Here is a 115,343-nt window from a genome sequence, read left to right on the forward strand (position 1 = left end):
AACCCATGCTCGTCGCGCAGCCGCTCGAAAATCCGCTTCGCCGTGTGTCGCTGCTTCACCGGGCCGGTCCGGTCCGCTTCCAGGATCGCATCGATCACCGGCAGCAGCGCGCCCAGCTTCGGCTTCATCACAGGCTTCGTGCGCGTGTAGCCAGGCGGCAGCGAGAAGCGGCACATCTTCAAGACCGTCTCGCGGCTCAGCCCGAATACCCGGGCCGCCTCACGACGGCTGTTGCCCTCGACAAAGACGAAATGCCGGACGGCGGCGTAGACTTCCACGGCAAACATTCCCGGCCGACCCCCAAAGGGATCAACCTAGCCACTGGACGGTTTTTACTCCGCCCGCACCGACATCACGCCGGCGCTCCGTGGCCTACTTTGTCACCGCCACGCACATAGATTGCAGGTCTTTCAACAGGAAAACGAAAAAATCGTCTTTCTCATCAGGCTTGATCAACACGTATACGCACAGGAGATCAGGATTCAAAAGCGTGCGGGGACCACGAACTTTTTGCTCGCCATCCATAAAATCAATATCCAAGAACGAAGTCGCGGTGAACTGCCAAGAGGGACCGTTTATCGCCTTCACTTGTATCGGGACGGCATAACCACGTTCGTTCGCTACGAGAAGATCGAACATAGGGACATTGCCAGCGAATGGAGTCGCCACATAACCCAGACGTCCAAGTTTAGCCACGACGAGATGTTCCCCGATCTGTCGCGTCAATTGCATTGATCGTCCGGTCGCCATCGCGTCACTCTTAATGGAGTCCAGGAATTAGAGCCCGATGAGGAACGAGGCAAGGGCTCCAGAACCGTGTTAGCTTCTGCATGTGAGCGCCGTCGACGAAGCCCGGACCGGGCTACCGCATTAAACGCAGCTTTTTCCGCACTCAACGAATCGACGGGCGCCCGCGTTATAGCCCGAATGAATGGGTCCAAACCCCCGGTCCCCACCTTCGGCGTTGGGCGCGTAATATGTGCATTACCCTATTTTGCCCTAGAATGGCCCAGGACGCGTTTCGACCGATCTTCGCTATTCGAGCGCATTCAGAGCCTGAAAACTCACAAGCGGCGAGGCACGAGGCCCCATGGCGAAAGGCGCGATCCTGTAACGCGCTGAGTCCTCCAACCCAGGGTCATTGACAAGTACAACAGATTCGAAGCTTTAGTTGGATCAACATGGCGATCCACCACCCCATCGCGATATGCAAATTCCACGGGCTTTTTCCTGTACGGACTTTTGCTCTTAGCCCAGGATCAACCGTCACGGTTCTCAGGTGTGGGACCGACTGCCCTCAATGCGGGGGCCCGTGCGAAATCCTCCCCGGTACATACCGAGCGGGATTAGACCGGATAAATCTTCTCATCGACCCGAGTATTTCGCTCCTCGCCTTGGGAGCAATCAGAAAACTTGCCGAGCGAGTAAAGGCAGGTGAAATCACCGTTGAAAAAGCCAAGCACGAAGCCGAAAAGATACATCCTAAGGCGGCACGCCTTTTCGATATTGCTAACTGGTCGGATACAGCAAAGGCAACGCTGCTGGGCGCAATAATCACAGCCGCTGCATCTTTCGCCGTAGCAAAAATAGCATCATCACCCACGATAAACATAAATCCTACTGTTGTCGAAAGGGTACTTACCAAGCCTAACCAACCAGCGCCGCGACCAAAGCGACCCCAGAAAAAACAGCCGAGGCATCGCTGACACTAACGCGAGTACGCGCGAGACCAAAAGGCATCGGCCAAATGCCTTGACGCACCACAACCTTGTTTCATTTTACAGCCGCGAGAGCAGCTGTCGCCTGTCTTTCCATCGCTTCGGCTTTCTCGACAAGATCAGCATCGGTGAGGCTGTCGACGAAGGAAATCGCCACCGAGCCCGCGCGATTAGCATCCTCGACTGCCTTGCTCAAACGTTCAAGGCGATTAAGTTCGGACGCAAAATGCTTTGATGTCCATGCGTTGCGATGAAGCGATAGCTCGGCATCCGATAAGCCCGATAACCAAGCGGGGGCCGACAGGATGGCCGAGACGAGTAGCTGGTCATCGTTTTTGATGGCATCCGCTATGATCGCTTTTCGACGATCTTCGGGCAGCGAAGTCAATCTCTCTCGCAATTCGCGCTGGCGCGCCTCATTTAAAATGTCCTTCGAGGCAAGCGGCGCTTTCACCTTTGATCGGATTGCAGCGATCTCGGATTGAGCAGCTCCGACAGAGTCATCCAGTGATTTCGTGGCGCGTTCGAGAAGCGTGAAGTTTGCAGCCCGGGCGTCCTTGTGTCGTGCAGCTTCAGTTCGCATCGTGTTTTTTAGAACGATTGCGGTGATCGACGCTGCCTTCGTAGCGAGTTCGCGGGTTGTCTTTACGGCGTCAAAGAGCGATTGCATTACGGAATCGTCGGCGTCTTTGACCATGTGGCGTGTTATAGTGGCTTCGTGAACTGTTGGCGAAAGTGTTTTCATCACTGCCTCCGTACTGGATAAGGAAGAAAGCCCCGTTGCGCATTAAAAAGGGAGAGCTCGGCATCAAGTCCCTTTCCGGGAATGCAGCTATTCCGTTCGGCATTGCTCATGCCCCGGTTGAGTTTGCGGTGAATTTCCAATTGGGCCGCGCCGTGGGCGCTAAAGATCGTGAACCGTCTGGGGGTCGCTGTTTCTGTTAGGACACCGGCAACAGCGTTGGCGATATCGTCATGTGAATGAGAGGGATGGTCGATGCTGTCACGTCCACCGCGTGCTGTTCGTCGTTCGAGACTGACGAATTGCGAAACGAGCTTTGAATGATCCAATAGTTCGCAGCGTCGACTGTTTAGCAAAGGAAGCATATCGCGATAGATGTCCGATTTGGACTTATCGGCGACTTCGTACCGAACGCCATACTTTCTGAATTGCTCTCGTGGCCACTCGCCCGCGTAACGATCTCCTGTGACTTTCGTGATGCGATACGATCTCATCAGGCCCGCGTATTCGATGACCACGCTTTCTGGACTGAACGGAGGGCGCACCTCCCTAATGGCATCGAGAAACAAGCTATCGGCATCGCGATGGGCGATAGCTAGGGTGAAGCTATCAGCGCTACCGCCGCTTGGATCGACGAATGCGAAATATCGAAATCTCGATTGATGGGGTCGCTCGAATACGCCTTGAGCGATGCAAGCTTTTATGACTTCAAGACTGACGAACGACTCGACATCGGTCCTAAACTCGGCCCCGTATTCGGCGGCAGCCTTTGCCGGATCGCGTTCCATCTCATAGTTGATCACCGATTGGGTGATCGACGGATTCATGGTTCGGGTAGGAGCCTGCCACACCAAACAGGGATCGCCGTTTTTGCCAAAATGCGTTTTGTAGCTCTCCCACAATGCGCCTTTACGCGCGTAGGGTGAACTGGCGCACAGCATAATCGAGCCGGGTATCGATGCCATTCCGGGACGTAGCGCGGCGATAATCTCAGTGTCGGGCTCGGCCGCATTTTCAATGGGCCAGAAGGCGATCTCGTCGAGAACCGCTGCAACGATTGAATAACCCCGCGTGCTACGGAAAGAAGCAGTGTGCACTTCGATTGTGACGCGGTTGCATAAGTCAATCTGATCCGTACGCTCAGAATCGATTAACGCCTTCAACATCGGTACGGAGTGCAGTAGACCCTTGATGTATCGGACGAGTACTCGTGCTTGTCGGCGATCCTGGGCAATAAGCATGATGGTGCCACGTTCGCCGGGACTAAGGTGCTGAGTGTAATCTTTGAAGGTTGCGAGATAGACAGCCGTGAGCGCCATGATGAATGACTTTCCGCCACGCCGTCCGCATACCAACCAAGCCTCTGTATGACCCTCTAGGTTTGGCGCATCGCGTCGGGTGCATTCTCGGAACAGCTCCCGTTGCTCATCATTTAGCGGCAGGCCAAACAACGCGGAGAGGAATACGTGCCATGCGGCCCACGACTCTGGGTTCTTGAATGCAGGTGCGAAGAGGGCAGGGTCGTTGATAGCGTCGAGGATTGTCGTGCCGAGGTGTCGTGGTTTGTGTCGGACGCGCACGGTCATTCGTCGTCATCCTCCTCGCTCTCGTGTTCGACCTCGTTTTGTTTCTCCTGCTCTTTAAACCGTAGATAATCTTGTAGCGCTGGCGTGACGTCTCGCTGCCGTCGTTGAAGACCCAGGGTCACAAGCAGTCGGCGTTGGACGTTGATCGCGGCGAGCAACTCATTGGTCTCGATCTTATGCCCGCTTATAAACCGGACCTCCTGATCTTCGATGAAGGCAGAAAGTACGCCCGCGTGCTGGACCAGTTGCCGTTCGGCGGTTGAGACGTTCGATGCCCCACCTAGGTCTTCTTGTAATCTGTTTACGACCTCTTGCGCCCGGCGAGCCGCCACGGTGCGAAGATCTAGATCGGCGAATGATTGGAAACGAGCCTTGGAGACCTTGAGCTTACCGCGCTGGATCGGTGCACTGCCGCTGCTCCGAGCTTTGCCGCGAGATTTGGCCGCTTTTTCTTGCTTTTCTTGCATTTAGCCGGGCTTCCAGCGTTTTCCACCAGCTTATCCGCTACGCGATTTGCTTGCAACATGTGTGCAACACACGATCACAAACCGCTTAATTTATAGGGTTTTCGATGCGACGGTCGGATTATTTATCCGCGAGTCAAACTGTGACAGAACGTCGATTTTAACAATTATCGCAAACGCTTACACCATGTTTGAGGCACACAAAAGCGGTTCGCGAAAATTTAAGATTTTTGGCTTCCGAACGTCAGAACATTTTTGAGCGGGGCTGCGTGTGTCAGCCGCAACTTCCCTTAAACGGAAACGGCGATAATCTACCCCTGACCAATAGGCTGACCAGCTTAGCTTAGGTAGTTTTAAATTTAAGGTAGCGCAGCTCGGCAATTTGAAAGCCTCGGAGAGTCCCATGCCATTGAAGATCATTCTGGTAATTGCGACCTTCTTTATTCCAACCATTTTGCTGGCTGATGAATATATTCAGCAACTCACTGACCACGAGTGTGCGTCAAGAGGCGGAGAAATTACGCAGTGGATGAGCTCTGCCGGTGTCGTGCCAAAGCGGGGAACGTGTCGTATCCCCACCGGCGGCGCCCCCTCTTCGTCAACAGATCGCAGCCCGCCCTCATCGAGTAATGGAGATGTTGTAAAAGGTAGCATCACAGAGAGGGCGGGCGACAAGCAGTTTGCTGCCCGTGATTGGATCGGCGCTTCCATCACATACGAACTTGCTCACAAATACTATGGTTCAGGTGTGGATGCGAAGCGGGTAAAACGCAAAATGCAGATAGCTGATTGTAAGGAAGCACAACAAGAGGCCAAGAAGCATGAAACCGACGGAGATATACGCGGGGCGCGTGCTGCATTGAGCGTGGGTATGGAGGACAGCTGTGGGCCGTCTGAAACAGACGTCTTGCTGGTCGAAACTATGCTGGAGCACCTGAACAGGTTGCGGTCAACAAGTGCCCCATCAGGCTCATCGCCAACGTTTAAACAAAGCAATCAAATTGGCTCGGAACCTACGCGCACTCCGACACCAGTAACACCCAGCACGGTCCAACCCTCCTCAAATAGGGATGCGATATTGCGTTCGACCGCATGGTGCTCCTCCACCGCCCCCGGAATTGGTTCTGCAAAGTCATGTATCTCGATTAAGGACGCGGGATATCATCAATTTGAAGTAGTCACCTCACCATCCTGTCCGGGATCCTATGTTGCAGCCATTTCGGTGATGGAGATAGATAAGCGGACGTGTGCAAGGGTGACTCAAACAACCAGCGCTAAAGCGCCCGGCACTGTATCGAATTACAAGGGTGCACCCGTTATTCTCGATGCAATCAAGTTCGATGGCAACAGTGAACTTCGTAAATGTTATGTACTTCGCCACAGCGGTGGACCTTGCGAAATCCAGTAATGTTCGAGATTGCCTTGTATTTCCTGTAGGTATCGGAGAAAATTATTGCCGATATTCAATGCGTTAAAGGTCATATTGATCGTTTGTATACATAATCATCATGAGGATTACCTCGGAAGCAGATGCTCAACATCGATTGGAATCAAGCATCGATTGACGTTGATCTCCTTCCTAAACCTATCGATGACAGCTTGCGTTGAGCCGAGTGCGGTTGCAGCGATATAGCCCCGTCGTCGATCAACATGATATTTAATGGGACCGCACGTTTTCACCCATTCAGTTCGCCGCTTTTGTTGCTTTCCTCGATTCCATAACATCCGCCCTAGTGCGGAGTAGTTGATTTCGCGCAGGATCAGGCGCTTTCGCCAAAATTCGCGATAATCGAAATTGATGAGATCATTGGCTGAATGAATGCCCGCGCGGCGCAGTGCCTCGCTTCCTGATATACGCCAATCGATGTGAAGACAGTATTCCTCGCCGGTGATCCGACACGGCAAATCAGCATAAGTCGCGATTTGGTTCGGGGCGCCTCGAGCTGCTGTGTACCGTGTCCCTTTGTCGAAACTGATGCCCTGATTTCCGTGGTGCTTCTTTACTATGATACTGCGGAACAACCGATCCGCATAATCCTTGTCGACTTCGTCATCGAAAATCCAATCCAAACTAATTTCCGCATAACTGAGGTGCACGCCGTCGCGGTTAGCGAGCCACCGCAGCACCTCATCGGTCGGTTGAAAAATATTGTAACGTTCGACATAACTCCGATTGAATCTCATAGGCCAAGGGTGACGTCGCAGTTTAATATACTGCTCATCACGCGGGACAGCCCGACATTGTTGGCCCAGCCAAGCAATCTCGTCTGGAGCTAACGGTCGCTTGAACCAGACACGCATGCCGTCAATGTATGCGTGGACCGCAATCGGGTGGGGTATTGTCATGCCACGCCTTCGCGAAAAGCCACGCCCGCGAGTCTCAATCGTGTTTCGGATACAGCCTACGTTTGGCGACGCGTGATTTTATGCGGGGCTGAGGTTTCTCACGCGGCGGGATCGGCTTCACGTTTTCGTCGGGCAACAAGGCGCGGTCGATTTCCGAAGGTACCGCGACGATTGCTTTAGGCCCAAGTTTCTTCGCCGGGATGACACCCCTGTCGATCAGATAATATGCCGTGCGAACCGGCCTGCCGATGTACTGGGCAATCGCTCCCACGCCCCAAAGCAAATCTCGCGACGAAATATGATCGTTCTGCGTCATGGCGTTTTTCCTTTCACCATGACGTCAGTATTAGGAACGTTTGCGAGAATCTTCGCTCGTTAGTCGCGACTTTTGAACATCGGGTCTAAACGCAAGTTTCGAATTCTTTCGGAGGTGAGATCTGTCCACCCAAAACGCTCGTTTGCATATACGGCAGCTTCTTCACATGCCTGATCCTCGGCGCTATTGGCACCCGTCGCCTTCATGCCCCCCTCAACCAACGCCTGTTTTTTCGCGAGCATGAAGTCGGAGACTGCTTTCTCCTTCAGTTTGGCTTGCAGTGTCTTGGGTGGGCGCTGCCGTCCCTTGCCAATACGTGCACCGCGCTTCGCGCACGCTAGGATACGCTTCCAAGCGTCGTAAGAAACGATTGGCATATCCACAGGAGTTCCGCGGAGAGACGCGAATTCCATGCGGATCTGAACAAATTCGATTAAGTCGTGGTCGCTCAGATCGTCAGATGACGCGAGCGAGCTAATCTTGTTGCGCTTGTGTTGCATGTAGACTGTGCCACCATCGCTAAGTGTTTGAGACAGCGTGATTTTATCATGCAACATGTGCGACATAAAAGCAGCCGGTCGGCGAACCGCTCAAACCAATCAAACCATTGAAGTGATTATATATTTTCGTGGCGCGCTCGGAGAGATTCGAACTCCCGACCCTCGGAATCGAAATCCCTTAGTCACCGCGTCAAATCAAACATTTAGCTTTAGGTTGAGCGTCAAACCGTGCTGCAAAAATCAAGGGCTTAGCCCGGATTTGTCAAACCTCTGCTTTCTGAAGGCGGACAGCCGGGGTGGTCATTGATGGGCAACAGTACGCCGCAAGACCATCTGAATCTCAGCAGAACTAGCATAGCGCGAAATCTCATACAGTTTGCCTGGCAGGCGAGGGTATGGGCTCGCCATAACGAAATTCAACTTTTTGCAGCATTAGCAAATTGCCGGCCATCGCGGCTGGGCGGAGCTTCGCTGAAACTGGGAGAGGGGCGCCCGGCCATCGCCGATTGAGCGCGGAATGATGAAACGGGTTGGTTTGACGACTGTCCCCGTTTACGTCCGCGCACCTAAATTCCTCTCCGCTCGCGGGCGAGATCAGCCGTCAGGTTGCCGGACCACAACAACCGGAAATGCACCGCCGGAACTTCAGGCGAAAGCCTTTCCGACGGCCCGACTGCCCGAGCACGGGCTGAGGGATAGCTAGGACCACGAACCCCAGCGTTGCCGCGGTGTATGCGCGGCGGGGAGCGGCTGGCCACCGATAAAAGGCAGTCCTGGGTATACGGTGCCGAGATGTGCTCCCTCCATGCCGCTCTCCTCTCCAGCAATGGGGAGGGGGAGGATGCGGAAGGCGGATTATTGCCTGGTTGCAGTCATCAAAGGAGTGCCTCCGATGGGAAGATCTGGTTGGCGTGTACGACTGGAAAGCGGACTGAAGCTCGATCTTAATCGCCTTCTACAGCGTGGCGCGGTTCGATCGGGTGCGCATGCAGGACCGGTCGGACTAACTTGGACTGACAGCAATTGGGGTCAAATCGGCTCAGCCAGAATATGGGCGGACATGACGGGAGCTTGTGAAGGTCAGTTCAAAATCGAAATGGGTCCATTACGGCAGGAAATGGTCCTGGTGCGTGATCCCAGGCACTTTGGCGGCGGGCAATGGTATTTTATGTGCCCCGTGATGGACCGACGCGTTTCGGTGCTCTGGAAACCGTCGGGTGCAAGTCGTTTCTGTAGCCGGCAAACGTGGGGCCGCCAGGTCGCATATCAGAGCCAATTCTTGTCACCCACCGACCGGCTTTGGCGAGCAAAGACGAAACTCAACAACCGGCTGTGTGCAAAAGGCGACTTCGATGCCGAGGAATGGGACTTTCCGCCCAAGCCAAAATGGATGCGATGGCACAGCTACCGACGTTTTGAGGAGCGTTTCGAACGGTTAGAGGACAAGCTCGATGACGACATCTTCCGAGCAACGCTGCGGCTTTCGCGCTGCTGGAAAAACTCATGACGATTCAAGGAGTGCCGATAGGTTACGCAACAGTTTTCGATTCTTTAAACCGTGGTCGGGCTGGCAGTGGTGCGCTCGCCAGACAGCGGCGATTCTCAGGATGAGCGTAGGCCTCGCCTCTTGAGTAAGGTCTTAAAATGACGACATTTCAACAACTTATCGCAGAAAGTGATGTTGACGTTTTCTGTCAACCGACTCATGGTGATCCATCTTTGTATTGGGGCAGAATCAGTTGGCAAAGAAGCAAAATCCCTCCGTTCTGCGTTCTCGTAGAGAGGCGCTCGGCCTATCTCAGGCGCAAGTGGTAGCCGAGCTCGGCGTTACCAAGTCTCTGTTGAGCTTGATCGAGAATGGGAAGCGGCAACTCACGACTGACCAGGTATCCGTCCTTGCGAAGGTGCTTCGTGTGCCGCCCGATCTCTTGCTCCTCGAAGCCGGAAAGCTGCCGGACGACGTTCAAGGCGTGTTTGAGCATGACGCTGCGGAAGTCGTCGCCGCAGTAAGGCAGCGCACCGAGGCGCACGCTTTGGCCTATCCCACCGCTCCCGAAGTCGTCCCTATTCCAACCAAAGCGGCCAGCGCCGGCGTCCGCGTTGATCTGCCCAAGCGTATCAACGTGCGCAAAACGTCTACGTCGTATCGGGCGCACAGCTATCACACCAAGGTGCCCCCAGAGGCCATTCAGCCGTTCATCAGCGCCTTTAGTCGGCCCGGCGAGACGGTCTTTGATCCTTTTTGCGGTTCCGGCATGACCGGCGTTGCAGCCTTGAACGAAGGTCGCAACGCACTTCTTTCAGATCTCTCGCCGGCAGCAGTCCATATTGCTCGCAATTACACGACTTGGTGTGATCCTGAGGAATTCAGCAGAGCCCTGTCTGCAGTCGATAAAGAGATGAAGCCAACGATTGATTGGCTTTATCGCCCGGTCGGCTCAAAACAGATGGTCGAGTACACGACCTGGAGTGACGTATATCGCTGTCCGAAGTGCCGCGCTCGAATTTCATATTGGGACTTAGTTAATAAGGGCGGTCTGATCGAGAACGACCGCATTGAGTGTCCAAAGTGCAACACGAAGCATAGAAAGGCCGAACTCGAGTGGAGCGGAGAGGTTCCGGTGCAGAGCCATACGTCTAACGGCTCGCGATTGATCGATTCCCATCGACCGACGCGGGCGGAGCTCGCGCTCGTGGAAGATACAACTGACCTCTCAATCCCTTATTGGATTCCGCAGGTGCCGTTTGGAGCGGACCGCGAAATGTGGCGCGCTAGCCACCGCTCGATGGGCATTCAGGATGTGGCCGGATTCTTTACAAAGCGCAATCTCTACGGCCTGGCGGCGCTGCGTCACGCGATCATCGGTGCAGCTACCGGCCGCGTTCGAGAGGCGCTCATGTTCGCCTTCACGGGCGCGGTAAATCGAGCCTCGCGTCGTTACCAGTGGAACGCGAAGCGTCCCACGAACGTCATGACTGGGACGCTTTACATTTCATCTCTTCGCTACGAGTGGAACGTTTGGAGCCTATTTAGACGTAAGGCCGCGGATACCCTTCGTTACTATCAAGCGTTTCCAAAGACTACCGCTCGGGCGGACGTTTTCCAGCGCTCTGCTACCGATCTCAATTGTCTTCCCGATGGCTCAGTCGATATGGTGTTCATGGACCCGCCCTTCGGGTCCAACATCTTTTATGCCGACTCGTCGCTGCTTTGGGAGGCCTGGCTTGGAGATCTGACCGATCAGAGTTCGGAGATCGTCGTCAATAAGCACCGCTCGTCTGCAACCGGAGGTAAGAGTCTCCAAGACTACACGGATTTGATGACGCGCTCGTTTGCCGAAGCGGCGCGGGTTCTGAAGCGCGGCGGCCGAGCGGTGCTTGCGTTTTCGAACACTGACGGTGAGGTATGGGAGAGCATCCAAAAATCTCTCTCGTTTGCGGGTTTTGATACGGCGAGCGTCCATACGCTCAGCAAGGGGCAGCCCTCAATAAAAGGCGTGAAGGGCGTCTCCGGCAAGGAGAATGTCACGACGCTCGACCTGATGCTTTGCTTGGAGCATCGCAAAACGGCCGTTCAGATGATGGTGCCGTTTCCTCCGCCTCACAGCCTCATCGACCAAGCGATCCGAGACGCGATCACCAGTGCGTCTGAGGGCCAGCGCACGGATGAGGTTTACTCTGCAGTCGTACGAGGGATCGTGGAGGCAAATTACTCCGTCTCAGGCATCTCCATGTCGGGAGTGGCCGCCCGCTGCAAGGAGCTTGGAGCCGTTTTGAAAGACGGTCTGTGGAGTCTTCCGAAAGTTAAGCAGGCGCAAGAAGATTATTTCGCCGGCTATCTGAGCCGAAGCATCAACTTACCGTGCAGTGAGAGCGAAATCACGGTTACCAAGCCGCTGGGCCTCGCTCGCGTTGCTGGCGGGCGAAACAGCGCCTTTTACATGGCGCACAGTTATCACACGAAAGTGCCTCCAGAGGCGATCCACCCTTTCATTGAGCATTACACGAAGCCTGGCGACGTCGTTCTCGATCCCTTCTGTGGTTCTGGAATGACAGGTGTGGCGGCCGCGCTTTCAGGTCGTCGTGCCATTCTCAATGACCTATCCCCGGCGGCGGTTCACCTCGCCTGGAATCACACACAGCCTTGCGACCCGGAGGCGCTCGCCGCAGGGTTTTCCGCGCTCGAAGCGCGGGTGGAGAAGCGGTTCAAGAGTATGTACCGCACTAGGCACTCTGACGGTCAGCCTGCGCGTATCCATTGGACGATGTGGAGCACAAAGCATCGGTGTCCCGCCTGCAGTAACAAGTTCATGCTGTGGGAAGCGATCGATCGAGAGAGCGGTCGGCTCGGCAAAACGATTGTTTGCCCTAACTGCAAATCGGATTTGAACCGTTCGAGAATTGACCTTCTTGGATCGAGCCCCGCTTGGATCGCATATGCAACTGAGGACGGTCGCCGCTTTGAAAAAGCGCCTGACGAGGCCGACATCAAGCTTGCGCGTAGTTTCAGGCGAGAAGACATATCACTTCCCTATCCCACAACGCCGGTCGCGTCGGATCGCGAGATGTACATTCGCTGTGCCCTGCAGCTACAGAAGATCGCTTCCGTTGCCGATTTCTATACGCCCCGAAACCTCGCCGCCCTCTCAATCCTTTGGAGCGAGATACTGGCGACGCCGGATGAGCGCGTTCGCCGTGGGTTAGCCTTCGCATTCACAAACACTGCGTGGCATGGAACACGCATGCGACGTTTCAACGCAAGGGGCGGGCAGAGGCCTCTGACCGGCACATTATACATACCCCAACTCTCTTCCGAGGCCAACGTCTTGGAAGTCATGCGGAACAAGATCGGTCAGCTGCAGAAATATTATCGGACCTTCCGTCCACTCGGAGCGGATCTACCAAACATCACGCTGGGAAGCGCAACACACCTCTCGTCGATTGCTGATGCGTCGATCGACTACGTGTTTACCGATCCCCCATTCGGTTCGAACATCTTCTACGCGGATTGCAATCTCATCTGGGAAGCATGGCTTGGCCGTATCACTAATGCCAATCTGGAAGCAGTCGTAAACCGCTCGCTCAGCGCCGAAAAGGGCGGCAAGTCATTGCGCGTGTACGGCGACCTCATTCGAGGCGCGATGCAGGAGATTGCGCGAGTTCTGAAGCCCGGTGGATGGGCTACGATCGTCTTTCACAACACTGATGCCGAAGTCTGGCAGGTTATCCGCGATGCAGCGCAGGCGACCGGTTTTACGTTCCACGAAGCTTCGTCGCTGGATCGCCAACAGCAAAGTCACAAGGGCTACAAGGGCCGCTCCGAGAGCGAGGATGTCGCTCACTTCGATGTGGTGTTTAATCTTCAGAAGTCGGGCAAGACTGCACAAAAGCCGGCTACCAACGCCTTTCACCTCGATCTTGATGTTCTCATTGAAACGCTTGCGCAAGACCCGGAGATTTCCAGTCGAGGGCTGCAGGGCCTTCATGCAGAAGTTATGCGAAGACTTGCATCGGCGGGTGCAGTGACCTTTGTCGACTTCGCGGATATCCGCGCTTGCTGGAACCGAATTAAGCAATCGCGTTCGCTTCGTGCATCTTGAGTAGGTTGGTGAGCATTGATCTCAGATGGTGCGTGGGATCAGCAGATGTGGGACGCAGAGGAACTGCGCCTACACCGTCGGCGTTCGTGACCGCTGATGCGTTATCTCGCTTGTGCCCATTTCGTTCGAAGAACACAAACTCGCTACCTGGGTAAACGACGCTAGCACTACGGAGGCCCGTTATTGCATCTCGGTACGCGTGCATCTTGTACAGATCGCCCCGCTTGTACGTGATCCCGCCGTCATCCGGGTCCGACTCTGCATTTTCTAAGCGGACTAACCGATACTTTGCGTCAAAGGCGTGCAGCGCCTCGCCGATCTGTACGATGACATCGGGACGCAGGGGGGTCGAATATGCTGTTCCGTTCGATCGTCGGTATGTTCGGTTGTAATAGACGGTGACCTTGGTGCCGATCGCTGTGGAGAGACCCAGGCTTAAGCTCTCTCCCATCTCGTCTCGTTGAACTTGAGGAGGCTCAGCTGTCTTAAGCCCCGCAATCTCAACGATTGACTGGACAATTTTGACGAAGACCCAATATTCATACAGGGTCGCTACGTCTCGTCCTTCGAGCAGCCTACGCACAAGCGCGTTGCCGGCCGGTAACGAGACGTGCTCTGTGAAATCGCCCCAGAAAACACGCACGTCACGATATCCCTCTGCTTTCGCGAGCGCCTGCGAGGGAGATTGAAACGAGGTCAATTGGCCAGCTTCTGCGATAAACGGCAGCCCAGCAAACCCTTCCAAGATCCCCAGCATTGCCCGACAGTCCCGGCGCAATTCGTCATGCAGCTTGGGATGATCGACGAAGCGATACACGAGCGCCAAGCACTCGCTCACCACGTGCTTCGCAAACCGATTTTCTGGAGTGTCGAAGGAGAGACGCCCCCGCGGCGCGGCGACCGTTGCCGGGAAGTGACGCTTAGCCGGAGTGCCGAAGCTCAGCTTTTCAGCCAGACGATTGCTGGCAAGGATCACTGTATCCGACACGGGCACTAATCTTTCCAGCCGCGTGAACACGGATCGCATGGCCCGATGATCAAGCCTGCGCACGCGATTCAGGGGGACAACCGGACGGTCGGGCTCGAAGCGACGAGTCGCGTTCCTTTCGATGATGCTCAGCCAATCCTGTAGGCGTGCGCCAGGGCTCTCAAGAATCATCAGATGCCTCAAAAACTGGAGCTGATGATACGGCACCGGGGAGCGATACGACGTGTCGGCGGAACCGGCGAATGCCAGCGGGGCGCGCCAGCCGAATATAAGCGACGAAGAGACTTCCGAAATCTCTTGTAGCAATCTTGATGTGCCATCCAGACCTAGTTTGGTCGAGACGACTTCGATCTCTACCCCGGCAAGAGATGCCTTTCCTACAAAATTGCGAAACGAGAGGATGCCAAGGTCCGGCTGTACTAGATCGGCGCCCAGAGTCTCCAAACGATGTCGGTCTACTTCATTGACGGATGTTGGAAACGAAAGGACGTATTCGACCTGTTCCTCAAGCTGAATAGTGTCGCCGATGTAAGCAGATTGTGACGATTTCCCGCCCGTCCGTTGCCGGTACCTGAAAGCGAAGGGTGTCATCAGGCTCATTTGAAGAAGGAGACGAAGCCAAAGTCGCGCAGTGATCGGAGCATTTCCAGTGCCCTAAAATATGAATACGGGAGGCCCACCTTGTATGACGCTTCCAGTTCCTGGATATCGATCTCCGCATTCGATTGCTTGAGGTCGCGCAGATACGCACAAAGCTTCAAAAGCGGACCTTCGAGCTTCGCCCTATTCCCCGAGATTTTTGGGAGGACCTTTTGCAGGATGGCGATGTCGAGGGCGCGCAAAAGGTCAGCGTCATCCTCCTCCGGTAGAAGCTCATTGTAGGTGTTGATAAAGAGGGCGATCTCGTTGGCAGACCGATATCCGAAATGAAGCCGCGCATGCTCAAGAATATCGTTGATGGCTGACAAGTGGGTGTGAGTGCCTTGGGGGAGCGCGGCATAATCTTTCGCGGTAGCAAGGCGGAACGCGGGCAGTTCGTCGGGAAATCGGAAGCCCTTGTTGGACGAGCCGTGAGAGCCGCCGCGAAGCTCTTCCAAGTCGACGTCGTCAAACTCAATGACCATGGCCCGATCTAGGACCTTCGGGCTGAATCCGAATGTCGTTTCGTCGACGTTGACGGTACCGGTCACGACGAGGTTGGTGGGCAACTCAAGATTCGAAGGCACCGGCACATTAGTGAAGGTGCCATCGGGTTCGAACAGCCGTCCCTCCATCTGATTCTCTGAGCGATGCAATGCGACCGGATGCTGAATGATCTTGCCGTCTCCGAATTGCCGGCGACTCTCCGTGCATGAAAGCCAGTCGGAGAAGTAGTGCTCGACCCGCGCCAGATTCATTTCGTCCAGGAGCATGAAGTATCGGGGTGCAGTCTTCTTGTCGGTTGCAGCCTCGTGCTCCTTGCTTGCACGCAGAATCAGATCGAGTGCTTGCGTGGATTCGTATTGCTCTGTGATCGGGTTGACGAAGCCGAGGATTGACTGGTTATCGATCCAATCTGGCCGCACAGCGACGAGAGCGAACCGACTTGGATCGGGCTTTCCTTTTGCGGCAACGAAGATGAAGCTCGTTCCAACGACGGGAGCTTTCGCACTGACCCGGCCTTTCGCGGGGCTTGCGCTATAGAATTCTGCCACAAGCTCGGCCAGCTTCGACTTTCCCGTGCCGCTAACACCCGCCAGAATGACGAACGGCTTCGTGAGCAAAGCCGCGATGTACCGCGCCAGCAACTGCGGTTCGAAATGGAAGCCACGACTTCGACAGTATTCTACGATGCTCGAAGCCGCCGGGCTCGGCGTGGTTGATTGCGCCTCAGTTGCGCTCATGCTTCCCTGGAGGACGGAATTGTTGTGAAGAAGGTATGCCGGCAACAGTGCCGGACTCATGGTGATGATATGGCCTTCACCGAAATTAGTGGACTTTGTGAGGTGATGGATGCCGTTGTCGTGGCCGGCTTGAATGTCCGCATCCTTTACCTGGACGGAAGGTGAGGCGCGCGAGCCACTAGCCGTGCTGTCGATCCATCGTTCGAGCCATCGTCGGTCGTATGCGACGATCGCATCTCGATCGCGTGAGTAGCCGACAAGCAAGTCCTGAATGCGGTCCTTGTCGATATCCGCCTTGGAGGAGGGGCCGTTGGTGATCTGAATACGAAATTCATCGGCTGCTCGCACGGTGGGTCCACCGCCGCCGTGAGAAATCTCAAAAGCCCAAAGCCGATACCGAAGCTTCTTCCCCTCGACATTCCAATCGATGCGGATTGGATTGGTCGCCCCGCTAGGCTCCTCTACGCAATTAAATCCCAGTTTGGCGAAGCCCGACATCATCGCCTTATGATCGCTAAACGAAAGCGCCATTTTTCTTGCCCCAGCCCTCCGCGACTAAACTCGTTCGTTTTTCGATTCGAGTCGCGGTCAGTGTATACAACTAGCGAGCACCGCGGCCGAACTCGGCGAAGTCCCTGTGATGCTTTAATGTTAAAGAGCCAAGCATCCCTTTGGATTCGCCTGCGCTGTCGCTAGCGCGGCCGTAGACCGACTCGCAAACGGCCGTAGTACCTAGGGTTGCTTGCTTGTTCTTAATGCTTTGACATGTTACAAATCAATCAACGACGGTTGATTGATTTGTAACGGAGGCGATATGGACGGGAAGTGGATATCCTACCTTCGCGTAAGCACTGATCGGCAGGGCAAATCAGGTCTAGGGATTGAGGCGCAGCGGATGTCGGTCGCCGAATATCTCAACGGTGGCAATTGGAAGTTGGTTAAGGAGTTCGTGGAGGTCGAGAGCGGCAAGCGCATAAATCGCCCAATGCTTGCAGAGGCAATCAGGGCCTGCAGGGCCTATGGCGCTAAGCTGGTCATAGCCAAGCTGGACCGCCTCTCTCGTGATGCTCACTTTCTGCTAGGCTTGGAGAAGGCCGGAGTCGACTTTGTAGCGGCCGATATGCCGAACGCGAATCGGCTTACCGTCGGAATCATGGCAATGGTGGCCGAGGAAGAACGGCGGATGATCAGCAAGCGTACCAGGGATGCGTTGGCTGCTGCGAAAAGACGAGGCACGAAGCTGGGGGGCCACCGCGGTGTTGTACCGGGCAATAAGTGCCGTGCGCTCGCTACGGAGGCGCTAAAGGCGCGCGCTGGCTCGCGGGCTGCTGATCTCGCCCCTATAATTGACGACTTGCAGGCGGCGGGCAAAACGAGCCTTCGGGACATTGCGCAGGGATTGAACGATGCCGGCATTCCCACGGCTCGGGGGACCGGCAAGTGGTCAGCTGTCCAGGTCCAGCGCGTGCTGAATCGACTTGGAGCATAGGCCCATCACATTTTGGTTGTGGAATTTTGACGTTCTAGCTTTCACGAATAAACGTCACTGTCCGCCGCAAGCGCTGCGGCTCGGCTGTATATCCCGCCATAATCCACGCTCGGCTGTGCGAGTGCGCCGTTTTCTTCGGGTCTTCGTTCGCCCACCATGCATCGTATGCGTATGCGGACGGTGGCAGTGACCGGCCAATCAGCATCTCGATTTCCGCAAATGACATCTGGAGAGACTGAGAAGCGTTTGCGGCCAGCTTATGCCTCAATGGATCATAGACAGACATAGACAGACATCCCTTCGCCCTTTCCTCTGTTCAGGCGAGTATAGCAAACCTCCGCATTGATCAAAGATGGGAGCTTTAGTCGGGCCCACTGGATGAAGATCGCCAATACGCGACCTCATCATCCGATCGTCCACAGACAATTTTAAATGCATCCATTGCATTTGAATTGCAAATCAGTTTATTTGCTATGACGGCACTTGAACGGGCTCGGTCATGGCGATCACGCCGGCGGAATTGGTTGGGACGGTAGCTGTTGCGTTGGGCATCCCCTACGGAACAGTCAAAAATTACGACCGTCGGCTTATGGAAGCGGGTCTTCGTACAAAGAAGGGACATGGGCGCGGCAGCGCCTTGATGGGACCTGAGGACGCGGCGATACTGCTAGCGGCAATCGCTTCCTGCGACGAAATAGGACGCGCTGCCGACTGCGTCCGGACACTTTATGAACTGCCATTCGCTGGTAGGTCGAGCGACCACCCCCGAAATAAATTCGAGGACCTACCATTCCTGTGCAATGCTATCGGGCGCAAGGACAAAGAGGTAAACACATTCGGAAAAGCCCTAGTCGCTGTGATCCAGCATCTTACTGAGAAGGCAGACACTAGGCATTACTTCGGGTTCGAGGTTTCGATCGCGGGCGGCGATCCTTACGCGGCTGATCTGATTATCACCACGCCAAAGAAAACAAGACGGATCGAGTTCTACCGCGCCGGTACGATTCAGAGCACGTTCGACGCCTTTCTTCGAATTAAGCGAGTAATTATTGGATCTGCCCTTGAGATAATTGCCAACGCTTTAGCCGAGCGTGAAGGGGCGGCCTGATGTCCAGCGCAACTTTGCAGATCAATGTCATTCCTAAGCGGTTGCTGAACGAGGCTGAGGCAGCCCACCACTGTGGTCGCCCAGTGAAGCGCTTCAAAATGGAATGCCCCTGCCAAGCTGTCGTCTTCCCAAACGGCGATAGGCGCTACGATGTGCAGGATCTCGATGGTTGGATCGACAGTCTCAAGGCTGGGGGTAAGATTGAAGCTGACGACATCTTGGCGAGGCTTGGTTCATGACTCTAGTTCGGGTCAAGGGCTTCAAGATTTTTGACGACCGTCATGGTCGGAAGCGCTGCTACCATCGCAGGACCGGTTTAGCCGTTGATCTGGTAAAATGCCCATTCGGCTCCGCGGAGTTCATAGCGGAGTGCGCCCGCATCGCCGCACTAGTGAGCGCGACGGAGCCTAAGCCTGGGACGTTGGGCCTACTAATTGAAAGGTACCGCGCCAACGCTGCGTTTCTCGACCTCGCCCCGAGGACCAGGGCTGATTATCAGTCTGTGTTCGACTACCTGAAGCCGATTGCCGACACGCCTTTAATTAGGTTCGATCGGCCACTGGTCGTGCGGATTCGCGATAAGGCAGCAGCGACAAAGGGGCGACGACAGGGCAACTACGTCAAGGCCGTGCTATCGCTGCTTTTCAACTGGGGCTGTGAACGGGGCTACGTCGCCAGCAATCCTGCTACTGGGATTAAGGGCATTCGGCGCAAACGAGGACTGCCCGACGCGAACCCGCCCTGGAGCGATGAAGCTCGTCATATCGTTATGGACCGGCTGCCAGCCCATATGCGGGCGCCAATCGGATTGATGATGTTTACGGGGTTGGGTCCAAGGGACGCCTTGTCGCTGCCGAAAAGCTTTTACAGGGACGGGGAGATTGCGACTCGACGATCAAAAACGGGGGAGCCGGTGTTCTGGCAATGCCCGACAGATCTAGCTGCCGTTTTGGCATCGGCGCCCAAGCACGACGCGATCACCCTTTGCGCCAACTCGCGCGGTAGGCCTTGGACTGAAAGCGGCTTCAATTCGTCGTGGCAGAAATTCCAGCGTCAACTCAGGCGGGATGGCGTTCTCGGCGGTGGTCTGACGCTTTACGGCCTGAGGCACACCGTCGCCGTCATCCTCAGGGAGATGGGATACGACGAGCGGACAATCGCCGATGCCTTGGGTCAGGCCGAGCCGAAGATGGCTCTGCATTACGCGAAACTGGCGGATCTCAAGCCCAAGATGCGTGGCGTAGTGGCAAGTTTCGACGTCGAATTGAACAAACGGAAAACCAAAACAGTCAAACCGGGAAGCTGACAGTGTCAAACCACGCAACGCCAACTGAAAGGAACTTAAAAAAAATGAATCATAGCAGCCACTTAAGTGGCGCGCTCGGAGAGATTCGAACTCCCGACCCTCGGAATCGAAATCCGATGCTCTATCCAGCTGAGCTACGAGCGCAGGCCTCCTTATAGGAACTGCAGGGTCCGGATGTCACGCGATTTGGCGAGCCGTCCTTCTTCCGGGAGTATTCCAACGGCCGATCGTTGGATGAGTTAGGATTGCTCTGACCGCGGTTCGCCCTATGCCGCTAAGCTATTGATTTTATTGAATCAATGTGTGGTAAAAAGGTGACGTCGCTCTAAAATCGTGTCAGCCAGCGGCTATCGTTGTTCCAATCGGGGAGGCTGTCGCTAATCTGGCCGCCATAACGTTGCGAATTTGCTCCATATTTCCACGGAGATGGAAGGGAGCTTCGCATCAAGTTAGTAGTTTTGGTGGGTGGCGTGAAACTTATTCAGACCGCGAAAGTCGCGTTCGTCTTGTTTACGATGACTGCGTGCTGTTCGGGTGCCGCGGCCCAATCGACGACGTCTCTCATTTCCGCAGCATCCGTGGTTCAGCAGGATTACGATGCGCTGTTCCAGCAGATGTATAAAAACCCTTCCGATTTGGAAGCCAGTTTCAAGTTCGCCGAGCAAGCCGTCAAACGCGGCGACTATGAAGCCGCTATCGGCGCCCTTGAACGGATGCTGTTCTTCAATCCGAATTTGCCGCGCGTTAAACTCGAATTGGGCGTACTGTACTTCAAGCTCGGCTCATATGAACTGGCGCGCAGCTATTTTCAGGAGGCGATCAAGGCCGCCGACGCCCCTGATGACATTCGCGTCCAGGTCCGCGCCTATTTGACCGAGATCGACCGCCGGCTTGCGCGCTACGAATTCAGCGTATTTACCACCGCCGGCTTGCGGTACCAAACCAACGCTAACCTCGGCCCCTCAAGCCTGATGGTGCGCGCGCTGGGTCAGGATGCAATCCTCAACAGCGCGTACGGCAAGCGTCCGGACTGGAATATGTTCCAGACACTTACAGCCAACTACGCCTATAAGATCGGCACGCGGGGAGACGCCATCGAAGCGAGCTTCCTAGGTATCAATTCGCGCCAATACAAACTCAACCAATTCAACCTTGGTCTGGTCGAGCTCGTGGTCGGCCCGCGCATCGCGATCGGACAGAACGCATCGTTCAAACTTTACGGCATCGGAGACCAGGCCTGGCTGGGCGACGCCAATTATTTCTCGGCTGGCGGCGGCGGCGTTTCCGCGCGCACGCTGCTCGGCGATCGCGGCATTCTGGAGGCGTTCGTCGAGCAACGGCATCGTGATTTTTTGAATTCGTCCAACTTTCCGACAGCCGCCCAACAGACCGGAGACCTGCTATCGGCGGTGGTGACCTCGGACGTGGGCTTCGGGTCAGTGCACTGGACGACGCGTGTAGGTTTCGAACAAAATCGTGCTGTCTTCGATTATTACTCATACAAGCGCTATTCGATCGACATGGCTTCTCCTTATGGGTTTGTCTTGTCGGTGTTCGGCACGCCGCATCAGTTTGTATTCGCGCCGACGATCGGCTTCAGCTGGGCCAATTTTGATGCGCCTAACCCGATCGTCGATCCGTTTCAAATACGGAACGACAAAGAGCAACGGTACGGTGCGATCTTCGATGCGCAAGTATACAAGAACGTGGGTTTGCGGACTCAAATTCTGTACACCAAGATCGACTCGTCGCTGCCGAATTATACAACCGACAACTTCTCGGTCTCGATCGGACCGGCCGCGCGGTTCTGAGCCGGAGGTTTAACCCCGATACGTCTCGCGCCCAAGCCGCGCGGCACGAAGTCGACGGTGAACCGCCGAATTCGCCCGCGTTCTTCGCCGATGCATTAGGCGATTACCTATTAGCTGCATCCAATCAACTGCTATTTTTGTACGCCAAACGGAATGGATTCCGCTAATGTGCCGGTAACATTTCGCGATGTCGTTGTGTCTCCACGGATTATCGAGCCGATCACAGAATCATTGAACCGGATTCAGACCCTTTGTCGTCGTCCCTTGATTGCGCCAATCTCAGCTTGCGCAGAAGGCCCGCAGAAACGGGCCGCAAGCCGACGGGCTTTTCAGACTGCATCGGCCATAATATTCGTCTGTTCGTATTTGAAGCCGAGACGGACCGATGAAGGCTGCAACGCGTTTGCGCAGTACCTTGCGCGTGCGGACGATGTTAGCGTGGGCGCGTCTGCGCCGGCTGACGCGTAACAAGAATCTTCGCGCGGTCGGTGCAGCGATAGCGACCCTTGTGCTGCTTACTTCGCTGCGCGCTTATGATCCGCGTATCGTCACCGAATTGAAGGAGCGTACGTTCGATACCTATCAGCGGCTCAAACCGCGCGCCTATACCGATCTGCCGGTGCGGATCGTCGATATCGATGAAGCCTCGATCTCGGAATACGGCCAGTGGCCTTGGCCGCGGACACGTCTTGCGGCGCTGACCCGTCGGCTTGCCGATCTCGGTGCGGGCGTGATCGCCTACGATGTCATTTTCTCCGAGCCGGATCGAACTACGCCGAGCCGGCTTGTCGACGATTTGCGGGATTCCGGCGCGCCAGATCTCGACCAAACCATGAAGCTGCTCGCGAACCTGCCTGACCACGATCAGGCGTTCGCCGATGCTATCGGCAAGACGGGGGTCGTACTCGGCTTTGCCGCCACCAGAGCCGCCAACGACAACCGCCCGCCCGGCCGGGCCGGGGTGGCCTTTGTCGGCGTCAATCCGACGAAGGTGCTTGCGCCCTTTCACGGCACGGTGTCGAGCCTGCCGATATTCAACGAAAAGGCGGCAGGTATCGGCGGCATCAATTTAAGTTCGCTCGATCGCGGCGGCATCGTCCGCCGGGTGCCTATGGTGTTTTCTGACGGCGTGAGCATCTACCCCAGCCTTGCGATTGAGGCGCTGCGGGTCGCTCAGAACCAGAAAAGCATTATCGTGCGAGGCACGGGAGCGAGCGGGGACAGTGACACGGGCCACGACGCGCTGATCGATATGCGGGTAGGCGCGTTCAAGTTGCCGTTAACGAGCAACGGCGAATCCCGGATCTATTTCAGTCGCGACCGGCCGCAGCGTTACGTGTCGGTGAAAGACATTCTTGATCCCGCTAAAGAGGCTACGGTGAAGCCGCTGATCGATGGCGCGATTGTCCTCGTCGGAGCATCGGCTGCGGGTTTGATGGATTCACGCGCGACGCCTCTGGGCGGACCGGTTCCGGGCGTCGCCATCCAGGCGCAGTTGATCGAGCAGATCCTCGCGCAGGACTTCATCGAGCGTCCGGACTGGACGAACGGACTGGAAATCGTCTTGACCGTATTGTTCGGCGCCTTGGTTGCCGGCCTGGTCCTGATGTTCGGCGCCCGGTTTTCGTTCTATGCCGGCGTGGTGGGATTTGTCGCGGGGCTTGCCGGATCGTGGATCGCTTTCTCGCAATTTCGCCTCTTGATTGATCCGATCTTCCCGTCGCTGGCGGCGCTGGCGGTCTATATCGCCGTGGAGCGCGTGCTTCACGTTGCCTCCGATCGAGAGAAGAAGTTCGTACGGCAGGCCTTTGGTCAGTATCTCGCGCCGGAATTGCTGACCCAGCTTGAAAATTCACCGCAGGGGATGCGCCTCGGGGGGGAATCCCGCGATATTTCCGTGATGTTCATGGATGTGCGCGGTTTTACTCCGATCTCTGAAGCTCTGACCGCCACGGAGCTTGTCGATTTCATCAATACGCTGCTGGCGCCGCTGTCGGACGCGATACAGGATGAACTGGGGACAATCGACAAATACATCGGAGATTCGATCATGGCATTCTGGAACGCGCCGGTCGACGTGTCCGATCATGCGACCCGGGCCTGCCGGGCCGCGCTCAAGATGCGTGCGGCGCTCGGCGCGCTCAACGACGCTGATGTCTTTGGATTCTCTGCGCGCGGCTTCGACGACTCGCGCGTCAAGATCGGGGTCGGCATCAATGCCGGACTGGCTTGCGTCGGCAACATGGGATCGCAGAGACGATTTAATTATTCGGCTATGGGCGATGTTGTGAACGTGGCGGCACGAATCGAGTCGGCAAGCAAAGCGCTTAATGTGGATCTTCTGGTTTCGGAAGACGTGGCCCGACGAGTCAAAGGAATTGCGCTGCTCGAGGCGGGCGAGATCTTGTTGAAAGGCAAGTCACGGCCCACAAAAATTTATGCAATCGCTGGCGACGATACGATGGCGGGATCGCCAGAGTTCGCCGAATTGAAGCGTCAGCACGGCGCGCTGCTGACCGCGATCAAAACAGGCGAGGGGCCTGAGGCGACAGTCGCCCTGGCCCGTTGTCAAGAGCTCGCCGGCGAGGACATGCAGGATTTCTATCACCGCTTGGCTGAACAGATCACATCGCTTCACGCAACGTGAAGAAAACACGTCAGATCAAAATTATGGAGCCGCGCTTCTGATCTTGCCAGAAGCGGAAAGGCTCTAGAAGATCACAACGCTGCGGATCGACTCGCCTTTGCGCATCAGGTCGAACGCTCTGTTGATGTCGTCGAGCGGCATGACGTGCGTGATCATCGGGTCGATCTGGATTTTGCCCTGCATGTACCAGTCGACGATCTTCGGCACATCGGTTCGGCCGCGTGCGCCGCCAAACGCCGTGCCTTTCCATACGCGACCCGTGACGAGCTGGAACGGCCGCGTCGCAATTTCCGCGCCGGCGGGTGCGACGCCGATGACGATCGACTGTCCCCAACCACGATGGCAGGCTTCCAGCGCCTGGCGCATCACCTTCACGTTGCCGGTGCAGTCGAAGGTATAATCCGCGCCGCCGATCTGATCAGCACCGGACTTCGTCATATCGATCAGGTGAGGGACAAGATCCTTTCCGACGTCAGTCGGGTTGACGAAATGCGTCATGCCGAAGCGTTCGCCCCACGCTTTACGGTCGTCGTTGATGTCCACGCCGATAATCATGTCGGCTCCGGCGAGCCGTAACCCTTGTAGAACGTTCAGGCCGATACCGCCGAGGCCGAACACGATCGCCTTGGCTCCGGGTTCGACCTTCGCGGTGTTAATGACCGCGCCTACTCCGGTCGTGACGCCGCAGCCTATGTAACAGACCTTGTCGAAAGGGGCGTCTTCGCGGATCTTGGCAACCGCGATCTCGGGCAGCACCGTGTAGTTGGCGAAGGTCGAAGTGCCCATGTAGTGATGGATCGGCTTGCCGTCCAAAGAGAAGCGCGACGTGCCGTCCGGCATCAGTCCCTGGCCCTGGGTAGCGCGAATTGCCGTGCAGAGATTGGTCTTGCGCGACAGGCATGACGGACATTGCCGGCATTCTGGCGTGTAGAGCGGAATAACGTGATCGCCTTTCTTCACCGAGGTCACACCCTTGCCGACATCGACGACAATGCCAGCGCCCTCATGACCGAGGATCGCCGGAAACAATCCTTCCGGATCCGCGCCGGACAAGGTGAACTCGTCGGTGTGGCAGACGCCGGTCGCCTTGATCTCGACCATGACCTCTCCGTCACGCGGGCCATCGAGTTCCACCGTCGTGACTTCAAGTGGCTTGCTGGCGGCAATAGCAACTGCGGCGCGAACGTGCATGGTGACTTCTCTTCGGCAGGCGTTCTGCAATTACAAAGCATCCCACAGGAATGCGTATTACAGCCCAGGATAAGGTCGTGTCTTCAAGGCCGCAATGACGGGCGGCTGACGGGCACGAAATGTCTCAGCAACAAAAAGAAGGGACGCCACTACGGCGTCCCTTCCTGCGTGTTCTCGATTGAATACAGCTCGCGTTACTTCGGCTGCTCGACAATCCGGAAATATGGCTTCGGCGACTTCCATCCCTTTGGGAACTTCTTGCGGGCCTCTTCCTCCGGAACCGCGGCCGAAAAGAACACATCGTCGCCTTGCTTCCAGTCCGACGGCGTCGAGACGCCGTGTTTGGCGGTGAGCTGCAAGGAGTCGATGACGCGCAGCACCTCCTGCCAGTTGCGGCCGGTGCTCATCGGATAAATGAGAACAATCTTGACCTGCTTGTCGGGACCGATCACGAAAATGTTGCGCACGGTCTGATTATCGACAGGCGTCCGCTTGTTGACGTCGCCGGACGTGCTGGCCGGCAACATGCCGTAGAGCTTGGCGACCTTGAAATCGACATCCGCAATCAGCGGATAGTTCGGCGCGACACCCTGCGTCTCCTCGATGTCCTTGGACCAAAGGTGATGCTTGTCGGTTGGGTCGACGCTGATGCCGATCAGCTTGACGCCCCGCTTGTCGAACTCCGGCTTGAGCCGGGCGACGGCGCCGAGTTCGGTGGTGCAGACCGGCGTGAAGTCCTTGGGGTGTGAGAAAAACAACCCCCAGCTATCGCCGAGCCACTTGTGAAAGCTGATGTTGCCTTCAGTACTCTCGGCTTCAAAATCAGGGGCGGTCGAACCAATCGATAAAGTCATAAGTTCACGTCCTCGTGTCACAGTTAAACGGGGGTGGCGGGACTATAAGCTCGGGCCAGACGAAACGGAACCGGTAATGAAAAAGGGCAATATCTTTTCTCCTGGCGAGCGTTGCGGAGCATCTTCCTGTCGACGACTGGCAGGTACAGCGAATTAAAGCCTACGAGATTGTGATCGCAGATGTCCCGATGTTGCCCCATCCGCCCCGGAAGGTGTTGCCATCGTCTTGAACCGGGGTCGCCATGGGGGCGACAACCTCATTGACCATCAAACGCGAGACATGGCGACAGATTGTTCGAATTTTAACGAACGATTCATGCCCTCATGAAATTGCTGATCTGATCCAGAAAAGAGAACCATTCCCATGCTTTCCGACCTGTCCGCCGTCGTCGCCCCTATCGATATTTTTGCCATTGCGAGTCGGAAGGACGTGGTGGCAGCGCTTGCTAAGGTCCGTAACGGGGTCATCACCGGGGAGGGGCCGACCGCCGGAGGCCGCGTTCATTTCTCCAGAATGCTTGATTCCACTGATACGTCTTGGTGTGTGCACCTTTTGACGGCTGCTGCCGTAGACAACCAGCCGGTAAGCCGGGAAGAGGCTGAAGCGCTATTTGAAATCAATGATGCCGCCACCGAGCGAAGCGATGACGGACGGTTCGACGATCTGTTCGCTAAAGCCATCGTCCACCACGCGGCGTCCGCATCAGGGCTTCCGGTGCCGGCGCGCCGCATCGCTTTGGCTCCGGATACCGATATCGAAAGCTGGGCGCCGACCCGGGCAGTGGGCGTCAACATTGAAGTGCTGGAATGGATTGCGAACCAGATGCGTGGCAAACGCCGCAGCAATCGTCAGTTGATGGCACTGGTCGCCAGCCTGATTGGCGCGGCAACCTTGCCGCTGGCGCACCTTCCAAACGTTCTCGACCTCGGCATGTAAGGGACGCGGAATTTACTAAATCGACGAACGGCGGGCTTCTTGCCCGCCTTTTTGTTGAGCGCTCCGGATCGAGCAGTCACAACTGAAGCGGATAGCGAGGTCATAGGCAGTCAGCGGAAAGGTGACATATCGAGGCTCCTCGATGTTCGCTCCCGCTGAAAAGTCTTTGCTGCTGTTTGATTTTTCTGTACGAGGAAACATGACAGCGTCGTAGGCGGGACCGCGTACGCCGTGCTGAAGATTGGACCGCGCCCGAAGGTTGCAGGTCGCCAGGCATGTTCAAACGAATTCTGATCGCCAATCGCGGCGAGATCGCCTGCCGGATCATCAGATCGGCCCGCCGGATGGGCATCGAAACCGTTGCCGTGTACTCGGAGGCGGATCGAGACGCGCTTCACGTCGTGATGGCCGACGAGGCCGTGCCGATAGGCGCCCCGCTGGCCGCCGAGAGTTATCTCGTGATTGAGAAAATCGTGGAAGCCTGCCGCAAGAGCGGTGCGGAGGCCGTCCATCCCGGCTACGGGTTTCTGTCAGAGCGCGCGGAGTTTCCGCGAGCGCTTGCAGATGCCGGCGTCGTTTTCATTGGGCCCAATCCCGGCGCGATCGCCGCAATGGGTGACAAGATCGAATCCAAGAAGGCGGCGGCCAAGGCCGGGGTCTCGACGGTGCCGGGCTTCCTCGGCGTGATCGAGGACGACAGGCACGCGGTGAAGATAGCCGGCGAGATCGGCTATCCGGTGATAATCAAGGCGTCGGCGGGCGGCGGAGGCAAGGGCATGCGCATTGCGCATTCGAGCGCCCAGGTCGTCGAGGGTTTTAACCTGGCGAAGGCGGAGGCGAAGGCCTCGTTCGGCGACGACCGCGTCTTCATCGAGAAGTTTATCGTCGATCCCCGACATATCGAAATCCAGGTGCTCGGCGACAAGCATGGCAACGTGATCCATCTTGGCGAGCGCGAGTGCTCGATCCAGCGACGAAATCAGAAAGTCATCGAGGAGGCGCCGTCGCCGCTGCTCGACGAGATCACGCGGCGCAAGATGGGCGAGCAGGCCGTGGCGCTGGCCAAAGCTGTAAACTACGACTCGGCAGGCACGATCGAGTTTGTCGCCGGGCAGGACAAGAGCTTTTACTTCCTCGAGATGAACACACGGCTACAGGTCGAGCATCCGGTCACCGAACTGATTACCGGTATCGATCTGGTCGAGCAGATGATCCGTATTGCCGCAGGAGAAAAACTGCCGATAGCGCAGAAGGACGTGACGCTGACGGGATGGGCAATTGAGTCGCGCGTCTATGCCGAAGATCCCTTCCGCAATTTTCTTCCTTCAATCGGACGCCTCGTCAAATATCGGCCGCCGGCGGAAATCAGCCGAAACGATGTCACCGTGCGCAACGACACCGGCGTGTGCGAGGGCGGCGAGATTACAGTTCATTACGATCCGATGATCGCCAAGCTCGTGACTCATGGGCCGTCCCGCGTCGCCGCCATCGAGGCGCATGCCCATGCGCTGGATGCGTTCTACATCGACGGTATCCGACACAACATTCCGTTTTTGTCGACCTTGATGGGTCACGCGCGCTGGCGCGCCGGTAATCTCTCGACCGGGTTCATCGCGGAGGAGTTTCCGAAAGGCTTCACCGCGCGCGTGCCGGAAGGCGAGATCGCGCGCAGGCTTGCGGCGGTAGCGGCTGCGATCGATCACGTGCTCGGCGAGCGCAAGCGACAGATTTCCGGCCAGTTGAACGGCCGCCCGGTGGCGAGGGAAGGCCGCCGCGCTGTTTGGCTCGATCGCGATGAAATCCTGCTCGATGTCTCTCGTGACGGCGACGCCATAACGGTTTGCTTCGTGGACGCGGGTGAGGGTGCCGGCAAAGCGCATCGATTGCTCTCACGATGGGTGCCTGGCCAGCCGGTCTGGCAGGGCACGCTGGACGGGCATCCGATCGCAATACAGGTGAGGCCGATCACGAACGGATTTCGGCTTGCGCATCAGGGCTGCGAAGTCGCGATCAGTGTGTTTACCAAAACCGAGGCGGCAGTTGCGCGGCTTATGCCGGTGGTGTCGGCCGCTGATAACGGCAAAAAGCTGCTGTGTCCGATGCCGGGCCTCGTCGTCTCGATCGCCGTCACCGAAGGGCAGGAGGTCAAGGCCGGCGAGACACTGGCGATTATCGAGGCGATGAAGATGCAGAACGTGCTGCGCGCCGAGCAAGACGGAACGGTCAAGACGATTGCGGCCGTACCCGGAGCGACGCTGGCGGTGGATGCGCTCATCCTCGAATTCGCCTGAGGTTTCCCATGGCGTCTCCATGCACCGAAACTGCTTACCGTGCGCCTACCCGGCGGCGCCCGATCGGAGTTCTGGATGGATGAGGTAGTTCGCCAGGTCGTGATCCGCGGTCGCGTTCAGGGCGTTGGTTTCCGCTACTGGATGATGCGCGAAGCAATCCGCCTCGGTGTTGGTGGCTGGGTACGTAACCGGCGTGACGGCAGCGTCGAGGCTTTGTTCGCAGGGTCGGCCGAGGCTGTCGCGGAGATGATGGCGCGGTGCCAGAACGGGCCGGAATTTGCTCGGGTGGATGGGGTCGAAGACCAGGCTGTGACGGCGAACGCCGTGAAGATGATCCGGCCGGGCGAGCGCTTCTCACAACTTCCGACGGTGTAGGCAAAGATCCGCTACGAAAGCCTGGCCTGTCCACAGGGCGGACCGTGATCGCGCGGCCTTCGTCGCGTGACCGTCAGGCCGTTGTCTCCGTGAGACGCAGTTCCGAGGATCCGAATACTTCGCCGAAGGTGCGCTTCAGAGCGTCATCGACATCTGCCAGCCTGATACGCAGACCAAGGTCGGCGAGGCTCGTCACGCCGTAACGGGGGTCGGTGACACCGCAGGGCACGATGTCGGCGAAATGACTGAGATCGGGATCGACATTGAGCGAGATGCCGTGGAACGATACCCAGCGGCGGATCCGCACGCCGATCGCTGCAATCTTATCCTCGTGGCCCGGGCCTTTGTCCGGGCGCACCACCCAGACGCCGACCCGTTCCTCGCGCCTTTCTCCCTTGACGCCGAAGGCGTGGAGCGTGCGGATGATCCATTCCTCAAGGCGGGCTATGAAGTCCCGAACGTCCGGCCGGCGGCGCTTCAGATCCAGCATGACATAAGCGATGCGCTGGCCGGGGCCATGATAGGTGATCTGGCCGCCACGGCCGGTCGCGAATAGCGGAAAGCGGGTCTTCAGCAAATCGGCTTCGCGCCCACTGGTGCCGGACGTATAAAGCGGCGGGTGCGCCAGCAGCCAGACCTGCTCCGTAGCCTCGCCCGAGGCAATCGCCGCGGCCCGCCTTTCCATGGCCTCTACAGCTTCCAGATAGGGCACGGGATGATCGGATTGTCGCCACTCCACAGGCTCGCTGGGCGAGGCGGCAAACAGCTTCAAATCGAGGGTTTGACGGTCATTAACCATTGGCTAACCCTAACGTGGTGGTCTGGAGATGGTAGCAATCCGCACGGTTGGTGAGTCTGCATTTCGTGGCGACGCTCGATAAAGTATCTGTCGATCTCATGGTGGTCCTGGGGACCACGTCCATGCCCGTTCATCAGGTCATGCGGCTCAGCCGTGGCGCCATTATCGAGCTTGATGCCACCGAGCAGGACGAGGTCAAGATCCTGGCCAATAACTTGCCGATCGCCAGCGGTGTTGTGATGGTCAACCGGAACCGCATCGCGGTTGAAGTCAAACAGATGCTGCCTCGCACGCCAGACCGCCGATAAAGCTACTCCGATCAAAATTATGGAGCCCCGCTTTTCATTCTGTCAGAAGCGGAAGGGCTCGAAATCTGACATCTGGATCAAAAGAACGCAGAAACGTCCTGATTTCCGGTGTTAATATTGCACGGGGAATGCCGCGCTTTCGGGCCTCGATCGGAGAAGGAACGTCTCGCTGGGCCTTGTCCCTCCACCATTGTTTTGTTAAATCGGCGCCATTGATGGGTCCGGCGGTCAGCCTGAACCGACTTTTAAGCGCTCGTGGCGGAATTGGTAGACGCGCTGCCTTGAGGTGGCAGTGAAGAAATTCGTGAAGGTTCGAGTCCTTTCGAGCGCACCACCTGATAAGACGGATCGAATAACCGCCGCGGTGTCCCGATGCGCCTGCGGCGAGTCTTCCCTTTTTGATCCGCGAAGGCTTGCTCCTGCCGCCGAAAGGCATCCCGGGTCTCGGGGTCAACGGCATGTGAGGTTTTTTTAAGTTTCGGAGCCTGAGTGGCCGATTGGTATGTTCCCCGACTCGGGAAAACGTCTTCCTTTTTCAGTCAGAGACCAAGCGATGTGATTGGAAAAACCCGCGATGATCGACCGGGACTTGATCAAACCCAAAGCTTCCAGTTTATCCCGGATGACGATCGTGCTCCTGTCGCTAAGTTCGCAATAATCAGAAATGTGAAGTTTCTGCCGGTACCAGAATCCAATAAGCTCCCGCACGTAGGCTTCTGATGGGCTTTTGAGGAGATGGCCATAGAGCCCGGCAAAAAGGTCGCCCAATAAAATCGGGTGCGAGACCTTGTCCGGTGTCCCTTCTTCCGTTCGATAGATAAGCAATTCCACCGCAACTGGGTCGGCTAGCCCATCTGGAGTCGAACGAGGCGATGACTTGTCACTATCGAGATCGGCAAGCTTTTGACGCAGATCCGTATTCTCGATTCGCAGCTTTTCCAGCTCCTGGAGAAGCTTTGGATTGATGGCCTGATCACCACGTATCCAGCCAACACCAGGTTTCAAATTCACAGCCGTTGCGACGGCCATCACAACTTTCATGCAAAGGTCGTTTTCGTTGCTCCAGGATTCGACGATACGACTGGTCTTCAAACGAGCTTTGAAAGCATCCAGTCTTTCTTTTAGCGGTGCTTCTGATTCAGTGCCGCACGCAATGCCGCCCGGGTTTTCCGGAAGGAACGCAAGTATCGGAATGCCTTTTGATTGCGTATATTCAAATGCGTTTTCCGTGAAAGTCAGTTCATCGCCGGACAGCGAGCCGTAACGGCGGCCGACGATCATGATATAATAATCGCTGCGATCAATGATCCGCTTGATGTAGTCCAGTTGCTGTTGATCAGTTACTGGAAACGATTCCATGCCGGCGGGCATGTATCCTGCTTTTGCCAGCGTGTTGCTGACGGCCTGACGCTCGTCCTTCAAATCGGCGTCCGTCGAAGTAATGAAAATCTGAAAAACCCGATCCACTTGAACTTTTCCTCATCACCGGATTTGACCCTCGCTGCCGGCACCTGGATTCGTCAATCATCTGTCATGTGGCTGGGACAAGTGGAAGGCGTTTCGGGCACGTCGCGGCCAACCCGATGTGAGTCTTAATCTTTGTTTACCAGACCAGAGCATTCGCGCTCACGGTTGGCTGCTGCTTTTAATCGAATAAAACACCGGATTTTAACCGTTGCTGCTCGGCAGAGTGGCGGGATGATACTCGAGTGCTAGAATTGCAGGATGATCCGGCTTGTCTCAGTCGCCACCGTGATATCCACCTACCAGAAACCGGCGGGCACGGTGGACCCGAATGACAACGCTCAAACCGATCTTTGGGCGAGCCGGCTGAATGTCCCCCGCGAGAGGCTGCTGGAAGCCATTTCGGAGGTGGGAACCTCGCTGGCCGCTGTGCGGCACCGCCTCGAAAAATAGAGGCTCTCCGCCGAAATTTCGCCTGCGCATCCACCATATATTGCCTGAACCTCGGAGCCGAGGCGCAACACCTTGGCCGCCCTGATTCGATGTGCTATCTGGCGGAAGCCGCTTCGATCACGTGCTATTGCTGTTCGCACCCGTGCACTACGGCTGCGCTCCCGAGGGTATTCTGCATGGACTCTTCCGCCAAAACCACCTCCGCCCCCGATCCTTTCTTTGCGGCCACCCTTGCCGAGGCCGATCCGGAGATCGCCGCCGCGATCAACGGCGAATTGGGCCGTCAGCGTCACGAGATCGAGCTGATCGCGTCGGAAAACATCGTCAGCCGCGCGGTTCTGGAGGCGCAGGGCTCGGTGATGACCAACAAGTACGCGGAAGGCTATCCGGGTGCGCGTTATTATGGCGGATGTGAATGGGTCGATGTCGCCGAAACGCTGGCGATCGAGCGCGCCAAAAAGCTGTTCGGCGCCCGGTTTGCCAACGTCCAGCCGAACTCGGGCAGTCAGATGAACCAGGCGGTCTTTCTGGCGCTCCTGCAGCCTGGCGATACTTTCATGGGGCTCGACCTCGCTGCCGGAGGCCACCTGACACACGGCGCGCCGGTCAACATGTCCGGCAAGTGGTTCAAGGCCGCACACTACACCGTGCGGCGCGACGATCACCTGATCGATATGGACGAGGTGGCTCATCGCGCCGAGGAGGTCAAGCCGAAGCTGATCATTGCCGGCGGTTCGGCCTATTCGCGGCCGTGGGATTTCAAGCGCTTTCGCGAGATCGCCGACAGCGTCGGAGCGTATTTGATGGTGGATATGGCGCACTTCGCCGGCCTCGTCGCCGGTGGCGTGCACGCCTCACCGGTGCCGCACGCGCATGTGACAACCACCACCACCCACAAGTCGCTGCGCGGTCCGCGCGGCGGCCTGATCCTGTGCAATGATGAAGCGCTGGCCAAGAAGTTCAATTCGGCAATCTTCCCAGGCCTGCAGGGCGGCCCGCTGATGCATGTCATCGCCGCCAAGGCCGTGGCGTTCGGCGAGGCGTTGCGTCCGGACTTCAAGATCTACGCGAAAAACGTCGTCGAAAACGCTAAGGCGCTTGCCGAAAGCCTGCGTGGCCACGGCTTCGACATCGTTTCCGGAGGCACAGACAACCACCTGATGCTGGTGGACCTTCGGCCCAAGGGATTGAAGGGAAACATTTCGGAAAAGGCGCTCGTTCGCGCTGGGCTAACCTGCAATAAAAACGGCATTCCATTCGATCCCGAAAAGCCATTCGTGACATCGGGCCTGCGCCTCGGCACGCCGGCCACCACCACGCGCGGCTTCGGGGTGACCGAGTTCAAACAGGTCGGCGGCCTGATAGCGGAAGTACTCAAGGCCATCGCACAGTCGGAGGACGGCAAGGCGCCGCTGGTCGAGGCTGCCGTGAAGGAGAAGGTCAAGGCGCTGACGGATCGCTTTCCGATCTATCAGGACAGATGAACTTGCGTATGAATTTGGTGACGTTTCGAAGAGTCATCTTCTGAATTAATTTATGCGCTCATCTCCTTGAAAGTAATAAATTAATATGACGTAAGAGCGCTCAGAAACCCGGCTTCGAAGAGCCGTTTTTCGGCGATGGTAAGGTGAGTTGAGAGATGCGCTGCCCGAGCTGCAACAGTTTGGATACGCAGGTCAAGGATTCCCGGCCGACCGAAGATTCGGCCGTTATCCGGCGCAGGCGGGTCTGTATGGCATGCAATTTCCGCTTCACAACCTTTGAGCGGGTGCAACTGCGCGAACTCACGGTTATCAAGCGCAACGGCCGGCGGGTGCCGTTCGACCGCGACAAGCTGGTGCGTTCGCTGCAAATCAGCTTGCGAAAGCGGCCGGTTGAACCCGAGCGGATCGAAACCATGGTCTCGGCCATCGTCCGTGAACTTGAGAGTGGCGGTGAGGCAGAAATTTCGTCCGAAACCATCGGCGAGATCGTAATGGAACACCTGCGAAGCCTCGACGATGTGGCCTATGTGCGCTTTGCCTCGGTCTACCGCAATTTCCGCGAGGCCAAGGATTTCGAGGCAGTACTGGGCGAACTTTCCAGCGAGGACGATGCGCGGCGGGTACCGCTGCGCAAATGATCTTCCGCATTCTGGAAGAGCAGAACGGCGCTAACCTCCGGACGGAGAAGGTCGCCGACTTGCATTTCATGCAACTAGCGCTTGCGCTGGGCCATCGCAGCTTGGGCGCGAGCGCACCTAACCCGGCCGTGGGCGCCGTTATCGTGAAAGACGGGGTGATTGTCGGTCGCGGCTGGACCCAGCCTGGAGGGCGCCCGCACGCGGAGGCCGAGGCGCTGCGGCGGGCGGGGGACGCGGCACGAGGTGCGACCTTGTATGTCACGCTGGAGCCGTGTTCTCACGTTGGAAAAACGCCGCCATGCGCCGACGCCGTGATCGCAGCCGGCATTACGCGCGTTGTGTCCGCGATCGAGGATCCCACGCCCGAAGTCGCAGGGCAGGGCCATGCGCGGTTGCGGGCTGCTGGTATATCGGTGGATGTCGGACTTTGCGCGGCCGAGGCGGCTCACCATCATGCCGGGCATTTCCGGCGGGTCCGGGACAAACGCCCCCACATCATCCTTAAACTCGCGGTGTCCAGCGACGGAAAGATCGCTGCCGCCGGAGGCGTACCGGTCGCGATCACGGGCGAGGCAGCGAGGGCGCGGGCGCATCTGCTGCGGGCCCAATGCAGCGCGATTCTGGTTGGCATCGGCACCGTTCTGGCTGACGATCCTCTCCTGACCTGCCGGCTTCCCGGCATGGAAATGCGCTCGCCGCCGCGTGTGGTCCTGGATCACGCGCTGCGCATCCCGGAAAACAGCCGTCTTGTTCAGTCCGCGCGCGAAACTCCGCTTTGGATCATGACCTCGGATTTTGCCGAAACGTCAAGGGCGATGAAACTCGGCGCGGCTGGCGCGCACGTGATGCGTGTTCCGGTCGCGGCTGGAACGCCCGGGCTCGATCTCGTGGCGATTCTCCGCGCCCTCTCTGAAAGAGGGGTCAACCGGCTGATGATCGAAGGCGGAGCGCGTGTTGCGGCATCGTTTGTCGCGGCGGCGTTGGTTGACGAAGCGTGGTTGCTACGCGGTCCCGATCCGATCGGCGACGACGGTGTGGCCACCCTCGGGGCCTTGCCGCTGACCACCATTACCGGGTCACCGCAATTCAAAATGCGTGCGAGCGAGACGCTGGATCAGGACACTCTCGCGATTTACGAGCGTGTCTAAATGGAGTTACGCTAAAGCCGTCGCGCTGTCCTGGCGTCTGGCATCTACATCTTTCGGTCGCCGCGTGTGATGGTGGGGCATGACGAGCGAAGTGACGCCATTCTTTGAACCGAGCGGTCCTGCCATAACGCTCGGAAGTACTGGATTCGGAAGGTTCTGATGTTTACCGGCATAGTGACCGACGTCGGCGAGATCGAAAGTGTGACGCACACGGCGCAGAACCGGCTGCACCGAGTCCGCATCCTCTGCCACTATGATCAAACCACCATCGCAGATGGCGCCTCGATCGCTTGCAACGGCACGTGTCTGACAGTCGTTCTCTCCGGCGTCGCGGGGGGCCGGACCTGGTTCGACGTCGATGTCGGGACGGAGACGCTCGACGTGACGACCGCAAAGCACTGGGCGGCGGGAACGCGGCTCAATCTCGAACGCGCGTTGAAGATCGGCGATGAGCTTGGTGGCCACATTGTCGCGGGTCATGTCGACGGAACCGCGACCATACTGACGCGCGATGACCAACACGGCATGGCGCGTTTTGAATTCTGCGCTACCCCGAATTTAGCGCGTTTCATCGCCGCCAAGGGCTCAGTGACATTGGACGGCGTATCGCTAACGGTGAACAGCGTTCGGAACGAGGCGTTCTCGGTGCTCACTATTCCGCGCACGCTCGACCTTACCACGCTGGGCAACTGGCGCCCGGACAGCGAGGTCAATATCGAGGTCGACCTGATGGCGCGTTACGCCGCGCGCCTGAGCGAGATGAAGTGCGCTTCATCGACGGAAATATGATACGCGGGCTGCGGACCTCTTTGACAAAAAGAATACCGGGCGAGCCCGGCACGGCGAACCGGAGCATGAATGGCAGAGGCAAGGCACGCACCGCTTAAGGATCAAACAAGCGTCTCGGGCGCACATGTCTTGATCGTAGAAGCGCGGTTCTACGACGATATCCAGGATGCGTTGCTCGAAGGAGCGGTCGCCGAATTGCGATCTGCCGGCGTCCGTTATGACGTCGTCACCGTTCCGGGCGCCCTGGAGATTCCTGCGGCCATTGTCTTTGCGCTTGATGCGGCCGAGCGGAGCGGCGCGCCTTACGATGCTGTGGTCGCACTCGGGTGCGTCGTGCGGGGCGACACCATCCATTTCGAAATTGTCTCGATGGAATCTTCCCGCGCGCTGATGGATCTGTCGATGCAACGGCGGGTACCTCTCGGCAATGGCATCATCACGGTCAACACCGACGCGCAAGCGTGGGCGAGGGCGCGTGCGGGCGAATTGAACAAGGGCGGCCATGCGGCGCGGGCGGCATTGACAATGCTGCGGATTAAACGCCGATTGGCGAAGGCGTAACGGAGCGATGGCGAACATCAAGGCAGGTATCGACAGGAAGGCAAACAGGCGCGGCGCGGCACGGCTCGCCGCGGTGCAGGCGCTGTATCAGATGGAGATCAGCGGAGCGGGCATTAACGATGTCTTTGCGGAGTTCGATAGTCACTGGCTCGGCAACGAAGTCGAAGGCGACAGATATCTTCCTGCGGAGGCTGCCTTCTTTCGAGACGTGGTGGCAGGCGTGGTTCGCGATCAGGTCAGGATTGACCCATTGATCGACGATGCGTTGTCGAAGAGTTGGCCGCTGAAGCGGATCGCGGCGATCCTGCGCGCGGTGCTCCGCGCCGGCTCATATGAACTGGAGCATCGCATAGATATCCCGGCGCGGGTCGTAGTATCCGAATATGTCGATGTCGCACACGCTTTCGTCGAAAATGATGAAGCTGGTATGGTCAATGCGGTGCTTGACCAGATCGCACGCCATTTCCGCACCGCCGAGTTTACTCGCTGACGCCTATTCCGCTACGGCTGCGCATGAACCCTGACGGGTCGAAATATGTCGGTTGAGGACGATCTAATCGCTCGCTACTTCAAGCCGATCGCGACCAATCCGGGTGCGTTGGGGCTCACTGACGATGCGGCTGTCTTGCGAGGCGGCAACGACGATCTCGTGGTCACAACCGATGCTATTGTCGAAGGTGTACATTTTCGGAGCAGCGATCCGCCTGAAACGGTCGCCAAGAAAGCCTTGCGTGTCAACCTGTCCGATCTCACTGCCAAAGGTGCGACGCCCGCCGGATTCGTTCTGACCCTAGCGTTGCGTGAGCCGGATGAGAGATGGCTCTCGGCCTTCGCGAGCGGGCTTGCTGAAGACACCATCACCTTTGATTGTCCGTTGCTCGGCGGTGATACCGTCGCCACTCCGGGGCCGCTGATGATGTCCATCACTGCGTTCGGTCGCGCGCCGGTTGGTGGAATGATCTTGCGTAGCCGCGCGCAGCCCGGTGACCGTATCGTCGTCTCCGGCACGATCGGCGACGCCGCACTCGGGCTCGCCATTCTCTCAGGCAAGGTGGCGGTCGACGACGCCGCGATTCGTGAGTCGTTGATCGACCGATATCGGGTCCCGCAACCCCGCATCCCTCTCGCAGAGGCTGTCCGCCACTATGCGCGGGCGGCGATGGATGTTTCCGATGGTCTGGCTGGTGACCTCGCAAAACTTTGCATCGCGTCCGGAGTTTCGGCAATCATCGATGCAGCAGCCGTTCCACTCTCTGAAGCTGCACGCGGACTGATAGAGCAGGGGCAGACGAATTTCGTCTCCGCTGTGAGCGGCGGCGACGATTACGAGGTTTTGTGTACGATCGCGAAGGATCGCTGGGACGACTTCGCGCGGGCGGCACGAAACGTTGGCGTCGTCGTAACTCCGATCGGAGAAATCATCGCGGGCAACGCAGCTCCGAAATGGCTCGATACAAAAGGCGAGGATGTCGCGCTTCCGCGGCTTTCCTACAGCCATTTCTGAATAGTGGCGACAGCCAGCCCCACTACATACCAAAACGCCCGGCCTGGCCGGGCGTCTTGCCGTTGAAAAGAAAGACTCGTTCAGGTTCCGCTGCCGAACCGACGAGACCACCACCCCGCACGTCGCGGTCGGGTTTCGTCCGATACTTCCGGGGGAGACTGTTGCGATTCCGGTGTCGCTGCTTCCGGATGGCTTTGAATGACGGGAACGGCGGGCGATGCTTCTTGCGAGGCGAAGCTCACCTTTTCCCGTACGGTCGAGCGACGGCAAACGGCCTTCTCGGATTCCGAAACGGTCTCGCTCCTGGCCTCAGCCGTGCGGATTGTCGGTTCTGCGGTGTGCTGTTGCGGCTGAGTTTCAGCTTCGGACGGGCTGGTCTGCGTTTCTGGCGCTATCGACACAGAATCGAAGTCCGCAACCGCCTCGACGGCTTCTGATGCTGACGGAGGGTTCAACTCGTCGGAAATCGAGTCGACAGCACTCGCACCGTTGCTACCCCGGCGCCGACGACCACCGCGACGCCCACGACGACGCGGTCGCCGTTCATCTCCGTCCGGAGACTGATCGGCTCGCACCTCGCTGCCCTGCGCCGAAGAGTCCTCTCCATCAGTTTCGACGTCGTCCTCGGTCATAAAGCGTGCCGCGGCGAAATCGGCGGCAATCTGGACGCTGTCCGGACCGTCGACCGTTTGCGGAGGCTGATTGTCGCTCGTTTCGCCAGAGCGTTCACGCCGAGGCCGGCGTCGCCTGCGCTTGCGGCCGTCACCCTCGGTTTCACCGCCCGCCGGTTCATCAGCGCGAGTCTCGGCGTCGTCGGCCACGATCTCCGTTTCCACATCGACCGGCTGCTCGTCTTCATGGACCTCTTCGGCCTGCGGCGGGTCTATGGCGAGTTGCGTGGCCAGCAGCGCTTTTGCCGCCTCCAGGGTATGCACCTGCTCGCCGCGATCAATGACGAAGGATTGTTGACCCGCGAGCGAGGGGTCGGCGACCAGGGAGAGACCAACTTTGAAGCTGTGTTCGAGGGCGCGCAGATGTCCTCGCTTCTGATTGAGCACATACAACGCAACGTTAATGCGCGTCCGCACGACAAGGTTGTGCGTCGCTCCTTTTATCAAAACTTCCTCAAGGCTGCGCAACAACTGCAACGCCACCGACGGAACCGAGCGGACATGGCCGGTGCCGCCGCAGTGCGAGCAAGGCTCTGTCGAACTTTCCAGCATACTGGCGCGGATTCGCTGGCGCGACATTTCCAGAAGACCGAAGTGCGAAATGCGACCGACCTGGATGCGCGCGCGATCGTAGCGCAGACACTCGCTCAGCTTACGCTCCACCGCGCGGTTGCTTCGCTTCTCGTCCATGTCGATGAAATCGATGACGATCAGACCGGCGAGATCACGCAGTCGCAACTGTCGGGCGACTTCCTCGGCAGCTTCCAGATTGGTCTTAAGCGCGGTATCCTTGATGTGATGTTCGCGGGTCGAGCGACCTGAGTTGACATCGATCGATACCAGCGCCTCGGTTTGGTTGATGACGATGTATCCACCGGAGCGAAGCTGCACCGTCGGCAGGAACATCGCGTCCAGTTGGCTCTCGACGCCCATCCGCGAAAACAAGGGCTGGCAGTCGCGATACTGCTTCACTGCCCGGACGTTGGATGGCATCAGCATCTTCATGAAATCGCGCGCTTCATGATAGCCGGCTTCACCGGCCACCTGGATTTCGTCGATTTCCTTGCTGTAGAGATCGCGGAGGGAGCGCTTGATAAGCGAGCCTTCCTCGTAAACAAGTGTCGGAGCCTGGGACCGCAAGGTCATATCTCTTACGGTTTCCCACATGCGGATCAGATACTCGAAATCGCGCTTGATCTCCGGCTTGGTGCGCGAAGCGCCAGCGGTGCGCAGGATGACTCCCATTCCCTCGGGGACATCGAGATCCTGTACCACCTCCTTCAGCCGCGAACGGTCTTGCGCCGAGGTGATCTTGCGACTGATGCCGCCGCCGCGGGCCGTATTGGGCATCAGCACCGCATATCGGCCGGCCAGCGATAGATAGGTCGTCAGTGCGGCGCCCTTGTTACCGCGCTCCTCCTTGACCACCTGGACCAGCATGACCTGGCGACGCTTGATGACTTCCTGGATTTTGTACTGACGGCGCGGCCGGTAACCCCGCTCCGGCACCTCCTCGAGAGCATCATCGCCGCCGACGGATTCAACCTGCTCCTCTTCTTCGTCATCGTCACTATCATCATCTTCCGTGCGATCGTCGACGCGAGCTTCGTCCCCATGGAATCCGACCTCATGAGGATGGCCGCCGGCATAGTCACCATTCTCACGATCGTGAACTTCATTGTGCGCTTCATCAGTGGAAACGGCCGGTCCGGTGTGATCGTTTTGAGCGCTATCGTCAGCAAGCGGGTCGACGCCGGTCGCGTGACCCGGTGCTATCGGGGCCGGGTCTTCATCCGATGAAGCCGCGACCAGATCCTCACTAGAGCCCTCCTGAATTTCGTCGCGATGCTCGCGGACCACATCGTCGGAGTCGAGCGCGCCAGCGAAGTCATGCGACTCCTGTAAGTTGTCGGCATTGTTTAGAGAGCTTGATCCAATGTCGTGCGCAGGCGCGCGTGCGTGATCGCGCTGTATGGCGTCGTCGGCTCCGTCATCCGCGTCGGGATGATCATGATGTTGCCCGAGTTGATCGCCCACTGCTGTTTCATCAGACGGCGAGTCAGACTGTGTCGCGTCTATCCCCGCGACCTCCCCATCCTCGACGATGGCGCTTTGCACGCGTTCGCCGTGATCGCGCCGACGGGCGTTGCGATGCCGCGAACGGCGGCGATTGGGGCGATCTTCGGGTTCTTCCTCTGCCTCGCGATGAGCACGCTCGTCGGCTTCGATCAGCGCCTGACGATCGGCGACCGGAATTTGATAATAGTCAGGATGGATTTCGCTGAACGCCAGGAAACCGTGCCGATTTCCTCCGTATTCGATAAACGCGGCTTGCAGCGAAGGCTCAACCCGGGTGACCTTGGCCAAATAGATGTTGCCACGCAGTTGTTTGCGTTGAGCTGATTCGAAATCAAATTCCTCGACGCGGTTGCCGCGGACCACCACCACCCGGGTTTCTTCCGGGTGGGTGGCGTCGATCAACATTTTGTTGGGTTTGTTGGACATTTTGAAGCTCTTGGGGGCGGAGGGCGCATGGCACGGCGCGCGCATCTCGCGCGGCCGGGTAACGCAACGGTCCACCTGATTCGGGGGTGAGGGGAAGGCTGCGACGCGATCTGGAACGCCGTGCCGACCCTGATCCCGACGAGACGCCATGCGCGAAGTCTTCACTTCGCCTCGGTGCGGTCTTTGCGGAAAAAATGGTCAGCTTTTCAGTATGGCGCATCAGGCGTCAGCCCGTCTGAACAGGTTGGCGGCAAAAACACCGCCGCGTATCTATCTCGCTGCCGGACCGACGCGGCGCCAAAGCGCCTTGTCGGTTGTCGTACCGCGTGGCCACAGGCCGGGACAATCGGTTACGACCTCTCCAAGCTGCCCCCAGGTGCAAATGGTAACCTGGGACCGGATCCCTCCCAAACCTGAAAAACACCTCTTCAATTCGGCCGCGCGCTGCGCTGGCTGTGTGGAGGGATCAGGAAACGCCGGAACTTCGAACAATCTGAAGCCCTAACGCTGCACCGGGAAGCTGAACGCGACACAACCGTGAGTTTAACCGTCAGCATTAACTTACATACGTGGATTGCCTGTCGCTTGCAAGGGACCGTGTCGTCATCCGGCAAGTCTTCCGAGCAATAACGGGGTATCGGATTAAGTCCGGATTAACCGTACTGTATCTATTGTGATTAAAAGCAGCTCGGAGGCATGGGTTCGTTGGCGGGCCGCGCAAATCTGCGAATCGTCTGGCTATGCGCCATAGCGTTACTTGCTCCCGGCGCGGCTTCGTTTGCCGCCGGGAACGAACCCGTCCGCCCGGAGATCGCCGGTGATTTTCCGGTCGCCTCCGAAGTGAGACTCGCGGGCGATCTGAATCAGACCCGCTTCATTCTCGATCTCGACAAGAAGATCGATATTCACGCCTTTCTGCTGACTGATCCTTATCGGGCCGTCATCGATATTCCCCAAGTCAGTTTTCGCCTTGCGCCCAAAGCCGGGGAAACCGGACGCGGCCTGATAAAGGCGTTCCGCTACGGTCTGGTTATGCCGGGCGGATCGCGGATTGTCTTCGATCTCGCAGGACCTGCGAAAATCCAGAAGGCTTACGTGCTCGACGCTGCGAACGGTCAGCCCTCCCGCCTGGTCGTCGAACTGGAGGCTGTCGACCGTGCTGCATTCAACGGCCTATTGGCGAGATCGAGCAGCCCGGAACCGGCGAAGGATGCCGATTCTTCAGGGTCCATCCCAGGTACGCCCGGCCTGACCGGGCTCGCGGACGGGCGCCTCGTGGTTGTAATCGATCCCGGCCATGGCGGAATTGATAATGGAACCCACGCTTCAACCGGAGAGGCCGAAAAAGATCTGGTGCTGGCATTTGCGTCAGCGTTGCGCGACCGCATAGAGCAGGGCGGCAAATACCGTGTTGTCATGACGCGGACGAACGACACGTTCGTCCCGCTGGGCGATCGTTTGCGCGTCGCCCGCAACAACCGCGCTGCATTATTCGTGTCGATTCATGCCGACGCATTGCCGCGTCACGAGGGTGATGCGCAAGGCGCAACGATATACACACTGTCGGACAAGGCATCGGACCGCGAAGCGGAACGACTGGCCGAAGCCGAAAACAAGGCGGATGCCATCGGCGGTGTCGATCTGACTGAGGAGCCGACCGAGGTGGCCGATATCCTGATCGACCTTGCGCAACGGGAAACACGCACGTTTTCCAATCGCTTCGCCCAGTTGTTGATGAGTGAGATGAAAACCTCCGCGCGGATGCATAAGCACCCGCTGAAGTCAGCCGGATTCAGGGTGCTGAAGGCTCCCGATGTGCCGTCGGTGCTGGTTGAACTCGGTTACGTTTCGAACAAGGCAGATCTTCGCCAAATGACCTCGGAAGAGTGGCGTTCCAGGACGGTCCGTTCGGTCGCGAAGGCCGTCGAGACATTCCTTGCAAAAAGAATGGTGTCAGTCGCTCCGGCCGACTGAGGCGAAAAGTGGCGCGCTAAAGGTTAGAAGCCCTAGTTTGGCCACAGCCGCCGCCCTATAGAAAAGTCGTCGTAAGTTCGCAGAATCGGTCAGAACCGGCATACTCATCCGGCAGATGCTTCGGCCAACGAAAGCTCCGCCCGGCGACAAGGCTTGCAGCCGATATCGTCAAGCCCCGGCAACGAAACGGACATTCAACAATGCGCTTGCTGCTGCGATTCACGGGCTTTCTGTTTGCAGCGGGAACCATCCTGTTTCTGGTCGGGGTCGCGGCAGTAGCGGGATTGATCTGGCATTTTTCCAAAGATCTGCCGGACTATTCCCAGCTTCAGAATTATGAGCCCCCCGTGATGACGCGTGTCCATGCGTCCGATGGTTCGCTGCTCGGCGAATACGCGAAGGAGCGGCGGCTCTATCTGCCGATACAGGCAGTGCCGAAGTTGGTCATCAACGCGTTCTTGGCTGCGGAGGACAAGAATTTCTATGAACATGGCGGCATCGATTACCAAGGGATGCTGCGTGCGGCGCTGCTTTATGCTCAGAATTACGGTAGCAACAGGAGACCGCAGGGTGCCTCCACGATCACCCAACAGGTTGCCAAAAACTTTCTTCTGACCAATGAAGTTTCCTTTGCCCGCAAGATCAAGGAAGCGTTGCTGGCGATGCGTATCGAGCGCGCCTATTCCAAGGACAAGATCCTCGAGCTGTATCTGAACGAGATTTACCTCGGTCTTGGCGCCTACGGCATCGCGGCTGCTTCGCTCGTGTACTTCGACAAGTCAGTCAATGAATTGACCGTTGCCGAAGCTGCATATCTCGCGGCTCTACCCAAGGCACCCTCGACGCTGCACCCCGTCAAGAACCGAGACCGCGCGATCGAACGACGCGACTATGTCATCGACCGGTTGCTGGAAAACGGCTGGGTCAACCAGGCCGACGCGGAAAAGGCTCGCAAGCAGCCGCTGATCGTCACGAGCCGAACCAACCTGGCACATACCTTCGCCGGCGAATATTTCGCTGAGGAGGTACGGCGCGACCTGTTCGAGCGCTATGGCGAAAAGAAGCTCTACGAAGGGGGGTTGTCGGTCCGGACGACGCTCGACCCGGAATTGCAGGTGATAGCGCGCAAGACCATGGCAAATGGCCTCGTCACGTATGACGAGGCTCAGGGCTGGCGCGGTGCGATAAGCAAGCTCGACATCTCCGGCGATTGGGGCGTGAAGCTCGCCGAGGTCAAATCACTCTCCGATATCTCGCCGTGGCGATTGGCGGTCGTGCTCGAGTCCGACGACAAGTCCGCGCGGATCGGCTTCCAGCCCGGGCGCGAACTTGGCGGCGCCGTAAGCAAAAAGCGGCAAACGGGCCTGATTACGCTTGAAGGGGTAAAGTGGGCCAAGGCTGCATCCGGGTCGATGCGAGGCCGTACGCCGACAAAGGTGTCACAAGTGCTTTCGCCCGGTGATGTGATCTATGCCGACCCCCTGATTGCAAAGGACGGCAAGATCGTCGAGGGGGAATACCGGTTGCGCCAATTGCCCGAAGTATCCGGCGCGATGGTGGCGATGGATCCGCGGACCGGCCGTGTGCTGGCAATGGTCGGCGGCTTTTCCTTCGATCAAAGCCAGTTCAATCGCGCCACGCAGGCCTACCGGCAGCCTGGATCCTCATTCAAGCCGCTCGTCTATTCCTCCGCGCTCGACAACGGCTATACGCCTTCGACAGTCGTAGTCGATGCGCCGATCGAGATCGATCAGGGTCATGGCTCAGGCGTTTGGCGTCCGGAAAACTACTCCAAGGAAAAATATTACGGGCCACAAACGCTTCGAAATGCGCTGCGGCTCTCGCTCAACACCGTTACGGTCCGTTTGGCGCAGGATATCGGCATGCCGCTGATAGGCGAATATGCAAAGCGCTTCGGGGTTTACGACGAGCTGCCGAACTATCTGTCCTACGCACTAGGAGCAGGCGAGACCACGGTTCTGCGCATGGTGACGGCGTATTCGATGTTCGATAATGGCGGCAGGCGGGTGAAGCCTACCCTGATCGACCGCATTCAGGATCGCTACGGTCACACCATGTACAAGCACGACACGCGAGAGTGCGGCGGCTGCGATGCGCCGGAAGGCTGGAAGAACCAGTCTGAACCTCAGCTGATCGACCACCGCGAGCAGGTGCTGGATGCAATGACAGCTTATCAGATCACCTCAATGATGGAGGGCGTGGTGCAGGCCGGCACCGCTACGGTCATGCGCGATCTGGGCAAGCCGATCGCCGGTAAAACCGGCACCACCAACGACCAGAAGGATGCCTGGTTTATTGGATTCTCACCTGACCTCGTCGTCGGCATCTATGTCGGGTACGACAAGCCGCGCAATCTCGGCCGTCAAGCGACGGGCGGACATCTGGCGGCTCCGATCGCACATGATTTCATGAAGGTTGCGCTTGCCGACAAGCCCGCTACTCCGTTCCGCATTCCTGCCGGCATCAAGCTGGTTCGCGTCGATTCCAAGACGGGTATGCGCGCAGGGCCAGGTAGTAGCGGCAAGACGATCCTTGAGGCTTTCAAGCCTGGCACCGCGCCTCCCGACAATTACTCTGTGATCGGTGTGGCTGATGCAAACGGACGCGAGCCACAGCCGCTGCCCGACGCGGACCGCAGCTTGTTCCGGCCCGGCACCGGAGGACTTTACTAGATCCCGTTCGACTTTTGCTCGCAGTCTTTCCGGTTTGTTCATGCTCTACACGATTGCGCTTTGCGACCTTCGCAGCTAAATCACCAACCATCGTTGATGGTGTGAGCCGCAGAGAAAACCATGCGCGCTGAAATCGAAAGACTTGTCGAAGAGATCAAGCAGTCGGTCGGGCTGCTGAGGAGGCATCTTTGACGTCGAGACATCGACCGCGCGTCTGGCGGAGCTGAACAAGCTCGCTGAGGATCCAGATCTCTGGAACGATCCCCAGAAGGCCCAGAAACTGATGCAGGAACGAACCTCCTTGGAGGATTCGCTGACCGGTATCGGCAACGTCGAGCGTGAACTCGAGGACCAGATCGGCATGATTGAACTCGGCGAGGCCGAGAATGATCAGGCCGTCGTCAACGAATCCGAAAACGCTCTAAAGACCCTCAAGAAGGAGGTCGCCCGCCGCGAGCTCGAAGCCTTGCTTTCGGGAGAGGCGGATCGCTTCGATACCTATCTCGAGGTTCATGCCGGCGCGGGCGGTACCGAAAGTCAGGACTGGGCGCAGATGCTTCTGCGCATGTATGCACGTTGGGCGGAGAAGCGCGGTTTCAAGATCGAGTATCTGGAAGAAACGCCTGGCGAAGAGGCTGGTATCAAATCAGCGACGATCCAGGTTAGCGGGCACAACGCCTATGGCTGGCTCAAGACCGAAGCGGGCGTGCATCGTCTCGTGAGAATCTCCCCGTTTGATTCCAACGCGAGGCGTCATACGTCGTTTTCAAGCATAGCGATCTTCCCGGTTGTCGACGACAGCATCAAGATCGACATCAAGGAATCGGACGTCCGCACCGATACCATGCGCTCCGGCGGAGCGGGTGGACAGCATGTCAACAAGACTGAATCGGCGGTGCGGCTGACACACGTCCCGACAGGAGTCGCGGTGGTTTGTCAGGCCGGGCGTTCACAGCACAAGAATCGCGCGCAGGCTTGGGACATGCTCCGGGCGAGACTCTACGAGATTGAACTCAAGAAGCGGGAAGAGCAGGCCGCCGCTGATCAGGCCGCCAAGACCGACATCGGCTGGGGCCATCAGATCAGATCGTACGTCTTGCAGCCCTACCAGATGGTGAAGGATCTCCGAACGGGAGTGCAAACGTCAGACACTTCGGGCGTGCTCGATGGCGACCTCGACGAATTCATGGCAGCGACGCTGGCCCAGAGAGCTTTTGGTAGCACGCCTGGTGCCATTGAAGACGTCGATTAAAGCATTTTCGAGCGAAGTATGTTCTCGGGTTTGACCCGAGAATTGATACCGGTTCGCGTGAAGAAAACGCGCCGGAGTGACGATTGGCTCGCTCCATGAAATTGCTGCACCGTTTCGCTCTTGTCGCTCGGCGCCTCGGCTGACCTGAGCCAAGCCACCGGATCAGACGACATGATCGTCGACAAAATTCTCGTCAAAACCGTGCATACGAAAGGCCCATTGGAGGCCGACTACACCGCCCTTGATAGGCTGAATCAGCCATAGCGCCATGAGCAGCGTCATAGGCAAATAGATCGCCCATTGAACCGCCAGCGGCGGCGAAAACTCCTTCTCGATCAGCAACGCAAGCGGTACCACGATGTGGCCGACGACGACGATGACAAGATAGGCGGGCAGGTCGTCGGCACGCTGCGGGGTAAAATCCAGACCGCATTCCGAGCAGGTGTCGGCGGTTTTCAGAAAGGCACGAAAAAGTTTGCCTTCGCCGCATCTCGGGCAGCGGCAGAACAAGCCGCGCCTCACCGCGGCCCAGGCGTCGCGTTTCTCGCCTTCCCGGGTCCAGGTTTTGGCGGCTGTGCTCGCGGGATCTGGAGGAAGCGCCGTCATGATTTGCCCTTCTTCGGTTTGCCAGCCTTGCTCTTGCCCGGCTTGCGCGACGTCTTGCGCGGTTTGTGGCCTGGATGGCCCTTCAATTGGACTTCAGGATGACGCGCGTCCCGACCACGCTGCGCCTTTGTTTTCCGTCCAGCGCGCGCGCGGAGGGAGCGCGACCCTACCTGAGCTCCGGACAAGAGTTCGAAACGCAGAGCGCCAGCCAAGGGTACAGCTTCTACCAAACGAACCTCGACCACGTCACCCAGCTTGTGCATGGAACCGCTGCGTGAACCGACCAGTGCATGACGGGTCTCGTCGTACTTGAAGTATTCGGTGCCCAACGAGCGGATCGGGATCAGCCCATCGGCGCCCGTATCGGTCAGTTTCACGAAAAGGCCGGCGCGGGTCACACCGGAAATACGGGCCTCGAAAATATTGCCGATGCGATCGGCAAGAAAATGCGCGATCAGGCGGTCGGCGGTCTCGCGTTCAGCCTTCATGGCGCGACGCTCGGTAACGGAAATACGCGCCGCGATTTCAGCCAGCGTCTCGGCGGTCTCGGAATCCGGCAATGCGCCGTCGCCAAGGCCCAGCGCCCGGATTAGGGCGCGGTGCACGATCAGGTCTGCATATCGCCTGATCGGGGATGTGAAATGCGCGTAGCGCCGTAGGTTGAGACCGAAGTGGCCATAGTTTTCCGCCGAATATTCAGCCTGCGCCTGCGAACGAAGAACCACTTCGTTCACCAGCGACTCCGAGTCATGGCCTTTGACGTGGTCGAGTACCCGATTGAACAGCTCAGGTCTCAGCGCGCCGCTCTTGGCGAAGGACAGATCAAGCGTTCTCAGAAATTCACGAAGGTTGTGAACTTTCTCCACCGTCGGTTCGTCATGAACACGATAAATCAGCGGCAGTTCTTTCTTTTCCAGCATCTCGGCTGCGGCGACATTTGCAAGGATCATGAACTCCTCGATGAGTCGATGCGCCTCGAGTCGATCCGGTACGATCACACGATCGACCGTTCCGTCATTTTTCAGCAAAATCTTGCGCTCGGGTAATTCAAGATCCAGCGGATCGCGCTCATCGCGCGCCCGCTTCACCAGCGCATAGGCAGCGTAGAGCGGTTTCAGGATCGGTTCGAGCAGAGAGCTGGTAATGTCATCGGGGTTGCCGTCGATCGCGGCTTGCACCTGCGCATAATTCAGCTTTGCCGCCGAGCGCATCAGGATACGATGAAAGGTGTGCGAACGTTTGCGTCCGTCGGGACCGATCACCATGCGTACGGCAAGCGCGCCGCGCTCTTTGCCCGGGATCAGGGAGCAAAGATCATTAGAAATGCGCTCCGGCAGCATCGGGACCACGCGATCGGGGAAATAGACCGAATTCCCGCGCTTCAGCGCATCTTGATCCAGCGCCGATTCAACCCGCACATAGTAAGCAACGTCGGCAATGGCGACGGTGACGATGGCGCCGCCCTTGTTATTTGGATCGTCGTCTGGCGTGGCGTGAACCGCGTCGTCGTGATCTTTCGCATCGGGCGGATCGATGGTGACGAGCGGTAGCTGGCGCCAGTCTTCGCGTCCTCGTGGCGTTACGAGCTTCGCAGCGTCTGCTTCGCGGAGCGCAGCCGGCGAGAACGCTTGAGGGATGTCATGAGCGTGGATCGCGATCAGACTGATGGCCTTTTCGGTCGCGAGCGAACCAAGCCGCTCTTTCACCTTGCCTGAAGCAAGCCCGAAGCCGCGAGTACGCACGAGTTCGACACTCACGAGATCGCCGTCCTTCGCGCCGGCGCTGTCGGCTTCCGCGATGTTCAATTCGCGCCCGGCCTGCTTCTTGTCGACCGGCACGAGGCGTCCACCGCCTTGGGGCAAGGCGCGATAGACGCCAAGTATACGCGCACGGGTGTTATCGATCACCCTGATGACACGAGCACGATAGCGTGCGGATTCGGTGGGCTCCATCGCTTCGATGCGCAGTAGCGCGCGGTCGCCGACACCAGCCACCGTGCCGGGCTTCGCGCGGCGCGGCACATGGATGAGGATCTTCGGCGCGGGCGTCGCTTCCTCGTCCCATTCGGCAGGTGTGGCAATCAGCTCGCCGTCGCTATCGCGTCCCGTAATATCTGCCACCAGCGTCGGCGGCAGCGTTTCCGGCTGACGCAGCTTGCGACCCCGTTTAACGATCGTGCCGTCGTCCGCGAGATCACGCAGGATCTGCTTGAGTTCGGCGCGATCGGCATTCTTCAAGCCGAACTCGTGCGCGATCTCGCGCGTCCCCGCCCGGCCGGGGTGTGCACGGATGAAGGCGACGATAGTCTCGCGGTCCGGAAAATCCCTGGCGCGCGGTTTGCTCACGTCAGCCGTTCTTGCCAGCGCTCTTTTTTACGGCCGTATTCACAGGGTTGGGCGGCTGCTTGGCCGCGGCAATCGAACCACGTGCTTTGCTCACAGCCTCAGATTTCGGCTTCGCCGGAGCCTGTTTCGAAGTTGTCTTTTTGGCCGTTTTTTTTGCTGCCGCGCCAGCCTTGCCGGCCTTTTCAGTTTGCGCGGACTTGGTTTTCTTCGCTGCGCGTTTCGGCTTGCCGCCACCCTTGGCGGCGCGTTCGTCGATCAACGCGATGGCCTCCGGCAGGGTGATGGTGTCGGGGGTCTTGTCGTTTGGAATCGTGGCGTTGATGCCGCCTGCCGTAACATAGGCGCCATAACGTCCGCTCTTCACCGCGACAGTGCCGAGTGTCGGGTGCTCACCGAGGGGCTTGCCGGGATCGGCGCCGAAGCGCCGACTCGGCCCCTTGGCGACTTTCTCCGCGATCAGCGTCACCGCGCGGTTGAGACCGATGTCGAACACCTCGTCGCCGGCTTCGAGGCTCGCATAGGTCTTTTCATGCCGGACGAACGGACCGAAGCGGCCGATGCCTGCCGTGATCGGCGCGCCGGTCTCCGGATGCTTGCCGATCTCACGCGGAAGCGAAAGCAGCTTCACTGCAAGGTCCAGCTCCATATCGGCGGGTGACGTGTTTTTCGGGATGCCTGCGCGCTTCGGCTTCTCGCCGTCGGCATAGTCGCCGGCCTCGCCAAGCTGGATGTAAGGTCCGAAGCGGCCGGACTTCACCGCGACATCGAGACCGCTCTCTGGATCCTTACCGAGAACGCGGTCGCCGCCGGCATCGCCATCGGCGGCGAGGGGACGAGTATAGCGGCACTCGGGATAGTTGGAGCAGCCGACGAAAGCGCCGAACTTTCCGGCCTTGAGGTTCAGTTTTCCGGTGCCGCAGGTGGGGCACTGGCGCGGATCGCCGCCATCTTCGCGCGGTGCATAGATGTGCGGTCCGAGCATATTGTCGAGCACATCGAGCACTTCGGAAACGCGGACATCCTTAATTTCATTGACCACGCCGATGAAGTCATCCCAGAAATCCTTCAGGACCTGCTGCCATGATACTTCGTTGTTCGAAATGCGATCGAGCTGTTCTTCGAGATTGGCGGTGAAGTCGTACTCGACATAGCGCGCGAAGAAATTTTCCAAAAATGCAACGACAACGCGGCCCTTGTCTTCGCCATAGAGCCGTTTTTTCTCGAGTTTCACGTAGCCGCGATCCTTGAGCACCTGCAGGATCGATGCGTAGGTCGAAGGCCGCCCGATACCGAGCTCCTCCATGCGCTTGACCAGCGAGGCTTCCGAGAAGCGCGGCGGGGGTTCCGTGAAATGCTGGGTGACGCTGAGGTTCTCGCGTTTCAGCGCTTCGCCTTCGCTCATGGCGGGAAGGCGACGGCCGTCCTCGTCTTCCTCATCGTCGCGGCCTTCCTGATAAAGCGCCAGGAAGCCATCGAACTTGATGACTTGGCCGCTGGCTCGCAACTCCAGCGTGCGCGCACCAGCCCGAGCCGCGATGTCGACGGTGGTCCGCTCCAGCTCTGCTGATTCCATTTGGCTCGCGATGGTCCGGATCCAGATCAGCTCATAAAGCCTGGCCTGATCGGCATCGAGACGACGCTTCATGTCCGCAGGACGGCGCGACAGGTCAGTTGGCCGGATCGCCTCATGGGCTTCCTGCGCGTTCTTGGCCTTGGTCTGATACTGGCGCGGTGCGTCCGGAACGTAGGCGTTGCCATAATCCTCGCCGATCACCTTGCGCGCCTGCGTGATCGCCGAGCCGTCGATCTGTACGCCGTCGGTTCGCATGTAAGTGATGAGGCCGGTGGTCTCGCCGCCGATGTCGATGCCTTCATAGAGCCGTTGCGCGATCCGCATCGTATGCGCTGGCGCGAAGCCGAGCTTGCGACTGGCCTCCTGCTGCAGCGTCGAGGTGGTGAAGGGCGCCTGCGGATTGCGGCGCGCCGGCTTGGCCTCGACGGTCGACACGGTGAAGTTGGCGGCCTCGATCGCCTTCCTGAAATCTTCGGCCTCGGCACCCGATCCGATGTCGAGCCGCTGAATTTTCTTGCCGTCAGCGCCGACGAGGCGGGCTTCGAAGGCATCGCCGCGCGGCGTCGCCAGGGTCGCAATTAGCGACCAGTATTCGCGCGGGACGAATTTCTCGATCTCGAGCTCGCGGTCGCAGACCAGCCGCAAGGCGACTGATTGCACCCGGCCGGCCGAGCGCGCGCCGGGCAGCTTGCGCCACAGCACCGGGGAGAGAGTGAAGCCGACCAGATAGTCGAGCGCACGCCGCGCCATGTAGGCATCCACCAGCGCGCCGTCGATCTGGCGCGGGTTTTTCATGGCGTCGGTAACGGCTTGCTTGGTGATGGCATTGAAGACGACGCGCTCGATCTTCTGGTCCTTCAGCGCGCGCTTTTGCTTGAGCACCTCGAGCACATGCCAGGAGATCGCTTCGCCCTCACGATCAGGGTCGGTGGCGAGAATGAGCTTGTCGGCCCCCTTGAGCGATTTGGCGATGTCGTTGAGTCGACCGGCTGCCTTCGGATCGACCTCCCAGATCATCTGGAAATTGGCATCGGGATCAACCGATCCATTTTTGGCTGGAAGGTCCCGAACGTGGCCGAAAGACGCTAACACCTCATAGGAAGCTCCCAGATATTTGTTGATCGTCTTCGCCTTTGCGGGCGACTCAACAATGACGATATTCATGTTCTTCCAATATCTTATTGATAAATTTCAAACCGATTCGCGAGAGGCTCGTCGGCTGTTTCGGGGCGAACATGGGTGCAGCATGGCCTTAAGTCAAATAGACTTGTGTGAAAACCTATCCTCTCGATTACACCTAGAAATTGTATTATATCTATAATATAAACCTATAGTTGTTTTTATCGTGAAGGGTAATGGCGCTGGATGCAGCTGCCACCTGGCATGATGAGAGGAGTTTTCGGGGGATGAGGGGACGACCAAACCGGAACGAGAAATCTAGCGATCACGAGCCGCGCTTGGGCGAAACCGCGGGCGAAGGTGGTCCGGACGAGGCCGCGCGCTATCTGGCGGTTGCGGTTGCCGATCTTGGACTAATTGCCCGGCGTCATGGGCTGGATACCCTCGGCTTCCTCCTCGATATGGCGCAGATGGAGGCCGAAGATATCGTCCGACTCCGTGCTGGACGCGAGGGACGCTGAAGGAAGCGATTAATGGACGGCTCAAGTTTTCCGGTATCGCAAGCTCGGTCTGAAGTTCCGAGCTTTCTAAAATGGGACAAACGAGCGGTCCGAGCATGCCCCCGAAACCCGGAAGATGCCCTAGTATAGAGCGGATCGCAACGCCGGCTGGCTTCCCGGAATGGCGCGCTTCGCAGCGCTTGCATCGATTGAAATCGATTGCACATTGTCCTCGATAGGACGACCCGTCCCGACCACTGGTTGGGCTTGCGTGGGTAGAGGAACAGCTGTCCGGAACGGCACTGCGGATTTTTCCTGAAGCGCGAAAAAATTCTGTCCAGAAACGAAAAACCTGTCGGTGGCGTTGTCAGTGGCGACCGTCGGTTTGCGCGGCCAGACGGCTCTTTCCTGCAACAGCGGTCCGGCACCGCGAACGAAGCGCTGCGACCGGTCGAAAACCTCTGGCAAAAGAACAAGCTGTTTTTGGTTTAGGTGCGAGTCCCAGATCGCCGAAGCGGGGAGGGTGCCGACGTTGGCAAAACTGAAAGCCGGAGCTTCTTGCCTATGCGCGATCGCGACCGTTACCGGCGCAGGACGCATCCGCCAATCTTGCGGCTCCGTGGTCGTCTTCAGTTGGTTCGGCGTGGCCGGCACCACGTGAACAATGCGGTAGCCTCGCTCCTTCAGCGTTCGGAGGATTCTGGGCAGCGCAGCTACCGTCCGCGCCTGGATATCGTGCAATAGCAGAATGCCTTTACGCTTGGCTTCGATCCGGCTGATTGCGAGTTGATAGACGCGCTCGGCCGAGATGTGCCGCCAGTCGTCCGCCGGGAAATCAGCACTCCAGACCTGAATGCCATTGGAAGCCAGGTAATCCTCGACACCCTTCGCCCGCAGCAGACCGGGAATGCGCATGAATGGCGCCACAGCCGCAGGATCGCTCAGTGCGGCTGCAGCGGAAGCGATTCCGTCGTCGATTTCTTGCCGAGCGCGTTCGATCGGCATCCGATTCATGCTGAGCAGATGATTCTGCGAATGGGTGCCGATAGAATGCCCAGCCGCAAGCACTCTGCGGAGATACTGCGGGTAGTTGCGCGCCATCTGCCCGACTGTGAAGAAGGTCGCCTTCACGCACTCACGCGCAAGGATATCGAGAACCTGCTGGCTGTGGGGCGGCAATGGGCCGTCATCGAAGGTCAGCACCACCTCGTGATCGCGAAGTGGCAACGTTTCCTGATACTGCATGGTGCCGACACGGGGATGTTCCCGGGGGTCCACCACCAGGGTCCGAAAAGTTCCGAGGGCATTGGAATTGCCGGGACAATCGCCGGCTATAGCCGGAAATGCCGTGAGGTCGAGGGTGGCGGCGAGCAGACCGAGCCAAAGAATCCACTGCGGCCTCTGCCGGCCTCCTTTTAATATCCGTACCATCCAGAACACCTTCGCGCATCCATTCCGGCCGAAACTACGGGCCGCCGATGAACGCGACCTTAACTCATCAGCCGGTGGAACGGGCCATTTGGCGGGAACTATCACGCTCACGCCAATAATCGTACCAATGCGCTCGGAGCCTGCTGCGGCTTGAGGTCGGTGATCTGGCGGGTCTTCAAGCACCCGTCGGCGTTCACGTTCTTGGGCCTTTCGGCTTCGTAACAACATGCACCACGCGGTAGCCATTGTCGCGCATGTATTTCAGAAAATCTGGCAGCATGGCAGCGGTTTGCGCACGGGTATCGTGAAACAGGATGATGCCTTTCCGCGCGGCCGTCAGCCGGCTGGTAATCAGCTTCAATTCATCCGTCGGAGTCATCGGTCGCCAATCGCTGGCCCAAAAATCGGCGCCGAACACAACGATCCCCCTGGCTTGCAGCATTTCGAGCAGTTCGGGCGTGGATTCGAAGTACGGAAAGCGGAAAAACCGCGTGTCGGGGACACTCGTCGCCTTGCCGTTGAGGGCGGCTTCGTCAGCGGATATCCCACGGTCGATGTTGTCTCTGGCGGCTGCAAAAGTCATCGCATTGAGATGGGGATGCGACCAGCTGTGGTGTCCCAGCGTATGGCCATTCGTTGCGGCATTCTTAATGAGGCCCGGCGACGCCTGCGAATTCCTGCCGACCTGGAAAAAGGTCGCACGGACGCATTCGCGAGCGAGCGCAGCCAGAATCCGCGGTGTTGTCGCAGCCGGCCCGTCGTCGAAGGTGAGGACCACTTCCTTGTCGTCGAGCGGAAGCGTTTGAGGAAAGCTCTTGAGGCCGACACGGGGATACTTGGCTGCATCGACCTCGAGAATACGCGAAGTGCCGAGGGTTCCCTGGCGCGGGCAGTCGCTGGCCCATGCAGAAGTGGTCCATGCCACAAAAAAGAGAAGCGTAACCCTCAGTAGTATGCTCATAGCGCTGTTCCGACCAACCGTATGTCATCGTCTGCACGTGTACCTACGTTCGTTATAGCCTTTGCTGATCGCCGGGGCGATGGTCCTGCTGTTCACTCGGACTTAACGCACATCACCGACGATCCTGCGAATCGGAGGATGATAATGCAGCGCTTGCGTTTGAAAGCGGACGGCCGGATCGTGGAAATCCGCGATGGGAAAGAGTTTCCGCTTGCGCCGTCCATGCCGGTCGCGAGTGCCGCTCCGAACCGCGTTGCAAAGTCTGCGCCGGCCGCGGCATCCTCGGCTACGGAGCCAGAGGTCAGAAGCCTGCGTCAACGGGCGCGTTTGACACAGGTCGAATTCGCGGCGCGACTGGGCGTTCCGGTTGAAACCATCCGGAACTGGGAGCAGGGCAAGCGGATGCCGCGCGGACCCGCACGCGCACTTCTTGCAGTCGTCGCGCATGCGCCCGAAATCGTATTCGCCGCCCTCGATGGTCATACCGACTGAACGCGCTCGGGCACCATCGGACTGATTGGCAGCGTTGTCACAAATGGCATAAGGTTTAGCTTGCTTTCGGCTCGATGACCGGAGGGGTGCGATGCAGTTCATTGAAGCCAATGGTGCGCGCATTCCGGCAATCGGATTGGGCACATGGGAGCTTCGCGGCCGGACCTGCGCGCGTCTCGTGGAGCAGGCGCTCAGGTTCGGTTACCGCCATATCGACACAGCGCAGATGTATGAGAACGAGCGCGAAGTCGGCGAAGGCCTGCGCGCGTCCGGTGTCGATCGTAACGATGTTTTTGTGACGACCAAGGTCTGGACTACGCACTTCGCGCCAAATGATTTGGAGCGGTCCGTCAAGGAAAGCCTCAAGCAACTGCGCCTCGCGCAGATCGATCTGGTGTTGTTGCACTGGCCCAATCCGCGAATTCCGCTGTCAGAGACTTTGAGCGCTCTTGCCAACGTCCGGCGGCTCGGCATGACGCGTCACATCGGCGTGTCGAACTTCACCGTCGCACTGATCGAGCAGGCGGCGGCGCTCTGTCCGGAGCCTCTGGTTTGCAATCAGGTCGAGTATCATCCGTATCTCGATCAGGCCAAGGTTCTGGAAGCATGCCGGCGCCACGACATGGCACTGGTTGCCTACAGTCCCGTCGCCAAGGGCCGCATCAAGAACGATGAAACGCTGGCGCGGATCGGGGCCGCCTACGGCAAGACCGCGGCGCAGGTTTGCCTGCGCTGGCTCGTTCAGCGGAACGTGGCGGCGATTCCGCGAACATCGCGAATAGAAAGGCTGTCGGAGAACATCGAGATTTTCGACTTCGCACTGACCGATGACGAGATGACGCGGATATCGGCGATGGGCAGTGTCAAAGGACGGCTGACCGATTTCGGATTTGCTCCGAAATGGGACTAGCTCGCAGGACGTGAGATAAACCGTAGTTGTTGATTTCGGCCTACCACTCGCGCATGCAGGACGTCCCCTGCTTACCGGCTGATTGCATGTTCTTCCTGCTCTCCAAAATCATCGGATTTATCACGCTGCCCTCGAACGCGATTGCGATCGTCAGTGGCGTTGGTCTTTGTCTGCTGCTCATGAGGTGGCGGCGCGCGGGTACCGGCCTGCTGACGGTTGGTATCGTTTCGCTGCTGGTGTTCGGATATTCGCCGGCCGGGAATGTCCTGCTGCTAACATTGTCGGATCGTTTTCCGGCATGGCAGTACGACGGACGCGATCCGGACGGCATCATCGTCCTCGGTGGCGCCATCGATGCCGAAATATCGGCGGCCCGCGGTGCCGTCGAAACCAATGGTTCAGCGGAGCGGGTGATCGCAGCGCTTGAACTAGCGCGGCGATTTGCCAAGGCACGTATCGTTTACAGTAGCGGAACTGGGAATCTGATCGCGGACTCCGTTGCCGAGGCGCCGATCGCCAGGCAGCTGCTGGAGACATTCGGAATATCACCCGAGCGTATCGTGCTGGAAAGCAGCTCCCGCACGACTGATGAGAACGCGCGGTTCACCCGCAAGCTGGTTTCACCAAAACCCGGCGAACGCTGGTTACTGGTAACGTCGGCGTATCACATGCCGCGATCTGTCGGCGTATTCCGCAAGGCGGGCTTCGACGTCGAACCCTATCCCGTTGACTGGCGTACGCGGGGCTGGATCGATGCCTCGATGCCATTCGACAGGCTGAGCGCGGGTCTCGCGTGCGCGGATACCGCCGTCCACGAATGGGTTGGTCTGGTTGCCTATTGGCTGGCGGGACGCAGCGACGCGTTATTTCCGGGACCGCGGCGACAATAGAGAGCCGCTCAGTCCTGGCGCGGCAAGCCCACCCTGTACACGCCGCGGAAGTCCAGGGGATCGACCGGCTTACCTTTGCGGTAGATCACGAGGCGTCCGGATTGAGCCAGCGCCACAGCCGCGCGCCGGATCGGCATTAGCAGACTGTGCCAGTCGGATTCAGCGGCGATGGCTTGTGCAAGCTCCGGCGCGCTCAGCGTTCTGGTGACGTCGCGCGTCAAAACCATCAGAATGTCTTCTTCGAGGGAGAGCGTCGAATGCGAATCTTGCGTAGTCATGGATCAATGCCATGTCGCAATGACGGACGCTCTGCAAGAGCGGTCGTCCAGTAGGGTCTCAACTCAAAAATCGCTACACACGGAACCGAGATCGGTTGTTATGATGGCGGTCCGGGTAGCGTGGCTGGCGGAACGATGGAATCGCAGGTGTTCATAGGCTCCGCCGTTGCGTCGATTGCCGCTCACTTGGCTTTGGCAGCCAGCTTCTTTTTGACCGAGGCGCGCCCATTCGACAATGTCCCGCAGCAGCTGATTACGGTCGATATCGTTTCGTCGAAGAAGATTCGTTTCCCCGCAAAGGAGGATATTCCGAAACCGTCGCAAACCCTCCCGCCTGATAGGTTGGATAGCCTAGACAATAAGCCGCAGATAGATACGGAGGTTGCCACGGATCCGGCGCAATCGTCACCGGTTCCGCCTTCAAGCGCTTCCATGCCACCCGCTTCGAAACAGTCGGCGCTTGAGCCTTCGCCGCAGCCGGATGCCGCGCCGCCGTCTTACAATGCGCCCGAACCAGATATCAGCGTGAGGTATGGGGTTCTGCTTGGCCTACCGCCGGGTCGTATTGACGACGATAGCGGCGCCGCGGAAGCCATCAAGGCGGATATTTCGGCGATGGACACCGCGCAATTCCGGCGTCACCTCAAGACCTGTTCGAAGATGCCCGCGTCGCTCTCGCCCAGCGACAATATCCGCATCGTGCTGCGTGTGCCGTTCGCCATCGATGGGACAATCGCCGCGCCGCCTGCCTTGATCGAAGCCAGTGCGTCGGCGAAGGGGCCAGCCTTGATGAAGAGCGCGATTAAGGCACTGATGGCGTGTCAGCCTTACGCGATGCTGCCGCCAGATAAATACGACCAGTGGAAGGTCCTCGATCTCAGCTTCACGCCGCGCGATTTCTCAGGCAGCTAACGAAGGGCAGCCTGTGGCGGCGGTCGCCGGCGCGCAGCTTGCGGTGCAGGAGTGAAATTCATGACGATGACGCTCGTGATCGGAAATAAGAATTATTCGTCGTGGTCGATGCGGCCCTGGCTGGCGCTCAGGGTCGGCGGCATCGCCTTCGAAGAAAGGCTCATTCCCCTCTATGCAGGCCCGGCAGACAAACAGCGCATCCTCGATATAACGCCCGCCGGCAAAGTCCCGGCGCTGATCGATGGCGACGTGACCGTTTGGGATTCGCTCGCGATCATCGAGTATGCCGCCGAACGGTTTCCGAAGGCAGGTTTGTGGCCGGCAAACCCCGCACGCCGCGCACGCGCACGGTCGATCTCGGCGGAAATGCATTCCGGTTTTTCGGCGCTACGCAGCGAATGCGGGATGAACCTGCATCGCCGGATCGGCGCTAAGGCGCTTTCCAACAATGCGCGTGCCGACATCGCTCGCATCCAGGAACTGTGGACCGATTGCCGTCGACGGTCCGCGGGAGAGGGGCCGTTCCTGTTCGGATCCTTCACCGCAGCGGATGCAATGTATGCGCCGGTGATCCATCGTTTCCGGACCTACGCGATCGAAATGACGTCCCCGGTGCAGGAGTACATGGATGCGATGATGGCGCTGCCCGCCTTTCGCCAGTGGACCGAGGAGGGTCTCGCGGAAACCTTGGTGATCGAGAAATTCGAAATCGATTGAGCTGACGTCCGCTTGCCGTTAGGCGCCACCGTCGGCCAGCCAACGGTTAGCGTGCTGCAGACAACGTCTACAACCCTGACTCGCGGACTCCCTCCGACAACAACCGCAATGCGATTACGTTACTGGAAAACCTGCGAAATTGGCAATTTCATGGTATCGTTATGACTCGCCAAACGCCTCGGCGGCATGTTATAGCAGCCTAAAAGCCTGACCGGCCGCACGCGCTGTAGCGCGAAAACCGGTATTGGGGTCGATGGAGAAGGCGTTGAAGCATAAATTTATCGTTGGAGAAACGGTCCTTTTCACCGCGAGCAACGTGGCGCGCCCGGCTGCGAGCGGCACTTACGAGGTGATCCGGCAGCTTCCCACTGATGGCGACGACTTTCAGTATCGGATCAAGAATTCGGCCGAGGCTTTCGAACGCGTCGCAAAGGAAAGCCAGCTCGCCGCCTGCTAGGATCAGCGGCACGATCGAGCTATTTTGCCCAGAACTCTCCGTAACGCACTGGTTTGGACTGATTTTGCCGTATTCCCGGATCATTGAATAGCCGGGCTTCATTGGCATTCGCCGATTGTTTATGCTGGCTCACGGTTCGGCATGAGGGGCATCGAGCATGAACTGGGCTTGGGTGACATCACTCGATCAATTCTGGCGTTCGCCGGCATTCCCCATGTGGCTGACGCTTGCTGGGGCGGTTTTCTTCGCGTTCATTTTATTCCTGACGCTCATTCGTGCCGAGAAGTCGGTTGCCAACGGCGTTTTGGCCATCATCACATTACTCGCGATCGGAGTTACGGCGGCTATTACGCTCCGAGGCTTCGAGTCGGACGGCGGCCGGATTTTGGATTCGAAAAACCGCGGCGCACCAATGAACGTTGCGATGCCTGCGCTGTTCTGCATCGACGGGCTGGCTGGCGAACTAATTGAGAGCGCTTGCGAGAAGGCGCTGTTCGGGATGCCCGATACGGCGGCAGCCGCCGTTTCCTATGTTGCTTCGGAAATCAGCCGACTAAGGTCATTCGGCGACGTCGCTGCCGCCAATAGCGCCATGTCGCCGGAGTTAGAGGCACTGCGGCGAGCGATCGAACGCGACCGTTATGGTCTGGTCGCCCATGTGTTGGTTGCGCGCGATCATTGCCAGCCGTCAGAATGTCCGGCTTTCCAATCGCTGACTGATCACAGTCGGATTGCAGCGAACATGGAGGAGCAGCTCTACGAAAAAATGGTGATGCGTCACGCATCGTCCTGGAACGCGCCAGCGGCAGCGACGCAGGCGGCCGAACCCGATCCGCCGGCGACGCCGACGCTCGCATCGGAGCCGACTGGCAAACCGACGACCATCGACTATCCGACCGCCGCGTCTATTCCACCGATCAACATCATGACACCCGAGCCGGCGACGGGTACGGCGGCGGCCCCGCCAGCTTCGTCTTCGGCGGCCGCGCAGGCAACTCCGAAGCCGCGTCAACCGCATCCGACCGCGAAGAAGCCACCCGCACCGAAGCCGCACGCGGCACCGCCCGTCAGCCTTACGCCTCCTGCAGCACCATCGGCGCAGAACTAAAGCTCCGTTCAACAACTATCGCTGACATGCACCTCAACCTGGTCAAACTCGCCGTAGGCTGCGAATCCGTAAACGAGCTCAAGGGCTGGATAGCGGAGCGCATGAAGCAGGCGACCCGGAAAGGGTTGCCGCGCCATCATGTCCACATCACCCGGATGACACCGAAACGCGGCAAGGAATTGCTCGCGGGCGGCTCGCTTTATTGGGTCATCAAAGGTGAAATCGCGGCCCGGGAGAAGCTGATCGGCATCGAGCCGTTCCGCGACGGGGACGGCGTCGGTCGATGTCGTTTGGTCATGCAGCCGAAGGTAGTTGCCGTCAGGCCGCGCCCGATGCGCCCGTTTCAGGGGTGGCGTTATCTATCCGTTGCGGATGCCCCTCCCGACCTCGGCAGCAACGCCGCGAGCGTCGCGGCGATGCCCGAGCCCCTGCGCCGCGAATTGCGCGATCTGGGGCTGCTGTAAGCTGGAACAAGCGGGCGGGGAACTAAACGCCGATGTTGTCGATCAAACGGGTGGCCCCGATTTTCGCCGCGACCAGGAACCTGACCGGACCATCCTTTATCGAACGAACCGGTGACAGCGTTTCGGCGTGGCGGGCTTCGAAATAATCGAGCGAGAAGCCCGCGTCCTCGATCGTTCTTGCCCCATCGGCCAAGACGGCTTCGAGATGATTGCCCTTTCGTAACCGCTCCGCCGCATCCTTCATGACGCTATAGAGCGTCGGTGCGACAGCGCGCTGCTCGATCGACAGGTAGACGTTACGTGACGACATCGCGAGCCCGTCTCGTTCGCGCACGATCGGAACTCCAATGATTTTCACGCCAAGATTGAGATCAGCCGCCATTCGCGTCACGACCTTGAGTTGCTGATAGTCCTTCTGACCAAACAGGGCGAGATCCGGCCGGCATTGAATGAACAGCTTGCCGACGACAGTGGTGACGCCACCGAAAAAATGCGGTCGGAAACGATCTTCAAGACCCGCCATGGCTGGTCCTTCAGTCGATATCCGGGTCGCGAAGCCTTGCGGGTACATGGCGCTGACGTCCGGATGCCATACCAGGTCGACCTTTGCCTCGGCGAGTTTGGCCATGTCGGCCTTCCAAGTTCGCGGGTACGATCCAAAATCTTCATGCGGCGCGAACTGGGTCGGGTTTACGAAAATTGAAACGACAACCTTTGACGCGCGCCGCTTTGCCTGACGCACCAGCGCCAGATGCCCTTCGTGAAGGGCGCCCATGGTCGGCACTAAGGCAATGGTTGCTCGCCGAGCCCGCAGGCGCTCCAGGGCGCGGCGCAGCGAGGGAAGCGTACGGACGACGATGGGAGCGGTTGGCATTGCTGTTCGGTGATAGATCTTAGGGCGCGGCTTGAGCTGCGGCGAAAAGCGAACCTTATCAGGCTCGATCCTGCATCGCCATTCAGACGCACCTGGATTTCGAGCGATTTGGCGGCGACGGTGGGCGATGCAAGGTATAATCCGCGATTGGCGGCACGGCTTTTTGCCTTACATGTCATGTCCATATGACATAAATCCTCGACAAAAGCCGGAAGAGTTCTGGCAGCTGAACTGCTCGATTCCCACTCACGGTTGACCGGCGGAGAAAGAACCGGACGTGGGCTTGGTTTGATCGGGCAGCCGGCTCTCCAGCAGATGCGCACCGCTTGAATTGTCAGCGGTTTGCGCCACATAGTGCCTTTAATCCTTGCGAGTCTCTATGTCCTACGATCCGGAGTCGCTGAAACACCCCCCGAACCCGTCGACCTGCCGGAGCCAGCTGTCCGACAGAAGCGCTCCGCTGCCTGACGTAAAATCCTCGTCGTCGTCCGATATCGCCGCATTCGTCGCCAAGGCGCGCTCGATGTCACCTCATTCGGCAGGCGGCCATGGCAGGCTGATGTTCGCGCTCGACGCTACCATGAGCCGGCAGCCGACGTGGGACATGGCCTGCGCCCTTCAGGCCGACATGTTTCGCGAAGCGGTCGGCATCGGTAGCCTCGACATTCGCCTTGTCTACTATCGCGGGCTCAACGAATGTCGCTCGAGCGGCTGGATATCCGACAGTGCAAAGCTCGCAAGGTTGATGAGCACCATCGATTGCCGCGGCGGCAACAGCCAGATCGGCAAAGTTCTCTCGCACGCCCGCAGCGAAGCGGTCGCTTCCGGTATCAAGGCCGTTGTATTTGTCGGCGACGCGATGGAAGAACCGGTCGACGATCTTTGTGCGAAGGCTGGGGAATTGGGATTATTGAAAGTCCCTGTGTTCATGTTCCAGGAAGGACATGATGCGATTGCCGAGCAGGCCTTTCGCGAAATCGCGCGGCTGACCGGCGGCGCCTGGTGTCGTTTCGATCCCGGTGCGGCGAGCCAGTTGCGCGAACTGCTTCGTGCAGCAGCGGCTTATGCAGCAGGCGGCCGGGAAGCCTTGCAACGGCTGTCGACGACGGTAACAAGTGCGACCCGGCTATTGGGACAGATGAAATTAGCTCCGTAGCCCGGATTTCGTAGCGTCTCTATGCCTCTGTAACCGCTGCCTACAACCGCTTTCTTTGACTGCGTCGAACCACTATTTATCCACCATGCCGACCCTGATAGCAGGCCTCTTCACCTTCATTTTTCTGTATTTGCTGCTTCAATTGTTGCGGGCAGCAAATCCGGCTGTACTGGCGCGAGCTATCAGGCTCGCCGGTGGCATCATAGCGTTCGCGATGGCAGCTTTCATCGGCATCAAGGGAGAATTGGCGCTTGCGTTGCCGCTGGCGGCTCTCGGTGTCGGACTTTTGGGCTGGTCATCGTCAGGCATGTCCTTTTTCGCCAGGCTTTTCGGCGCAGGAAAGCAGCATACGACCACCGGACATACTTCCCAGGTTCGCTCGCAGTTCCTCGATATGGTCCTGGATCACGATAGCGGTCGTCTCGGCGGAAGGATCATTGACGGACCCGACGCCGGCCGCTCACTGGATGATTTCGACCTGCCTCAGCTTCTCGCAATGATGACCGGCTTTGACGCGGAGAGCTGCGCGTTACTTGAAACTTATCTGGACCGCCGGTTTCCCGCCTGGCGTCAAAACGCGCATGGCGATCCGGCAGGGGGGGGGAGCCACGCGTCGCCGGGCGGCAAAATGACGAACGAGGAGGCCTATCAGATCCTTGGCTTGGAGCCGGGGGCGGGAGAGGACGACATTCGTCGTGCGCATCGGGGGTTGATGAAGAAACTGCATCCCGATCAGGGGGGGTCGACGTATCTGGCGGCCCGGGTAAACGCGGCCAAGGATACTTTGCTTCGCACTCATCGCAGCTAACTCCAACAACGCTACCAAACGCTACACTGCGAGTTGCTTCTATCTTTCTGTCGGACGAGGCCCCGTTTTCGCCCGCCGTTGTCCGGCGGGTCGATCGTTGCTTGGATATTATCCGCTAATTCTTGACGAGTGGTTTGCGCGGGGTGGCTTCGGGCGCAGATGACCTAGAGTCCCGTTTCTGACGGAATCAGAAGCGGGGCTGAATGATTTTGATCAAACGGGTTTTCTTCCCGCGAACCGAAATCAACTTCGCTCGAAAACGCTATTAGCCTGGATCAATCCTGACTCGCATACAATACGGGCTGGGCGATCAGTTTTTGATTGTGATGCAGGATATATCCGAACGCTTCAGGGTGCGGCACGCGGCTTCGGCTTCGTCGCGGTCGAGGCCGGCGAAGCGGGCGCGATAGAGTTTCTTGTTTCCCTTGCCTACAGACTCAGTGAAGGGATCGGCCTTGCCCAACATCTTGGGGGCGCGACCTCGGGCCGTATCGAGACGCTCACGCGCCTGGCTTTCCGTTTCCAGTGCACCAACCTGAATGATCCAGCCCGAATGCGATGCCACTGGTTTCAGCGCGCCATTCTTCTGAACGGTCCGCGGTTGAACCTCTGCTCCTGAATCCGCATGAGCCATCGCCTGCTTTGTCGAAGAAGAAAGACTCGAAGCGGGGAGCACGCCCAAGATGCCCTGACCGTTGCCGAAGTTGGCAGGTTGCGGCGGTACATTCGCCCGCGCTACGACAGAGCCCGACGTTTCCGGTGCCCCATCGTGATCTGCTGTGGTGTTGCCGGCGGCCGGCGACACAGAGGGGGCCGGCCCGGCCGAAGCCAGTCTAACCGATTTTGCCTTGACCTGCACCGTTTTGACCCGCACCGGCTTCATAGGTTCGGTGGCGCCGGGAACGGCGTCGATGGGCTGGGTCTTGATAACGCCACTCATCAAAGCAGCGGGTTCGGATACAGGCCTTTTCGGGGGCGGCGCAGCGTTCGAAGCCGTTATCAGCGAGCGAGCGGGACGTTCGGGCGGCAGCGTGACGGGTTCGGGCACATTGGACGCGACTTGAACAGCACCGTCCACTTGCGTCACGCCAGTGGGCCGTGACCGCGCCTGATCTTCAGCCGCTTTCGCATTGGCCTCCGCCATACTGCTTTCGGCAATAGCGGCAACCGTCCGCCGCGTTGAAGCCATCTCAAGATTTTGGGCCAGCAGTTGGCGCATGGTCGCATCGCGTGAACCGCCGCTGCGACCGCCAAGAACGACGCCGACGAGGTGGCGATTGCCGCGCCTGAGGTTGGTGACCAAGTTGAAGCCGGAGGCTCGAATATAACCGGTCTTGATTCCATCGACGCCATCTACGCTGCCGAGCAAATGGTTATGGCCCCGAATGGTGCGACCGCGGAACGTGAATGAGGTGGTCGCGAAGTAACGGTAGTAACGCGGGAAACGATCTTGCAAGGCACGGCCAAGCGTCGCCTGATCCCGCGCGGTGGTGATTTGATCGTCGTCGGGAAGACCTGAAGCGTTCCGATAGACCGTCCGCGTCATGCCGAGCGCGCGGGCCTTCCGCGTCATCATTCTGGCGAAGTCGTCTTCGTCCCCTGCGATCGCCTCGGAGATTACGACCGCCGCGTCGTTAGCGGATTTCGTCACCAGTCCTTTGATCGCATCTTCGACGCGGATGGTCTGACCCTGCTGCAGACCGAGCTTCGTCGGATCCTGTGAAGCCGCGTGCGCTGAGACGCGCATCTCGGTGTCGAGGCCGATCTTGCCGGAATCCAGACGCTCAAAAAGCATATAGAGCGTCATCATTTTGGTGAGAGATGCCGGATGACGAAGACTGTCAGGATTAGTGGACGACAGCGTCGCTCCGGAATTGGCATCCACAACGATCGAAGCGAATGGCGGATTGTAGCTATGCCGCTCCTGCTGCTGATGATGGCGATGGTGGTGACGGGCACGCCGCGCATTCGCCTGATCGATCGTAAAAACGACCGCGACTATCGCTGCAAGTCCGAATGCGCCAACGCGCATCGCGCGCGAGGAAGCCAAGGTGGTGTGAAGCATGTACTTCCCCGTCCCCATTTTCGACTCTAGTCACCGGTTCGTGAGGCAAAATTGTGCCCGACCGACTGATCTGGACGTTCAGCGCAAACCGGTTCTCTAGGCGAGGTGGCAGGTCAGATTGCCGTTCTGGCTAAGAGCCTGGTTCCATGGCATTTTTTGCCTTTGCCACGGGAAACGCTCAAGATTCGATTACCAGCGTAGGGGGCTGGAGTTTCGAAAGAGTTAAGCAACTGTTGATGACGCGGGACGGGTTTGAATGAATGCGACGATTGTGCAACGCACAATAATGCTTGAATTTATTGTGCATCGCACTATATTCGTATCAGATCAGCGGCTACTCCCGCTTTGTCACGAAAGGAATTATCATGACCACGACTGAAGAGATCCAGCAGCAGGCCAAGGAACAGTTGGACGCCGCTGTCGCAACCGCGAGCAGCTTTCACAAGGGCGTTCAGGCCATCGCTGTAGCCTTTGGCGATTACACTCGAAAAACGGTTGAAGATGGCAACGCATTCACCGAGAAACTCGCTGGGGCGAAATCGCTGGACCAAGCCGTAGCGGCGCAAACTGAATATGCCAAAACGGCCTACGAGACGTTCGTGAATGAGTCTCAAAAGATCGGCGGCCTCTACGCCGATCTCGCCAAACAAGCCTACAAGCCGCTTGAGGACTTTACAGCGAAGTTTGTTCCAGCAGCGCGCTAAGAAAAAAATTCTCAAATAAGAATAGCCCGGCCAATATCATCGGCCGGGCTTTTTGTTGTGCTACCGCGAGCGCGTTATTTGGCGATGCGCAGCTGCGAGATTTGTGTGAGAACGTTCTGAAAGGCGTCGGCAGTCTGCGTCGCCGATGTGATCATCTGAAAATTTCCGTCGGTGGCGCAGTTTTTGAGCACGTCCGATAGGGGATCCTTGCTGCCGACGTTGACCTGGATTGTAAAGACGACGACGCCGCTATCCTTGACTTTTTGGCACAGCAACGCCTGTCGCGCGTCGATACTGGACGCGCTCGTGTACCAGCGATTCTGCGTGTTCAGGCCGTCGGACAAAAGGACGATATAGTCCTGATAGACGTACGCCGCCTCTTTTCCGGGCGCCGCGATGGGACCGTTGGTCGTGCTGAGCGACTGCCAGCCCCAGGCAAGGCCGATACTCTGGTTAGTGTTGCCGCTGGGCGTCATCGCGTCGATCTGGTTTTTCAGATCGCCCCATGCGTAACTCATAGGCGTGATCGTGGCCGGGAGACAGTCTGTCCATTGTTCGGCATAGAACTTCGTGGAGGGCGCTGTGTCGCTGCCAACGGCCGTGGAGGGGGCGACATTTGAGATGTCGTGGTCTTGGTCGCGGTCGTTGATGCAACCGGTCCAGGTACTCCGCGCCGGTGCCGCAGCGGCAGTAGCAGCCGTCCCATCGCCACGCCAAAGGTGCGAGTAGGTCGTCGGTGTGCTGCAAACCTTGTTCTTGCCGCTTCCCGAGCAGGTGCAGTTACTGGTCGATCCACAACTTGCGCCCGAGCCGGAGGCAATGGTTTTTCCTGGCGTCGTAACAGTCGTGTAGCATCCATTGTAGAAAATGCCGGTCTTACCGGGAATTTTCTTGCCGCTATCCACGCTGGGGCAGATGTAACCTGCATAGGTTCCACTCGAGGGAATTGTACTCGTGCTCTTTGCTCCGCTCAAAGTTGCGGGTCGATCCATGCAGGTGAAACCGTGATTGGTGTTTGTAAACGGGCAAGATGATCCACCGATTGTGGTGTCCCAATTACTCGGCTTCGAACCTTTTTGACTGCTACCGAAAATGGTTTTGGTTGTGTCGAGGATTGGAGGTTCACCCTCCCACTCCGACCAATTCAGCCAAGCTGCGTTGACCTTGGCGGTTCCAACGTTGACGTCCTTTGCGAACGGAACGATTGAAATATAGACATCACCGGTGGTTTTGGAGAAAGCGGACAGCGAATCGATCATGTCCTTCGCGGCGGTTTGCAACGCCGACATTTTGCCGTTGGACGCCATCGAGCCGGTATTGTCCAACACCATCGCGACCCTCATGCGCGAATTACCCCATGTGGATGTGGAACTGGTGCCGAAACTAAGTTCCGGAAAGCCCGCGACCTTCATGAAATCGGTTTTGATCGTGCCCTGTCCGGAGGCGAGGATCGTTGCCGCCGCCGATGACGTGCTCGGGGTATAGGTCGCGCTTACGGTCACGCCGAAAGCGGATTTGTCCGTATAAAGCGACGAAAAATACCGCTGCACCGCCTCCGTGATCTGTTGGGACGACATCGTCGGGTTCGCCGCAGCGTCTCTGGAAACCATGAGCACCGCTGAATCCATGGCCGCCTGCATCGAGGAGCGTGCGGCATTCGCCCGCGTGTAATCGACGGCGGCGCCCACGAAGCCTAATATCGGCAGAAGCGCGATCGCAAAAATAGGTGCGATGTTACCTCGAGAATCGCGACTAAAATGCCCGATTGAGTTGCGAGTCCGTTTGTAAATTGACGTCTCAGACATAGCTGTCACCGATCCATTGGTTCCAGCGCATTTTCGAGCCGCTGGGCTAAACGGGTGGTAAAGTTGTCCTGAGAAAGCAGGTAAATAGCCGCACAAATTGCGACGATCGTTCAAAATTGCTTACCCATCGTCAATGGAGCTTAAATGGGCTTTGCTGACTTTCTGGAGGGGCAGAAGGAGTCGGTTAACCACTAACTGGGCGGTTGATCTCGCTCGTTAGCCGTTTCAGGAGAAATTACGATCTTGCGGTGAGGCGAATACAAACCCATACTTAAACCGTCCGGGCCAGCCGACGTTCACACAGGGATGAGCGGCCCTATACGTCGCAGCTTGACGCGGCGCGCGGTAACTTGGCCGGGGCCGTCGTTGATCGTGAAAAGATATCGAACGCTTGAGCCATGTTGAAGCTGCCTGTCATTCAAATATCTGGATCGTGCGTGAGGGATGTCCCTTCAGCACCAAGAATGAGTGAAGACGAAGACCGCGTCGGCGGCCAGGGCGATCCAGCCGCGTCGGTCCTCACCAAAGTCAGACCGAAGACGAAACGTCCCAGTCTTTATCGTGTGCTCATATTGAATGACGACTACACACCGATGGAGTTCGTCGTTCACGTCCTCGAGAAGTTCTTTCAAAAGGATCTGGAGGCCGCCACCCAGATCATGCTGCATGTCCATCATCACGGTATCGGCGAATGCGGCGTGTTCACCTACGAGGTTGCCGAGACCAAGGTCACGCAGGTGATGGATTTCGCGCGCAAGCACCAGCATCCGCTGCAATGCGTGATGGAAAAAAAGTAACTGCGCCAACCCGATTAGTCGGAACGATTTTTTTGCTTTCTGGTCAGGCCGGTTCAATCAGCGCGGCGGTTCGGCAAAGCTCATGATTCCCAAGCCTCTGTGCGATTCGCGTTGCCGCGCACTATGTTCGCGGAGACGGACCCTTCCCCCCGGGCGGTATATTACTATATTGTTGACGAAGGTTGTTGTTGCCTGACGGGGCGATGGCGATCATGATGGCCAAGAGACCCTAGAGGACGCGGAATGCCAACTTTTTCTCAAAGCCTGGAACAATCCCTGCATCGGGCGCTCGCAATCGCAAATGAGCGGCATCATCAATACGCCACGCTTGAACACCTTTTGCTATCGCTGGTCGACGATTCGGATGCGGCAGCGGTCATGCGGGCTTGCAGCGTAGATCTCGACAAGCTGCGCGGCAGCCTGGTGAACTATCTCGAGACCGAATTTGAGAATCTGGTCACGGCGGAAGCTGCTGACGACGCCAAGCCGACCGCTGGTTTTCAGCGCGTGATCCAGCGGGCTGTGATTCATGTGCAGTCGTCCGGCCGGGAGGAAGTGACGGGTGCAAACGTACTGATTGCGATTTTCGCCGAGCGCGAAAGCCATGCCGCCTACTTCCTGCAAGAGCAGGATATGACGCGCTACGACGCGGTGAATTACATCAGTCATGGCATTGCCAAACGCCCCGGCGTCTCCGAAGCGCGGCCGGTGCGCGGCGTCGACGAAGAGACCGAAACGAAGAGTGGCGACGATGCCAAGAAGAAGGGCGATGCGCTTGAAACCTACTGCGTCAATCTGAACAAGAAGGCGCGGGACGGCAAGATCGATCCGGTGGTCGGGCGAAATGCCGAGATCAACAGAGCGATCCAAGTGCTATGCCGCCGGCAGAAGAACAATCCGCTCTTTGTGGGCGACGCCGGTGTTGGTAAGACCGCGATTGCCGAAGGGTTGGCGAAGCGCATCGTCGACAGCGAAGTTCCCGAGGTGTTGGCGGCCGCGACCGTATTCTCCCTCGACATGGGAACACTGTTGGCCGGCACACGCTATCGCGGCGATTTCGAAGAACGATTGAAGCAGGTTCTCAAGGAACTCGAAGCCCATCCGAACGCAGTGCTGTTCATCGATGAGATTCACACGGTGATCGGCGCGGGAGCGACCTCCGGCGGTGCCATGGACGCTTCCAATCTGCTCAAGCCTGCGCTGGCGTCGGGAGCGATCCGCTGCATGGGTTCAACCACCTACAAGGAATACCGGCAGCATTTCGAGAAAGATCGCGCGCTGGTGCGGCGGTTCCAAAAGATCGACGTCAACGAACCGTCGGTCGAGGATGCCATCGCCATTCTCAAGGGCCTCAAGCCGTATTTCGAAGACTACCACAAGCTGAAGTACACCAACGATGCGATCGAGGCGGCGGTGCAATTGTCGTCGCGGTATATTCACGATCGCAAGCTGCCCGACAAAGCGATCGACGTGATCGACGAGTCCGGCGCGGCGCAGATGCTGGTTACCGAGAGCAAGCGGAAGAAGACGATCGGGATCAAGGAAATCGAGACGACGATCGCGGCCATGGCCCGGATCCCGCCCAAGAGCATGTCGAAGGATGACGCGGAGGTTCTCAAGCATCTTGAGCAGACTCTCAAGCGCGTGGTGTTCGGACAGGATCGCGCGATCGAGGCTCTGACGGCGGCGATCAAGCTCGCGCGAGCCGGCTTGCGCGAGCCGGAAAAACCGATCGGCTCCTACCTGTTCTCCGGCCCGACTGGCGTCGGCAAGACGGAGGTCGCCAAACAGCTTGCGGAGGCGCTCGGCGTCGAGCTGCTGCGCTTCGACATGTCCGAATATATGGAACGGCACACCGTTTCGCGGCTGATTGGTGCGCCTCCCGGCTATGTCGGTTTCGATCAGGGTGGTCTGCTGACTGATGGCGTTGATCAGCATCCGCATTCGGTGGTGCTGCTCGACGAAATCGAGAAGGCGCATCCGGACGTCTACAACGTGCTGTTGCAGATCATGGACCACGGGCGGCTTACCGATCACCACGGCAAGCAGGTTAACTTCCGTAACGTGATCCTGATCATGACCACCAATGCGGGCGCTTCCGACATGGCGAAGGCTGCGTTCGGCTTCACGCGTAACAAGCGGGAAGGGGACGATCGCGAGGCGATCAACCGTCAGTTCTCGCCTGAGTTCCGTAACCGGCTCGACGCCACTGTCTCATTCGGCCATCTCAGCACCGACGTAATTGGCTTGGTAGTTGAGAAGTTCGTGTTGCAACTCGAGGCACAGCTTGCGGATCGTTTTGTGACGATCGATCTTTCTGATCCGGCCAAAGCCTGGTTGGTCGAGCACGGCTACGACGAGCAAATGGGTGCCCGGCCGATGGCGCGGGTGATCCAAGAGCACATCAAGAAGCCGCTGGCAGACGAGGTGCTGTTCGGCAAGCTCAAGGGTGGCGGCCACGTCCGCGTCGTTCTCGTCAAGGACGAAGCGGTCGCGGGCGTCGATCTCGAGAAGATCGGTTTCGAGTTCCTTGATGGGCCGGTCACACCCAAACCAGAGAAACTTCCGGGCGCCCGCAAGCGGACACCGCCGCGCAAACCCAAGCCTGGCGGCGGAGGGCTCACGTCGAAGGAACCGCTCCTCAAAGTCTGACCGCGGATACGAAAAAACAAACGGCCGGCACGAAAGTGCCGGCCGTTTTGCCTTGTTCATGGGCTTGAGCGATAGAGCCATTCCGGCTTTGAAATCAAAGCCGGAATCTACGCGAACCGGTATCCACTTCGCTCGAAATACGACGGTGTGGACGCAGAAGCGCGCATCCACAGTCTTGTTGAGGCGATTGCGACGGCGGTCAGGAACTTCTGACGAGCTTGACAAAAAGACGCGAGCGCCGCTCGTGAGAACGGGATTTATCTCTCCTCAGTGTTCTGCTCGTCACCCGTGGCTGGCTCGTCATGTTGTGCTTCCGGATCAAAGAATTCGCCGGCGGCGGCGATCGCTTCGGCGGCGGCGTCGCGATCCTCCTGTCGGGTACTGATGTCCTCGCCGCGCTGGATGCGTTCGGCTTCGTCGACGCTGCGGGCGACAGTCACCGTGATTTCAGCCTCAACTTCCGGGTGGACCGCGACCGTCAGCTTCTGCTTACCTATCGTCTTGATCGGCGCATCTAGCCAGACCTGGGGGCGGGTGACGATAATGCCGTCGGCGGCCAACGAAGCGACGATGTCGCGGACGGTGACCGAACCGAACAGCTGGCCGGTTTCGGAAGCCTGGCGGATAATGACAATGTCGCGTCCGTTGATCTTCTCGGCGACGTTGGCGGCTTCGCCCTTGGCCTTGATGTTGTTAGCTTCAAGCTCGGCTTTCATGCCGTCGTATTTGGCTCGATTTTCGGCGGTCGCGCGCAGGGCCTTGCCGCGTCGGAGAAGAAAGTTGCGGGCGAAACCGTCCTTAACCTTCACGACCTCGCCCATCTGCCCAAGCTTGGCTACACGTTCCAGCAGAATGACTTCCATATTCGATCCTCTTGTTCGGTGTTGAGTAACTGTATTGAGTCACGATTTCGGCGCGAGCGGCGGAGGCCTGTGCCGTTGCAGGTAACGTTGCCGAAATCCAAAAATGGCGTCTGCGATGCCGATGCCTACAATCGTGACGACGGGCCATACGAACATCAGCACGACGGCGTAGACCGAGCCGAGCCATAGCCCACGGTTCCGCATCGTTAGGGTGATCGTGTGCAATACGGCGAAACCTACCAGCGCATACGTCATCATCAGACACGCGGTAACGATCTGGGCCAGGATCGCAGGCAAGCCGCCGACGAAGCACATCGCCAGCGCGACCATCATCGCAACCAGAGCCATCGGCGGAAGCGTCGTTGTCCTCATGTCGGGCCAGGGGCGCCGCAGCCGGCCGGAGGTGGCGGTGACTTTGGCCGCCAGCCACATATTGAGCGTCAGCGTCGCCATAGCAATCGTTGCGGCAGCGGCAGGGGCAATGGCCACAAACGCATCGACGACCTCCGAGGCCCGATCGCGTGACGCTGCATCCTGCACATTGGCGATGCGTACCAAACCGCGCCGCAGGGTATCCGTAATCGTCGATGCGTCGGAGCCAAGCGTAAGAAGCGCGGCGGTCGTGGTCAGCGCGGCGAAGCAGGCAATCCAGATCAGTATGCGTCCAATTGGATACCAGTCGACCGGGTACAGAGCGGGCGGCACTGCGTCGGTGCTTTGCGGCGACGTATCCGCGATGACCGGGCGGCCGAGCAGCACCAGATGTCCCAGCCACCACGCGGGCAGCGCGACAGTCAGCACGAAAGCTGCGGAATACGGCGGACCGAACAAGACGCCAAGGCTGGCGCCGGCAATAGCGCCGCCGATAGCTGCGCAGGTCGGACCCCATCCCATTGCCGCGACCATCAGCGGCAATGGAGCCAGATAGAACAACAGCAGCGAGATCAGCGCGCCCGAAATGATCGACGCGAACATCAGCGCGGAGGCGCATCCGGCTGCGACCGCAATGAGGAGGTTCATAGTCATCAGCTGTCCCGCTCCTCTCGAGCGGTTAGAGGTCTCGTCCGAGCCCCAACCATCGGCCTCCGGAATAACCCCGAAGCCTTATGAAACATAACGATGATAGACGCCGGCGATGCCGCCGGCGACCGTGAATTACCGGATAACGTAAGGAAGTAGACCGAGGAAACGCGCACGCTTGACCGCGCGCGCGAGCTCACGCTGCTTCTTGGCGGATACAGCGGTGATGCGGCTCGGCACGATCTTGCCGCGCTCGGAGACGTAACGCATCAACAGCTTGGAATCCTTGTAATCGAGTTTCGGCGCATTCGCACCCGTGAACGGGCAGGTCTTGCGGCGGCGGAAAAATGGACGGCGTGCACCGGCATCAGCCATGATTCTTACTCCTCAACCACTGCGTTGGCGTCATCGCGCGGTCTGCGCGGACCGCGGTCGCCACGGAAACCGCCGCCGCGATCGTCACGCTCACGGTCGCGATCGGCCTTGCGCATCATCGCCGAAGGACCTTCTTCATGTTCTTCGACCCGCACGGTGAGATAGCGGATGACGTCTTCGTGGATGCGTTCCTGGCGCTCGATCTCATTGACGACCGTGGCCGGCCCATCGATATTGAGCAGCACGAAATGCGCTTTGCGGTTTTTCTTCATGCGGTAGGTGAGCGAACGTACGCCCCAGTTCTCGGTCTTGGTGACCTTGCCCCCCAATCCCGTGATCACGCCCGTGATCTGGTTGGTCAATTCCTCGACCTGCTGGGAACTCGCATCTTGGCGCGCGAGAAAAACATGCTCATAGAGAGGCATGGATGTCCTTTCCTCAAGTTGGCGCGGACCCCGGCGGCAAGCCCTTCGAGACCTTTGGAAAGGACTCGGGATAAGCTCAGAAGGCGGAAGCACGGGACGACGGGCCGATGGGCCCTGCCGCATCAATATCGCCTGACAGGTGAAATTGCTGAGACCGTCCGTTCAGCTCCCGGCCGGGATCTGCGGATGGCGCGGGTTATACGGATATTCGGGCCGGTTGCAAGAGATAACGGCGTCGCCGGCTCGCGGTCTAAGCCATCAAACCACGAAGCTCAGAGACCGCCGCAAGCAGTTGATGAGCCTAGCAACCACCTGTCTTGACATCATTCGGCGCGCGGTGTCTCTCCGCTCGGGGTTTCAAGGGGCGAGCGTATGACCGCGGCATTCACTTTTCCGGGGCAGGGTTCCCAGACCGTAGGTATGGGCAAGGCGCTGGCCGAGGCTTTTCACGTCGCAAAAGCTGTTTTTGACGAGGTGGATGCGGCCCTCGGCGAAAAGCTGACCGCCACCATCTGGGATGGGCCTGCTGAAACCCTGCAATTGACCGAGAATGCCCAGCCGGCCTTGATGGCAGTCTCTATTGCCACTCTCCGCGTACTCGAAGCCGAGGCCGGATTTTCGGTGGCACGGGATGCCGCCTTCGTGGCCGGACATTCGCTCGGAGAATATTCCGCGCTGGCGGCCGCGGGCAGCCTGAGCATCGCGGATACAGCGCGGCTACTGCGGACGCGTGGCCTCGCCATGCAGAAGGCGGTTCCGGTCGGTGCTGGCGCTATGGCGGCGCTATTGGGCCTTGATTATGAAGCCGCGGTCGCCGTTGCCGACGAAGCCGCGCAGGGTCAGGTCTGCCAGGCCGCGAACGACAATGGTGGCGGACAGGTTGTCGTGTCCGGCGACAAGGAGGCGGTTCATCGGGCAGTCGAGATCGCGAAGACCAAAGGCGCCAAGCGCGCGATGCTGCTGCCGGTGTCGGCGCCGTTTCATTGCAGGCTGATGCAACCCGCGGCCGACGCGATGGCGAAGGCACTAGCTGACGTGGCGATCAGCACGCCGGCGGTGCCAGTCATTTCCAACGTACTGGCCGCCCCGATCACGAACCCTGACGAAATCCGCCGGCGGCTGATCGAGCAGGTGACAGGAACCGTCCGCTGGCGCGAGTCGGTCGCCTATATGGCCGAACACGGGGTGACGCGCTTTTTCGAGATCGGAGCCGGCAAGGTTCTGAGCGGGCTCGTCAAGCGCATAGCGGATGGCGCCATCGGCGTGGCCGTCGGCGGACCGAACGATATAGCGCAAGCCAAGGAAGCGCTGGCAGCCGCCCGCTCGGCTTAAACAAGACAAAGGAGGAGCGATGTTCGACTTGACCGATAGGACCGCGCTTGTGACAGGCGCAACCGGCGGTATCGGCGGCGCCATTGCGAAGGCGCTCCATGCGCAAGGAGCGACGGTTGCGATTTCCGGTACTCGTCGGGAGGTGCTGGAGGCGCTGGCGGGTACGCTTGGCGAGCGCGTTCATGTGCTGCCCTGCAATCTATCGGATGCGGCGGAGGTCGAAGCATTGGTGCCGGATGCCGAGAAGGCGATGGGACGCGTCGATATTCTCGTCGCCAATGCGGGCGTCACACGGGACAACCTGTTTGTGCAATTGCGCGACGAGGATTGGGATGATGTGATCAGGATCAATCTGACAGCGACATTCCGCCTGGCGCGCGCGGCGACAAAACTGATGATGCGCAAACGCTTCGGCCGCATCATCGCGATCACCTCGGTGGTCGGCGTCACCGGAAATCCGGGGCAGGGGAATTACACCGCATCGAAAGCCGGACTGATCGGCATGATCAAAACGCTAGGCGCGGAATACGCGAAGCGCGGGGTGACAGCCAATTGCATTGCACCCGGATTTATCGCAACAGCGATGACCGACGCGCTGAGCGAGAAACAGCGAGAGACGATTCTGACGAAAGTCCCCGCGGCCCGCCTCGGAACGCCGGAAGATATTGCGGCGGCGGCGGTCTATCTGAGTTCGAACGAAGCGGCCTACGTGACGGGGCAGACGATTCATGTCAATGGCGGAATGGCAATGATTTGAGGCGCTTTTAGCCCGTCTACCGGGGCTTGTGGTCAAGGCTTTCGATGTGTGATAACCGGACCAAGAACGGGTGGGCAAAGAACGCCATTGCAGGAATTTGAAACCCTGTATATTGGCGGTGTGGCGGCTGCCGTCGTTTGCCGGTCCGCACCCGCACAAGGCGGAAAAGACCGAATCCTACACGACTGCAAATAGCGACAGGAATTAGCTAGTTTAATGCTCCACGATGGCTCGTTTGCGGTCGGGTCCAATTGAACAAGCGCGAGGTTTAATGATGAGCGAGATTGGCGAGCGGGTTAAGAAGATCGTGGTCGAGCACCTTGGCGTAGAGCCCGAGAAAGTCGTCGAGAGTGCCAGCTTCATTGACGATCTTGGCGCAGACAGTCTCGATACGGTCGAGCTCGTGATGGCCTTCGAGGAAGAATTTGGCTGTGAGATTCCCGATGACGCGGCGGAGACGATCCTGACCGTCGGCGATGCCACAAAGTTTCTCGAGAAGAACGCGAAAAGCTGACGCTCTTCCGCGATCTTACATGAAGCCGGACGGGTCGTGTTCGAACGGCCCACCGGCTTTTCCTTATGATTTGTAAGGAAGCTGGAGTTTTCCAGATGAGGCGCGTCGTCGTCACCGGACTTGGCATGGTGTCGCCGCTTGGCTGCGGAGTCGAACCGACCTGGAAGCGCATACTCGACGGCATGAGCGGCGCGAAGCAGATCGAGACGTTCGACGTTACCGACTTGCCGTGCCGAATCGCCTGCGTCGTTCCACGTGGCGACGGTACTGACGGAACCTTCAATCCTGACCTGTGGATGGAGCCGAAGGACCAGCGCAAGGTCGACGATTTTATTATCTTCGCGATGAGCGCCGCCAGACAGGCGCTCGACGATGCGGATTGGCATCCTTCAACCGACGAGGATCGTTGCGCGACCGGCACCCTGATTGGTTCCGGAATCGGCGGCCTTTCGGGTATCGCCGACACTGCGGTCCTCATGAAGGAGAGGGGAGCCCGCAAGGTGTCGCCATTCTTCATTCCGGGACGCCTGATCAACCTTGCTTCGGGATACGTGTCGATCGAACACGGGCTCAAGGGACCGAACCATGCTGTGGTGACAGCCTGCTCGACAGGCGCGCATGCAATCGGCGATGCGAGCCGCCTGATCGCACTCGGCGACGCCGATGTCATGGTGGCTGGCGGCGCGGAATCGCCGATCTGCCGCATCGGCATGGCAGGCTTCTGCGCCGCGCGGACGCTGTCCACCGGCTTCAACGACACGCCGCAAAAGGCATCGCGTCCTTACGACAACAATCGCGACGGCTTCGTCATGGGAGAAGGTGCTGGTGTCGTTGTGCTCGAGGAGTACGAGCATGCACGGCAGCGCGGCGCGAGAATTTATGCCGAAATTACGGGATACGGCCTGTCGGGGGATGCCTATCACATCACGTCACCGTCCCCGGACGGCGACGGCGCGTTTCGGAGCATGACCGCTGCCATGAAGCGCGCTGGCATATTTCCATCGGATATCGACTATATCAACGCCCACGGTACATCGACCCAGGTCGGCGATGAAATCGAACTGAAGGCTGTTGAAAGATTGCTGGGTAACGCCGCGTCAAGCACGTCGATGTCCTCCACAAAATCCTCTATTGGCCATCTGCTGGGTGCCGCGGGCGCAGTCGAAGCTATTTTCAGCATCCTTGCGATTCGCGACAACATCGCCCCGCCAACGATCAATCTCGATAATCCTTCGGTGGAAACAGCGATCGATCTCGTCCCACACAAGGCGCGTCAGCGGGAAATCAACGTCGTACTGTCGAATTCGTTCGGGTTCGGCGGGACCAACGCATCAATTATCATGCGGCGCCTCGCCAATTAACGTGTGATGGACGCAAATCCACTGTTTCGCCGCATTCGATGATAAATCCTAGAGACGGCCGCATGCTGTTGGCCGGGGCAGGGAATTCGCCGGCCGCGATTAAACCGACAGGATTTATGTTGCATCGATGACTGAAAGGCCGCCCATCTCTCCGCGCAGTCCACGCGCCGCGCTTGAACCCGAACAGGTACCCCCGCCACCGAAGCGTTCTGCCCGCGCGCGAAGCCCGCTGGTGGTTGCGGGCAACGCGATCATTACGGTTTTGTTGATCGGGATGCTTGGTGCCGGCGGCGTTTTTTTCTACGGCAAGCAGAAGATCGAAGCGCCGGGGCCGCTACAGGATGAAAAGATCGTCAACATTCCGGCCCGCGCCGGAATGAACGACATTGCCGAAATTCTTCAGCGCGAAGGTGTGATCGACGACAATCGCTGGGCGTTTATCGGAAGTGTATTTGCGTTAAAGGCGCGCGCGGATCTGAAGCCAGGAGAATATGCGTTCCAGAAGCAAGCCAGTCTGCGCGAAGTCATCGGCACTATTGTCGAAGGCAAGGTGGTGCAGCATCCCGTGACTATTCCAGAAGGCCTGACTTCCGAACAGATTATAGAACGGCTTTCGGAGAATGAGATTTTCTCAGGGACTGTTCGAGAGATTCCACGCGAGGGCACATTGCTGCCCGAGACGTACAAGTTTCCGCGCGGCACCAGCCGAGAGCAAGTGATCCAGCGCTTGCAGCAGGCTCAGAAGCGCGTGCTCGCAGAAATCTGGGAGCGTCGTGCCTCAGATGTGCCCGTCAAAACATCTGATCAACTCGTTACGCTGGCATCTATCATTGAAAAGGAAACAGGCAAGGCGGATGAACGCAGCCGGGTCGCGGCCGTGTTCGCCAACCGTCTGAAGCAGAAAATGAAACTACAGTCCGACCCAACGATCATTTATGGTCTGGTCGGAGGCAAGGGGACGCTGGGGCGGCCGATCAAACGCAGCGAAATTATGCAAGCGTCTCCATACAACACCTACGTGATTGAAGGGTTGCCGCCGGGACCGATCGCGAACCCCGGCCGAGCTTCGCTCGAAGCAGCGGCAAATCCGGCGCGAACCCGCGATTTATTCTTCGTTGCCGATGGAAACGGGGGGCACAGCTTCACCGAGACTTACGAGCAGCACCAGAAGAACGTCGCTCGGTTGCGGACCATGGAAAAGCAGATTCAAAACGATGCGGTCGAGCCGCTGGACGAGCCGGCGCCGGCTGTCGCGCCCACCACAACAGAAACCGGCACCACACAGGACGAGCCTGCCCCGAAGCCCGCCCCGCGGGCGCGAACCCGGCCAAACCGGTAGGGCGCTGTAGAGCCTTCGCAGCACATCATTCAGCAACAGGGATCGAATCAGACCGCCGTCGGCATTCGGCCTGGTGTCTGATTCACCTTTTGATCGCGCATCATCTTATCCGAAACCGGTTTCCATGTTCGCGTGAAAACGCATCAACCAAAAGCGCAGAACTTCGATTCTGATTCCATCAAAAGCGGATTTCACTCGGCCACAAAATTCTCTAACGTCGGGACGATCCGTTAAACGAATCTCACATCTGGGTGCTTCGGAGAAACCACGCGATGGCGTTGTCGAGCATGACCGGCTTTGCAAGAAGCCACGGCGCCAGTGGGCCGTATGCGTTCGAATGGGAGTTAAAATCCGTGAACGCCAAAGGGTTCGACCTTCGGACGCGGCTACCGACCGGCTGGGACGATATAGAAGCGACGATAAGGAAGCGCGCAGCACAAGTGTTGTCACGCGGAACGGTCTACGCCAACCTAACGGTGAAGCGCAGCAACGCGGTTCCCCTTGTTCGCGTCAATGAACAGGTTCTGGCATCTCTCCTGAAGGTCGCGCGCGATTTGTGTGGCAAAATCGACGTGCTCGCGCCGAGCATTGACGGTTTGCTATCGATAAAGGGTGTTATGGAGGTCGTTGAACCGGAGCTCGACGATGCCGAGGAACTCGCAGCAAAGACCGCCGTCGCTGAAACCTTCGAGCAGGCGCTGCGCAGCCTAGTGGATATGCGCGAGCGTGAAGGAGCTACGCTTGGCGGCGTACTAATGCAGCGCATGGATGAGATCGAGCGTCTCGCGCGCAGGGCAGAGGCCGCCCCTGGCCGTCAACCGGGCGCAGTGAAGGCGCGACTTGCCGAGCAGATTACCGCATTGCTCGACACATCGGACCGCTTCGATCAGGATCGACTCCATCAGGAAGCGATCTTGATCGCTACGAAGGCCGATATCCGCGAGGAATTGGATCGCATTGCCTCGCATATTTCGCAGACGCGCGAGTTGATCGGCAGGGGCGGGCCGATCGGACGAAAGCTTGATTTTCTTGCGCAGGAGTTCAACAGGGAAGTCAACACTTGCTGCTCGAAGTCGAACGATCTCGAACTGACAAATGTCGGACTTGAACTGAAAAACGCCGTCGAACAGTTTCGCGAACAGGTCCAGAATCTGGAGTGATCGATGACTGCTCACGATCGGGGTTTCGACGGAGTCGAACGGCGCGGCCTGATGTTCGTGCTATCGTCGCCTTCCGGTGCTGGAAAAACCACGCTGTCGCGGCTGCTGATCGAGCGCGTCGAGGGTTTGAGCCTGTCGGTCTCTGCGACCACGCGCCCGATGCGGCCGGGCGAGGTCGATGGTCGTGACTACAAGTTCGTCGACGACGCAACCTTTGCGGCCATGGTCAAGCACAATGATCTGCTGGAATGGGCCGTCGTGTTCGACAATCGCTACGGCACGCCGCGCGCACCAGTGTATGCAGCGCTGGCGTCCGGCCGCGACGTACTGTTCGATATCGACTGGCAAGGCACGCAGCAATTGCGCGAGAAGGCACGGGCCGACGTGGTCAGCGTCTTTATTCTACCGCCGTCCGCCACTGATCTGGAACGACGCCTGCATACCCGTGCCCAGGATGCAGATCATGTCATCCGCGAACGAATGGACCGCGCCACGCATGAACTCAGCCACTGGGCCGAGTACGATTACATCGTCATCAACCAGAATGTCGATGAAGCGTTTGCTGAGGTGCAGTCAATTCTGAAGGCTGAACGGCTCAAGCGCGAACGCCGAACCGGATTGACGGCGTTCGTGCGAGAATTGCAGCGGCAACTTGAGACTTAGAGCCTCGCCTGTGATGCATCCGAAGCGAGGCGCTGTGACTTTGATTTGACGAGTTCGCTTAGAAACCTTTTCATTCGCCGCTACGTCGTTGCTCCACGTGATGCCCGAGACAGAATTTCCATGATGTCGCGAGATTGCGCCTCGATGTCCTGGCGTATGCGCAGCACGTCACTGCGGGAGGTTTGTGCCGTATCGGGCCCCTGTCGTTTCCAGGGCGGAGGGTAGCCTTGGTCGACCAAATCCTCGATCAATCGCGAGTGACGGACTTGCAAGAGGCTGCTCAGATTCCCGAACTTGACAGCTGCAAATCCAAGAAACCCTGCTACGGCCAACGCGCCAGCGAGTCCACCCAGCAGCATAGATGACGAGTGGGACTGAATTTCAGCCTCAGGAACGCTGACGACGGCTGAAGCAAGGCTTGGCTCGCTGCGTTCGCCGCGCGCCTGAGTATCAGACTCGATTGTTGCCGCAGAGACCGGCGTGCCGTTCGGCGTCTGCGGACCAGACGTGACTGCGGCTTGTACCGGCGGTTGCGTCGCATTGGCGACCGGTGCTGCGTTGATGGCCGGATCGGGCCACTGTGTGGTAGTGGCCGGTTGCGAGATATTCGTGTTTTGCGCAGGTTCGTCGGAAGAATCCCTCGTGGACGGCAGAGAGTTGGTGTCTGCTGGATCGTTCGCGCTTGTCGCGTCATCGAGCTCCGCATGAGCATTCGTGATGGACGGCCGGAGAGGTGGTGCGGAAGACCTCATTGCCGGCTTGTCCGACGCGGAAGCAGACGGCGACGGCCTTGCTGAGGTTTCCAGCGCAGTCTTGCCGCGGCCTTCGCCGAGATACCAGCAGTGACGCTTCGTTCCCGGCTCGACGCGATAATGCCAGTGACCTCCGCGCGGCGTCGTCGCGCCCGGTTTTACGAGGCAGGTATCGTCCGCGCGTGCCGAGCCATGGACGGTGATCGCAAGCATGCCGCCCGTGAACAAAGCTACCCCAAGGGTTGAGAGACGTTTCCCCAAACGGTTTGACATGCATATCCCCGATCATGACAAGATTCACGATGCTTTTTCGTTAATAATCGAGAAAGACTTGGGTCGCATTGCGCCGTAAATCCGGAATGGTCGGGGCGTAATTGAGGCTGAATGACCTCTCTTCTGCCTACATTTTTTACCTGCTCGGCCACCTTAACGTAGGCGCGCGGTCTCGCGGCTTCGCGATAAAGATAACATGTGCACAACAACACCGAACTTTACGGCGATTGCGGCGCATCAACGCCATAACATCGTCTCAGATCCGATCCGTTCTATTGCGGTGTATGTCCGCCAATTCACGAGCCATCGCAACGAAACCGGATATTGGAACGGTCTCCGCGCGCCGCGTGGGGTCGATGCCTGCCGCAGCCGCCAGCGACGCCGGATCAGCGGGCAACGATTTCAGGCTTTGCCGTAGCATCTTCCGGCGATGCCCGAACGCGGCGGCGGCAACTTGCTCTAGCATCCGCCGGTCGCATGGCTCGGGGCTATCGCGTGGTATCAGCCGCACCACCGAAGACGTGACCTGGGGTTGCGGAACGAAAGCCGCGGGCGAGATGTCGAACAGAATTTTGGTCTCTGTGCGCCAGTTCGACAGCACGGCGAGGCGGCCATACGCATCGTCGTTTTCGCGGGCAACGATCCGTTCGGCGACCTCGCGCTGAAACATCAGCACCATGGCGTCATACCATGGCGGCCAGGGCTCGATGCTGAGCCAGCGGATCAAAAGCGCGGTGGCGATGTTGTAAGGCAGGTTGGCGACGATCTTTGCGCGCATCGTGCCGAGCAGGGGTCGTGGATCGAAGCTTGTCGCATCCGCGTTGACGATCGTGAGGCGGCCGGGATAGCGAGCCGAGATTTCTTCCAGCGCGCCAAGCGCGCGTTCGTCACGCTCGATGGCGATGACGCGCATCGCGCCGAGCGCAAGCAGCGCCCGCGTCAATCCGCCAGGACCCGGCCCGATCTCGATGACGGTCGCATCCTGGAGCGGACCGGCGGCGCGCGCGATCCGGGCCGTGAGATTCAGATCGAGTAGAAAGTTCTGTCCCAGCGATTTTCGCGCCGACAACGCGTGACGTTTGATGACGTCGCGCAGCGGCGGAAGGTCATCAATCGCGCTCATGCCGAACGTGTCGACGCTGCCATCCGCGCGGCGAGGCTCAGCGCAGCGATCAGACTCGATGGATCGGCGCGTCCCGTGCCGGCGATGTCGAATGCAGTGCCGTGATCAGGCGATGTACGGATAAACGGCAGTCCCAGCGTGACATTGACGGCCCGATCGAAAGCCAGCGTTTTGACCGGAATCAGAGCCTGATCGTGATACATGCAAATGGCACAGTCGTAAGTCCGGCGCGCGGCCTCATGGAACATGGTGTCGGCCGGAAGCGGGCCTTTGACGTCGATTGCTTCGGCGCGCAGGATTGCGACGGCCGGTGCAACGATCGTCTGATCCTCGGTTCCGAGCGAGCCGTCCTCTCCCGCGTGGGGATTCAATCCGGATACCGCGATGCGGGGGCTGGTGATTCCAAATCGCGAGCGTAGGTCTGCAACGACAATGCGAACGGTATCCACAATCATGCGGCTCGACAGCATTGTGATCGCATCGCGCAAGGGCAGGTGGATAGTGACGGGCACGACCGCAAGATCGGGCGACCACAACAGCATCACAGGCTGCGGTGCGTTGGAGTTCGTTGCCGCCAGTTCGGCGAGAAATTCGGTGTGGCCAGGATGGGCGAATCCCGCCCGGTGGAGCACGCTCTTGGCGATCGGATTGGTGACCACTGCTCCCGCATGGCCCGCTACAACATCGTTGACCGCATGACGGATCGATCCAATCGCTGCGGGGGCGCTGTTGTCGTCGGGATGACCGGGATGCGCGGTTGCCGGATGCCCCGTGGCGACAATCGGAAGTGCTTCATTGAATATCTGGGAAAGGTCTTTCTGGCCAACCTCCGCCAAGGAAAGATCAAGCAAGGGAAGATCAAGTCCGAGCAGCTTTGCCCGGGCCGCGATGAAGACGCTATCGCCAAGAAGATAGAAGGGAGGAACGGCATCGCTCTTGCGGCGCAGCCAGGTCGCGATCGTGATATCCGGTCCGATGCCGGCCGGCTCGCCCAGGGTCAATGCAATCGGCTTCACCACGCGGTGGCTCCAGCGCGGCTTTTGATAGAATACACGCCGCCGTTCATGACATCTGCCGCATCACCCTGCTGGACACGCGGGAAACGTCATTTGTCGCCTTTCTCCGGACGACTCTCACGATATTCGATCATCGCGGATCTTCGAATATCGTCCAGGTAGGATTTGGACCGCTTCTCATACTTGTCGGCAAACATTTTTTCCCGGATTTCCTTTTTCTTCGGGGTGTCCACACTGGTTACCTTCTTTTCGCATACCGCTACCATTTCGACGCCCTGCCGCGTGATTTCCGGTGGAGTCAGATGCCCCACGGGCGTCTTATCGAGCAGATCTCGAAGCGTAGGTGGCAGGTCAGCGGACGTTTTTGTGATCGGATCGCGTAGGGTGGCATTCCGCATCGCCTTGACGGTGCGAACGGCCTCCGAGCAAGACTGAATGCGCTCGCGCAAAGAATTGGCTTCGTTGCGCCGCGCCTCCACCACCGGACCCGCCGCGCCGCGCGGAACGATCAGGACAACGGGCCGCATCCGGTATTCGACCCCCTCGATTTTCGATTTATCCTCGCCGCTATTCTTCAGCGCTTCATTGACATCACGATCGCTCACAAGAAGACTTTCCTTGAAGCGGCCGCGCACAAGGCTTCCCCAAACCATATCAGCTCTCAGGCGCGCCTTGATCGTGTCCGGACGAACTCCCTGAGAGCCGATCGATTTTGTCAGCTGTTCGGGCGACATCCCCATCCGCGCGCCCATGCTGGCGTATGCCTGATCAATATCCGTCGAAGTCGGGTTCACGCCGAACTTCTTGGCCTCCCTGATCTTCACCTTTTCGCCGATCAACTCTTCGATCACCTCCTGCCGGGGCGGAGATTTGTGGGTGGATATCTTAATCAGGCGGATGCGCTGCTCGATATCAAAAGTGGTGATCGGCTCGCCGTTGACCATGACCGCGACCGACTGGGCAAGCAGCGGCGAGTTCAAGCCGACGAAAGAAAGAAACGCGAATAAGGCCAGACGGCTCAACGGCCGGAAGAGCAAGATCATTTTCATGTCAATGCGCGCTTAGCAGGTCTATTGTCGTCGAGGTCTGAGTTCATCAGGCGGCACAGCCTGCTTCTTCAAAGTACCACCACTTGAAACTAGCGGATGCCAGAGCCGGTCGACCCTCCGCGGGTCTGGCCCAAGGTTCTCAGCCCAAGCTGAAGCATGAAAGCATGGTTAAGCTGGGGCGGCGTTGCTCCCGCGGAATAAATGTATGACGTCACGTAGTTGAGGCCGAGAACAAAACAATCGTCCACGTATCCCGCGCCGACTGCATACTGGTTGATTTGATTAGCTTCCAGGTCCCACCGTGCCGCACCCTGCACGACCCAGTTGGATGCAACCTTTATGGAACCGGTGCCCAAAAGACCTCGGCGCCTTGTGAGAAAGCCGAGGGCGGGCTGCTCCGCATAATCGCCGTACAACACGCTCCCGGACCACCGGCTGAAACTGGCGCGGCCTTCGGCTTCGAAGCGCTGCACATTCAAGGTCGCCTCATCAATCCGCGCGCGGGTGCTGAACGTGAAGATGCTGTTGGGCGAATAGTTCACGCTTGTGACGTAGTCGGATTGCGGGCGCTGCAAGCCGGAATTGACGCCGGTATTGGTGATATCCGCGACAGCAAACGAGTTCAGGCCGAACAGCTGATAGGACTGTCCGAACAGAAAGTTGATCGCGCCGCCCTGATCGAATTGAGTCGTCGCCTGTGCGCCGACGTTGGCGCGACCGCCACCCTCGACACGGTCATAACCGGAGAATTTGTCCACGCTGAAGAGATTGCTGGCGTCGAAGACCAGGCTTTGCGCATCCTCATTCGGCAGCTTGCCCGCATAGCTTTCATTCGGACGGATGATGACCTGCGCAATCGGTTCGATCGTTGTGGTGCCCCAGGGCTGAACGTTGATGAAGGGATAGCGATATTCGAGACCCACAACGGGCATGAGGCGGAGTGCCTGCGTGGTACCGGGCTGGATGAAATTGGACACGCCCGGCTGGTTCGAGATGTCAGCATTGATGGCGTCGGCGCGAAGCGAAGCGAACGGCGTCCAGATCTGACCAAAGGAATCGGTGAACGACTTCCGCCACTGTGCCTGTGCGGTCAAGCGTATATAGGTTCCCGGAATGCCTCGAAGCAAACAATTGGCCGGTGTTCTCGCCGCTGGGTCAGCCGACGTTGGCGCGCACACGAACGAGGTATTCGCCAGCGTCGAGATCGGATCGAACTGCGCCTGATCACGCGCGAGATTGACGAAGTTGAACTTGTAGCTGAATTCGCCGCCAATGACCGAATGGTTGATGACATTCGAATAGTCGATGACAGGCGCAACCACCGGAACCAGGCTCTGATTGCCCGAGAAGCTCAGGTAGTGAATCGCGCGGGCATCGAAGTAGCTACGGGTACCGACGCCGGTCAGATAGAGTTGCGAAATCGCTTCGGTCGGCAGAGTCAGGAACGATTGCATCAAGTCCCTGTACTGCTTCAACCGGTAGTCGGAGAAGAAGAAGTAGTCGCTTAACAGAACGCCGTCCCAACCCCAGACCCATTTATCGTTCAAGGCAAACTGGCCTTTGGTATCCACACCGCCGCGGAAGTCCCGGTTGCCGGGCCCCGAACCGAAGGCGTCCGGATCAAGCTGATTGATACCATAAGCACGGATTTGATAGGCGCCGTCCACGAAACGCTGCCTGAACTCGCCTTGCATCAACACGCCTTGTCGCGTGGTGAATCGGGGAGAAAGGGTCAGGTCGTAGTCCGGCGCGAGCGCGAAATAGTAGGGAACCTCGACCCCGACCCCGTAGGGAGAATAGGACGTAAAGGTGGGCACCAGGAAGCCGCTTTTGCGCTTCACAGTCGGATCTGGTGTTGAGAAGAAAGGCATATAGGCCATAGGCACGCCGTAAAATTCCAATCGGGCGTCCTCGAAGTACAACATCTTCTCGGTCTGATCGTGAATGATGCGGGCACCCTTGACCTGCCAAAGCGGGGGCTTTTTCGGATTCTCCCTGCAGGGCACGCAGGCTGTATAGACGCCGTTTTCGAATACCGTGTAGTTGCCCTTGGTCCGATCGGCCCGGGTTGCGGCCATGCGCGTCGCATCGGCCGTGTCAACTCTCAGCGAATCGACGAAGCCGTCCCGGTAGTCGTCGCTCAAATCCAGGATATTGGCGTAGGTGATCTTGCCTCCCGCATCAGTCATGCGGATGTTGCCTTCGGCATGGAGCCGCTTGGTTTTCTGGTCGTAGATGACCTTGTCCGCCTCGACGCTCGTGCCGTTGTAGAACATCTGCACATTGCCGACGGCCGACACGCGAGAATTGTTGTAGTCGTAGTCGAGCTCGGTGGCTTGAACGAGCATCTGCCCGTCATTCTGAGGTGGCGGCGGCGTAGGCTTGGGCGGGCGAGGATTGTAAGTGAAGCTTTGTGCCACAGCCGGAGTAGTTGCGACGACGTCAATCACAGCGGCGGCAATCAGTCCGAGAACGGCCGCCGTCAGCGAGGCCGGAATCACGGACGCACCAGACCGACGGCGGCGCAGTGAGACGCGCCGCTCGCGAACAGGCGAGCGCTTACGGAGGGTGGCGATTGCAGCCACTATCCGTCCTCCTGATGCAGCAAGACCAAAAAGCCGGTGAGGCTGCCGACGCAGACCGGCAGCCACGCCGCAGCGATTGGATTCATCAGCTCGGCCTTGCTCAAATCCTCAGTTACCTTAGACAGGACATAGAGCAGAAAGCCTGAACCCACGCCACTTAAAACCATCTTTTGCACCCCGCCGAAGCGGAAGAAGCGGAGGCTCACCGAGGCCGCCAGCATCACCATTGCAGCCAGCAAAAACGGCTGTGCGATGAGTTTGTGGTATTGTAGCCGGTATCCTGCGGTTGCAAATCCTGAGCTCTCGGAGGATCTGATATAACTCGGTAGTTGCCAAAATGACACAGTTTCGGGGGTGGAGAAGCTGTTTTGGACCTGTGCCGGCGTCAGACTGGTCGGAAGGACAAAGGTTTCCTGCTCGACCGGCGGATTGTCCAGCGTAAACCGGCGAACGCCTTTGAACAGCCAGCGCCCGTCTTCCAGGGCTGCTTCGCGCGCCTCGATACGTTCCTCGAACTTGGAATGGGGATCGAACGTGAACACGGTGAGCCCCGTCAAGCGCACGCCTTGCTGCTCACTGCGCGCCGCATTGATGATAGCCTGACCGTCGTCGGTGACTTGGTTGATCCAGAAACCGGATGCGTCCTGGAGACCTCCTCCGGAGACACCGCCAAACAGTTCGGCCTCCATCCGCTTGGACAATTCGCGCAGGTTGGCAGACAAAGGATTGTAGACCGTGGTGGCGAGGGCGCCGAGCACGATCGCGCACACGAGTGCCGGCGAGATGAATTGCCACGCCGAAACGCCGGCGGCGCGGGCCACCACCAGTTCAAGCTGCCGCGACAGTGCGAGATAGCACGTCATGGCGCCGATCAGGACACAGAACGGGGTCAGTTTCTCAAGGAGCTGGGGCACCCTGAAAAGCGATGTTTCCGCAACCACGAGTGCCGATGCCGACGCAAGCCCCGACGTCCTCCGGACCATTTCAATGTAATCGACAAGAACGAGTAGCAGAAAAATGCTGACGAAAACGCCGAGCGCAGCCACCATGAAGCGGCCAGCAAAATAACGACCCAACGTGTTCGTCAACATGCTCATGCGAGGGCCGGTCTCTTCCCCAGCAGGCGGAGGAGCCGCTCGTTCGATCTGTTGATCGCCTCCGTTAACGCGGCGGATGGTTCGAGCACGATTCCAGCAACGATCACCCGCAAGCAGATACCAATTGCCCCGAAAAGAAGCAGGTATTGCAGGAGCGCGGCCATCGGCGATTTCACAGTCATGACCGAAAGCGCGAAGCCTGCCATACGAAGGCCGAACACCGCCGCAATTGCCGCTCCCATGGAGAAATTGCGACTCTGGCGCGTGGTGCGCGGTGTTCCGAGGAATGCGAAGGTCAGCGCTGCAAAGGCAAACGGATAGATCGGGGCGGTGAATCGATCGTGAAGCTCGGCGCGGAATTGGCCACGCATCTGCTGAACCAGAGGGTCCTTCTGATCGGGAGCAATCAACTCCCACAGGTAACGTTCACGAATGCCATAAATAACGTCATGCCCTCGATTGGAGAATTTCGACATGTCGAACGCATAGCGGTCAAACGCGACCATGGCCGGTTCGCGCTTGCCCGTCTCGAATCTCTCCAGGTGCCCATCTTCCAGAATAAGAAACGATCCCTGGTCGTTCTTCATCACCGTTCCGTGGTCGGCGATGATACTGAGGCGCTCTTCAGGATTACGGCGATCATCAATGAAAATTCCGGCGAGTTGGCCACCAGGCTGTCGTTCCCGAATACGAATTGTCAGATTCGGATCCAGTTGCGCAAATCGGCCGGGTTGCAGAACGTTCGCCAGAACGTCGGCGGTGATCTCGGCATCCCATCGCTTCAACCGACGCATCCCATCAGGCGCAAGGTAGGCCGCGATGAACGCCACCAGCAAGGCCACAATCACCGTTGCATAGATGAACGGCCGGAAGAGCCGGAACGGCGATAAGCCGGCGGCGTTCATCACGATGATTTCCGAGTCCGTAGCAAGCTTGTGGAGAGTGTGCGAGATCGCGATCATCAGCGCAATCGGGGAGATGATCAGCACCAGCACGGGGATAGCAAGGCTGGTGATCCCCAGAAACGTCAGGATGGTCTGTCCCTGGCTTGTCATCAGGTCGATTCCACGCAACGCCTGCGTAATCCAGATCACCCCTGTCAGGCTGACCAGGACCACCACAAACGACGCCAGCGTCGTCCGGAAAATATACTTGTCGATCGACCCCATCGGTCTGAACGATCCCCAATCTTTCAGGCAAACACATCCGGCAACGCCAGACCGCGACCGAGACGTCCCCAGCGTCCCGCCATGTTTTACCTGACTCGTCTCTCAGTACCATCCCTTTGATCTGTCAACAAAATGGCCGAGGCTTAATGTCCGTCGATTATAGTTAAAATCCGGAATATGTGACACTGCAGCCACGGCGGCGGGGGTTAATTGCGCTCAAAGCGAATTTGTAGCAACGGCGCCGAAAGCTGACACGGTGTTGAACCCTTGGCAGCGTTGCCGTTGACAGGTCATAGTCGCTAAGTCACACGCTGGCCCGATTTCGAGGCCGCACCACCCTGATCCTGGAGGATTCCGATGCCCGACGCCGTCAAGGTGGGCTTTGTTCCTGTTTCGACCGCTTCGCGCGGGACCCTCGTAGTATTTTGCGATGATGCGCTGAAGTTCGGCCAAGCCGCGAGCAAGGCTCTCGGGTCGTCAACCGCACTTGTCAAACGGGCGGCTGCAGCCAATCAGTTCAAAGGCAAAAGCGCGACGACACTCGATATTCTCGCGCCGGAGGGGCTCAAGGCTAATCGCCTGATCGTCGTGGGTGCCGGCAAAACCTCGGCTCTCAAAAGCAGCGATTTCTTGAAATTCGGCGGTGTTCTTGCGGGAAAGATTCGTAGCGATAACGGCGGCGTCACGATCATTGCGGAGCTGCCATCCGCAATGATGGGTCCGGATCAGTCGGCGGCGCTGGCTTCCGGTATCCGGTTACGCGCTTACAAATTCGATCGTTACAAGACGCGGAAAAAGGACGGCGACGATGCGGTATTGCGCGCCGATATATCGATAGCGGTCGCCGACGTCGCCGCAGCAAAGAAGGCGTTCGCGCCTGTCAATCACGTTGTCGACGGTGTCATTATCGCGCGCGACCTCGTGAACGAACCGCCGAATGTACTTTATCCGGAGGAATTCGCGCGGCGCGCGAGCCGGTTGCGCGCGATCGGAGTCGGTATCAACGTTCTTGACGTCAAGGCGATGACCAAACTTGGCATGGGGGCGCTGCTGGGTGTGGGGCAGGGGTCGGCACGGCCCAGCCGGACGGTCGTCATGCGCTGGAATGGCGGCAAGAAGGGCGAACCGCCCGTCGCTTTCATCGGCAAGGGCGTTTGCTTCGACACCGGCGGAATCTCGATCAAATCCGCCAGCGGCATGGAAGACATGAAGGGCGACATGGGCGGGGCGGCCTGTGTGGTGGGGTTGATGCATGCGCTCGCCTCGCGCAAGGCGAAGGTGAACGCCGTCGGCGTCATCGGCCTTGTCGAGAACATGCCAGACGGCAACGCGCAGCGGCCCGGCGATATCGTAACGTCAATGTCAGGGCAGACCATCGAGATCATCAACACCGACGCCGAGGGCAGGCTGGTCCTTGCAGACGTGCTCTGGTACGTCACCCGCAAGTTCAAGCCGAAGGTGATGGTTGATCTCGCAACGCTCACCGGCGCGATCATGGTGGCGCTCGGCACCGCCCACGCCGGCCTGTTCTCCAACAATGACGAACTGTCGGAGCGACTGACCAAGGCAGGCTTGGAGACCGGTGAGCGGGTCTGGCGGATGCCGCTTGCGCCTGAATACGACAAGCTGATCGACTCGCAGTTTGCTGACATGAAAAACACCGGCGGCCGCTATGGCGGCTCGATCACGGCTGCTCAATTTTTGCAACGGTTCATCGACGATACGCCGTGGGCGCATCTCGACATCGCGGGAACGGCGATGGGCGCTCCCAAATCCGACATCAATCAGAGTTGGGGATCCGGGTTCGGCGTGCGGTTGCTGGATCGCCTCGTCGCGGAGCATTACGAAACGCAGCGATGACGGAAGTTTTGTTCTACCATTTGCAGAACATGTCGCTTGAAAAAGTTCTGCCACCGCTGCTCGAGAAAACCTTCGAACGCGGATGGCGCGCCGTCGTCCATACAACATCTGAGGAGCGCGCCGATGCGCTCGATGCGCATCTATGGTCCTATCGTGACGATTCTTTCCTGCCGCATGCGACGTGGCGGATCGAGGACGCCAGCGAACAGCCGATTATCCTGACAGTCGACGGCCGAAATCCCAACCGGGCCACCGTCAGATTTCTAATCGACAGCGCCCCACTTCCGGACAGTCCTGATACCTACGAACGGCTGGTGCTGATCTTCGATGGCGACGATAGTGGCGCGCTAGATGCCGCGAGGGCCGTCTGGACAGAGTGCAAGTCACGAGGGTTTGAGGCGACCTACTGGCAGCCTGACGAAACTGGACGCTGGCAGCGTCGCAAGTAGCCAGATAGAGCGGTTGTAATTTGATGATACTTGAAGCTTTCTGCTCAGACACTAAGGTCCAGTCATGGTCACGCCGCAAATAGGTGGTGGGACAGGTTTTTTACGATCCGTCGGGATAAAATTCGTCGTGAGACAGCCCAGATTTCGCCGAAGGGCCTTGATGTCGCTCCTTCTGATAGCGCCGCTTGTATCGGGCTGCGGCAGCGCATCGGATATATTGTCGTCAGATCTGCTGTCGAAGGATGCGGACTGGTTTTCGCGATCCGGCAGGGTGTTCGTCAAGAACGTTTCGATTGAAACACCGCCGCTCACGCCGGACAAGCCGGTCGCGCCGGACGACCTCATCAGTGCGGACGGTCTTTGTACGGGGATGGCGCCGCCGATCGGCGCAGGGGGACCCGGTGCACCCTCCGACAACGCTACCGCTGCTCCGCCAACTGCAACGGGTACGGTGGCGTTAGGTCATACCGAATGCGACGTGACGCGCGGCATCGGAGTCGCGCCGGATAATGTCAGTCTCTCCAACAATCCGGGGGGAGATCGTGTTGCAGTCTTGACGTTCCTGAGAGGACCACGCGCCGGAACTTATACATTTTCGGCGGGACGTCTGTCCTCGATCGAGCGGGCGCCTGAACTAGCCGCACCTCAGAAGCCGGAGCGGCGAGCGAAAAAACGGTAGAAGCGTGAGCTGGAGCTCCGCTTCCAATAGAATTGAAATCCTTGCTTTATGATTTTGATTTAACGCGTTTTCTTCACACAAACTAGCATCCGCGGCGCTCGAAAACACTAAAGTTTTTCAGCAACGGTTTCCGTCAGCTTGGGGCGTTATCGTAGGACGAGCTGGCCTCCAGCCATTCCTCCTCGGCGCGCTGCAGGGCGTCGACCGCGCTGGCCCGTGCCTTTGTGAGTTGCGCCGCCTGTTTGGGCTCGCGCTTGAACAGATCCGGCAACGCAAGGGCGACGTCGATTTTTTCGATGATGCCGGTGATTCGCTCGATCTCGGCCTCGGCGGCCGTAATCTTCTGTTTGAGCGGCGCGCGCCGTTCGATCCTCTCGCGCCGCGGCTTGTCACGGCCGTCGTCGCGCTCGCCAGACGACCCGCGGTCGCGACCGTTTGTGCGGAGGCCGCGTGCCGACAAAACCGCGCGGCGGTAATCGTCGAGGTCCCCGTCGTAAGGAGTAACGGCGCGGTCTGCCACAACCCACAGCCGGTCGGCGCAGGCCTCAATTAGATAGCGGTCATGCGAGACCATAATGACAGCACCGGGATATTCGTTGATTGCTTCGGCAAGCGCGGCCCGACTGTCGATATCGAGATGGTTGGTCGGTTCGTCAAGAATGATCATGTTGGGGGCGAAGAACGTCGCAAGCCCGAGTAAAAGGCGCGCTTTTTCGCCACCCGAAAGGCTTCGAACAAGGGTGTCGCCCGCCTTGCCTGAAAAGCCGATGCCTCCCACGCGAGCGCGAATTTTTGTTTCGGGGGCATCTGACATCAGTCGCCGCACATGATCGTAGGGCGAGCCGTCGAGGTCCAGTTCGTCGGTCTGATGCTGGGCGAAATAGCCGATCGATAGCTTGTCGGCGCGCACCACTTTGCCGGCGAACGGTTGCAGCTTGCCGGCGAGCAGTTTGACGAGGGTGGACTTGCCGTTGCCGTTGGCGCCGAGCAGGGCGATGCGATCGTCCTCGTCGATCCGCAAGGTTACGCGCTTGAGGACTGGCGATTCCCGATCGTAACCTACGACTGCCTCGTCAACGGCAATGATCGGCGGCGACAACAGCTTGTCCGGCACGGGAAACGAAATCTCGCGCACGTCTTGTGTCACCAGCGCCGTCACGGGCTTCATGCGCTCGAGCATCTTCACGCGCGACTGCGCCTGGCGTGCCTTCGAGGCCTTGGCCTTGAAGCGATCGACGAAATCTTGAAGCCGCTTGCGTTCGTCGGCCTGCCGCCTGGCGTGCTTGGCGTCGAGCATCTCGCGGGCAGCGCGCTGGTCCTCGAACGAGGAGTAGGTGCCCTTGTGGAGAGTGAGCTTGCCGCGATCGAGGTGCAGGATCTGATCGACGGATGTGTCGAGCAGGTCGCGGTCGTGGCTGATGATGATGACCGTACGCGGGTAGTGCGCGAGGTGATCTTCCAGCCAGAGCGTTCCTTCGAGATCGAGGTAATTGGTCGGCTCATCCAACAGCAACAAATCGGGTGCAGCAAAGAGGGTTGCCGCGAGCGCGACGCGCATACGCCAGCCGCCTGAGAATTCCGAACAGGGGCGGGCCTGGTCCGCCGTTGAAAATCCGAGACCGCTCAGGATCGACGCCGCGCGTGCGGGTGCGGAATGGGCGTCGATATCGACGAGACGCGTCTGGATGTCGGCGATGCGGTGTGGATCGCGAGCAATTTCGGCTTCATGCAGCAGCGCGTGGCGTTCGATGTCGGCCTTCAGCACCACCTCGATCAGGCTTTCAGGGCCGTCGGGAGCTTCTTGTGCGAGGCTACCGACGCGCCAGCGCGGCGGAACGGCAATGGTCCCCGTTTCGGTCGGTAGCTCACCGCGTATGGCATGGAACAGCGTCGATTTTCCGACACCGTTACGCCCGACAAAGCCGACACGAGCGCCGGGCACGATCTGAACAGAGCTATGGTCGATCAGCAGCCGTCCGGCGATGCGGATCGAAATATCGGTGATGGACAGCATGGATGTTTTTCACCGCTGCGCCGGCCAAACGCAACTCGTTTGTGGGCGTTCGGGAGCAAATACGGCGAAGGCTTCAACCGAAACGAGACCAGCGTAAGGAGGTCAGCCGTGGCCGTCCTGCGCACTCAGCTGCTGCAACAGCACCTGAAGCCGGAAAGGTAGTTCCGGCTCTTCCGGCCGCAGGTCGGTTCGCAGCCGCTCACCGATCGCTTTCGCGACCTCTTTGCTGGTCTGCGGATCAATCCGATCGGCGCTTTCGGCGATTCGGTCGGGCATTGTGGTTCGGTGTCCCTGCGGTGCGCTATAGGATTAAGCCCCGAAGCGGTAAATTGTTTCGGGGATATGGCCTATCGCGTGCAGTATCTGCAAGCCCGAGGATAACAGCCGATGTGGAAATCAAACGTTTAGACGGGCCAGGGTCTTCGGAAATCGGAGGCCGGGGCCCGGCCCCGCGTACACCAAAACCGGGGCCGAGCAAGTCGTCATTCTCGGCTAGCCATTGTTCAAGCGCGTGCCCGCTCGCAGAAATTTCTGAGGATCGACGGCTTCCCCGTCGATCCTTGTTTCGTAGTGCAGGTGCGGACCTGTCGAACGGCCCGTCGATCCGACCTCACCGATGACCTGTCCGGCCTTGACGGTTTGGCCGATCTTCACATCGATTTCCGAAAGGTGACCGTAGCGGGTCGACAAGCCATTGCCATGATCCACCTCGACCATCCGGCCATAGCCACCCGTCCAGTTCGCGGAGATGACCTTTCCGTTCGCCGTCGTCCGCACGGGGTTTCCCGCCGTAGCGCGAAAATCGAGCCCGGTGTGCATTGCCGGTCGCCCAACGAACGGATCGACGCGAACGCCGAAACCGGACGTGAATTCAAGCTCTCCCACGACCGGCTTGCGATAGGGAACAAGGGCGAGCGCGCGATCCAGCCGGTCGATCTGCGCACGCGTCAGGTTGACGCGGTAAAGCTGACGCTCGAACGGATCAGAATCGGATCGCAGCTTGACAGGCACATAGGGCCCACCCGTGCCGGGATACAGCGTGGCGGTCGCCATCTTCGCCACGCTCAGTCCGAGATCGGAGAAAACTCCACGCATCCGGTGCAGGCGGGAATCCATACCATCCGCGATCGAACTCAATTCGGCGATCTGACGGCTCTCGACCCGATCGAGCGACGATTTCAACTGCAAGAGCCTGTTGTCCTCGCCGGTGACGTTCATGAGCGGGACCGGTTTTGCACGGGCATTGGCCGGCTGGCGAAAGTCAAGGGGCGCGCCTCGATCGGGTAGCGCCTCGAAAGTAGTAGTATCGTTGATCGGGGAGGGCTTTTCAGACCGCGATGAGCCTGCGTCAGCGTCGTTTCCCGCCTTCCGGGCCGACCCTTTGATTGACCCCGTTACTGAAACCTCAGATATGGCACTCAGGGCACTTGCGCGAGATTCAAGCACCGTCTGACGGCGCATGATCTCGTCGAGCTTTCTCTCGAACTGTTCCTGATCGATCAATTGACGGCTGGTGGTACGATCGACCCGCGAGCGCAATTCGGCAATGCGATCTTCGTAGGCATATTGCATGTCCGCCTGCCGCGCGATGAGCCGCGTCAGCACATCATCGCGGAAGGCGAAATAGGTCGCAGTCGCAGCCGACCAGATCCCGAGCAGCGTGACGGTTCCGACCGCAATCCAGAACACGACCGGGCCAAACCGAACCTGTCTGCCGCCATGAGCAAAAGTGTAACCGCTCCGCTTTTCCCTCATTCCCGGCAAGCTAGCCGCTGCCGCGTAGCGCGAAGGATGTCGATCATGATCGTGGGTGCGATGCGGCGGGTACTCGGCGCACTGACTGGAACGGTACGGCATCGATACTCCTGTGCCGACCTGAAACAGGGCTTCGGACGGCTCAACTTCGATGCTGATTTGAACCATTCATGGTTAATTTTCGGAAAATGGCGGTGCTGCTTTTACAGTCGGCGCGCTGCCGCGAGTACCTCGTCAGCGTGACCTTCGACCTTGACGCGGCGCCAGATACGAGCGATCCGTCCGGCTTCGTCCACCAGCACGGTTGTACGAAGAACGCCGGTGAAGGTTTTGCCATACATGGATTTTTCGCCCCAGGCGTTATATGCTTCCAACATGTCGTGCTTTTCGTCCGAAACAAGAGGAGTGGACAGCTTATGCTTGTTTCGAAACGATTCCTGAGCCTTTACGGAGTCGGATGACACGCCCATCACAGTCGTTCCACTGGCCGCGAACTCTTTTGCCAGCCGTGTGAAATCCATGGCCTCCCTGGTGCAGCCCGGAGTGCCTGCGCGCGGATAGAAGAAAATCACGAGCTTCGTCCCGGCGAAATCGGCAAGCGAAACGTGGGTGCCGTCTTCCCTCGGGAGTTTGAATGGTGGCGCCAGGGAGCCTTCCGCAAACTCACCTGCTTGTGAGAAGGGCGAAGTCAGGCGTGATTTGAGCTTCCCGCTCGCTGTCATATCGACGTTGCGAGCTGGTTTTATGCGGTTGACCGTCGCAGCCCGGGCAGTCCCAGAACTGTCCGACTTGGAGGATTTCTTGCGTATCTTCTTGGACATACGCCTTCCTTTCGTCGCTTTCCAACGCTCAGTATCCGTTCAACTGCGGCAGGCGCCGAGGGCGAATCGGTCAGACCGCCGCCGCTGTGCATGACTGCCGACCGCGGGTTCGGTTACAAGGAATTCGACGAGTTGTCCGCCCCACATTCTGTTCAAGTGGGCACCAGGAGCCGGATGACGCGTAACACGCCAAATCGGGGATTAGCCGAAGGGCCATCACAGGAACGTTCGTCCGGAAGCGGCGCGCGGACCGATAAGGGCGAAAGCTCCCGACCAAGCGGGCACTGAGAGGCAATGGCTAAAAAGACGCCGATACGAAATCCGAAATTGCACGGCGATCATCAGGTCTCGCAAGGAGAGGGTGCCGGCTGGGACGAGGACGACGACGAACTCCAAAATCGTCGCATACGTCAATTGCTGTCGCGGTCGGATTCCAGATTCCACAGAGTCGGCGACCGATTCGTGAAATTCAGAAACTGGCTGGCGGGAGAACGCTGGGTCAGACGGCTCGCGATCACCGGCTTGGTCCTGACGATCATGTTCGCGGGCGGGTTCGGTGCGCTCTGGTGGCGTCTCGGCGCTGGTCCCGTCAATCTCGACATGATGACACCTTGGCTTGTCGCTGCGATCGAGGAAAACATTGGTCACGACAACACGGTGGAAATTGGCGGCACGCAAATCGAGCGGGCCGGGAGAATTCGTATCGCGGTTCGTATTCGTGACGTCGTCGTCCGTGACCGCGATCATGTCATCATCGCGAGCGCACCCAAGGCCGAGGTTAGACTGTCTGGTATAGCGCTGTTGACCGGCCGGTTACGTGCCGAAAGTCTCAATCTGGTCGACGCCGAACTTGCGGTCAGAATTACGTCGGACGGCCAAGTCACTGTTTCGACAGGTGATAACGCTAAGCCGCTTGCCACGGGCGTCGCGCCAACGCGACGATCTGACTTGCCATCGACAGCCGTATCCTCCGAAACATCGTTGCCGACACAAGGAACGCAACAATTCCCCGACGCCCCGACCGCAGTGCCGCCGATTTCAGAAGACGGCGGCAACGCGAGCACCTTGTTGGCGGGGTTGGAATGGCTCGACAGCCTCGGCGTAAGGGGGCTTGATGGCCAAAATCTCAACGAGATCGGTCTAAAGAACGGGAGACTGGTGGTTGACGACCAGCAGCGCGGCAACCGTTGGAGCTTTAGCAACATCAGCCTGAGTCTTCGCAGGCCGGGCACGGGCGGCGTCGCATTCACTGTCAGCGAAGGCGGCAGCAAGGGGTGGTCGCTTCACGTCACGGTCGGACCGCCCGCGAATGGTGTCCGTCCGATTGATCTCCAAGCCGCTGGCATTCCAGCAAAGAACATTTTGCTGGCTCTTCGCATCAAGGACCTCACTTACAGCGCCGACATGCCGCTCAGTGGCGAACTGAAGGGCGAGATTGGTCGCGACGGCTTGCCCACGTATCTGCGCGGCAGTCTTGTCGCCGGCAAAGGCACGATCATCGACTCTGACACGCCGGATTATCCCATGGCGATCGATGAGATCGAAATGAACATGGAATGGGATTCGGGACGGCGTGTCCTGGTGGCACCGTTCAAGATGGTGTCCGGCGAAAATAGAATTACGCTGCTCGCCCGCCTCCAGCCTCCGAATGGCAATATTCCGGACTGGCAGATGGGTTTGAGCGGCGGCACAATCGTGCTCGCCGGCTTCGATGGCGAAGCGCCTCTGATCCTCAATCGCATTGCGATCAACCTGCGTTTCGACACAGAACACAAGCAGGTCATTCTGACTCAAGCCGATATCAGCAACGGCGAAATCGGCGTTGCAGGCACCGGCAGCATCGACTATTCGGGCGCACCAAGCCTGAAGCTGGGCTTTGCCGGGACGCCGATGTCAGCCGCCGCCCTCAAGAGTATGTGGCCGGCTCTGATCGTGCCGGAGTTGCGCGAATGGGTTATTGGGCGAATTGATCGAGGCTCTCTCCAGCGCATTGAAATCGGCGTAAATTCGCCGCTTCACAACCTATCGCGACGCGGGCCGCCGATGCCGGATGACGGGCTTTCGGTTGACATCGTTGCTCGCAATGTGACCCTGCATCCCGTTGATGAAATGCCCTCGGTCCATGACGCCGACTTAAAGGCGCGGGTGACAGGAAGAACCGCGACGGTAACGATCGGGCAGGCCGCCGCCGATACTCCGTCCGGCCGAAAGCTCAACATTTCCGACGTCGTTTTCGAGGTGCCGGATTTGGCACCCAAACCCGCTCTGGCAAGAGTGAAATTCAGAATCGATGCTCCGGTACCCGCAGCCGCCGAAATTCTCGTCTCAGACCGCCTCCGCGAATTCACCGATAATTTAATCGATCCTAATTCCAGCAAGGGGACGGTTGCGGCACAGATCGCTTTGGGCCTGCCGCTCACGCGAAAGATCACCAAGGAGGACACCACTTATTCCATCACTGCGGATCTCACGGGTTTTGCCGCCGACAAGCTAGTCATGAATCAGAAGCTTGAAGCGAGCACGTTAAAGGTAGCCGCCAACAACGAGGGGTACCAGGTCAAGGGCGACGTCAAGATCAACGGCCAGCCTGCTTCGCTGGACTACCGCAAGCCGGCCACGGGCGATGCAGACATCAAATTGCAGACCACGCTGGATGACGCGAGCCGCGCAAAACTCGGAGTTGATCTCGGCGCAGGAGCGACCGGTTCGATTCCTATCAAGCTGGTCGGGAAGATTAGCCGCGACAGGGACAGCAAATTCGCCATCGATGCCGATCTCACATCCTTGAAACTCGACAACGTTCTGCCCGGCTGGGTCAAGCTACCGGGAAAGTCAGGGCACGCGACGTTTAATGTCGTGCATAAAGCGCAATCCACGCGTCTAGAGGACATCGTTATCGACGGCAGCGGCGTCATGATAAAGGGATCGTTGGAGGTCGATCAAAACGGCGATCTGTTGAATGTGAACTTCCCGGTTTACGCGCCGTCAGAAGGTGACAGAGCTACTCTGAAGGTGGAGCGAAACTCGGACGGCGTGATGAAGGTCGTCATGCGCGGCGACGTGTTCGACGGCCGCGGCTTTCTCAAATCGACGATCTCGGGAAAGCAGGCCGACGCCAAAAGCAAGTCCAAGAGCGTCGATTTCGACATCGACCTGAAGATCGGCGCCGTCGCCGGGTTTTACGGCGAAGCCGTTCGCAGCGCGGACGTGAAGATGGCCCGGCGTAATGGATCGGTCCGTAGCCTCACCATGAGCGGCAAGATCGGACGTAACACGTCCCTGTCGGGCGATCTGCGCGGGCGCCCGCAGGGCCGCGACGTCATTCTGATCGAGACCGACGACGCGGGCGCATTCTTCCGCTTTACCGATACCTACGGAAAAATGTTTGGCGGTCAGCTTGCGCTGGCCATGGATCCTCCCACCGCTGAGCCTCGGGCCAAGCAAGGCCTGATCAACGTTCGCGATTTCGCGATCAAGGGCGAAGCGGCTCTGGATCGCGCCGTGGCGGGTGGTCCTCGGACCGCTCAGAACGGTATTTCATTTTCGCGTCTGCGCGCGGAGTTCACCCGGCAGAACGGACAACTCACGGTCCGCGACGGCGTCGTCAAAGGGCCGACCATCGGCGCAACCATCGAAGGCCAGATCGACTATCCTGCCAACGAAGTTCGCATGAGCGGCACGTTCGTCCCGATGTACGGGCTCAACAACATTTTTGGGCAGCTTCCGGTCGTCGGGCTGATCCTTGGCGGCGGCAGCGACGAGGGGCTGATCGGCGTGACCTATGAGGTGGTAGGATCCCCGGGGCAACCGCAACTGCGCGTCAACCCGATCTCGGCCATGGCGCCCGGGCTGGTACGCAAGATTTTTGAATTCCAGACCGGAAAAACGGCTAACCAGATCGAGTTTCCGTCAACGAGCGGCAACTGAACGTTTGCCAAATCGGCTGCTTGAACGCAGCTACGACGAAAAACAATCCGTACCTCCAGGCACGCTATGCAGGCCGCAGCAGCACGTGGCGTTTCTTGCCCATTGAGAGCTTGATCACGCCTTCGGGTGTAAGATGGTCCGGTGTCAGTATCATCTTTTCATCAGCGACGACGACATCGTTGATGCGAAGACCGCCACCCTTGATCTGGCGACGCGCTTCGCCGTTTGAGGCGACAAGACCCGCCTTTACGAACAGCGCGAGCACGCCTGTGCCGCTTGCAAGCTCGCTCTGCGAAATATCCAGCGTGGGAAGACTCTCGGCGATCGCACCTTGCTCGAAGGTCGTGCGCGCAGTGTCGGCAGCTTTCTCAGCCTCGGGGCGACCATGCAGAAGCGCGGTCGCCTCGGTCGCGAGCACTTTTTTGGCCTCGTTGATCTCGGCGTCCCGCAACGCAGCCAGTTTCGTGATCTCGCCCATCGGCAGGATCGTGAACAGTTTCAGAAATTTGACGACGTCGGCGTCCTCGACGTTGCGCCAGTATTGCCAGAAATCGTAAGGGCTGAAGGCGTCCGCATTGAGCCAGACGGCGCCTTGCGCGGTCTTTCCCATCTTCGCGCCCGATGCCGTCGTCAATAACGGCGTCGTCAGGGCGAACAACTGAGGCGTTCCCATACGGCGGCCGAGATCGACGCCATTGACGATATTGCCCCACTGATCCGAGCCGCCCATCTGCAACCGGCAGCCGGCCCGGCGCGACAGTTCGACGAAGTCATAAGCCTGGCAGATCATGTAGTTGAATTCGATGAAGCTCATCTCCTGTTCGCGCTCAAGGCGGAGGCGAACGGAGTCCATCGTCAGCATGCGATTGACCGAGAAATGCCGACCGATGTCACGCAACATCTCGATCCAGTTGAGCTTGGTCAGCCACTCGGCGTTGTCCAGCATCACCGCGTCGCTCGCGCCCGAACCGTAACGCAGCACCTTGGCGAATACGCCGCGAATGCTAGCCTTGTTGGACTCGATTTCCTCTACGCTGCGGATCGCGCGCGATTCATCCTTGCCGGAGGGATCGCCGACCATGGTGGTTCCGCCACCCATTAGCGTGATCGGTTTGTTGCCGCTCTGCTGGAGCCAGTAGAGCATCATCATGGTCAGGTAGTTGCCGATGTGCAGCGACGGCGCGGTGCAATCGTAGCCGACGTAAGCCGTTGCCTCGCCTTTTGCGGCCAACGTATCAAGACCCTCGAGGTCGGAGCACTGATGAATGAAGCCTCGTTCCTGAAGGATGTTGAGAAAATCGGACTTGAAGGCGGCCATGGCTATAGGACCCCGATCGTTCTTGTTAGGCTCTGTCGCAAACTCGATTCCGGTGGATCATGGCCGGACACCGCCGCCAGGCTTCGCTGTGTGCCATTATAAGAAGTGTGCGTTCGGCACAAGCCGGCCCGCAGAAGGCAACTGGAGACCGCAAGGCGATGATGACGGCAATCGGTCTGATGAGCGGTACCTCTCTGGACGGCATCGATGTCGCCTTGATCGAAACCGACGGTGAGCGAGTAGCCGCGTTCGGGCCGACCGGTTATCGTCCCTACACGGATTTCGAGCGCGGTTTGTTGCGTGAGGCGCTCGCGGAGGCTGTCAGTTTGTCGCGGCGCGACGCGCGGCCGGGCGTAATCGGCGAAGCCGAGCGCGCCGTGACCTTGGCGCACGCCGAAGCCGTTGCGGCGTTCATCGCGCAAAACCGCATCGTATGGGAGGATATCGATATCGTCGGCTTCCACGGTCAGACCGTGCTGCATCGGCCCGCTCAGCGGCTGACCGTGCAGATCGGTGACGCGGCGGCCTTGGCGAAAGCGATCCGCGTTCCGGTAATGCACGATTTTCGCGCGGCCGACGTAGCCGCGGGCGGCCAGGGCGCGCCATTCGTCCCTGCCTATCATCGCGCGCTGGCGGAATCGCTCAGTTGCGAGGGACCGATCTGCGTGGTCAATATCGGTGGCGTTTCCAACATCACCTATATCGACGGCGCCGATGCATTGATCGCCTGCGATACCGGACCGGGCAACGCGCTCCTCGATGATTTCATGCTCCGCGTGACAGGCCAGCCGTTCGACCGCGACGGCCGGCTGGCGGCAGAGGGCCATCCCGACGCGGACTGGATCGCACGCGCCTTGAAGCACCCATTCTTCACGCTGCCCCCACCCAAATCTCTCGACCGCAACGATTTCGCTTCGCTCGTCCTGCACGACATGATGCCGGCCGATGGTGCCGCAACCCTGACGGCCTTCACCGCAGCGGCCATAGCGCGGATTATTCCGCTGCTGCCGAAGATGCCAGAAAAGTGGATCGTCGCTGGCGGCGGCGCCCGCAATCCAATCATGCTTGAGATGCTGCGGGAAAGAATTGCGCCTGCAACGGTCGAGCCCGCAGATGCCTTCGGTTGGTCGATCGATGCGATGGAGGCGCAAGCCTTCGGCTATCTCGCGGCGAGAGGCCTGAAAGGCTTGCCGTTGAGCTATCCGGCGACCACCGGGGTGCCGGTGCCGATGACCGGAGGCGTGATCGTGCGACCCTGAGCCGTCGCCTGCCGATGTGAGTCCGAGGCGGGGCCAACAAGCAATTGCTGCGCGGAACCGGGATCGTAACGAGGGTGGGCCTTGCAAGGGGGTCCGGCTTCGCCGTGATGAGCTATCGGATGTTGGCGAGTCTCATATCGAGGTAGCTGGTAACCGTCTCCATCAACGGCTCCATCCTGTCCTCGAAGAAATGGTTCGCACCTGGAATGGTTTGCTGATCGATCACGATGCCCTTCTGGGTCTTCAATTTCTCCACCAGCGTCGTGACATCCTTCGCGGGCGCGACGATATCCTTCTCGCCATGGACGATGAGGCCCGACGATGGGCAGGGCGCCAGAAACGAGAAATCGTAGCGGTTAGGCTCAGGTGCGATCGAGATGAAGCCTTCCACCTCGGGCCGGCGCATCAGCAACTGCATTCCGATCCAGGCGCCAAAGGAAAACCCGGCCACCCAACAGGCCCGTGCCTCCGGGTTTATAGTCTGCGCCCAGTCGAGTGCCGCCGCGGCGTCCGACAATTCGCCGGTGCCGTGGTCGAACGAGCCCTGGCTACGGCCGACGCCGCGAAAATTGAAACGCAGCACAGAAAAACCTCGCGCCACGAAAGCATAGTAGACTTGATAGACGATCGGATGGTTCATGCTGCCACGAAACTGGGGGTGCGGATGCAGGACCATCGCTATCGGGGCATTTTTCTGCTTCGCCGGATGATAGCGACCTTCGAGACGGCCGGCAGGACCGGTAAAAATGACTTCAGGCATCGGAATCCTTGGCAAGTCGGCCGCCCACGGGCTGGTTCTGTTCGTAGCCTGACGACGAGGCAACAGGCCACCGCACGGCAGTGCAGAAAGTGGCCAGTGAACACCGCCGCGTTCTAGCATAGGGCGAGGGGCGAAAAGCAAGCATCTTGCGCGGCTATGTCCGCATCCGCCGAAAATGTCGTATGGTCGCAACCACATGCAAGAGCGAACTTATCTTGACTGGAACGCAACCGCGCCGCTTCGGCGCGAGGCACGCGCCGCAATGGCCGCGGCATGGGACCTCTTCGGCAATCCTTCATCCGTTCACGCGGAAGGCAGGCGAGCGCGGGGGCTAGTAGAAGATGCGCGGGTTAGCGTCGCGGATGCAGTAGGAGGCCGACCCCACAACGTTATCTTTACGTCAGGCGGGACAGAAGCCAACACCTTGGCGTTAACGCCCAGTAGCGGCAAACATAGACAAGATATTGATAATCTTATAGTTTCATCCATAGAACACGCCTCGGTCCTAGCAGGGGGCCGGTTTGCGCTGGATCGGGTTGCGCGCCTGCCGGTCCATCGCTCGGGATTGGTGGATCTCGACGCCTTGCGAACATTGCTCGCGCAGGGATCTCCGGCGCTGGTCTCGATCATGTTGGCCAATAATGAAACCGGCGCCATTCAGCCAGTCGCCGAAGCGGCTCATCTGGTCCACGAAGCAGGTGGCCTGCTGCACGTTGACGCGGTTCAGGCTATCGGAAAAATTCATATTGATATCAAAGAATTGAATATCGACCTTCTATCAATTTCTGCGCACAAAGTCGGTGGTCCGAAAGGGATGGGCGCATTGGTTTTCGCGGAGAACCAGATCCGTCCGAGTGCGTTGATAAGGGGAGGCGGTCAGGAGCAGGGTGGCCGTGCCGGGACGGAGAATGTGCCCGGCATCGCGGGCTTCGGGGCCGCTGTGATGGCGGCAGAAACAGGCCGCACTACAGACATGGCCCGAGTTCAAACCCTGCGCAACCGGCTTGAGGACGGCTTGAGGCAAACGCCAGGCAGCGTGATCTTCTCGCAGGAGATTGCGCGCCTACCGAATACGACACTTTTCGGTGTGCCTACCTTGAAAGCGGAGACGGCCGTGATCAGATTTGACCTTGAGGGGGTGGCCGTCTCATCAGGTTCCGCGTGCTCGTCGGGCAAAGTGCAGCCATCGCATGTGCTGGAAGCAATGGGGTACGGCCCGGAAATGACCAGAAGCGCATTACGGTTCTCTCTGGGCTGGGAGACCACGGAGGCAGACGTCGATCGGGCTATTAAGACTTGGCGAAAGCTTTCAGGTGCACTACTAAGGAGAGACGAAACAGGGCTTGAACCATTCTAAGACGGTTTCTTCCTTAGAATTGCAGCAAGCCACCAAGAATTCAATCCACCGCGGTCCTTGAAACCGCGAGCGGAGGTAGGAATGGCAGCCGTACAAGAGACGGTCGATCGGGTTCGCCAGATCGACGTCGATCAATACCGGTATGGATTCGAGACGATCATCGAGTCCGAGAAGGCCCCTAAGGGACTGTCCGAAGACACCATCCGGTTTATTTCCGCAAAGAAAAACGAGCCCGCATGGATGCTGGAGTGGAGGCTTGAGGCCTACCGCCGCTGGCTCACCATGCAGGAGCCGACCTGGGCGCGGGTGGACTACCCGAAGATCGATTATCAGGATCTTTATTATTATTCCGCGCCGAAGCCGAAGAAAGAGATCGCCTCGCTCGACGAGATCGATCCGGAGATCCTGAAGACCTACGAGAAGCTTGGCATTCCCTTGCGCGAGGTCGAGGCGCTGGAAGGCGTTGTTCGCCCCGAGGGTGAGCGGAAAGTCGCGGTCGATGCCGTGTTCGACTCGGTCTCGGTGGCGACCACCTTCCAGGAGGAGCTGAAGAAAGCCGGCGTGATCTTCATGCCGATCTCGCATGCTATTCAGCAGCATCCGGAATTGGTGAAGCAGTATCTCGGCAGCGTGGTGCCGACCTCCGACAATTTCTTCGCGACGCTGAATTCGGCGGTGTTCTCCGACGGCTCGTTCGTCTACATCCCGCCGGGCGTTCGTTGTCCGATGGAGCTGTCGACCTACTTCCGCATTAACGAGCGCAACACCGGCCAGTTCGAGCGTACGCTTATCATCGCCGACAAGGGGGCCTATGTCAGCTATCTCGAGGGCTGCACGGCGCCGCAGCGCGACGAGAACCAGTTGCATGCCGCGGTCGTCGAACTGGTGACGCTCGACGATGCCGAGATCAAGTATTCGACGGTGCAGAACTGGTACCCGGGCAACTCCGAAGGCAAGGGCGGCATCTTCAATTTCGTCACCAAGCGTGGCGACTGTCGCGGCGCGCGTTCGAAAATTTCGTGGACTCAGGTCGAGACTGGCTCCGCCATCACCTGGAAATATCCGAGCTGCATCCTGCGGGGCGACAATTCACGCGGCGAGTTCTACTCGATCGCCATCTCCAATGGCTACCAGCAGGTCGACAGCGGCACCAAGATGCTGCATCTCGGCAAGAACACCACGAGCAGGATCATCTCCAAGGGCATCGCGGCAGGAAAGTCGCAGAACACCTATCGAGGTCTCGTCACGGCGCACCGCAAGGCGACCAATGCGCGCAACTTCACCGCCTGCGACTCGCTTCTGATCGGCGACAAATGCGGCGCCCACACGGTGCCGTACATCGAGGCCAAGAACACCTCGGCGCTGTTCGAGCATGAGGCGACGACGTCGAAGATTTCGGAAGACGTGCTGTTCTATTGCGTCCAACGCGGACTGTCGCAGGAAGAGGCCGTCGGCCTCGTCGTCAATGGCTTCGTGAGAGACGTGCTGCAGCAGTTGCCGATGGAATTCGCGGTCGAGGCTCAGAAGTTGATCTCGATCTCGCTCGAAGGAAGTGTGGGTTAACCCACGTCACTGCGAGCTCGCTTCAAAGTCGGCTTTTGTGCCGGTTTTGCGCTGGACGAAGCGATCTACCGATGGAAACGCCGGATTGCTTCGCCGCACGAGCACGCTCCTCGCGATGACGTAACGATAGCGAAGGATGAATGATGCCGTTGCTTGAAGTCAAAGACCTGCAGGTTCGTGTCGAGGAGCGTGAAATTCTTCACGGCCTGTCGCTGACTGTGAACAAGGGCGAAGTTCATGCGATCATGGGGCCGAACGGCTCCGGCAAATCGACGCTGAGCCATGTCATCGCGGGCAAGCCCGGCTACGAGGTTACCGGCGGTCAAATCCTGTTCAAGGGTGAGGACCTGCTGGAGATGGAGCCTGACGAGCGCGCGGCGAAAGGCGTCTTCCTGGCTTTTCAGTATCCCGTGGAAATCCCCGGTGTCGCCACCATGACCTTCCTGCGCACCGCGTTGAACGCGCAGCGCAAGGCTCGCGGCGAGAGCGAATATTCGACGCCAAACTTCCTGAAGAAGGTGCGTGACGTCGCGGCCTCCCTGAACATTCCGCAGGACATGCTGCGCCGAGGCATCAATGTCGGCTTTTCGGGCGGCGAGAAGAAGCGCAACGAAGTGCTGCAGATGGCGCTCTTCGAGCCTAGCCTATGCATCCTCGACGAAATGGATTCCGGACTGGACATCGACGCACTTCGTGTTGCGGCCGACGGCGTCAATGCGTTGCGATCACCGGATCGCGCTATGGTCGTCATCACGCACTACCAGCGGCTACTCAATTACATTGTGCCCGACTTCGTGCACGTGATGTCGAAGGGCCGTGTCGTGAAGAGCGGAAACAAGGATTTGGCGCTGGAGCTCGAAGCGTCCGGATATGCACAATTCGAGGAAGCATAGTTCGGACGTGGCCTTCGGTTTCGGACGAGATCATGCGGAAAATACGATCTGAACGGATTTGATGATGGATGTTGCATTGGCAAAGCCGGCTACGGAACGCGCGACCACAGAACTGTTTGCCGCGGCGCGTGACCGTTTGCCGGGATCCGGTCCGGTGAGCGAAGCGCGACAGGTCGCATTCGACGATTTCGCTCGGCGAGGTCTGCCGTACCGGCGCATTGAAGAATGGAAATACACCGACTTGCGCACACTGTTGCGCGAGATTGCGCCGCTTGCTGCCGAGCCTGATCAGGCAGCATTGGCGCGCGCGGCCAAGGCTGTCATCGCGCGTGGCGCGAACGCTATGCACAAGCTGGTGCTGGTTGACGGAGTATTCGTGCCGCAGCTATCCGATCAGGCGCCCGAAACTGGCCTTGAGGTGCGGGCGCTACGTGACATTCTGGAGAGCAATGACGTTGCCGCTCGCGCCGATCTGCTGATCACCACCGCGGCATCCGATACGATGATTTCGCTCAACACCGCGATGGCCACCGATGGCGTTGTCATCGATGTGGCCGAAAATGCGAAGCTGACCAAGCCGCTGCATATCGTCCATATCACCACCCAATCCAACACCGCGGCATTCACGCGTTCGTTGCTGCGGCTGGCAAATGGCGCACACGCCACGCTGGTTGAAAGTTTCGTCGCAGCCGAGGGTGCCGCTGCCTATCAGGCTCATGACTCGGTTGTGTTGTGGATTGGCGACGGCGCCGAACTGCAACATGTTCGCCTTGTCGAAGATGCCAATGATGCCGCTAACATCTCCACCGCGATCGTCACGATTGGCGCAAACGCGCGTTTCAACTCCCTCAATCTCACGAGCGGCGCGGCGGTGAGCCGATATCAAGGCTTCATCAAGTTCACCCGTGAGGGGTCTCACGCAGACGTGAACGGCGTCAATCTGCTCAATGGTCGCCAGCACGGCGATACGACGCTGGTATTGGATCATGCCGTACCACATTGCAGCAGCAACGAGGTGTTCCGCGCCGTTCTGGACGATCAGGCGCACTCGGTGTTTCAGGGCAAGATCATCGTGCGGCCCGATGCGCAAAAGACCGATGGCAAGATGATGACGCGGGCTTTGTTGCTATCCGATGGCGCCGAAGCCGACAACAAGCCCGAGCTTGAGATTTTCGCTGATGACGTCACCTGTGGTCATGGCGCGACAATCGGCGCACTCGACGAAAGCCTGCTGTTCTATCTGCGTGCACGCGGTCTTTCGGAAAAGGAAGCGCAGGCGCTTTTGATTCAAGCGTTTGTCGGCGAAGCGGTCGAAACCGTTGCCGATGATGGCTTGCGTGATGTTGTTATCGAGGCCGCCGAGCGGTGGCTCGCGGCAAGAGGGTGAATGGACAGGGTCTCGTATTGCTTTGCACCGCGAAAACCGGCGGACGCCAATTATCGCAAGCCGCAATGACGAGAGCGGTTCCTTTACACGGGAGCGGTTCAAGGCCCGACTCCGGAACGATGGATATGGACGTGGAGTGATATGACGCATCCGGCGGTTGCCAACGGTTCCTATGATGTCATGCGCGTGCGCGAGGATTTTCCGGCGCTGGCGATGAAAGTTTACGGCAAACCGCTGGTCTATCTCGACAACGCCGCCTCGGCGCAGAAGCCAAACGCCGTGCTCGACCGAATGACGGAGGCCTACAAGACTGAATATGCCAACGTCCATCGCGGGCTGCATTATCTCGCCAACGCCGCAACCGAAGCCTATGAAGGCGGCCGCGCGCGGGTCGCGCAGTTTTTGAACGCAAGACGGACCGAGGAAATCATCTTTACCCGTAATGCCAGCGAGGCGATCAACCTCGTGGCATCTTCATGGGGCGAGCCGAACATCAAGGCGGGCGACGAGATTGTGCTCTCTATCATGGAGCATCATTCCAACATCGTCCCATGGCATTTTCTGCGCGAGCGCCACGGCGCCGTCATCAAGTGGGCTCCCGTCGACGACGAAGGCAATTTCCTCATCGAGGAATTCGAAAAGCTTCTGTCGCCGAGGACGAAGCTCGTGGCGATCACGCAGATGTCGAACGCGCTCGGCACAGTCGTTCCGGTCAAGGACGTTGTGAAGCTGGCTCATGCGCGCGGCATCCCGGTTCTGGTGGACGGGAGCCAGGCTGCGGTGCATCTTGCCATCGACGTGCAGGACATTGATTGCGACTTCTATGTCTTCACCGGCCATAAGCTCTACGGTCCGACCGGTATCGGCGCGCTGTATGCAAAGCATGATCATCTCGTCTCCATGCGCCCGTACAATGGCGGCGGCGAGATGATCCGTGAGGTCGCGCAGGATTGGGTCACCTATGGCGATCCGCCGCACAAGTTCGAGGCAGGCACGCCCGCGATCGTCGAGTCGATCGGGCTTGGCGCCGCAATCGATTACGTCAATTCGATCGGGAAGGCGCGCATCGCGGCGCACGAACACGATCTTCTGACCTATGCCCAGGAGCGGCTGCGGGAGATCAACTCGCTGCGCATCATCGGCACTGCCCGCGACAAGGGGCCCGTGATCTCGTTCGAGATGAAGGGTGCGCATCCCCACGATGTTGCGACCGTGATCGACCGCGCCGGTATCGCGGTTCGCGCCGGGACGCATTGCGTGATGCCGCTTTTAGAGCGGTTCAACGTTTCAGCGACCTGCCGCGCCTCATTCGGTATGTATAATACCCGCGAGGAAGTCGATCATCTGGCGCAAGCGCTGATCAAGGCACGGGAGTTGTTCTCATGAGCGACGTAGCCGAAATGGTTGTAAACAAGACCTGCCACATGCAGACCAGCTCAGCGCTGGCGCCGGATGAAACCGAGCGTATGGGCACGGGGATTGTGGCCGCGCTGAAAACCGTGTTCGACCCGGAAATTCCGGCCGATATTTATGAACTCGGCCTGATCTACAAAGTCGACATCAAGGACGATCGCGCTGTCGACGTCGAGATGACGCTGACGTCGCCGAGCTGTCCGTCGGCGGCCGAACTGCCGACCATGGTTGAAAACGCCGTCGCAAGCGTTCCCGGCGTTGGGGTGGTCAATGTCAGCATCGTCTGGGAACCTGTTTGGATGCCCGATCGGATGACCGACGAGGCTCGCCTCGTCCTGAATATGTGGTGACTATCTTACACCCGTCCCGATGCTATGATCGGGCTTGAATCGCCGTCAGGATTGACCAGATGACAGACATGACGCCAAGCACACCAGCAGCCAAGCCGAAACCCCGGCCTCGTCCACAGGTCATGCGGTTGACTGACGCCGCCGCGGATCGGGTCAAGGAACTTGCGGCGCGAGCCGATTCGGAAATCGTCGGCCTTCGGGTCGGTATCAAGAACGGTGGCTGCGCCGGTCAATCCTACACCGTGGAGTACGCCCACGATATCAAGCCGACGGACGAAGTGGTTGAGGACAAGGGCGTCAAGATTCTTGTCGATCCCAAGGCCGTGCTGTACTTGCTCGGCACCGAGATGGACTACAAGGCTGAAAAGATGCAAGCCCAGTTCGTCTTCAACAATCCGAACCAGGTTTCAGCCTGCGGGTGCGGTGAATCCGTGCAGCTCGCGCCCGCTAAAATCGACGGCTAGTCGCGATACTCAAGCCTATTACAACGGACAATCACGGTCGGCGTTTTTGGCGGGCGAAGAGGCGTCGGGCCACGCGATTTCGGCGTCAGCGAAATATTCTGGATCAGTCTCGCAAACGGCACGGTTGCGGCCGTTGCGCTTGGCAGCGTACAAACAGGCATCGGCGCGTTCAATCAGTAGAT

98 protein-coding genes, 2 tRNA genes and 2 pseudogenes (1 of these 102 running past the window's edge) are annotated in these 115,343 nt (G+C 58.7%); 58 read left to right on the forward strand and 44 right to left on the reverse strand.

All coding sequences use genetic code 11. The annotated features are described in order from the left end of the window. From GGQ85_RS01070 to GGQ85_RS01090, 5 genes and pseudogenes are all read right to left on the reverse strand, one after another. Positions 1-287: pseudogene (locus tag GGQ85_RS01070) on the reverse strand (IS21 family transposase); the annotation flags it as partial. An 85-nt stretch (positions 288-372) separates the two neighbouring features. Further along, the gene (locus GGQ85_RS01075) at positions 373-750 is read right to left on the reverse strand and encodes a hypothetical protein (RefSeq protein WP_309772893.1); all 378 of its coding nucleotides are present in this window, start codon (positions 748-750) and stop codon (positions 373-375) included. Positions 751-1,773: 1,023 nt separating this feature from the next. Next, the gene (locus GGQ85_RS01080; RefSeq protein ID WP_309772895.1) at positions 1,774-2,172 is read right to left on the reverse strand and encodes a hypothetical protein; all 399 of its coding nucleotides are present in this window, start codon (positions 2,170-2,172) and stop codon (positions 1,774-1,776) included. Between the two features lie 290 nt (positions 2,173-2,462). Next, positions 2,463-4,046: a terminase large subunit domain-containing protein gene (locus GGQ85_RS01085; protein ID WP_309772897.1), complete on the reverse strand. Its 1,584-nt coding sequence runs from the start codon at positions 4,044-4,046 to the stop codon at positions 2,463-2,465. Continuing rightward, positions 4,043-4,513 carry a hypothetical protein gene (locus tag GGQ85_RS01090; protein WP_309772899.1) on the reverse strand — a complete coding sequence of 157 codons (471 nt, stop codon included), beginning with the start codon at positions 4,511-4,513 and terminating at the stop codon, positions 4,043-4,045. The genes GGQ85_RS01085 and GGQ85_RS01090 overlap by 4 nt, the downstream gene beginning before the upstream one ends. 400 nt (positions 4,514-4,913) lie before the next feature. Here GGQ85_RS01090 and GGQ85_RS01095 point away from each other — a divergent pair, with 400 nt between their 5' ends. Next, a complete protein-coding gene (locus tag GGQ85_RS01095) occupies positions 4,914-5,918 on the forward strand; it encodes a hypothetical protein (RefSeq protein ID WP_309772901.1) in 1,005 nt (334 codons plus the stop codon). Positions 5,919-6,025: 107 nt separating this feature from the next. On the opposite strand, the gene GGQ85_RS01100 is transcribed toward GGQ85_RS01095, so the two are convergent. Genes GGQ85_RS01100 through GGQ85_RS01110 form a run of 3 tightly spaced genes read right to left on the reverse strand, consistent with a single transcriptional unit; the run spans position 6,026 to position 7,738 of the window. Continuing rightward, complete coding sequence (locus GGQ85_RS01100; RefSeq protein ID WP_309772903.1) at positions 6,026-6,856, reverse strand: hypothetical protein; 831 nt, start codon at positions 6,854-6,856, stop codon at positions 6,026-6,028. A 34-nt stretch (positions 6,857-6,890) separates the two neighbouring features. Next, positions 6,891-7,172: a hypothetical protein gene (locus GGQ85_RS01105; protein ID WP_309772904.1), complete on the reverse strand. Its 282-nt coding sequence runs from the start codon at positions 7,170-7,172 to the stop codon at positions 6,891-6,893. A 59-nt stretch (positions 7,173-7,231) separates the two neighbouring features. Further along, positions 7,232-7,738, reverse strand: coding sequence for a hypothetical protein (locus GGQ85_RS01110; RefSeq protein WP_309772906.1), 507 nt, complete (start codon positions 7,736-7,738; stop codon positions 7,232-7,234). A gap of 1,213 nt (positions 7,739-8,951) precedes the next feature. Here GGQ85_RS01110 and GGQ85_RS01115 point away from each other — a divergent pair. After that, entirely contained in the window at positions 8,952-9,179 is a 228-nt protein-coding gene (locus tag GGQ85_RS01115) for a hypothetical protein (RefSeq protein WP_309772908.1), read from the forward strand. 232 nt (positions 9,180-9,411) lie between these two features. Next, the gene (locus GGQ85_RS01120) at positions 9,412-13,272 is read left to right on the forward strand and encodes a DNA methyltransferase (RefSeq protein ID WP_309772910.1); all 3,861 of its coding nucleotides are present in this window, start codon (positions 9,412-9,414) and stop codon (positions 13,270-13,272) included. Here the strand turns inward: GGQ85_RS01120 and GGQ85_RS01125 are convergent. Then, entirely contained in the window at positions 13,241-14,851 is a 1,611-nt protein-coding gene (locus GGQ85_RS01125) for a DUF2357 domain-containing protein (protein ID WP_309772911.1), read from the reverse strand. The two genes, GGQ85_RS01120 and GGQ85_RS01125, sit on opposite strands and share 32 nt — an antisense overlap. Positions 14,852-14,856: 5 nt before the next feature. Further along, positions 14,857-16,674 (reverse strand): DUF8727 domain-containing protein, encoded by a 1,818-nt coding sequence (locus GGQ85_RS01130; RefSeq protein WP_309772913.1) that lies wholly within the window; start codon positions 16,672-16,674, stop codon positions 14,857-14,859. Positions 16,675-16,957: 283 nt separating this feature from the next. Between GGQ85_RS01130 and GGQ85_RS01135 the strand changes: the two genes are divergently transcribed. Further along, positions 16,958-17,632 carry a recombinase family protein gene (locus GGQ85_RS01135; RefSeq protein WP_309772915.1) on the forward strand — a complete coding sequence of 225 codons (675 nt, stop codon included), beginning with the start codon at positions 16,958-16,960 and terminating at the stop codon, positions 17,630-17,632. A 34-nt stretch (positions 17,633-17,666) separates the two neighbouring features. Here GGQ85_RS01135 and GGQ85_RS21060 read toward each other — a convergent pair whose 3' ends face one another. Continuing rightward, positions 17,667-17,918 carry a DUF7662 domain-containing protein gene (locus tag GGQ85_RS21060; protein WP_445376073.1) on the reverse strand — a complete coding sequence of 84 codons (252 nt, stop codon included), beginning with the start codon at positions 17,916-17,918 and terminating at the stop codon, positions 17,667-17,669. Positions 17,919-18,131: 213 nt separating this feature from the next. On the opposite strand from GGQ85_RS21060, the gene GGQ85_RS01140 reads away from it, so the two are divergent. From GGQ85_RS01140 to GGQ85_RS01150, 3 genes are read left to right on the forward strand one after another with little or no spacing between them, the layout of a single operon-like run. Beyond that, positions 18,132-18,740: a hypothetical protein gene (locus GGQ85_RS01140; RefSeq protein WP_309772917.1), complete on the forward strand. Its 609-nt coding sequence runs from the start codon at positions 18,132-18,134 to the stop codon at positions 18,738-18,740. Further along, positions 18,740-18,979, forward strand: coding sequence for a hypothetical protein (locus GGQ85_RS01145; protein WP_309772919.1), 240 nt, complete (start codon positions 18,740-18,742; stop codon positions 18,977-18,979). The genes GGQ85_RS01140 and GGQ85_RS01145 overlap by 1 nt, the downstream gene beginning before the upstream one ends. Next, on the forward strand, positions 18,976-20,046 hold the full coding sequence (locus GGQ85_RS01150; protein WP_309772921.1) for a tyrosine-type recombinase/integrase: 1,071 nt from the start codon (positions 18,976-18,978) through the stop codon (positions 20,044-20,046). Before GGQ85_RS01145 ends, GGQ85_RS01150 begins: the two co-directional genes overlap by 4 nt. Positions 20,047-20,113: 67 nt before the next feature. On the opposite strand, the gene GGQ85_RS01155 is transcribed toward GGQ85_RS01150, so the two are convergent. Then, positions 20,114-20,190, reverse strand: a tRNA-Arg gene (locus GGQ85_RS01155). A 326-nt stretch (positions 20,191-20,516) separates the two neighbouring features. Here GGQ85_RS01155 and GGQ85_RS01160 point away from each other — a divergent pair. Together GGQ85_RS01160 and GGQ85_RS01165 are read left to right on the forward strand one after the other, a co-directional pair. After that, positions 20,517-21,857, forward strand: coding sequence for a tetratricopeptide repeat protein (locus GGQ85_RS01160; RefSeq protein ID WP_309772923.1), 1,341 nt, complete (start codon positions 20,517-20,519; stop codon positions 21,855-21,857). A gap of 385 nt (positions 21,858-22,242) precedes the next feature. After that, positions 22,243-24,504, forward strand: a complete 2,262-nt coding sequence (locus tag GGQ85_RS01165; protein ID WP_309772925.1) for a CHASE2 domain-containing protein — start codon at positions 22,243-22,245, stop codon at positions 24,502-24,504. A gap of 63 nt (positions 24,505-24,567) precedes the next feature. On the opposite strand, the gene GGQ85_RS01170 is transcribed toward GGQ85_RS01165, so the two are convergent. Both GGQ85_RS01170 and GGQ85_RS01175 read right to left on the reverse strand, forming a co-directional pair. Continuing rightward, positions 24,568-25,695, reverse strand: a complete 1,128-nt coding sequence (locus tag GGQ85_RS01170; RefSeq protein ID WP_079446866.1) for an S-(hydroxymethyl)glutathione dehydrogenase/class III alcohol dehydrogenase — start codon at positions 25,693-25,695, stop codon at positions 24,568-24,570. Between the two features lie 194 nt (positions 25,696-25,889). Beyond that, positions 25,890-26,549, reverse strand: coding sequence for a peroxiredoxin (locus GGQ85_RS01175; protein ID WP_079446865.1), 660 nt, complete (start codon positions 26,547-26,549; stop codon positions 25,890-25,892). Between the two features lie 364 nt (positions 26,550-26,913). On the opposite strand from GGQ85_RS01175, the gene GGQ85_RS01180 reads away from it, so the two are divergent. From GGQ85_RS01180 to GGQ85_RS01190, 3 genes are all read left to right on the forward strand, one after another. After that, entirely contained in the window at positions 26,914-27,486 is a 573-nt protein-coding gene (locus tag GGQ85_RS01180; protein WP_079446864.1) for a hypothetical protein, read from the forward strand. A 275-nt stretch (positions 27,487-27,761) separates the two neighbouring features. Continuing rightward, a complete protein-coding gene (locus tag GGQ85_RS01185; protein ID WP_309772928.1) occupies positions 27,762-29,777 on the forward strand; it encodes an acetyl-CoA carboxylase biotin carboxylase subunit in 2,016 nt (671 codons plus the stop codon). A 75-nt stretch (positions 29,778-29,852) separates the two neighbouring features. After that, on the forward strand, positions 29,853-30,152 hold the full coding sequence (locus GGQ85_RS01190; RefSeq protein WP_309772930.1) for an acylphosphatase: 300 nt from the start codon (positions 29,853-29,855) through the stop codon (positions 30,150-30,152). Positions 30,153-30,225: 73 nt separating this feature from the next. Here the strand turns inward: GGQ85_RS01190 and lipB are convergent, their stop codons facing one another. Next, positions 30,226-30,951, reverse strand: a complete 726-nt coding sequence (lipB, locus tag GGQ85_RS01195) for a lipoyl(octanoyl) transferase LipB (RefSeq protein ID WP_309772932.1) — start codon at positions 30,949-30,951, stop codon at positions 30,226-30,228. 65 nt (positions 30,952-31,016) lie between these two features. Between lipB and GGQ85_RS01200 the strand changes: the two genes are divergently transcribed. Together GGQ85_RS01200 and GGQ85_RS01205 are read left to right on the forward strand one after the other, a co-directional pair. Beyond that, positions 31,017-31,259 carry a FliM/FliN family flagellar motor switch protein gene (locus GGQ85_RS01200; RefSeq protein WP_079446861.1) on the forward strand — a complete coding sequence of 81 codons (243 nt, stop codon included), beginning with the start codon at positions 31,017-31,019 and terminating at the stop codon, positions 31,257-31,259. Between the two features lie 249 nt (positions 31,260-31,508). Next, positions 31,509-31,593 (forward strand) — tRNA-Leu (locus tag GGQ85_RS01205). Between the two features lie 137 nt (positions 31,594-31,730). Here the strand turns inward: GGQ85_RS01205 and GGQ85_RS01210 are convergent. Then, complete coding sequence (locus GGQ85_RS01210; protein WP_309772934.1) at positions 31,731-32,726, reverse strand: DUF4062 domain-containing protein; 996 nt, start codon at positions 32,724-32,726, stop codon at positions 31,731-31,733. Positions 32,727-32,984: 258 nt separating this feature from the next. Between GGQ85_RS01210 and GGQ85_RS01215 the strand changes: the two genes are divergently transcribed. From GGQ85_RS01215 to thiL, 8 genes are all read left to right on the forward strand, one after another. After that, a complete protein-coding gene (locus tag GGQ85_RS01215; RefSeq protein WP_079446859.1) occupies positions 32,985-33,176 on the forward strand; it encodes a DUF3606 domain-containing protein in 192 nt (63 codons plus the stop codon). Between the two features lie 176 nt (positions 33,177-33,352). Next, on the forward strand, positions 33,353-34,660 hold the full coding sequence (gene glyA, locus GGQ85_RS01220) for a serine hydroxymethyltransferase (protein WP_079446858.1): 1,308 nt from the start codon (positions 33,353-33,355) through the stop codon (positions 34,658-34,660). Positions 34,661-34,815: 155 nt separating this feature from the next. Further along, positions 34,816-35,298 (forward strand): transcriptional regulator NrdR, encoded by a 483-nt coding sequence (gene nrdR / locus GGQ85_RS01225; RefSeq protein ID WP_309772936.1) that lies wholly within the window; start codon positions 34,816-34,818, stop codon positions 35,296-35,298. After that, entirely contained in the window at positions 35,295-36,446 is a 1,152-nt protein-coding gene (gene ribD, locus GGQ85_RS01230) for a bifunctional diaminohydroxyphosphoribosylaminopyrimidine deaminase/5-amino-6-(5-phosphoribosylamino)uracil reductase RibD (RefSeq protein ID WP_309772938.1), read from the forward strand. Before nrdR ends, ribD begins: the two co-directional genes overlap by 4 nt. 159 nt (positions 36,447-36,605) lie before the next feature. Further along, positions 36,606-37,235: a riboflavin synthase gene (locus GGQ85_RS01235; protein WP_309772939.1), complete on the forward strand. Its 630-nt coding sequence runs from the start codon at positions 36,606-36,608 to the stop codon at positions 37,233-37,235. A 69-nt stretch (positions 37,236-37,304) separates the two neighbouring features. Further along, complete coding sequence (gene ribH, locus GGQ85_RS01240) at positions 37,305-37,796, forward strand: 6,7-dimethyl-8-ribityllumazine synthase (protein ID WP_309772941.1); 492 nt, start codon at positions 37,305-37,307, stop codon at positions 37,794-37,796. A gap of 7 nt (positions 37,797-37,803) precedes the next feature. Beyond that, positions 37,804-38,286, forward strand: a complete 483-nt coding sequence (gene nusB, locus GGQ85_RS01245) for a transcription antitermination factor NusB (protein ID WP_309772942.1) — start codon at positions 37,804-37,806, stop codon at positions 38,284-38,286. A gap of 45 nt (positions 38,287-38,331) precedes the next feature. After that, positions 38,332-39,300, forward strand: coding sequence for a thiamine-phosphate kinase (gene thiL, locus GGQ85_RS01250; RefSeq protein ID WP_309772944.1), 969 nt, complete (start codon positions 38,332-38,334; stop codon positions 39,298-39,300). 80 nt (positions 39,301-39,380) lie between these two features. Here the strand turns inward: thiL and GGQ85_RS01255 are convergent, their stop codons facing one another. Then, positions 39,381-42,476, reverse strand: a complete 3,096-nt coding sequence (locus GGQ85_RS01255) for an Rne/Rng family ribonuclease (RefSeq protein ID WP_309772946.1) — start codon at positions 42,474-42,476, stop codon at positions 39,381-39,383. Positions 42,477-43,181: 705 nt separating this feature from the next. Here GGQ85_RS01255 and GGQ85_RS01260 point away from each other — a divergent pair. The 3 genes from GGQ85_RS01260 (at position 43,182) to prfB (ending at position 48,395) form a co-directional block, all read left to right on the forward strand. Beyond that, positions 43,182-44,450: an N-acetylmuramoyl-L-alanine amidase gene (locus GGQ85_RS01260; RefSeq protein ID WP_309773179.1), complete on the forward strand. Its 1,269-nt coding sequence runs from the start codon at positions 43,182-43,184 to the stop codon at positions 44,448-44,450. Between the two features lie 200 nt (positions 44,451-44,650). Further along, on the forward strand, positions 44,651-47,143 hold the full coding sequence (locus tag GGQ85_RS01265; protein WP_309772948.1) for a penicillin-binding protein 1A: 2,493 nt from the start codon (positions 44,651-44,653) through the stop codon (positions 47,141-47,143). Positions 47,144-47,263: 120 nt separating this feature from the next. Beyond that, positions 47,264-48,395 (forward strand): peptide chain release factor 2 gene (gene prfB / locus GGQ85_RS01270; RefSeq protein WP_139372876.1). Its coding sequence is split into 2 segments (ribosomal slippage): positions 47,264-47,332 and positions 47,334-48,395, totalling 1,131 coding nucleotides; the frame shifts between segments, so codons are not numbered across the junction. Between the two features lie 162 nt (positions 48,396-48,557). Here the strand turns inward: prfB and GGQ85_RS01275 are convergent. Genes GGQ85_RS01275 through topA form a run of 3 tightly spaced genes read right to left on the reverse strand, consistent with a single transcriptional unit; the run spans position 48,558 to position 54,083 of the window. After that, positions 48,558-49,001 (reverse strand): DUF983 domain-containing protein, encoded by a 444-nt coding sequence (locus tag GGQ85_RS01275; RefSeq protein WP_079446848.1) that lies wholly within the window; start codon positions 48,999-49,001, stop codon positions 48,558-48,560. After that, entirely contained in the window at positions 48,998-51,346 is a 2,349-nt protein-coding gene (gene rnr, locus GGQ85_RS01280; protein ID WP_309772951.1) for a ribonuclease R, read from the reverse strand. The genes GGQ85_RS01275 and rnr overlap by 4 nt, the downstream gene beginning before the upstream one ends. A 1-nt stretch (position 51,347) precedes the next feature. Further along, entirely contained in the window at positions 51,348-54,083 is a 2,736-nt protein-coding gene (gene topA, locus GGQ85_RS01285; protein WP_309772952.1) for a type I DNA topoisomerase, read from the reverse strand. 293 nt (positions 54,084-54,376) lie between these two features. Between topA and GGQ85_RS01290 the strand changes: the two genes are divergently transcribed. Continuing rightward, positions 54,377-54,559: a hypothetical protein gene (locus GGQ85_RS01290; protein WP_309772954.1), complete on the forward strand. Its 183-nt coding sequence runs from the start codon at positions 54,377-54,379 to the stop codon at positions 54,557-54,559. Between the two features lie 120 nt (positions 54,560-54,679). On the opposite strand, the gene GGQ85_RS01295 is transcribed toward GGQ85_RS01290, so the two are convergent. Further along, on the reverse strand, positions 54,680-55,969 hold the full coding sequence (locus tag GGQ85_RS01295; protein WP_309772955.1) for a polysaccharide deacetylase family protein: 1,290 nt from the start codon (positions 55,967-55,969) through the stop codon (positions 54,680-54,682). A gap of 193 nt (positions 55,970-56,162) precedes the next feature. Then, positions 56,163-56,930, reverse strand: coding sequence for a polysaccharide deacetylase family protein (locus GGQ85_RS01300; RefSeq protein ID WP_309772957.1), 768 nt, complete (start codon positions 56,928-56,930; stop codon positions 56,163-56,165). 144 nt (positions 56,931-57,074) lie between these two features. Here GGQ85_RS01300 and GGQ85_RS01305 point away from each other — a divergent pair, with 144 nt between their 5' ends. From GGQ85_RS01305 to GGQ85_RS01315, 3 genes are all read left to right on the forward strand, one after another. Then, the gene (locus GGQ85_RS01305) at positions 57,075-57,422 is read left to right on the forward strand and encodes a helix-turn-helix domain-containing protein (RefSeq protein ID WP_309772958.1); all 348 of its coding nucleotides are present in this window, start codon (positions 57,075-57,077) and stop codon (positions 57,420-57,422) included. A gap of 91 nt (positions 57,423-57,513) precedes the next feature. Continuing rightward, positions 57,514-58,332, forward strand: a complete 819-nt coding sequence (locus tag GGQ85_RS01310; RefSeq protein WP_309772960.1) for an aldo/keto reductase — start codon at positions 57,514-57,516, stop codon at positions 58,330-58,332. 86 nt (positions 58,333-58,418) lie between these two features. Further along, positions 58,419-59,222 (forward strand): YdcF family protein, encoded by an 804-nt coding sequence (locus tag GGQ85_RS01315; protein WP_079446841.1) that lies wholly within the window; start codon positions 58,419-58,421, stop codon positions 59,220-59,222. 8 nt (positions 59,223-59,230) lie between these two features. On the opposite strand, the gene GGQ85_RS01320 is transcribed toward GGQ85_RS01315, so the two are convergent. Further along, positions 59,231-59,500: a DUF3253 domain-containing protein gene (locus tag GGQ85_RS01320; RefSeq protein WP_309772963.1), complete on the reverse strand. Its 270-nt coding sequence runs from the start codon at positions 59,498-59,500 to the stop codon at positions 59,231-59,233. A 135-nt stretch (positions 59,501-59,635) separates the two neighbouring features. Between GGQ85_RS01320 and tolA the strand changes: the two genes are divergently transcribed. The 5 genes from tolA to GGQ85_RS01345 all read left to right on the forward strand — a co-directional run bounded on the left by tolA (position 59,636) and on the right by GGQ85_RS01345 (position 63,158). Then, entirely contained in the window at positions 59,636-60,412 is a 777-nt protein-coding gene (tolA, locus tag GGQ85_RS01325) for a cell envelope integrity protein TolA (RefSeq protein WP_309772964.1), read from the forward strand. Positions 60,413-60,472: 60 nt separating this feature from the next. Continuing rightward, complete coding sequence (locus GGQ85_RS01330; RefSeq protein ID WP_079446839.1) at positions 60,473-61,129, forward strand: glutathione S-transferase family protein; 657 nt, start codon at positions 60,473-60,475, stop codon at positions 61,127-61,129. Between the two features lie 253 nt (positions 61,130-61,382). Further along, the gene (locus GGQ85_RS01335; RefSeq protein WP_087881150.1) at positions 61,383-61,586 is read left to right on the forward strand and encodes a hypothetical protein; all 204 of its coding nucleotides are present in this window, start codon (positions 61,383-61,385) and stop codon (positions 61,584-61,586) included. A 157-nt stretch (positions 61,587-61,743) separates the two neighbouring features. Next, positions 61,744-62,694, forward strand: coding sequence for a hypothetical protein (locus GGQ85_RS01340; protein ID WP_309772969.1), 951 nt, complete (start codon positions 61,744-61,746; stop codon positions 62,692-62,694). 26 nt (positions 62,695-62,720) lie between these two features. Then, entirely contained in the window at positions 62,721-63,158 is a 438-nt protein-coding gene (locus GGQ85_RS01345) for a DUF1489 family protein (RefSeq protein WP_309772971.1), read from the forward strand. A 22-nt stretch (positions 63,159-63,180) separates the two neighbouring features. On the opposite strand, the gene panC is transcribed toward GGQ85_RS01345, so the two are convergent. Continuing rightward, positions 63,181-64,032 carry a pantoate--beta-alanine ligase gene (gene panC / locus GGQ85_RS01350; protein WP_309772973.1) on the reverse strand — a complete coding sequence of 284 codons (852 nt, stop codon included), beginning with the start codon at positions 64,030-64,032 and terminating at the stop codon, positions 63,181-63,183. Between the two features lie 379 nt (positions 64,033-64,411). Between panC and GGQ85_RS01355 the strand changes: the two genes are divergently transcribed. Together GGQ85_RS01355 and GGQ85_RS01360 are read left to right on the forward strand one after the other, a co-directional pair. Next, positions 64,412-65,188 carry a hypothetical protein gene (locus tag GGQ85_RS01355; protein ID WP_087881149.1) on the forward strand — a complete coding sequence of 259 codons (777 nt, stop codon included), beginning with the start codon at positions 64,412-64,414 and terminating at the stop codon, positions 65,186-65,188. A gap of 85 nt (positions 65,189-65,273) precedes the next feature. Continuing rightward, positions 65,274-65,996, forward strand: coding sequence for a DnaJ domain-containing protein (locus GGQ85_RS01360; protein WP_079446835.1), 723 nt, complete (start codon positions 65,274-65,276; stop codon positions 65,994-65,996). Between the two features lie 310 nt (positions 65,997-66,306). Here GGQ85_RS01360 and GGQ85_RS01365 read toward each other — a convergent pair whose 3' ends face one another. Then, a complete protein-coding gene (locus GGQ85_RS01365; RefSeq protein ID WP_309772975.1) occupies positions 66,307-68,061 on the reverse strand; it encodes a serine hydrolase in 1,755 nt (584 codons plus the stop codon). A gap of 365 nt (positions 68,062-68,426) precedes the next feature. Here GGQ85_RS01365 and GGQ85_RS01370 point away from each other — a divergent pair, with 365 nt between their 5' ends. Further along, positions 68,427-68,765 carry a phasin family protein gene (locus GGQ85_RS01370; protein ID WP_309772977.1) on the forward strand — a complete coding sequence of 113 codons (339 nt, stop codon included), beginning with the start codon at positions 68,427-68,429 and terminating at the stop codon, positions 68,763-68,765. 74 nt (positions 68,766-68,839) lie between these two features. Here GGQ85_RS01370 and GGQ85_RS01375 read toward each other — a convergent pair whose 3' ends face one another. Further along, complete coding sequence (locus GGQ85_RS01375; RefSeq protein ID WP_309772979.1) at positions 68,840-70,570, reverse strand: pilus assembly protein TadG-related protein; 1,731 nt, start codon at positions 70,568-70,570, stop codon at positions 68,840-68,842. A gap of 464 nt (positions 70,571-71,034) precedes the next feature. Between GGQ85_RS01375 and clpS the strand changes: the two genes are divergently transcribed. Both clpS and clpA read left to right on the forward strand, forming a co-directional pair. Next, a complete protein-coding gene (gene clpS, locus GGQ85_RS01380) occupies positions 71,035-71,367 on the forward strand; it encodes an ATP-dependent Clp protease adapter ClpS (RefSeq protein ID WP_309772981.1) in 333 nt (110 codons plus the stop codon). 243 nt (positions 71,368-71,610) lie between these two features. Beyond that, a complete protein-coding gene (gene clpA, locus GGQ85_RS01385) occupies positions 71,611-74,019 on the forward strand; it encodes an ATP-dependent Clp protease ATP-binding subunit ClpA (protein WP_309772983.1) in 2,409 nt (802 codons plus the stop codon). A gap of 257 nt (positions 74,020-74,276) precedes the next feature. Here the strand turns inward: clpA and rplI are convergent, their stop codons facing one another. The 4 genes from rplI to rpsF form a co-directional block, all read right to left on the reverse strand. Beyond that, positions 74,277-74,882 carry a 50S ribosomal protein L9 gene (gene rplI / locus GGQ85_RS01390; protein WP_079446831.1) on the reverse strand — a complete coding sequence of 202 codons (606 nt, stop codon included), beginning with the start codon at positions 74,880-74,882 and terminating at the stop codon, positions 74,277-74,279. A gap of 39 nt (positions 74,883-74,921) precedes the next feature. After that, positions 74,922-75,908 (reverse strand): hypothetical protein, encoded by a 987-nt coding sequence (locus GGQ85_RS01395; RefSeq protein WP_309772985.1) that lies wholly within the window; start codon positions 75,906-75,908, stop codon positions 74,922-74,924. Positions 75,909-76,037: 129 nt separating this feature from the next. Continuing rightward, positions 76,038-76,277 (reverse strand): 30S ribosomal protein S18, encoded by a 240-nt coding sequence (rpsR, locus tag GGQ85_RS01400; RefSeq protein WP_079446829.1) that lies wholly within the window; start codon positions 76,275-76,277, stop codon positions 76,038-76,040. 5 nt (positions 76,278-76,282) lie between these two features. Continuing rightward, positions 76,283-76,702 carry a 30S ribosomal protein S6 gene (gene rpsF / locus GGQ85_RS01405; protein WP_079446828.1) on the reverse strand — a complete coding sequence of 140 codons (420 nt, stop codon included), beginning with the start codon at positions 76,700-76,702 and terminating at the stop codon, positions 76,283-76,285. 372 nt (positions 76,703-77,074) lie between these two features. On the opposite strand from rpsF, the gene fabD reads away from it, so the two are divergent. The 7 genes from fabD to gmk all read left to right on the forward strand — a co-directional run bounded on the left by fabD (position 77,075) and on the right by gmk (position 83,828). Then, positions 77,075-78,034 carry an ACP S-malonyltransferase gene (fabD, locus tag GGQ85_RS01410; protein ID WP_309772988.1) on the forward strand — a complete coding sequence of 320 codons (960 nt, stop codon included), beginning with the start codon at positions 77,075-77,077 and terminating at the stop codon, positions 78,032-78,034. A gap of 19 nt (positions 78,035-78,053) precedes the next feature. Further along, on the forward strand, positions 78,054-78,791 hold the full coding sequence (gene fabG, locus GGQ85_RS01415; RefSeq protein WP_309772990.1) for a 3-oxoacyl-[acyl-carrier-protein] reductase: 738 nt from the start codon (positions 78,054-78,056) through the stop codon (positions 78,789-78,791). 274 nt (positions 78,792-79,065) lie between these two features. Continuing rightward, the gene (locus GGQ85_RS01420) at positions 79,066-79,305 is read left to right on the forward strand and encodes an acyl carrier protein (RefSeq protein WP_009799564.1); all 240 of its coding nucleotides are present in this window, start codon (positions 79,066-79,068) and stop codon (positions 79,303-79,305) included. A 95-nt stretch (positions 79,306-79,400) separates the two neighbouring features. Continuing rightward, entirely contained in the window at positions 79,401-80,666 is a 1,266-nt protein-coding gene (gene fabF / locus GGQ85_RS01425) for a beta-ketoacyl-ACP synthase II (RefSeq protein ID WP_079446825.1), read from the forward strand. A gap of 127 nt (positions 80,667-80,793) precedes the next feature. Beyond that, positions 80,794-82,005 carry an endolytic transglycosylase MltG gene (mltG, locus tag GGQ85_RS01430; protein ID WP_079446824.1) on the forward strand — a complete coding sequence of 404 codons (1,212 nt, stop codon included), beginning with the start codon at positions 80,794-80,796 and terminating at the stop codon, positions 82,003-82,005. Positions 82,006-82,277: 272 nt separating this feature from the next. After that, positions 82,278-83,165 carry a YicC/YloC family endoribonuclease gene (locus GGQ85_RS01435; RefSeq protein WP_079446823.1) on the forward strand — a complete coding sequence of 296 codons (888 nt, stop codon included), beginning with the start codon at positions 82,278-82,280 and terminating at the stop codon, positions 83,163-83,165. A 3-nt stretch (positions 83,166-83,168) separates the two neighbouring features. Beyond that, complete coding sequence (gene gmk / locus GGQ85_RS01440; RefSeq protein ID WP_079446822.1) at positions 83,169-83,828, forward strand: guanylate kinase; 660 nt, start codon at positions 83,169-83,171, stop codon at positions 83,826-83,828. An 80-nt stretch (positions 83,829-83,908) separates the two neighbouring features. On the opposite strand, the gene GGQ85_RS01445 is transcribed toward gmk, so the two are convergent. The 7 genes from GGQ85_RS01445 to lptF all read right to left on the reverse strand — a co-directional run bounded on the left by GGQ85_RS01445 (position 83,909) and on the right by lptF (position 92,892). Then, positions 83,909-84,853 (reverse strand): hypothetical protein, encoded by a 945-nt coding sequence (locus GGQ85_RS01445; protein WP_309772995.1) that lies wholly within the window; start codon positions 84,851-84,853, stop codon positions 83,909-83,911. 256 nt (positions 84,854-85,109) lie between these two features. Beyond that, positions 85,110-85,976 (reverse strand): 16S rRNA (adenine(1518)-N(6)/adenine(1519)-N(6))-dimethyltransferase RsmA, encoded by an 867-nt coding sequence (rsmA, locus tag GGQ85_RS01450; protein WP_079446820.1) that lies wholly within the window; start codon positions 85,974-85,976, stop codon positions 85,110-85,112. After that, positions 85,973-86,995 (reverse strand): 4-hydroxythreonine-4-phosphate dehydrogenase PdxA, encoded by a 1,023-nt coding sequence (gene pdxA, locus GGQ85_RS01455; RefSeq protein ID WP_309772997.1) that lies wholly within the window; start codon positions 86,993-86,995, stop codon positions 85,973-85,975. Before pdxA ends, rsmA begins: the two co-directional genes overlap by 4 nt. Before the next feature lie 86 nt (positions 86,996-87,081). Further along, positions 87,082-88,041 (reverse strand): SurA N-terminal domain-containing protein, encoded by a 960-nt coding sequence (locus GGQ85_RS01460; RefSeq protein ID WP_079446818.1) that lies wholly within the window; start codon positions 88,039-88,041, stop codon positions 87,082-87,084. Positions 88,042-88,130: 89 nt separating this feature from the next. Continuing rightward, on the reverse strand, positions 88,131-90,626 hold the full coding sequence (locus tag GGQ85_RS01465) for an LPS-assembly protein LptD (protein ID WP_309773000.1): 2,496 nt from the start codon (positions 90,624-90,626) through the stop codon (positions 88,131-88,133). Beyond that, positions 90,626-91,723, reverse strand: a complete 1,098-nt coding sequence (gene lptG, locus GGQ85_RS01470) for an LPS export ABC transporter permease LptG (RefSeq protein ID WP_309773002.1) — start codon at positions 91,721-91,723, stop codon at positions 90,626-90,628. The genes GGQ85_RS01465 and lptG overlap by 1 nt, the downstream gene beginning before the upstream one ends. Continuing rightward, positions 91,720-92,892, reverse strand: a complete 1,173-nt coding sequence (lptF, locus tag GGQ85_RS01475) for an LPS export ABC transporter permease LptF (protein WP_309773004.1) — start codon at positions 92,890-92,892, stop codon at positions 91,720-91,722. Before lptF ends, lptG begins: the two co-directional genes overlap by 4 nt. Positions 92,893-93,249: 357 nt before the next feature. Here lptF and GGQ85_RS01480 point away from each other — a divergent pair, with 357 nt between their 5' ends. From GGQ85_RS01480 to GGQ85_RS01490, 3 genes are all read left to right on the forward strand, one after another. Beyond that, on the forward strand, positions 93,250-94,752 hold the full coding sequence (locus GGQ85_RS01480) for a leucyl aminopeptidase (protein WP_309773006.1): 1,503 nt from the start codon (positions 93,250-93,252) through the stop codon (positions 94,750-94,752). Continuing rightward, the gene (locus GGQ85_RS01485) at positions 94,749-95,201 is read left to right on the forward strand and encodes a DNA polymerase III subunit chi (RefSeq protein ID WP_079446813.1); all 453 of its coding nucleotides are present in this window, start codon (positions 94,749-94,751) and stop codon (positions 95,199-95,201) included. The genes GGQ85_RS01480 and GGQ85_RS01485 overlap by 4 nt, the downstream gene beginning before the upstream one ends. 160 nt (positions 95,202-95,361) lie before the next feature. Beyond that, positions 95,362-95,880 (forward strand): hypothetical protein, encoded by a 519-nt coding sequence (locus GGQ85_RS01490; RefSeq protein ID WP_309773009.1) that lies wholly within the window; start codon positions 95,362-95,364, stop codon positions 95,878-95,880. A 133-nt stretch (positions 95,881-96,013) separates the two neighbouring features. Here GGQ85_RS01490 and GGQ85_RS01495 read toward each other — a convergent pair whose 3' ends face one another. The 4 genes from GGQ85_RS01495 to GGQ85_RS01510 all read right to left on the reverse strand — a co-directional run bounded on the left by GGQ85_RS01495 (position 96,014) and on the right by GGQ85_RS01510 (position 100,470). Then, positions 96,014-97,894: an ABC-F family ATP-binding cassette domain-containing protein gene (locus GGQ85_RS01495; protein WP_309773011.1), complete on the reverse strand. Its 1,881-nt coding sequence runs from the start codon at positions 97,892-97,894 to the stop codon at positions 96,014-96,016. A gap of 102 nt (positions 97,895-97,996) precedes the next feature. After that, complete coding sequence (locus tag GGQ85_RS01500; protein ID WP_158081522.1) at positions 97,997-98,170, reverse strand: hypothetical protein; 174 nt, start codon at positions 98,168-98,170, stop codon at positions 97,997-97,999. Between the two features lie 216 nt (positions 98,171-98,386). Further along, positions 98,387-99,751 carry a M23 family metallopeptidase gene (locus GGQ85_RS01505; RefSeq protein WP_309773015.1) on the reverse strand — a complete coding sequence of 455 codons (1,365 nt, stop codon included), beginning with the start codon at positions 99,749-99,751 and terminating at the stop codon, positions 98,387-98,389. A 101-nt stretch (positions 99,752-99,852) separates the two neighbouring features. Continuing rightward, the gene (locus tag GGQ85_RS01510) at positions 99,853-100,470 is read right to left on the reverse strand and encodes a peroxiredoxin (protein WP_309773017.1); all 618 of its coding nucleotides are present in this window, start codon (positions 100,468-100,470) and stop codon (positions 99,853-99,855) included. Between the two features lie 294 nt (positions 100,471-100,764). Here GGQ85_RS01510 and GGQ85_RS01515 point away from each other — a divergent pair, with 294 nt between their 5' ends. After that, complete coding sequence (locus GGQ85_RS01515) at positions 100,765-104,397, forward strand: YhdP family protein (RefSeq protein ID WP_309773019.1); 3,633 nt, start codon at positions 100,765-100,767, stop codon at positions 104,395-104,397. Positions 104,398-104,461: 64 nt separating this feature from the next. On the opposite strand, the gene tyrS is transcribed toward GGQ85_RS01515, so the two are convergent. Beyond that, positions 104,462-105,715, reverse strand: a complete 1,254-nt coding sequence (gene tyrS, locus GGQ85_RS01520; protein WP_309773021.1) for a tyrosine--tRNA ligase — start codon at positions 105,713-105,715, stop codon at positions 104,462-104,464. Between the two features lie 158 nt (positions 105,716-105,873). Between tyrS and GGQ85_RS01525 the strand changes: the two genes are divergently transcribed. Beyond that, positions 105,874-106,974, forward strand: coding sequence for an anhydro-N-acetylmuramic acid kinase (locus tag GGQ85_RS01525; protein WP_309773183.1), 1,101 nt, complete (start codon positions 105,874-105,876; stop codon positions 106,972-106,974). 112 nt (positions 106,975-107,086) lie between these two features. Here GGQ85_RS01525 and GGQ85_RS01530 read toward each other — a convergent pair whose 3' ends face one another. Continuing rightward, positions 107,087-107,734, reverse strand: coding sequence for an alpha/beta hydrolase (locus GGQ85_RS01530; RefSeq protein WP_079446807.1), 648 nt, complete (start codon positions 107,732-107,734; stop codon positions 107,087-107,089). Positions 107,735-107,930: 196 nt separating this feature from the next. On the opposite strand from GGQ85_RS01530, the gene GGQ85_RS01535 reads away from it, so the two are divergent. The 7 genes from GGQ85_RS01535 (at position 107,931) to GGQ85_RS01565 (ending at position 115,161) form a co-directional block, all read left to right on the forward strand. Then, complete coding sequence (locus GGQ85_RS01535) at positions 107,931-109,091, forward strand: cysteine desulfurase family protein (protein ID WP_309773185.1); 1,161 nt, start codon at positions 107,931-107,933, stop codon at positions 109,089-109,091. An 81-nt stretch (positions 109,092-109,172) separates the two neighbouring features. Next, on the forward strand, positions 109,173-110,654 hold the full coding sequence (sufB, locus tag GGQ85_RS01540; protein WP_079446805.1) for a Fe-S cluster assembly protein SufB: 1,482 nt from the start codon (positions 109,173-109,175) through the stop codon (positions 110,652-110,654). Between the two features lie 143 nt (positions 110,655-110,797). Further along, a complete protein-coding gene (sufC, locus tag GGQ85_RS01545; protein ID WP_079447019.1) occupies positions 110,798-111,547 on the forward strand; it encodes a Fe-S cluster assembly ATPase SufC in 750 nt (249 codons plus the stop codon). 64 nt (positions 111,548-111,611) lie between these two features. After that, on the forward strand, positions 111,612-112,934 hold the full coding sequence (gene sufD, locus GGQ85_RS01550; RefSeq protein ID WP_309773025.1) for a Fe-S cluster assembly protein SufD: 1,323 nt from the start codon (positions 111,612-111,614) through the stop codon (positions 112,932-112,934). Between the two features lie 141 nt (positions 112,935-113,075). Beyond that, on the forward strand, positions 113,076-114,320 hold the full coding sequence (locus GGQ85_RS01555) for a cysteine desulfurase (RefSeq protein ID WP_079446804.1): 1,245 nt from the start codon (positions 113,076-113,078) through the stop codon (positions 114,318-114,320). Further along, complete coding sequence (locus tag GGQ85_RS01560) at positions 114,317-114,697, forward strand: DUF59 domain-containing protein (RefSeq protein WP_079446803.1); 381 nt, start codon at positions 114,317-114,319, stop codon at positions 114,695-114,697. Before GGQ85_RS01555 ends, GGQ85_RS01560 begins: the two co-directional genes overlap by 4 nt. Positions 114,698-114,756: 59 nt before the next feature. Continuing rightward, the gene (locus GGQ85_RS01565) at positions 114,757-115,161 is read left to right on the forward strand and encodes a HesB/IscA family protein (protein ID WP_079446802.1); all 405 of its coding nucleotides are present in this window, start codon (positions 114,757-114,759) and stop codon (positions 115,159-115,161) included. Between the two features lie 18 nt (positions 115,162-115,179). Here GGQ85_RS01565 and GGQ85_RS01570 read toward each other — a convergent pair. Further along, positions 115,180-115,343 (reverse strand): annotated as a pseudogene (locus GGQ85_RS01570) (GGDEF domain-containing protein); its annotated part runs 785 nt beyond the window's last position; the annotation flags it as partial.

The organism is Nitrobacter vulgaris (assembly GCF_031453995.1).
GTDB classification, from domain to species: Bacteria; Pseudomonadota; Alphaproteobacteria; order Rhizobiales; family Xanthobacteraceae; genus Nitrobacter; species Nitrobacter vulgaris.

What these genes read in the sequence shown, in the direction of transcription:
- GGQ85_RS01075 (WP_309772893.1), bottom strand. Translation starts at nt 750, where the DNA reads ATGGCGACCGGACGATCAATGCAATTGACGCGACAGATCGGGGAACAT.
- GGQ85_RS01085 (WP_309772897.1), bottom strand. Translation starts at nt 4,046, where the DNA reads ATGACCGTGCGCGTCCGACACAAACCACGACACCTCGGCACGACAATC.
- GGQ85_RS01090 (WP_309772899.1), bottom strand. Translation starts at nt 4,513, where the DNA reads ATGCAAGAAAAGCAAGAAAAAGCGGCCAAATCTCGCGGCAAAGCTCGG.
- GGQ85_RS01095 (WP_309772901.1), top strand. Translation starts at nt 4,914, where the DNA reads ATGCCATTGAAGATCATTCTGGTAATTGCGACCTTCTTTATTCCAACC.
- GGQ85_RS01100 (WP_309772903.1), bottom strand. Translation starts at nt 6,856, where the DNA reads ATGACAATACCCCACCCGATTGCGGTCCACGCATACATTGACGGCATG.
- GGQ85_RS01105 (WP_309772904.1), bottom strand. Translation starts at nt 7,172, where the DNA reads ATGACGCAGAACGATCATATTTCGTCGCGAGATTTGCTTTGGGGCGTG.
- GGQ85_RS01110 (WP_309772906.1), bottom strand. Translation starts at nt 7,738, where the DNA reads ATGTCGCACATGTTGCATGATAAAATCACGCTGTCTCAAACACTTAGC.
- GGQ85_RS01125 (WP_309772911.1), bottom strand. Translation starts at nt 14,851, where the DNA reads ATGACACCCTTCGCTTTCAGGTACCGGCAACGGACGGGCGGGAAATCG.
- GGQ85_RS01130 (WP_309772913.1), bottom strand. Translation starts at nt 16,674, where the DNA reads ATGGCGCTTTCGTTTAGCGATCATAAGGCGATGATGTCGGGCTTCGCC.
- GGQ85_RS01135 (WP_309772915.1), top strand. Translation starts at nt 16,958, where the DNA reads ATGGACGGGAAGTGGATATCCTACCTTCGCGTAAGCACTGATCGGCAG.
- GGQ85_RS21060 (WP_445376073.1), bottom strand. Translation starts at nt 17,918, where the DNA reads ATGTCTGTCTATGATCCATTGAGGCATAAGCTGGCCGCAAACGCTTCT.
- GGQ85_RS01140 (WP_309772917.1), top strand. Translation starts at nt 18,132, where the DNA reads ATGGCGATCACGCCGGCGGAATTGGTTGGGACGGTAGCTGTTGCGTTG.
- GGQ85_RS01145 (WP_309772919.1), top strand. Translation starts at nt 18,740, where the DNA reads ATGTCCAGCGCAACTTTGCAGATCAATGTCATTCCTAAGCGGTTGCTG.
- GGQ85_RS01150 (WP_309772921.1), top strand. Translation starts at nt 18,976, where the DNA reads ATGACTCTAGTTCGGGTCAAGGGCTTCAAGATTTTTGACGACCGTCAT.
- GGQ85_RS01165 (WP_309772925.1), top strand. Translation starts at nt 22,243, where the DNA reads ATGAAGGCTGCAACGCGTTTGCGCAGTACCTTGCGCGTGCGGACGATG.
- GGQ85_RS01170 (WP_079446866.1), bottom strand. Translation starts at nt 25,695, where the DNA reads ATGCACGTTCGCGCCGCAGTTGCTATTGCCGCCAGCAAGCCACTTGAA.
- GGQ85_RS01175 (WP_079446865.1), bottom strand. Translation starts at nt 26,549, where the DNA reads ATGACTTTATCGATTGGTTCGACCGCCCCTGATTTTGAAGCCGAGAGT.
- GGQ85_RS01180 (WP_079446864.1), top strand. Translation starts at nt 26,914, where the DNA reads ATGCTTTCCGACCTGTCCGCCGTCGTCGCCCCTATCGATATTTTTGCC.
- GGQ85_RS01185 (WP_309772928.1), top strand. Translation starts at nt 27,762, where the DNA reads ATGTTCAAACGAATTCTGATCGCCAATCGCGGCGAGATCGCCTGCCGG.
- GGQ85_RS01190 (WP_309772930.1), top strand. Translation starts at nt 29,853, where the DNA reads ATGGATGAGGTAGTTCGCCAGGTCGTGATCCGCGGTCGCGTTCAGGGC.
- lipB (WP_309772932.1), bottom strand. Translation starts at nt 30,951, where the DNA reads ATGGTTAATGACCGTCAAACCCTCGATTTGAAGCTGTTTGCCGCCTCG.
- GGQ85_RS01215 (WP_079446859.1), top strand. Translation starts at nt 32,985, where the DNA reads ATGATCCGGCTTGTCTCAGTCGCCACCGTGATATCCACCTACCAGAAA.
- glyA (WP_079446858.1), top strand. Translation starts at nt 33,353, where the DNA reads ATGGACTCTTCCGCCAAAACCACCTCCGCCCCCGATCCTTTCTTTGCG.
- nrdR (WP_309772936.1), top strand. Translation starts at nt 34,816, where the DNA reads ATGCGCTGCCCGAGCTGCAACAGTTTGGATACGCAGGTCAAGGATTCC.
- ribD (WP_309772938.1), top strand. Translation starts at nt 35,295, where the DNA reads ATGATCTTCCGCATTCTGGAAGAGCAGAACGGCGCTAACCTCCGGACG.
- GGQ85_RS01235 (WP_309772939.1), top strand. Translation starts at nt 36,606, where the DNA reads ATGTTTACCGGCATAGTGACCGACGTCGGCGAGATCGAAAGTGTGACG.
- ribH (WP_309772941.1), top strand. Translation starts at nt 37,305, where the DNA reads ATGGCAGAGGCAAGGCACGCACCGCTTAAGGATCAAACAAGCGTCTCG.
- nusB (WP_309772942.1), top strand. Translation starts at nt 37,804, where the DNA reads ATGGCGAACATCAAGGCAGGTATCGACAGGAAGGCAAACAGGCGCGGC.
- thiL (WP_309772944.1), top strand. Translation starts at nt 38,332, where the DNA reads ATGTCGGTTGAGGACGATCTAATCGCTCGCTACTTCAAGCCGATCGCG.
- GGQ85_RS01255 (WP_309772946.1), bottom strand. Translation starts at nt 42,476, where the DNA reads ATGTCCAACAAACCCAACAAAATGTTGATCGACGCCACCCACCCGGAA.
- GGQ85_RS01265 (WP_309772948.1), top strand. Translation starts at nt 44,651, where the DNA reads ATGCGCTTGCTGCTGCGATTCACGGGCTTTCTGTTTGCAGCGGGAACC.
- GGQ85_RS01275 (WP_079446848.1), bottom strand. Translation starts at nt 49,001, where the DNA reads ATGACGGCGCTTCCTCCAGATCCCGCGAGCACAGCCGCCAAAACCTGG.
- topA (WP_309772952.1), bottom strand. Translation starts at nt 54,083, where the DNA reads ATGAATATCGTCATTGTTGAGTCGCCCGCAAAGGCGAAGACGATCAAC.
- GGQ85_RS01295 (WP_309772955.1), bottom strand. Translation starts at nt 55,969, where the DNA reads ATGGTACGGATATTAAAAGGAGGCCGGCAGAGGCCGCAGTGGATTCTT.
- GGQ85_RS01300 (WP_309772957.1), bottom strand. Translation starts at nt 56,930, where the DNA reads ATGAGCATACTACTGAGGGTTACGCTTCTCTTTTTTGTGGCATGGACC.
- GGQ85_RS01305 (WP_309772958.1), top strand. Translation starts at nt 57,075, where the DNA reads ATGCAGCGCTTGCGTTTGAAAGCGGACGGCCGGATCGTGGAAATCCGC.
- GGQ85_RS01310 (WP_309772960.1), top strand. Translation starts at nt 57,514, where the DNA reads ATGCAGTTCATTGAAGCCAATGGTGCGCGCATTCCGGCAATCGGATTG.
- GGQ85_RS01315 (WP_079446841.1), top strand. Translation starts at nt 58,419, where the DNA reads ATGTTCTTCCTGCTCTCCAAAATCATCGGATTTATCACGCTGCCCTCG.
- GGQ85_RS01320 (WP_309772963.1), bottom strand. Translation starts at nt 59,500, where the DNA reads ATGACTACGCAAGATTCGCATTCGACGCTCTCCCTCGAAGAAGACATT.
- tolA (WP_309772964.1), top strand. Translation starts at nt 59,636, where the DNA reads ATGGAATCGCAGGTGTTCATAGGCTCCGCCGTTGCGTCGATTGCCGCT.
- GGQ85_RS01330 (WP_079446839.1), top strand. Translation starts at nt 60,473, where the DNA reads ATGACGATGACGCTCGTGATCGGAAATAAGAATTATTCGTCGTGGTCG.
- GGQ85_RS01335 (WP_087881150.1), top strand. Translation starts at nt 61,383, where the DNA reads ATGGAGAAGGCGTTGAAGCATAAATTTATCGTTGGAGAAACGGTCCTT.
- GGQ85_RS01340 (WP_309772969.1), top strand. Translation starts at nt 61,744, where the DNA reads ATGAACTGGGCTTGGGTGACATCACTCGATCAATTCTGGCGTTCGCCG.
- GGQ85_RS01345 (WP_309772971.1), top strand. Translation starts at nt 62,721, where the DNA reads ATGCACCTCAACCTGGTCAAACTCGCCGTAGGCTGCGAATCCGTAAAC.
- panC (WP_309772973.1), bottom strand. Translation starts at nt 64,032, where the DNA reads ATGCCAACCGCTCCCATCGTCGTCCGTACGCTTCCCTCGCTGCGCCGC.
- GGQ85_RS01355 (WP_087881149.1), top strand. Translation starts at nt 64,412, where the DNA reads ATGTCCTACGATCCGGAGTCGCTGAAACACCCCCCGAACCCGTCGACC.
- GGQ85_RS01360 (WP_079446835.1), top strand. Translation starts at nt 65,274, where the DNA reads ATGCCGACCCTGATAGCAGGCCTCTTCACCTTCATTTTTCTGTATTTG.
- GGQ85_RS01365 (WP_309772975.1), bottom strand. Translation starts at nt 68,061, where the DNA reads ATGCTTCACACCACCTTGGCTTCCTCGCGCGCGATGCGCGTTGGCGCA.
- GGQ85_RS01370 (WP_309772977.1), top strand. Translation starts at nt 68,427, where the DNA reads ATGACCACGACTGAAGAGATCCAGCAGCAGGCCAAGGAACAGTTGGAC.
- GGQ85_RS01375 (WP_309772979.1), bottom strand. Translation starts at nt 70,570, where the DNA reads ATGTCTGAGACGTCAATTTACAAACGGACTCGCAACTCAATCGGGCAT.
- clpS (WP_309772981.1), top strand. Translation starts at nt 71,035, where the DNA reads ATGAGTGAAGACGAAGACCGCGTCGGCGGCCAGGGCGATCCAGCCGCG.
- clpA (WP_309772983.1), top strand. Translation starts at nt 71,611, where the DNA reads ATGCCAACTTTTTCTCAAAGCCTGGAACAATCCCTGCATCGGGCGCTC.
- rplI (WP_079446831.1), bottom strand. Translation starts at nt 74,882, where the DNA reads ATGGAAGTCATTCTGCTGGAACGTGTAGCCAAGCTTGGGCAGATGGGC.
- GGQ85_RS01395 (WP_309772985.1), bottom strand. Translation starts at nt 75,908, where the DNA reads ATGACTATGAACCTCCTCATTGCGGTCGCAGCCGGATGCGCCTCCGCG.
- rpsR (WP_079446829.1), bottom strand. Translation starts at nt 76,277, where the DNA reads ATGGCTGATGCCGGTGCACGCCGTCCATTTTTCCGCCGCCGCAAGACC.
- rpsF (WP_079446828.1), bottom strand. Translation starts at nt 76,702, where the DNA reads ATGCCTCTCTATGAGCATGTTTTTCTCGCGCGCCAAGATGCGAGTTCC.
- fabD (WP_309772988.1), top strand. Translation starts at nt 77,075, where the DNA reads ATGACCGCGGCATTCACTTTTCCGGGGCAGGGTTCCCAGACCGTAGGT.
- fabG (WP_309772990.1), top strand. Translation starts at nt 78,054, where the DNA reads ATGTTCGACTTGACCGATAGGACCGCGCTTGTGACAGGCGCAACCGGC.
- GGQ85_RS01420 (WP_009799564.1), top strand. Translation starts at nt 79,066, where the DNA reads ATGAGCGAGATTGGCGAGCGGGTTAAGAAGATCGTGGTCGAGCACCTT.
- fabF (WP_079446825.1), top strand. Translation starts at nt 79,401, where the DNA reads ATGAGGCGCGTCGTCGTCACCGGACTTGGCATGGTGTCGCCGCTTGGC.
- mltG (WP_079446824.1), top strand. Translation starts at nt 80,794, where the DNA reads ATGACTGAAAGGCCGCCCATCTCTCCGCGCAGTCCACGCGCCGCGCTT.
- GGQ85_RS01435 (WP_079446823.1), top strand. Translation starts at nt 82,278, where the DNA reads ATGGCGTTGTCGAGCATGACCGGCTTTGCAAGAAGCCACGGCGCCAGT.
- gmk (WP_079446822.1), top strand. Translation starts at nt 83,169, where the DNA reads ATGACTGCTCACGATCGGGGTTTCGACGGAGTCGAACGGCGCGGCCTG.
- GGQ85_RS01445 (WP_309772995.1), bottom strand. Translation starts at nt 84,853, where the DNA reads ATGTCAAACCGTTTGGGGAAACGTCTCTCAACCCTTGGGGTAGCTTTG.
- rsmA (WP_079446820.1), bottom strand. Translation starts at nt 85,976, where the DNA reads ATGAGCGCGATTGATGACCTTCCGCCGCTGCGCGACGTCATCAAACGT.
- GGQ85_RS01460 (WP_079446818.1), bottom strand. Translation starts at nt 88,041, where the DNA reads ATGAAAATGATCTTGCTCTTCCGGCCGTTGAGCCGTCTGGCCTTATTC.
- lptG (WP_309773002.1), bottom strand. Translation starts at nt 91,723, where the DNA reads ATGAGCATGTTGACGAACACGTTGGGTCGTTATTTTGCTGGCCGCTTC.
- lptF (WP_309773004.1), bottom strand. Translation starts at nt 92,892, where the DNA reads ATGGGGTCGATCGACAAGTATATTTTCCGGACGACGCTGGCGTCGTTT.
- GGQ85_RS01480 (WP_309773006.1), top strand. Translation starts at nt 93,250, where the DNA reads ATGCCCGACGCCGTCAAGGTGGGCTTTGTTCCTGTTTCGACCGCTTCG.
- GGQ85_RS01485 (WP_079446813.1), top strand. Translation starts at nt 94,749, where the DNA reads ATGACGGAAGTTTTGTTCTACCATTTGCAGAACATGTCGCTTGAAAAA.
- GGQ85_RS01490 (WP_309773009.1), top strand. Translation starts at nt 95,362, where the DNA reads ATGTCGCTCCTTCTGATAGCGCCGCTTGTATCGGGCTGCGGCAGCGCA.
- GGQ85_RS01495 (WP_309773011.1), bottom strand. Translation starts at nt 97,894, where the DNA reads ATGCTGTCCATCACCGATATTTCGATCCGCATCGCCGGACGGCTGCTG.
- GGQ85_RS01500 (WP_158081522.1), bottom strand. Translation starts at nt 98,170, where the DNA reads ATGCCCGACCGAATCGCCGAAAGCGCCGATCGGATTGATCCGCAGACC.
- GGQ85_RS01505 (WP_309773015.1), bottom strand. Translation starts at nt 99,751, where the DNA reads ATGCCGTACCGTTCCAGTCAGTGCGCCGAGTACCCGCCGCATCGCACC.
- GGQ85_RS01510 (WP_309773017.1), bottom strand. Translation starts at nt 100,470, where the DNA reads ATGTCCAAGAAGATACGCAAGAAATCCTCCAAGTCGGACAGTTCTGGG.
- GGQ85_RS01515 (WP_309773019.1), top strand. Translation starts at nt 100,765, where the DNA reads ATGGCTAAAAAGACGCCGATACGAAATCCGAAATTGCACGGCGATCAT.
- tyrS (WP_309773021.1), bottom strand. Translation starts at nt 105,715, where the DNA reads ATGGCCGCCTTCAAGTCCGATTTTCTCAACATCCTTCAGGAACGAGGC.
- GGQ85_RS01525 (WP_309773183.1), top strand. Translation starts at nt 105,874, where the DNA reads ATGATGACGGCAATCGGTCTGATGAGCGGTACCTCTCTGGACGGCATC.
- GGQ85_RS01530 (WP_079446807.1), bottom strand. Translation starts at nt 107,734, where the DNA reads ATGCCTGAAGTCATTTTTACCGGTCCTGCCGGCCGTCTCGAAGGTCGC.
- GGQ85_RS01535 (WP_309773185.1), top strand. Translation starts at nt 107,931, where the DNA reads ATGCAAGAGCGAACTTATCTTGACTGGAACGCAACCGCGCCGCTTCGG.
- sufB (WP_079446805.1), top strand. Translation starts at nt 109,173, where the DNA reads ATGGCAGCCGTACAAGAGACGGTCGATCGGGTTCGCCAGATCGACGTC.
- sufC (WP_079447019.1), top strand. Translation starts at nt 110,798, where the DNA reads ATGCCGTTGCTTGAAGTCAAAGACCTGCAGGTTCGTGTCGAGGAGCGT.
- sufD (WP_309773025.1), top strand. Translation starts at nt 111,612, where the DNA reads ATGGATGTTGCATTGGCAAAGCCGGCTACGGAACGCGCGACCACAGAA.
- GGQ85_RS01555 (WP_079446804.1), top strand. Translation starts at nt 113,076, where the DNA reads ATGACGCATCCGGCGGTTGCCAACGGTTCCTATGATGTCATGCGCGTG.
- GGQ85_RS01560 (WP_079446803.1), top strand. Translation starts at nt 114,317, where the DNA reads ATGAGCGACGTAGCCGAAATGGTTGTAAACAAGACCTGCCACATGCAG.
- GGQ85_RS01565 (WP_079446802.1), top strand. Translation starts at nt 114,757, where the DNA reads ATGACAGACATGACGCCAAGCACACCAGCAGCCAAGCCGAAACCCCGG.